The 113948-nt window shown below is 70.6% G+C and carries 103 protein-coding genes, 1 tRNA gene, 3 pseudogenes and 1 riboswitch (2 of these 108 only partly in view); of the genes and pseudogenes, 60 read left to right on the top strand and 47 right to left on the bottom strand.

Annotation, left to right across the window (positions count from 1 at the left end; all coding sequences use genetic code 11):
• Positions 1-570, bottom strand: the 5' portion of a protein-coding gene (locus ACH4RC_RS17200) for a precorrin-8X methylmutase (protein WP_398201125.1). Its footprint begins 72 nt before the window's first position; 570 of the gene's 642 nt are visible here — the first part of the coding sequence; it begins with the start codon at positions 568-570; its stop codon lies off the left edge, out of view.
• Complete coding sequence (locus ACH4RC_RS17195) at positions 563-1930, bottom strand: cobalamin biosynthesis protein CobG (RefSeq protein WP_398201123.1); 1368 nt, start codon at positions 1928-1930, stop codon at positions 563-565. Before ACH4RC_RS17195 ends, ACH4RC_RS17200 begins: the two co-directional genes overlap by 8 nt.
• A gap of 69 nt (positions 1931-1999) precedes the next feature.
• Positions 2000-2160, top strand: a riboswitch (cobalamin riboswitch).
• A 32-nt stretch (positions 2161-2192) separates the two neighbouring features.
• On the opposite strand from ACH4RC_RS17195, the gene cobN reads away from it, so the two are divergent.
• Positions 2193-5903 carry a cobaltochelatase subunit CobN gene (gene cobN / locus ACH4RC_RS17190; protein ID WP_398201120.1) on the top strand — a complete coding sequence of 1237 codons (3711 nt, stop codon included), beginning with the start codon at positions 2193-2195 and terminating at the stop codon, positions 5901-5903.
• Between the two features lie 83 nt (positions 5904-5986).
• Here cobN and ACH4RC_RS17185 read toward each other — a convergent pair whose 3' ends face one another.
• The 4 genes and pseudogenes from ACH4RC_RS17185 to ACH4RC_RS17170 all read right to left on the bottom strand — a co-directional run bounded on the left by ACH4RC_RS17185 (position 5987) and on the right by ACH4RC_RS17170 (position 11390).
• Positions 5987-8497: a polysaccharide lyase family 8 super-sandwich domain-containing protein gene (locus ACH4RC_RS17185; protein ID WP_398201591.1), complete on the bottom strand. Its 2511-nt coding sequence runs from the start codon at positions 8495-8497 to the stop codon at positions 5987-5989.
• A gap of 12 nt (positions 8498-8509) precedes the next feature.
• Positions 8510-9700 carry a right-handed parallel beta-helix repeat-containing protein gene (locus ACH4RC_RS17180; RefSeq protein ID WP_398201117.1) on the bottom strand — a complete coding sequence of 397 codons (1191 nt, stop codon included), beginning with the start codon at positions 9698-9700 and terminating at the stop codon, positions 8510-8512.
• 250 nt (positions 9701-9950) lie between these two features.
• A pseudogene (locus tag ACH4RC_RS17175) lies at positions 9951-10297 on the bottom strand (Uma2 family endonuclease); the annotation flags it as partial.
• A complete protein-coding gene (locus ACH4RC_RS17170; protein WP_398201115.1) occupies positions 10287-11390 on the bottom strand; it encodes a DUF1152 domain-containing protein in 1104 nt (367 codons plus the stop codon). The pseudogene ACH4RC_RS17175 and the gene ACH4RC_RS17170, both read right to left, overlap by 11 nt.
• A gap of 87 nt (positions 11391-11477) precedes the next feature.
• Between ACH4RC_RS17170 and ACH4RC_RS17165 the strand changes: the two genes are divergently transcribed.
• Both ACH4RC_RS17165 and ACH4RC_RS17160 read left to right on the top strand, forming a co-directional pair.
• On the top strand, positions 11478-12218 hold the full coding sequence (locus tag ACH4RC_RS17165; RefSeq protein ID WP_398201113.1) for a GntR family transcriptional regulator: 741 nt from the start codon (positions 11478-11480) through the stop codon (positions 12216-12218).
• Positions 12219-12442: 224 nt separating this feature from the next.
• Positions 12443-12904 carry an ATP-binding protein gene (locus ACH4RC_RS17160; RefSeq protein ID WP_398201110.1) on the top strand — a complete coding sequence of 154 codons (462 nt, stop codon included), beginning with the start codon at positions 12443-12445 and terminating at the stop codon, positions 12902-12904.
• Position 12905: 1 nt separating this feature from the next.
• Here the strand turns inward: ACH4RC_RS17160 and cutA are convergent, their stop codons facing one another.
• Positions 12906-13238, bottom strand: coding sequence for a divalent-cation tolerance protein CutA (gene cutA, locus ACH4RC_RS17155; protein WP_398201107.1), 333 nt, complete (start codon positions 13236-13238; stop codon positions 12906-12908).
• Between the two features lie 142 nt (positions 13239-13380).
• Here cutA and ACH4RC_RS17150 point away from each other — a divergent pair.
• Positions 13381-13795, top strand: a pseudogene (locus ACH4RC_RS17150) (DNA-binding protein).
• A gap of 487 nt (positions 13796-14282) precedes the next feature.
• A complete protein-coding gene (locus ACH4RC_RS17145; protein ID WP_398201104.1) occupies positions 14283-14597 on the top strand; it encodes a hypothetical protein in 315 nt (104 codons plus the stop codon).
• 77 nt (positions 14598-14674) lie between these two features.
• Here ACH4RC_RS17145 and ACH4RC_RS17140 read toward each other — a convergent pair.
• Positions 14675-15003: pseudogene (locus ACH4RC_RS17140) on the bottom strand (ATP-binding protein).
• A gap of 107 nt (positions 15004-15110) precedes the next feature.
• Positions 15111-15184, bottom strand: a tRNA-Gly gene (locus tag ACH4RC_RS17135).
• 537 nt (positions 15185-15721) lie between these two features.
• Between ACH4RC_RS17135 and dcd the strand changes: the two genes are divergently transcribed.
• Positions 15722-16297, top strand: coding sequence for a dCTP deaminase (dcd, locus tag ACH4RC_RS17130; RefSeq protein WP_324771265.1), 576 nt, complete (start codon positions 15722-15724; stop codon positions 16295-16297).
• Between the two features lie 11 nt (positions 16298-16308).
• A complete protein-coding gene (locus tag ACH4RC_RS17125) occupies positions 16309-16806 on the top strand; it encodes a phosphoribosyltransferase (RefSeq protein WP_398201101.1) in 498 nt (165 codons plus the stop codon).
• A 74-nt stretch (positions 16807-16880) separates the two neighbouring features.
• Here the strand turns inward: ACH4RC_RS17125 and ACH4RC_RS17120 are convergent, their stop codons facing one another.
• From ACH4RC_RS17120 to ACH4RC_RS17110, 3 genes are all read right to left on the bottom strand, one after another.
• The gene (locus tag ACH4RC_RS17120; protein WP_398201099.1) at positions 16881-17795 is read right to left on the bottom strand and encodes a Yip1 family protein; all 915 of its coding nucleotides are present in this window, start codon (positions 17793-17795) and stop codon (positions 16881-16883) included.
• 107 nt (positions 17796-17902) lie between these two features.
• Positions 17903-19360, bottom strand: coding sequence for an FG-GAP repeat protein (locus ACH4RC_RS17115; protein ID WP_398201097.1), 1458 nt, complete (start codon positions 19358-19360; stop codon positions 17903-17905).
• 217 nt (positions 19361-19577) lie between these two features.
• Positions 19578-21869, bottom strand: coding sequence for a (Fe-S)-binding protein (locus tag ACH4RC_RS17110; protein ID WP_398201094.1), 2292 nt, complete (start codon positions 21867-21869; stop codon positions 19578-19580).
• A gap of 326 nt (positions 21870-22195) precedes the next feature.
• On the opposite strand from ACH4RC_RS17110, the gene ACH4RC_RS17105 reads away from it, so the two are divergent.
• Complete coding sequence (locus ACH4RC_RS17105) at positions 22196-22642, top strand: hypothetical protein (protein ID WP_398201091.1); 447 nt, start codon at positions 22196-22198, stop codon at positions 22640-22642.
• Positions 22639-23658 carry a glycosyltransferase gene (locus ACH4RC_RS17100; protein WP_398201089.1) on the top strand — a complete coding sequence of 340 codons (1020 nt, stop codon included), beginning with the start codon at positions 22639-22641 and terminating at the stop codon, positions 23656-23658. The genes ACH4RC_RS17105 and ACH4RC_RS17100 overlap by 4 nt, the downstream gene beginning before the upstream one ends.
• On the opposite strand, the gene ACH4RC_RS17095 is transcribed toward ACH4RC_RS17100, so the two are convergent.
• The gene (locus tag ACH4RC_RS17095; protein ID WP_398201588.1) at positions 23636-24415 is read right to left on the bottom strand and encodes a glycosyltransferase family 2 protein; all 780 of its coding nucleotides are present in this window, start codon (positions 24413-24415) and stop codon (positions 23636-23638) included. The two genes, ACH4RC_RS17100 and ACH4RC_RS17095, sit on opposite strands and share 23 nt — an antisense overlap.
• Positions 24416-24641: 226 nt before the next feature.
• Between ACH4RC_RS17095 and dnaK the strand changes: the two genes are divergently transcribed.
• The 4 genes from dnaK to ACH4RC_RS17075 are packed head-to-tail and all read left to right on the top strand — an operon-like array spanning position 24642 to position 28896.
• A complete protein-coding gene (dnaK, locus tag ACH4RC_RS17090; RefSeq protein ID WP_398201086.1) occupies positions 24642-26498 on the top strand; it encodes a molecular chaperone DnaK in 1857 nt (618 codons plus the stop codon).
• Complete coding sequence (gene grpE, locus ACH4RC_RS17085) at positions 26498-27181, top strand: nucleotide exchange factor GrpE (protein ID WP_398201085.1); 684 nt, start codon at positions 26498-26500, stop codon at positions 27179-27181. Before dnaK ends, grpE begins: the two co-directional genes overlap by 1 nt.
• Before the next feature lie 60 nt (positions 27182-27241).
• Positions 27242-28438 carry a molecular chaperone DnaJ gene (dnaJ, locus tag ACH4RC_RS17080; RefSeq protein WP_398201083.1) on the top strand — a complete coding sequence of 399 codons (1197 nt, stop codon included), beginning with the start codon at positions 27242-27244 and terminating at the stop codon, positions 28436-28438.
• Positions 28439-28443: 5 nt separating this feature from the next.
• Complete coding sequence (locus tag ACH4RC_RS17075; RefSeq protein WP_398201081.1) at positions 28444-28896, top strand: heat shock protein transcriptional repressor HspR; 453 nt, start codon at positions 28444-28446, stop codon at positions 28894-28896.
• Between the two features lie 235 nt (positions 28897-29131).
• On the opposite strand, the gene ACH4RC_RS17070 is transcribed toward ACH4RC_RS17075, so the two are convergent.
• Positions 29132-30898, bottom strand: coding sequence for a DUF2207 domain-containing protein (locus tag ACH4RC_RS17070; RefSeq protein ID WP_398201078.1), 1767 nt, complete (start codon positions 30896-30898; stop codon positions 29132-29134).
• A gap of 90 nt (positions 30899-30988) precedes the next feature.
• On the opposite strand from ACH4RC_RS17070, the gene ACH4RC_RS17065 reads away from it, so the two are divergent.
• Positions 30989-31507 (top strand): GNAT family N-acetyltransferase, encoded by a 519-nt coding sequence (locus ACH4RC_RS17065; RefSeq protein ID WP_398201075.1) that lies wholly within the window; start codon positions 30989-30991, stop codon positions 31505-31507.
• Here ACH4RC_RS17065 and ACH4RC_RS17060 read toward each other — a convergent pair.
• Genes ACH4RC_RS17060 through ACH4RC_RS17050 form a run of 3 tightly spaced genes read right to left on the bottom strand, consistent with a single transcriptional unit; the run spans position 31488 to position 32724 of the window.
• Positions 31488-31682 carry a DUF397 domain-containing protein gene (locus tag ACH4RC_RS17060; protein ID WP_398201073.1) on the bottom strand — a complete coding sequence of 65 codons (195 nt, stop codon included), beginning with the start codon at positions 31680-31682 and terminating at the stop codon, positions 31488-31490. The genes ACH4RC_RS17065 and ACH4RC_RS17060 overlap by 20 nt on opposite strands.
• Complete coding sequence (locus tag ACH4RC_RS17055) at positions 31679-31879, bottom strand: DUF397 domain-containing protein (protein WP_398201070.1); 201 nt, start codon at positions 31877-31879, stop codon at positions 31679-31681. The genes ACH4RC_RS17060 and ACH4RC_RS17055 overlap by 4 nt, the downstream gene beginning before the upstream one ends.
• Positions 31876-32724, bottom strand: a complete 849-nt coding sequence (locus ACH4RC_RS17050; protein ID WP_398201069.1) for a helix-turn-helix domain-containing protein — start codon at positions 32722-32724, stop codon at positions 31876-31878. Before ACH4RC_RS17050 ends, ACH4RC_RS17055 begins: the two co-directional genes overlap by 4 nt.
• 144 nt (positions 32725-32868) lie before the next feature.
• Here ACH4RC_RS17050 and ACH4RC_RS17045 point away from each other — a divergent pair, with 144 nt between their 5' ends.
• The 5 genes from ACH4RC_RS17045 (at position 32869) to ACH4RC_RS17025 (ending at position 36993) form a co-directional block, all read left to right on the top strand.
• Complete coding sequence (locus ACH4RC_RS17045) at positions 32869-33411, top strand: ATP-binding protein (protein ID WP_398201066.1); 543 nt, start codon at positions 32869-32871, stop codon at positions 33409-33411.
• A gap of 149 nt (positions 33412-33560) precedes the next feature.
• The gene (locus tag ACH4RC_RS17040; RefSeq protein ID WP_398201065.1) at positions 33561-34391 is read left to right on the top strand and encodes a helix-turn-helix domain-containing protein; all 831 of its coding nucleotides are present in this window, start codon (positions 33561-33563) and stop codon (positions 34389-34391) included.
• A 96-nt stretch (positions 34392-34487) separates the two neighbouring features.
• Positions 34488-35126, top strand: a complete 639-nt coding sequence (locus tag ACH4RC_RS17035) for a Uma2 family endonuclease (protein WP_398201062.1) — start codon at positions 34488-34490, stop codon at positions 35124-35126.
• A 151-nt stretch (positions 35127-35277) separates the two neighbouring features.
• Positions 35278-35670 carry a nuclear transport factor 2 family protein gene (locus ACH4RC_RS17030; protein WP_398201060.1) on the top strand — a complete coding sequence of 131 codons (393 nt, stop codon included), beginning with the start codon at positions 35278-35280 and terminating at the stop codon, positions 35668-35670.
• A gap of 204 nt (positions 35671-35874) precedes the next feature.
• Positions 35875-36993 carry a sugar ABC transporter substrate-binding protein gene (locus ACH4RC_RS17025; RefSeq protein ID WP_398201058.1) on the top strand — a complete coding sequence of 373 codons (1119 nt, stop codon included), beginning with the start codon at positions 35875-35877 and terminating at the stop codon, positions 36991-36993.
• A 112-nt stretch (positions 36994-37105) separates the two neighbouring features.
• On the opposite strand, the gene ACH4RC_RS17020 is transcribed toward ACH4RC_RS17025, so the two are convergent.
• Entirely contained in the window at positions 37106-38122 is a 1017-nt protein-coding gene (locus tag ACH4RC_RS17020) for a LuxR C-terminal-related transcriptional regulator (RefSeq protein WP_398201055.1), read from the bottom strand.
• Entirely contained in the window at positions 38119-39096 is a 978-nt protein-coding gene (locus tag ACH4RC_RS17015) for a helix-turn-helix transcriptional regulator (protein WP_398201053.1), read from the bottom strand. Before ACH4RC_RS17015 ends, ACH4RC_RS17020 begins: the two co-directional genes overlap by 4 nt.
• Before the next feature lie 344 nt (positions 39097-39440).
• On the opposite strand from ACH4RC_RS17015, the gene ACH4RC_RS17010 reads away from it, so the two are divergent.
• A complete protein-coding gene (locus tag ACH4RC_RS17010) occupies positions 39441-39785 on the top strand; it encodes a hypothetical protein (RefSeq protein WP_398201050.1) in 345 nt (114 codons plus the stop codon).
• Positions 39786-39939: 154 nt separating this feature from the next.
• Here the strand turns inward: ACH4RC_RS17010 and ACH4RC_RS17005 are convergent, their stop codons facing one another.
• Positions 39940-40365, bottom strand: coding sequence for a pyridoxamine 5'-phosphate oxidase family protein (locus ACH4RC_RS17005; RefSeq protein WP_398201048.1), 426 nt, complete (start codon positions 40363-40365; stop codon positions 39940-39942).
• Between the two features lie 115 nt (positions 40366-40480).
• On the opposite strand from ACH4RC_RS17005, the gene clpB reads away from it, so the two are divergent.
• Positions 40481-43081, top strand: a complete 2601-nt coding sequence (clpB, locus tag ACH4RC_RS17000; RefSeq protein ID WP_398201585.1) for an ATP-dependent chaperone ClpB — start codon at positions 40481-40483, stop codon at positions 43079-43081.
• Between the two features lie 185 nt (positions 43082-43266).
• Positions 43267-43809 carry a YbjN domain-containing protein gene (locus tag ACH4RC_RS16995; RefSeq protein WP_398201046.1) on the top strand — a complete coding sequence of 181 codons (543 nt, stop codon included), beginning with the start codon at positions 43267-43269 and terminating at the stop codon, positions 43807-43809.
• 9 nt (positions 43810-43818) lie between these two features.
• On the opposite strand, the gene ACH4RC_RS16990 is transcribed toward ACH4RC_RS16995, so the two are convergent.
• Together ACH4RC_RS16990 and ACH4RC_RS16985 are read right to left on the bottom strand one after the other, a co-directional pair.
• On the bottom strand, positions 43819-45021 hold the full coding sequence (locus tag ACH4RC_RS16990) for a hypothetical protein (protein ID WP_398201044.1): 1203 nt from the start codon (positions 45019-45021) through the stop codon (positions 43819-43821).
• A 78-nt stretch (positions 45022-45099) separates the two neighbouring features.
• On the bottom strand, positions 45100-46284 hold the full coding sequence (locus ACH4RC_RS16985) for a pyridoxal phosphate-dependent aminotransferase (RefSeq protein ID WP_398201041.1): 1185 nt from the start codon (positions 46282-46284) through the stop codon (positions 45100-45102).
• Positions 46285-47095: 811 nt separating this feature from the next.
• Between ACH4RC_RS16985 and ACH4RC_RS16980 the strand changes: the two genes are divergently transcribed.
• The 10 genes from ACH4RC_RS16980 (at position 47096) to kynU (ending at position 56857) form a co-directional block, all read left to right on the top strand.
• Positions 47096-47617 (top strand): DUF2617 family protein, encoded by a 522-nt coding sequence (locus tag ACH4RC_RS16980; protein WP_398201038.1) that lies wholly within the window; start codon positions 47096-47098, stop codon positions 47615-47617.
• Between the two features lie 98 nt (positions 47618-47715).
• The gene (locus ACH4RC_RS16975) at positions 47716-49263 is read left to right on the top strand and encodes a polyamine aminopropyltransferase (RefSeq protein ID WP_398201037.1); all 1548 of its coding nucleotides are present in this window, start codon (positions 47716-47718) and stop codon (positions 49261-49263) included.
• A gap of 285 nt (positions 49264-49548) precedes the next feature.
• Complete coding sequence (locus ACH4RC_RS16970) at positions 49549-50367, top strand: SRPBCC family protein (RefSeq protein ID WP_398201034.1); 819 nt, start codon at positions 49549-49551, stop codon at positions 50365-50367.
• 11 nt (positions 50368-50378) lie between these two features.
• Positions 50379-51173, top strand: a complete 795-nt coding sequence (locus ACH4RC_RS16965; RefSeq protein ID WP_398201031.1) for an aldose 1-epimerase — start codon at positions 50379-50381, stop codon at positions 51171-51173.
• A gap of 10 nt (positions 51174-51183) precedes the next feature.
• The gene (pyrE, locus tag ACH4RC_RS16960) at positions 51184-51738 is read left to right on the top strand and encodes an orotate phosphoribosyltransferase (protein WP_398201029.1); all 555 of its coding nucleotides are present in this window, start codon (positions 51184-51186) and stop codon (positions 51736-51738) included.
• Positions 51739-51882: 144 nt separating this feature from the next.
• Entirely contained in the window at positions 51883-52914 is a 1032-nt protein-coding gene (gene fbaA, locus ACH4RC_RS16955) for a class II fructose-bisphosphate aldolase (protein ID WP_398201026.1), read from the top strand.
• A gap of 84 nt (positions 52915-52998) precedes the next feature.
• Positions 52999-54159 (top strand): MalY/PatB family protein, encoded by a 1161-nt coding sequence (locus tag ACH4RC_RS16950; RefSeq protein WP_398201023.1) that lies wholly within the window; start codon positions 52999-53001, stop codon positions 54157-54159.
• A 46-nt stretch (positions 54160-54205) separates the two neighbouring features.
• A complete protein-coding gene (locus tag ACH4RC_RS16945) occupies positions 54206-54619 on the top strand; it encodes a DUF3151 domain-containing protein (protein WP_398201021.1) in 414 nt (137 codons plus the stop codon).
• A 146-nt stretch (positions 54620-54765) separates the two neighbouring features.
• On the top strand, positions 54766-55644 hold the full coding sequence (locus tag ACH4RC_RS16940) for a tryptophan 2,3-dioxygenase family protein (RefSeq protein WP_398201018.1): 879 nt from the start codon (positions 54766-54768) through the stop codon (positions 55642-55644).
• Between the two features lie 22 nt (positions 55645-55666).
• Entirely contained in the window at positions 55667-56857 is a 1191-nt protein-coding gene (kynU, locus tag ACH4RC_RS16935) for a kynureninase (protein WP_398201015.1), read from the top strand.
• Here the strand turns inward: kynU and ACH4RC_RS16930 are convergent.
• Entirely contained in the window at positions 56854-57462 is a 609-nt protein-coding gene (locus ACH4RC_RS16930) for a TetR/AcrR family transcriptional regulator (RefSeq protein WP_398201012.1), read from the bottom strand. The genes kynU and ACH4RC_RS16930 overlap by 4 nt on opposite strands.
• Positions 57463-57605: 143 nt before the next feature.
• Here ACH4RC_RS16930 and ACH4RC_RS16925 point away from each other — a divergent pair, with 143 nt between their 5' ends.
• The 4 genes from ACH4RC_RS16925 (at position 57606) to ACH4RC_RS16910 (ending at position 61812) form a co-directional block, all read left to right on the top strand.
• The gene (locus ACH4RC_RS16925) at positions 57606-58481 is read left to right on the top strand and encodes an alpha/beta hydrolase (RefSeq protein WP_398201011.1); all 876 of its coding nucleotides are present in this window, start codon (positions 57606-57608) and stop codon (positions 58479-58481) included.
• Positions 58482-58563: 82 nt separating this feature from the next.
• Complete coding sequence (locus tag ACH4RC_RS16920; RefSeq protein ID WP_398201008.1) at positions 58564-59913, top strand: histidine kinase; 1350 nt, start codon at positions 58564-58566, stop codon at positions 59911-59913.
• Positions 59910-60575 (top strand): response regulator, encoded by a 666-nt coding sequence (locus ACH4RC_RS16915; RefSeq protein WP_398201005.1) that lies wholly within the window; start codon positions 59910-59912, stop codon positions 60573-60575. Before ACH4RC_RS16920 ends, ACH4RC_RS16915 begins: the two co-directional genes overlap by 4 nt.
• Before the next feature lie 19 nt (positions 60576-60594).
• Positions 60595-61812 carry a cytochrome P450 gene (locus tag ACH4RC_RS16910; protein WP_398201002.1) on the top strand — a complete coding sequence of 406 codons (1218 nt, stop codon included), beginning with the start codon at positions 60595-60597 and terminating at the stop codon, positions 61810-61812.
• Here the strand turns inward: ACH4RC_RS16910 and ACH4RC_RS16905 are convergent.
• Complete coding sequence (locus ACH4RC_RS16905) at positions 61778-62023, bottom strand: hypothetical protein (RefSeq protein ID WP_398201000.1); 246 nt, start codon at positions 62021-62023, stop codon at positions 61778-61780. The two genes, ACH4RC_RS16910 and ACH4RC_RS16905, sit on opposite strands and share 35 nt — an antisense overlap.
• A 129-nt stretch (positions 62024-62152) precedes the next feature.
• Between ACH4RC_RS16905 and ACH4RC_RS16900 the strand changes: the two genes are divergently transcribed.
• Together ACH4RC_RS16900 and ACH4RC_RS16895 are read left to right on the top strand one after the other, a co-directional pair.
• Positions 62153-62758, top strand: a complete 606-nt coding sequence (locus tag ACH4RC_RS16900; RefSeq protein ID WP_398200997.1) for a Uma2 family endonuclease — start codon at positions 62153-62155, stop codon at positions 62756-62758.
• A 160-nt stretch (positions 62759-62918) separates the two neighbouring features.
• Positions 62919-63347, top strand: a complete 429-nt coding sequence (locus ACH4RC_RS16895) for a MarR family winged helix-turn-helix transcriptional regulator (protein ID WP_398201582.1) — start codon at positions 62919-62921, stop codon at positions 63345-63347.
• Between the two features lie 22 nt (positions 63348-63369).
• Here the strand turns inward: ACH4RC_RS16895 and ACH4RC_RS16890 are convergent, their stop codons facing one another.
• Positions 63370-64224 (bottom strand): diacylglycerol kinase, encoded by an 855-nt coding sequence (locus tag ACH4RC_RS16890; RefSeq protein WP_398200995.1) that lies wholly within the window; start codon positions 64222-64224, stop codon positions 63370-63372.
• Between the two features lie 172 nt (positions 64225-64396).
• Here ACH4RC_RS16890 and ACH4RC_RS16885 point away from each other — a divergent pair, with 172 nt between their 5' ends.
• A complete protein-coding gene (locus ACH4RC_RS16885) occupies positions 64397-65680 on the top strand; it encodes an adenylosuccinate synthase (protein WP_398200993.1) in 1284 nt (427 codons plus the stop codon).
• Positions 65681-65749: 69 nt separating this feature from the next.
• On the opposite strand, the gene ACH4RC_RS16880 is transcribed toward ACH4RC_RS16885, so the two are convergent.
• On the bottom strand, positions 65750-67531 hold the full coding sequence (locus tag ACH4RC_RS16880) for a serine/threonine-protein kinase (protein ID WP_398200991.1): 1782 nt from the start codon (positions 67529-67531) through the stop codon (positions 65750-65752).
• A gap of 222 nt (positions 67532-67753) precedes the next feature.
• On the opposite strand from ACH4RC_RS16880, the gene ACH4RC_RS16875 reads away from it, so the two are divergent.
• Positions 67754-69130: an aspartate aminotransferase family protein gene (locus tag ACH4RC_RS16875; protein WP_398200988.1), complete on the top strand. Its 1377-nt coding sequence runs from the start codon at positions 67754-67756 to the stop codon at positions 69128-69130.
• A gap of 46 nt (positions 69131-69176) precedes the next feature.
• On the opposite strand, the gene ACH4RC_RS16870 is transcribed toward ACH4RC_RS16875, so the two are convergent.
• From ACH4RC_RS16870 to ACH4RC_RS16860, 3 genes are all read right to left on the bottom strand, one after another.
• Positions 69177-69827 carry a hypothetical protein gene (locus tag ACH4RC_RS16870; protein WP_398200986.1) on the bottom strand — a complete coding sequence of 217 codons (651 nt, stop codon included), beginning with the start codon at positions 69825-69827 and terminating at the stop codon, positions 69177-69179.
• A gap of 82 nt (positions 69828-69909) precedes the next feature.
• Entirely contained in the window at positions 69910-70593 is a 684-nt protein-coding gene (locus ACH4RC_RS16865; RefSeq protein ID WP_398200983.1) for a GntR family transcriptional regulator, read from the bottom strand.
• A 96-nt stretch (positions 70594-70689) separates the two neighbouring features.
• On the bottom strand, positions 70690-71424 hold the full coding sequence (locus ACH4RC_RS16860) for an SLATT domain-containing protein (protein WP_398200980.1): 735 nt from the start codon (positions 71422-71424) through the stop codon (positions 70690-70692).
• A gap of 257 nt (positions 71425-71681) precedes the next feature.
• Between ACH4RC_RS16860 and ACH4RC_RS16855 the strand changes: the two genes are divergently transcribed.
• The 7 genes from ACH4RC_RS16855 (at position 71682) to ACH4RC_RS16825 (ending at position 78202) form a co-directional block, all read left to right on the top strand.
• On the top strand, positions 71682-72032 hold the full coding sequence (locus tag ACH4RC_RS16855; RefSeq protein ID WP_398200977.1) for a YbaB/EbfC family nucleoid-associated protein: 351 nt from the start codon (positions 71682-71684) through the stop codon (positions 72030-72032).
• 66 nt (positions 72033-72098) lie between these two features.
• A complete protein-coding gene (recR, locus tag ACH4RC_RS16850; RefSeq protein ID WP_018529216.1) occupies positions 72099-72698 on the top strand; it encodes a recombination mediator RecR in 600 nt (199 codons plus the stop codon).
• Entirely contained in the window at positions 72691-73356 is a 666-nt protein-coding gene (locus tag ACH4RC_RS16845) for a DUF5063 domain-containing protein (RefSeq protein WP_398200974.1), read from the top strand. Before recR ends, ACH4RC_RS16845 begins: the two co-directional genes overlap by 8 nt.
• Positions 73357-73597: 241 nt before the next feature.
• Positions 73598-74884, top strand: a complete 1287-nt coding sequence (locus ACH4RC_RS16840; RefSeq protein ID WP_398200971.1) for an aspartate kinase — start codon at positions 73598-73600, stop codon at positions 74882-74884.
• Positions 74884-75957, top strand: a complete 1074-nt coding sequence (locus ACH4RC_RS16835; RefSeq protein ID WP_398200968.1) for an aspartate-semialdehyde dehydrogenase — start codon at positions 74884-74886, stop codon at positions 75955-75957. The genes ACH4RC_RS16840 and ACH4RC_RS16835 overlap by 1 nt, the downstream gene beginning before the upstream one ends.
• A gap of 374 nt (positions 75958-76331) precedes the next feature.
• Positions 76332-77021, top strand: coding sequence for a SigE family RNA polymerase sigma factor (locus ACH4RC_RS16830; protein ID WP_394432067.1), 690 nt, complete (start codon positions 76332-76334; stop codon positions 77019-77021).
• Entirely contained in the window at positions 77018-78202 is a 1185-nt protein-coding gene (locus tag ACH4RC_RS16825; protein ID WP_398200964.1) for a hypothetical protein, read from the top strand. The genes ACH4RC_RS16830 and ACH4RC_RS16825 overlap by 4 nt, the downstream gene beginning before the upstream one ends.
• A gap of 3 nt (positions 78203-78205) precedes the next feature.
• Here the strand turns inward: ACH4RC_RS16825 and ACH4RC_RS16820 are convergent, their stop codons facing one another.
• The 3 genes from ACH4RC_RS16820 to ACH4RC_RS16810 form a co-directional block, all read right to left on the bottom strand.
• Positions 78206-79012 (bottom strand): SURF1 family protein, encoded by an 807-nt coding sequence (locus ACH4RC_RS16820; protein ID WP_398200961.1) that lies wholly within the window; start codon positions 79010-79012, stop codon positions 78206-78208.
• Between the two features lie 58 nt (positions 79013-79070).
• A complete protein-coding gene (locus ACH4RC_RS16815) occupies positions 79071-80894 on the bottom strand; it encodes a prolyl oligopeptidase family serine peptidase (protein WP_398200960.1) in 1824 nt (607 codons plus the stop codon).
• A 267-nt stretch (positions 80895-81161) separates the two neighbouring features.
• The gene (locus tag ACH4RC_RS16810) at positions 81162-82556 is read right to left on the bottom strand and encodes a helix-turn-helix domain-containing protein (RefSeq protein WP_398200958.1); all 1395 of its coding nucleotides are present in this window, start codon (positions 82554-82556) and stop codon (positions 81162-81164) included.
• 158 nt (positions 82557-82714) lie between these two features.
• On the opposite strand from ACH4RC_RS16810, the gene ACH4RC_RS16805 reads away from it, so the two are divergent.
• Together ACH4RC_RS16805 and ACH4RC_RS16800 are read left to right on the top strand one after the other, a co-directional pair.
• Complete coding sequence (locus ACH4RC_RS16805) at positions 82715-82939, top strand: hypothetical protein (protein ID WP_398200955.1); 225 nt, start codon at positions 82715-82717, stop codon at positions 82937-82939.
• Between the two features lie 74 nt (positions 82940-83013).
• Complete coding sequence (locus ACH4RC_RS16800; RefSeq protein WP_398200952.1) at positions 83014-85116, top strand: MMPL family transporter; 2103 nt, start codon at positions 83014-83016, stop codon at positions 85114-85116.
• Positions 85117-85328: 212 nt separating this feature from the next.
• Here ACH4RC_RS16800 and ACH4RC_RS16795 read toward each other — a convergent pair whose 3' ends face one another.
• The 4 genes from ACH4RC_RS16795 to ACH4RC_RS16780 form a co-directional block, all read right to left on the bottom strand.
• A complete protein-coding gene (locus ACH4RC_RS16795) occupies positions 85329-86129 on the bottom strand; it encodes an SDR family oxidoreductase (protein ID WP_398200949.1) in 801 nt (266 codons plus the stop codon).
• Positions 86126-87805, bottom strand: a complete 1680-nt coding sequence (locus tag ACH4RC_RS16790; protein ID WP_398200947.1) for an FAD-binding dehydrogenase — start codon at positions 87803-87805, stop codon at positions 86126-86128. Before ACH4RC_RS16790 ends, ACH4RC_RS16795 begins: the two co-directional genes overlap by 4 nt.
• Entirely contained in the window at positions 87802-88413 is a 612-nt protein-coding gene (locus ACH4RC_RS16785; protein WP_398200944.1) for a TetR/AcrR family transcriptional regulator, read from the bottom strand. Before ACH4RC_RS16785 ends, ACH4RC_RS16790 begins: the two co-directional genes overlap by 4 nt.
• Before the next feature lie 90 nt (positions 88414-88503).
• On the bottom strand, positions 88504-89085 hold the full coding sequence (locus ACH4RC_RS16780; protein ID WP_398200942.1) for a TMEM165/GDT1 family protein: 582 nt from the start codon (positions 89083-89085) through the stop codon (positions 88504-88506).
• 679 nt (positions 89086-89764) lie between these two features.
• Here ACH4RC_RS16780 and ACH4RC_RS16775 point away from each other — a divergent pair.
• From ACH4RC_RS16775 to ACH4RC_RS16765, 3 genes are all read left to right on the top strand, one after another.
• Positions 89765-91819, top strand: coding sequence for a flotillin family protein (locus tag ACH4RC_RS16775; protein WP_398200939.1), 2055 nt, complete (start codon positions 89765-89767; stop codon positions 91817-91819).
• Between the two features lie 88 nt (positions 91820-91907).
• Positions 91908-96857 (top strand): DNA repair ATPase, encoded by a 4950-nt coding sequence (locus tag ACH4RC_RS16770; RefSeq protein WP_398200936.1) that lies wholly within the window; start codon positions 91908-91910, stop codon positions 96855-96857.
• 103 nt (positions 96858-96960) lie between these two features.
• Positions 96961-98025: a PucR family transcriptional regulator gene (locus ACH4RC_RS16765; RefSeq protein WP_398200933.1), complete on the top strand. Its 1065-nt coding sequence runs from the start codon at positions 96961-96963 to the stop codon at positions 98023-98025.
• A gap of 6 nt (positions 98026-98031) precedes the next feature.
• Here the strand turns inward: ACH4RC_RS16765 and ACH4RC_RS16760 are convergent, their stop codons facing one another.
• Positions 98032-98229 (bottom strand): hypothetical protein, encoded by a 198-nt coding sequence (locus tag ACH4RC_RS16760; RefSeq protein ID WP_398200930.1) that lies wholly within the window; start codon positions 98227-98229, stop codon positions 98032-98034.
• 89 nt (positions 98230-98318) lie between these two features.
• Positions 98319-99074 carry a GntR family transcriptional regulator gene (locus tag ACH4RC_RS16755; protein WP_398201579.1) on the bottom strand — a complete coding sequence of 252 codons (756 nt, stop codon included), beginning with the start codon at positions 99072-99074 and terminating at the stop codon, positions 98319-98321.
• A gap of 155 nt (positions 99075-99229) precedes the next feature.
• On the opposite strand from ACH4RC_RS16755, the gene ACH4RC_RS16750 reads away from it, so the two are divergent.
• Genes ACH4RC_RS16750 through ACH4RC_RS16735 form a run of 4 tightly spaced genes read left to right on the top strand, consistent with a single transcriptional unit; the run spans position 99230 to position 100662 of the window.
• Complete coding sequence (locus ACH4RC_RS16750) at positions 99230-99490, top strand: hypothetical protein (protein WP_398200927.1); 261 nt, start codon at positions 99230-99232, stop codon at positions 99488-99490.
• A 4-nt stretch (positions 99491-99494) separates the two neighbouring features.
• Entirely contained in the window at positions 99495-99755 is a 261-nt protein-coding gene (locus tag ACH4RC_RS16745; RefSeq protein ID WP_398200925.1) for a hypothetical protein, read from the top strand.
• The gene (locus ACH4RC_RS16740; RefSeq protein WP_398200922.1) at positions 99755-100405 is read left to right on the top strand and encodes an ATP-binding protein; all 651 of its coding nucleotides are present in this window, start codon (positions 99755-99757) and stop codon (positions 100403-100405) included. The genes ACH4RC_RS16745 and ACH4RC_RS16740 overlap by 1 nt, the downstream gene beginning before the upstream one ends.
• A gap of 59 nt (positions 100406-100464) precedes the next feature.
• Positions 100465-100662 (top strand): hypothetical protein, encoded by a 198-nt coding sequence (locus tag ACH4RC_RS16735; RefSeq protein WP_398200919.1) that lies wholly within the window; start codon positions 100465-100467, stop codon positions 100660-100662.
• A 335-nt stretch (positions 100663-100997) separates the two neighbouring features.
• Here ACH4RC_RS16735 and ACH4RC_RS16730 read toward each other — a convergent pair whose 3' ends face one another.
• Both ACH4RC_RS16730 and ACH4RC_RS16725 read right to left on the bottom strand, forming a co-directional pair.
• Positions 100998-105014 carry an AAA family ATPase gene (locus tag ACH4RC_RS16730; RefSeq protein WP_398200917.1) on the bottom strand — a complete coding sequence of 1339 codons (4017 nt, stop codon included), beginning with the start codon at positions 105012-105014 and terminating at the stop codon, positions 100998-101000.
• Positions 105015-105320: 306 nt separating this feature from the next.
• Positions 105321-105860: a hypothetical protein gene (locus ACH4RC_RS16725; RefSeq protein ID WP_398200916.1), complete on the bottom strand. Its 540-nt coding sequence runs from the start codon at positions 105858-105860 to the stop codon at positions 105321-105323.
• A 326-nt stretch (positions 105861-106186) separates the two neighbouring features.
• Between ACH4RC_RS16725 and ACH4RC_RS16720 the strand changes: the two genes are divergently transcribed.
• Positions 106187-107413, top strand: coding sequence for an amidohydrolase family protein (locus ACH4RC_RS16720; protein ID WP_398200913.1), 1227 nt, complete (start codon positions 106187-106189; stop codon positions 107411-107413).
• Positions 107414-107494: 81 nt separating this feature from the next.
• A complete protein-coding gene (locus ACH4RC_RS16715) occupies positions 107495-108415 on the top strand; it encodes an FkbM family methyltransferase (protein WP_398200911.1) in 921 nt (306 codons plus the stop codon).
• Between the two features lie 177 nt (positions 108416-108592).
• Here ACH4RC_RS16715 and ACH4RC_RS16710 read toward each other — a convergent pair whose 3' ends face one another.
• Positions 108593-109354 carry a glycosyltransferase family 2 protein gene (locus ACH4RC_RS16710; protein ID WP_398200909.1) on the bottom strand — a complete coding sequence of 254 codons (762 nt, stop codon included), beginning with the start codon at positions 109352-109354 and terminating at the stop codon, positions 108593-108595.
• 3 nt (positions 109355-109357) lie between these two features.
• On the bottom strand, positions 109358-109534 hold the full coding sequence (locus ACH4RC_RS16705; protein WP_398200907.1) for a hypothetical protein: 177 nt from the start codon (positions 109532-109534) through the stop codon (positions 109358-109360).
• A 167-nt stretch (positions 109535-109701) separates the two neighbouring features.
• On the opposite strand from ACH4RC_RS16705, the gene ACH4RC_RS16700 reads away from it, so the two are divergent.
• Positions 109702-110001 (top strand): PepSY domain-containing protein, encoded by a 300-nt coding sequence (locus ACH4RC_RS16700; RefSeq protein WP_398200905.1) that lies wholly within the window; start codon positions 109702-109704, stop codon positions 109999-110001.
• Positions 110002-110261: 260 nt separating this feature from the next.
• Here the strand turns inward: ACH4RC_RS16700 and ACH4RC_RS16695 are convergent, their stop codons facing one another.
• The 5 genes from ACH4RC_RS16695 to ACH4RC_RS16675 form a co-directional block, all read right to left on the bottom strand.
• Complete coding sequence (locus tag ACH4RC_RS16695; protein ID WP_398200904.1) at positions 110262-110708, bottom strand: PIN domain-containing protein; 447 nt, start codon at positions 110706-110708, stop codon at positions 110262-110264.
• The gene (locus tag ACH4RC_RS16690; RefSeq protein ID WP_206968351.1) at positions 110705-110950 is read right to left on the bottom strand and encodes a type II toxin-antitoxin system Phd/YefM family antitoxin; all 246 of its coding nucleotides are present in this window, start codon (positions 110948-110950) and stop codon (positions 110705-110707) included. The genes ACH4RC_RS16695 and ACH4RC_RS16690 overlap by 4 nt, the downstream gene beginning before the upstream one ends.
• A 452-nt stretch (positions 110951-111402) precedes the next feature.
• Positions 111403-111582 (bottom strand): hypothetical protein, encoded by a 180-nt coding sequence (locus ACH4RC_RS16685; RefSeq protein WP_398200903.1) that lies wholly within the window; start codon positions 111580-111582, stop codon positions 111403-111405.
• 353 nt (positions 111583-111935) lie between these two features.
• Positions 111936-112322, bottom strand: coding sequence for a type II toxin-antitoxin system PemK/MazF family toxin (locus ACH4RC_RS16680; RefSeq protein WP_398200900.1), 387 nt, complete (start codon positions 112320-112322; stop codon positions 111936-111938).
• Between the two features lie 7 nt (positions 112323-112329).
• The gene (locus tag ACH4RC_RS16675; protein ID WP_398201576.1) at positions 112330-112965 is read right to left on the bottom strand and encodes a type II toxin-antitoxin system antitoxin SocA domain-containing protein; all 636 of its coding nucleotides are present in this window, start codon (positions 112963-112965) and stop codon (positions 112330-112332) included.
• Positions 112966-113416: 451 nt separating this feature from the next.
• On the opposite strand from ACH4RC_RS16675, the gene ACH4RC_RS16670 reads away from it, so the two are divergent.
• Positions 113417-113948, top strand: the 5' portion of a protein-coding gene (locus ACH4RC_RS16670; protein ID WP_398200898.1) for a hypothetical protein. 89 nt of this gene lie beyond the right edge of the window; the window shows 532 of its 621 coding nt (coding positions 1-532); it begins with the start codon at positions 113417-113419; its stop codon lies off the right edge, out of view.

Genomic DNA, 113948 nt, shown 5'->3' with positions numbered 1-113948 from the left:
CCCGCGGACGATCAGGTAGTCGAGCCCGAGCTCGTTGGCGGCCAGCGCGTCCTTGGACTCCGCCGCGCCGACGAACCCGACGGGTATGCCGAGCACGGCCGCGGGCCTGGGCGCGCCCTTCCCGACCATCTCGAGGAGGTGGAAGAGGGCGGTCGGCGCGTTGCCGATCGCGACGACGGCGCCGTCGAGCCGGTCCCGCCACAGTTCGAGCGCGGCGGCGCTGCGGGTGGTCCCCAACTCGGCCGCGAGGTCCGGCACTCCGGGGTCGCCGAGGGTGCAGACCACATCGTTGTCGGCGGGCAGCCGCTTGCGGGTGACGCCGCTGGCGACCATCCGCGCGTCGCAGAGGATCGGCGCGCCCGCGCGCAGAGCGGCGCGCGCCTTCGTCACGACCCCGGCCGAGAAGCCGATGTCCTGTACGAGATCCACCTGACCGCAGGCGTGGATCATGCGGACCGCCGCCTGGGCGACGTCGGCGGGCAGCTCCGCGAGGCCGGCTGCCGCCTCGGTGCGGATGGTGGCGAAGGACTCGCGGTAGATCGCGGCGCCGTCCTTCTCGTAGTCATACACGGGGTTCGGCTCTTTCGGTCGTGAGGGTCGTGACGGTCGTGACGGCGTACGTTCCGTCCGGGCGGGCTACGACGTCCACGTACGGCCCGACGGGATGCCCGCATCTGCGTTCGCAGCCGGACCAGTAGGTGGGCAGGGTGGGGTGCGGGGTGCTGCTCGCGGCATCGGCCCGCACGTCGGTGTGGGACTTGGCGCAACCGGGCCGCCCAACGCATGCGCCCAGGCGGGACCAGGGTGAGTCGGGGTCTGCGATCAGCCCGGCGGGTGCGCTGCCGCGGGTGGCCCCGGGCACGACGATCCGCCGCCAGGGGGTCAACCGGATCTCCCTGGCGGGAAGTCCAGCGGCCAGGTCGACAAGCGCGCCCCATTGAGCACCGGTGATCGATCCGAACGGGGGGATACAAACAAGCCCCGCCGTCGTACCAGAGGCAGCGGGATCCGGGGCGGAACCCCTGAGCTTGCGCACCGCAGGGCCCGCCGACCCGATCACGGCTGCGGACGGTCCGTGAATTCCGGCCTCTCCGGCGATTGAGGAGCGGGGCCCGGGGTGGAGCCCCGTGGCGTTGGCGTCAGCACCGGTTGCGATCTCGTCGCCCCCCGCGCCCCCGGCGGAGGTGGCCTCGATGCCAGTTGCGGAAAGTCGCTCGGCGATGAGCGCGGACAACTCGGCGCCGGACGCGTCCAGTTCGGACACTCTCCACACCCGTCGGCCCGAGACGCCGCGCACGGCCTCGACAAAAACCTCCGCCGCGACAACCGCCCCCCGGGCCCCGTCCTCGTACCGCAGCAAGAACTCCGCCCCGCCGATCGCGAGCACCGCGGACCCGTCCGCCCGCCCGCGCAGCAGCACATCCGGCCGGAGCCCGGCCACATCCCCGCGACCGTCGTCGAGCCCGAAGAGAAACCTCCCGGACAGCGCGGGCGTCACGGAGCTGGCCAGCACCGCCGCGTCAAGCCCGGTCAGCCAACCCCGTACGTCCACGAACCCGAGCCCGTCCAGCCCGGACATGGGCGAAGCCACGACGTTCCGGACCCGCTCATGCGCGGCGGACGGCAACAGCCCGGCCGCGCCGAGCATCTCCGCCAGCTCCCCACCGCACCCGTCCCGCAGCCCGCGCAGCTGTACGTTGCCCCGCGACGTGAGGTGCAGCGCCCCGTCCCCGAGCCGCCCGGCCGCGTCGCCGAGGGCCCGCGCCTGAGCCACGTCGAGCACACCGCCCGGGACGCGGACCCGCGCCAGATACCCGTCGTCCGCGGCGTGCAGCCGCAGCGCACCGGGGCAGGCGTCACCGGGAAACGCCGCGGACGTTCCGGGCACACCGGACGCACCGGGACGGACGGGTATGGGGGAGGCGGGCATGCGTCGGAGCATACCCACCGCCCATGACGGGCTTCCCGTAGCTTCCCGTACCAGGTCACACCCTCGCCCCGTACGATGAACCGCGGCGGTCCCGTCCGGCCCGCCACCATCGCCAGCGACGGCGACAGGGGAGGAAGCCCGGTGGAATTCCGGCGCGGTCCCGCCACTGTGAGCCCTCTCGTACAAGAGAGGGTGAGCCAGGAACTCCCGCCGTCCAACGACCACCCGGGGCGCGGACACCCCGAGGAAGGCCCGACGACGCATGCCCCAGCAGCCCTCGCAGCTCCTGCTCCTGTCGACGTCCGACACCGATCTGCTCAGCGCCCGCGCGGCCAACGCCGCGCACGCCACCACCGCTGACGACGCGGTCACGTACCGCTTCGCGAACCCCTCCCGCCTCGACGTCGACACCGAACTCCCCGCGCTCCTCGACGGCGTCGCGCTCGTCGTCGTACGTCTCCTCGGCGGGGTCCGCGCCTGGCAGGACGGCATCGACCGGCTGACCGCGGCCGGGGTCCCGCTGGTGGTGCTGAGCGGCGAGCAGGCCCCGGACGCCCAGTTGATGGCGGCGTCGACCGTCCCGGTCGGCATCGCGGCGGAGGCCCACGCCTACCTGGCGCACGGCGGCCCGGCCAACCTCGCCCAGCTGGCGAACTTCCTCTCCGACACGGTCCTCCTGACGGGCCACGGCTTCGAGCCCCCGGCCCCGGCCCCCACATGGGGCCCGCTGGAGCGAAAGCAGTCGCCGTCGGACGGCCCGGCCATCGCGGTGCTCTACTACCGAGCCCACCACATGAGCGGCAACACCGCCTTCGTGCACGCCCTGTGCGACGAGATCGAGCGCGCCGGTGCCCGCCCCCTCCCCCTCTACGTCGCCTCTCTCCGCGCCCCCGAACCGGAGCTGATCGACGCCCTGCGCCCCGCCGACGCGATCGTCACGACGGTCCTCGCCGCCGGCGGTACCCGCCCCGCCGAGGCGAGCGCGGGCGGCGACGACGAGGCGTGGGACGCCGGCGCCCTCACCCACCTCGACGTCCCGATCCTCCAGGCCCTGTGCCTGACCTCCTCCCGCGCGGACTGGGAGCAGAACGACGAGGGCGTCTCCCCGCTCGACGCCGCCAGCCAGATCGCGGTGCCGGAGTTCGACGGCCGCCTGATCACCGTCCCGTTCTCCTTCAAGGAGATCGACGAGGACGGCCTCCCGGCGTACGTCGCCGACCCGGAGCGCGCGGCCCGCGTGGCCGGTATCGCCGTACGCCACGCACGGCTGCGGCACATCCCGGTGGGGGAGAAGAAACTGGCGCTGGTCCTCTCCGCGTACCCCACCAAGCACTCCCGCATCGGCAACGCGGTCGGCCTCGACACCCCCGCCTCCGCGATCGTCCTGCTCAAGCGCCTCATCGCCGAGGGCTACGACTTCGGCGACGCGGCCGACATCCCCGGTCTCGCCTCCGGCGACGGCGACGAACTGATCCGCGCGCTCATCGACGCGGGCGGCCACGACCAGGAGTGGCTGACCGAGGAGCAGCTCGCGCGCAACCCCGTCCGTATCCCGGCCGCCGACTACAAGCGCTGGTACGTGACGCTGCCGCAGGAGCTGCGCGAGAGCGTCGAGCGGCACTGGGGCCCGCCGCCCGGCGAGATGTTCCTCGACCGTTCCCGCAATCCGGAGGGCGACATCGTGCTCGCGGCCCTGCGCCGCGGCAACCTGCTCGTCCTCATCCAGCCGCCGCGCGGCTTCGGCGAGAACCCGATCGCGATCTACCACGACCCCGACCTGCCGCCCTCGCACCACTACTTGGCGGCCTACCGCTGGATCGCGGCTTCGTCCGCCGACGGCGGTTTCGGTGCGGACGCGATGATCCACCTCGGCAAGCACGGCAACCTGGAGTGGCTGCCCGGCAAGAACGCGGGCCTCTCCGCGGCCTGTGCCCCCGACGCGGCCCTCGGCGACCTCCCCCTGATCTACCCCTTCCTCGTCAACGACCCCGGCGAGGGCACCCAGGCCAAGCGCCGCGTCCACGCCACGCTCATCGACCACCTCGTGCCGCCGATGGCCCGCGCGGACAGCTACGGCGACATCGCCCGCCTGGAGCAGCTCCTCGACGAGCACGCCCAGATCGCGGCCATGGACCCGGCGAAGCTCCCGGCGATCCGCGCCCAGATCTGGACCCTCATCCAGGCCGCGAAGCTCGACCACGACCTGGGGGTCGAGGACCGTCCCGAGGACGAGGGCTTCGACGAGTTCATCATGCATCTCGACGGCTGGCTCTGTGAGATCAAGGACGTCCAGATCCGCGACGGCCTGCACGTCCTCGGCCAGGCCCCGGCCGGCCCCGACCGCGTCAACCTCGTCCTCGCCATCCTCCGCGCCCGCCAGATCTGGGGCGGCACGCAGGCCCTGCCGGGGTTGCGGGAGGCGCTGGGCCTGGACGAGTCGGCGGCGACCCGCACGGCGGCCGATGAGGCGGAGGAGACGGCCCGCGCACTGGTGGAGGCCATGGAGGCGGCGAACTGGGACCCGGCCCAGGTGAGTGCCTCCGTGGGCAGTCTGCCGCCTGGGGCGGCAGGGTGGGCAGGGCGGCAGACCCCGGGTACGGACGAGGCGGGCGCCCAGGACAGCCCCGTCCACCGGATCCTGACCTTCGCCGCCGAGGAAGTGGTCCCGCGCCTCAACGCGACCACAGCCGAACTGGACAACACGGCACGCGCCCTGGCAGGCCGCTTCGTCCCGGCGGGCCCGTCCGGCTCCCCGCTCCGCGGCCTCGTCAACGTCCTCCCGACCGGCCGCAACTTCTACTCCGTGGACCCGAAGGCGGTCCCCTCCCGCCTCGCGTGGGAGACGGGCCAGGCCCTGGCCGACTCCCTCATCGAGCGCTACCGCGCGGACAACGACAACGCGTACCCCACCTCCGTGGGCCTCTCCCTCTGGGGCACAAGTGCCATGCGCACAGCGGGCGACGACATCGCGGAGGCCCTCGCCCTCCTCGGTGTCCGCCCGGTCTGGGACGACGCCTCCCGCCGGGTGACGGGCCTCGAAGCCATCCCGTACGAGGAGCTGAACCGCCCCCGCATCGACGTCACCCTGCGCATCTCGGGCTTCTTCCGCGACGCGTTCCCGCACACCATCGGCCTGCTCGACGACGCGGTCCGCCTCGCCGCGTCCCTCGACGAACCGGCCGAGCACAACCACGTACGCGCCCACACCCAGGCCGACCTCGCCGAACACGGCGACGAGCGCCGCGCCACCACCCGCATCTTCGGCTCGCGCCCGGGCACGTACGGCGCGGGCATCCTCCAGCTGATCGACTCCAAGGACTGGCGCACGGACGCGGACCTCGCCGAGGTCTACACGGTCTGGGGCGGCTACGCGTACGGCCGCGGCCTCGACGGCAAGTCGGCCCGGGGCGAGATGGAGACGGCGTACAAGCGCATCGCGGTGGCGGCGAAGAACACCGACACCCGCGAGCACGACATCGCCGACTCGGACGACTACTTCCAGTACCACGGCGGCATGGTGGCGACGGTCCGCGCCCTGCGCGGCACGGCCCCCGAGGCGTACATCGGCGACTCGACCCGGCCGGAGACGGTCCGCACCCGCACCCTGGTCGAGGAGACGTCCCGCGTCTTCCGCGCCCGCGTCGTCAACCCCAAGTGGATCGAGGCGATGCGCCGCCACGGCTACAAGGGCGCCTTCGAACTCGCCGCGACGGTCGACTACCTCTTCGGCTACGACGCCACGACCGGCGTCATCGCCGACTGGATGTACGACAAGCTCACGGAGACGTACGTCCTCGACGAGACGAACCGCCAGTTCCTCTCCGAGGCCAACCCGTGGGCCCTGCACGGCATCGCCGAACGCCTCCTGGAGGCCGAGTCCCGAGGCATGTGGGAGAAGCCGGACCCGCGGGTCCTGGAGGCGCTGCGCCAGGTCTACCTGGAGACCGAGGGCGACCTGGAGTCGGACGAGTAGGGCGCGGCGCGCCAACGAGGAGGAGTGGCACGACGCGTCGGCCGTGCTGATGGCCGTCGAGGTCACGTGAGGCACGTTCCTGCCTATCGCAGCGTCGCCGTGAAGCTCCGCCCGTACGCGTGGCGCGTGGTCACGTCGAGGCGGGTGCCGCCCGGTACCCGGGTCACCCGGACCGCGTCGTCGCCGGAGACCTTCCGCAACGTCCGTCCGCGCAGCACCACCGTCACCGTGTCGCGAAGGGTCGTCGGGTCGCAGACGGCCACCCCGAGCTCCCCGTCCCGGCGGACCAGGACGGACGCCGGGCCCTCGACCGTGAGGCCCGCCGTGTGGTGCGTGCCCGGCGTGAAGGTGTTGGCGGCGGTCAGGCCGAGGCCACGGTGGTGTACGGCCTGGAGGCGGGGTGTGTTGGCGAGGACCTCGGCGCCGCGGTGCCGGCGGACCGCCGACTCGGACGCGTTCGGGAGCAGCGCACAGGCGAAAGCGGTGGGCCGCGCCCCCGCCGGCCCCTCGACCGTCAGCGAGAACACCTGCCGGGTGACGGCCGTGTCGGGGTTCGAGGACCGCACGAGGCGACGGCTGCGGGTCACCGTTTCCAGGCGGGCCTTCGGACGGGGTCCGCCGAGGAGCACGTATCCGACCGCCGTGCCCTGCGTGGCGTTCGCGTACCGCACCCAGCGTTCGCCCGCCGCGCCCGCCGCGCCCTCCGTGACGGACACCGCGTCGCCCGCCGCGGCGATCCGCGCGTCCAGCGTCGTCGTCACCGCCCGCCCCGCCCCCGGCGCGTCCCCGACCCCGGCGGCGAGCACCACGATCTCGTCGTCGAACAGGAACCACGACTTGGTCGCCCGCGCGCTCCGGTACACGACGAAGTCGTCCGGCAGGACCCCGGCCCGCTTGTCCCGCCAGGGCACGTCGTCGGAGAGCACCCACCCGACGGCCCCGTACGCGCCGAGCACGGCGCCGCCGGAGTGGTCCTGGGTGGCGGTCGGGAAGTAGACGTACGTGTTCTGCGACTCGCTGGAGGCGGTGAAGTTCAGCGGGTGGCCCGGGTTGTCGTAGAACAGCTTGCCGCCGTACGAGTCCGGGACGGAGCGCCGCTGTTCGACAGGCGCGGTGACACCCGCAAGGCCGTACGGCGACACGGCGGTGAAGTAGTCGACCCCGTACGCCTGCGTCTGGTCCTGCCCCGACAGATACAGGTAGTGCGCCCCGGCCCCCTGGAACCAGGGCAGCAGGTTCTCCCCGCTCATGTACTCGTACTTGCTGATCCGCCGCGAGCTGCGGGCCAGCGCGAACGCGTACCCCGGCCGCCGGTGCACGGTCCGCTCCATGGCGTTGAACGCGACCGAACGCGCGGGCGGGTTGAGATCGGCGGCCGGTACGGAGTCGTCGGCGAGCAGGTCGGCGTAGCGGACGATGCTGAGCGGCGAGACGAAGGAGGCCGGGTCGAGCGCGGCCCGCGAGGTGGCGCGCAGATGCTTCACGTACGAGCCGAGAGCGGCGGCGGTGTCCCCCGTGGCCAGCGACGCGAGATCGACGACGGCCTCGACGACGGTGGCGACATCGGCGTACCCGGTACCGGTCCGTGAGACGGCCCGCCCCTTCACCGCCTCCATCATCCAGCCCTCGAAGATGAGCGGCGCGAACCCGTCCCGCACCCACCCGGACACCGTCGGCACCAGCTCCGCGCCGTGCGCGAACCCGGTCCCGTCGAGCAGCTTCAGCGTCTGCACGACCCGGCTGAGCAGCGCCTTCCCGTACGACCCGGTGTAGGCGACGGAAGCATGCTGGATGAAGGACCCGTCGGCGTAGTACCCGTCGGTGACGCCGTGCCGGAGCGCGTACGGGTCGATGGTGGCGAAGACGGTGAGCTGGTCGGTGAGGGCTTTGCGTATCCGGCCCTCGTCGCCGACGAGGGCGCCCTGGAGGATGCGGTTGGTGGTGATGTCGGCGAGATTGGCGCCGGTGTGGAACCGCGAGTCGAGGTCGACGTCGCCGTCCTTGCCGTTGCGCAGATAGGCGTCCATGGAAGCGACGTAGGTGCGAACCAGCTCGTCGGGAGCGCGCTCGGCGAGCAGCACAAGCGTCTTGCTGATGTGCTGAGAGAGCCCGATCTCCCAGTGGAACCAGTTGCCGTAGTACCCCTTGTCCTGGTCACCGTAGAAGTGGGTGTGCACCCACTGGAGCCCGTCGAGCACACGTGTCTGCACACCGGCGTTCCCGTACAGGTCGGTCGGGAGGCCGGGGGTGCGGGTGGCGAGCGCGATCTCGTACAGCTTCTGGTAACTGCTGTTGAGATTGGCGTCGCTGGTGCCGAGCGGCAGGCCCCCGAACAGCTCACTGTCACCACCGGCGGCGTCCAGGGCCACGAGGTTCGCGCGGGCGGCCCGCTCGACGGCGGCGAGCTTGCCGCGCACCTCGGTACGGGAGTTGGAGCCGGCGTTCCCCGCGAACACCTCGACGGTGTTGGAGATCAGCCGCGCCACCCCGGCCTCGACCTCGGCGGCGCTCGCCGGGAGGCCGGGCACGGCGCCCAGCACCCCGGCGGCGCCGAGCGCGCTCAGACTCAGCAGACGCCTCCGACTGATCTCCACGGGATCCATGGACTACAGGGTGACCGTCTTCCCGCCCAGTGTCACGACCAGCTTGCCGTCCGAGGCGAAGGACCACTTGAGGGCGCCGCTGTAGGAGGAGCAGCGGGACCCGTTCGTCCCGGTCCAGAACTGGTTGGAGCTGTCGGCGCTGCCGACGGTCTTGTCATTGGACCCGTCGACGGAGAACCGGCAGGAGGTGTTGCTCTTGTAGACGGAGGTGCCCTTGTCGAACGAGAAGTTCCGCTCGGCGTTGTCGATGCTGAGGTTGTTGGAGATCGCCATGGACCCGGGGTTGGAGTTGTAGGTGAACCCGTGGTGCCCGTTGCCGAAGGCGATGGAGCGGCGCACGACGTGGTTGACGGCGATGTCGTCACCGCCGAGCTTGTACCCGTTACGGTCACCGTCCTCGTTCACGGTGCCGTCGGAGAGGGTCCCGTTGGTGTAGGCGAGGGAGTCCTCGATGGTGACGGGCCCGATGGCCCCGGTGTCGGTCTTCGTGTACAGGTCCCATCCGTCATCGATGTTGTTGTGCGAGACGGCGTACCGGAAGACGTTCCCGGTCCCGGTGGTCAGCTTGGCGGCGAACCCGTCGGCGTCCTCCCCGTCGGAGTCGGCGTTGTCGTGCGACTCGGCGCTCAGGACCAGGTTGTTGGCGGGCCAGGCGCTCTTGGGCGTGGTGGAGGCGATCCGGCCGAGCTGGAGCCCGGTGTCGCGGTTGTAGCGGGTGACGGTCCGCTCGATGACGTTGTTGCTGCCGCCGACGTAGATCCCGTTGTCCCCGGCGTGCTCGACGACGATGCCCTTGACGTGCCAGTACGAGGCGAAGAGCTGCAGCCCGCGGTTGGTCGTACTCTCGCTCTGCGCGCTGAAGTTGAGTACGGGCTTCTCGCTCTGGTAGGCGGTGAGCGTGGTCCGCGCGGAGGACGTCCCGTCGGCGGCGTCCGGCACGGTCACGGTCTGCCCGTACGCGTACGTCCCGCCGCGCAGGTAGATCGTCCCGCCCGCTGAGACCCGGCTGATGGCCGAGGCCAGCGTGGTCGGAGCGGCGAGCGTCCCGGCGGCGGAGTCCGTCCCGGAGGGCGCCACGTACACGGTGGCCTGCGCTTGGGCGGCGGCGTGGACCGTGCCTCCGACGGCGACGCCGCCGAGGGTTCCGGCCAGCAGCCCGAGAGAAGCGACGAGAGGTCGCACTGCGATGTCCATCGTTCGGTCTCCCTGTAAGTGGGGTGGGGAAGTTGGCCGGTTCGTGTGGCTGAACGGATGGTGGGGCTCCGGCACCATGAATCCGGCTTAGAAAGCGCTATCTGGCTGGACGGTAGGGCGATGCCATGAGCACGTCAAGGTTTATGTGGAAGTTCGTGGTGCATGTATGTGAACGCAGTGTTCGGCGCGAAGGCCACGAAGGAGAGGGAAAGTGGGGCACGATCTGCCCCCGCGACCAGTTCAGACCCGCCGGCGACACCACTTCGGCTACCAGGAGTATGTGTTCGGGCCGGGTGGGCGTGATGTCGAGCGTGTCCGCGCGGCAGACCACGGCGTCGGGGCGACGACTGGTGAGCGGGACGTCCTGCAGCCGTACATCGAAGTCCGTGTCGGCGTTCCAGCACCGGCCGCTGCGATGCCGAAGGCGTTCGCAAGGATGCGGGCCAGCCGGTTGTACCGCTTCGACGAGTCGGGACGTACGGCAACCATCCCGTCCACGACCTCGATGCCAGCGCACTGCTCCTCGGACCACGACACGTACTGCTCCACAGTGATCTGCTCGCGCATCCACCACGGGACTGCGACATCACCTCTCATGACAGCTCCCCGCCAGACGCCATAGAGGAGCGGTGTACTGCCCCGGACGGCTGCTGATGAGGAAGCGGCGCAAGTCCTGCCGCTGCGAGCCGCTGAGGTTCAGGACTTCGGTGAGACGCCTGAACGTGGTGTGAGTGATGCCGCGGCGCCGCGCTTCGCCCTCGAACCGGTCCAGCTGGGCCAGGACGACGCGAGGGTCCAGCTCGGCAGGCGGCTGCGCTTTGAGCCGCGAGGCCTTGTCCCGCTCGTAGTCGATCTCGGAGTATCCGCAGATGGCGCGGCTGTGCGCCTCGGCCTGCTCAAGGGTCGTGGTCGCCATGACGGCGCGGGCGAGCCGGTTGTGAGCGAGGGTCTGCTCCAGGTCGGCCGCGTGCACGGTCGGGGACGCGTCCGTGAGCTCGATCGGCAGACCGGCGTCCCGGACCTCGCAGACGCCACGGACTCCGAAGGCGGCCGCGGCGAGCATCCCGGTGGCCTCGGACGGGTGCCACCGCAGGACCGAGCTGACCGGCTCGACGTCCTCCGGCGTAAAGCTGTGCACCAAGCGTCCAAGGCGGCTCCGCACATCGCCAACGGGGAGCTCGCCATCCAGACCCGGCCCCGCGACCAGCAGACGCACGGGAGCATCCACCCGACAGCAGGCCGCAAGGGCCAAAGCATCGGCAAGCGGACTTCTGAGGGTTGGCTCGTCGCCGCGGGCCAGGATGTCGCCACCGACATCGAGCAGGTCCACGGACGAGGGGGACAAGTGGTGCACAATTTGCCCCAGTTGCCGCGCGATCCCCTCGACGCCGTGCCGGGGGTCGATCAGAGCGAACGAGTGCGGGAGTTCCGCCGCGAGCCGCGGAAGGGTGGACCCCACGGGCGAAATCGGTCGGGCACCCGACGGCACGAACCACACGGCCGGGGTACTCGGTTCGAGACCGAGAAAATCCTGAGGCCCCCTCGGACCAGCCACCGGGTCGACCAGCAGACGTTCCCACGCATACGTGAAGATCACCGCTGACTCAGCCTGCCCGTACAGAGCGGTATGCAACATCGCGGCGGCAACAGCGTCACCCCCGCCCCCGGCCGCGACGATCAAGCGCGTCATGCCGCTCACGGTACGCGGAACCCCGACAACCACTCGCCCTATAGTGGCAAAAGGCTCTAGCCACTCGGCGTGAGGAGGGCACAGCACATGCCTCAGATTGAGGAGACCCAGCCGAAGTACCTCCAGGTCGCGCATTACCTCCGCGACCAGATCCTGCGGGGAGACCTGCGTCCGGGGGACGAGGTTTCCTCGGAGCGACAGTTGGCCGCGGACTGGAAGATCTCCCGACCGACGGCGGCGCGGGCACTTGAGGCGCTGAGTCACCAGGGGCTGGTGGAGAAGCGGCAAGGGTCGGGCACGTACGTACGGAACCTGGAGATCAACCGCCGCGCACGGGAGTTGTACGGCCGTGCACGAAAGACCGGCAAGATCTACGCGCCCGGTGAGTACGCGGTCATCACGTCGGCCGGATGGATGGACGCACCGGACCACGTCGCCGACGCCCTCGGCCTGGTGAAGGACCGCCGAGCGGTGCAACGACGACGCATCACCCACAACCAGGACGGCCCCGTCGCACTGTCCACTTCGTGGTTCGCCCCGGCTGTCGGCCAACGGGCACCGAAACTGCTGGAACTGGACCGCATCCAGGAAGGCACCCTGCTGTACGTCGAGTCCGCGACAGGCCGGCAAGGCAGCTACGCCGAGGACCGCATGTGCGCCAGGCCGGCGACCGACGCCGAAGCCACCGACCTGCAACTGCGAGAAGGCGAGCCCGTGTTGGTACTGCAACACCTCGTGCTCGACATGGAGGACCGACCTCTGGAGTTCGCCGAGGCCACCTATCCGCCTCACCGGTGGGCCTTCGAGCAGGAATATCCACTCACCTGATGGGGTGAGTTGCGGCGATCCGCTTGCGCGACGAAAGTGGCTAACGCCACCATCCACAAAGTGGCTAAGGCCACCTGGTGGACATGTGCTGAACGCGAGTGCAGGACGCCACAAGGGCCCTACCCGGCGCCCAGATCGGACCGTCGAAGACGCCTCATATGCGGCACGCCGAGTCGGCACGTCCCGACCCGCGCGGCAGCGGCCACGGCAAGGAGTGAACGCGGATGGACAAGGTCCCTGACGGCTGTAGCGGCACCGTCCCCTCCTGGCTCGGAGTGATACTCCTCCAGCCGACCCCGGACTCCGTTCCTCGGGCTCGACGGTGGTTCCGAAGGTTCATCGCTCCCTACAATCCGGACGATCCGGCGTGCTTGCTGGACGACTGCGAGCTGCTGCTTTCAGAGCTGGTCACGAACGCGGTCCTTTACGGGCAGGCGCTTGAGCCTTGGCTGGTGCGAGTCGAGTGGTACAAGGTGCGGACCTCGCTGAGAGTCGACGTCCACAACGCGGGAGTCTCGGCAGACGTACGGGTGCGCCACGCCGAAGCCGATCAGGCCCACGGGCGCGGCCTGTTCCTGGTCGACTGCATCGCCGAGTCCTGGCACTCGGGACCGAGCCGCTTCGGCGGGACGGTGGTGTCCGCGGTGGTCGCTGACGTTTGGCCGGTGGGCGCCGTGGCGCCCTGAGTCAGGCCGGCTCCCCCTGTGTCTGCTCATCGACCCAAGCCGCGTAAGAGGGGGCCGCGTTCATGGTGCTGACGATGGCGCACGGCACGTCATACGGATGCTGCTCCTCCACCCGCCGCAGGATCTCGGGCACCCGCCCGGCACTGGTGTGCAGGGACACATGCGCCTCACGATCGTCATGAACTTCGCCCTCCCACCGGTAGACGGCCCGAATGGACTCGGTGATGTGCCCACAGGCACAGAGCCGGTCCCCGACCAACTGCCGGACGAAGCCGGCGAGCCACTCGGGGTCCGGCGCGGTGACGGTCACGGTGTGGATCTCGGTGCTGGTCATGGCGGACCTCTCCTTGGCGTCGAGAGAAGAAGCCCAGAGTAAGAGAGGGCGCCGGCCGCCATGGTCGAGCGCTCGCTCGGCTCGATCCGACTGGAGCGGAGCTCACCGCCCGCTATGCCGTTTCTACTGCCGTGACTGGTGTGTGACTGACGACGACGTTGACCGCGGTGCCCTGGTTCTGGATAGCGAGAGTCTGGCGAAGGCCGTACAGCGAGACCGCGAACTCCACGAGTGGCTGACGGCGGCTCGCGACGGGGACCTACCCGTGATCACCTCGGCGGCGGTACTGGTCGAGGTGTCCATCCGCAGATCAACGACGCAGCACAGCGCTGGACTCGTACCGCGTGAGTGTTGAGCCGGTGGCTCAGACCGTTGCGCAATCCGTATCTGCCTTACTGCGGGCGGCGAGGCTGCACGGCCACAAGCACGCCATCGACGCGATGCTGTGCGCGACCGTCCTGTAGCACCCCGGCCGGGTGGCGATCCTGACGTCGGACGTGAAGGACATCGCTCTTCTCACTGCCGACCCACCGCGCCTGAGCGCGGAGAAGGTCTAATCCGACGTACAGCGGTAGGCAGAGCACTTGCCTGCAGCAAGAAGGTCCGGATCGACGAGTTGGGCCTTCGCTACGCAATCTATGGAAGGGGGCAACGAGAATCGGACTCGCACTCTCAGCTTCGGAAGTTAAGGGAATTCTAGGGCTTGTTCTGGGCCTGACCTGCGATGGAGGGGCGCTCACTCCTGGTGGACGAAGGGTCGGTACCCCGGTGTTTCCCGAGGCTCCCCGCGCTATCTGGTACGTGTCTGGCACACGTCATTCGTCGTCGCATCTCTCCAGGACCAGGCCCACGGAGCCCGCTTCGAGTCCGTTGTGCTCCTCCAAGTGGAGATGAGCACCGTCCGGTGTGCCCTCCTCGGCCGATCGCGAACGAGGAGACGGGAACTGAGACGGTGACGACGACTGGCTTGGCATCCGTTGTAAGACGCTCGCGTTCGCGAGTGAGCTGGGTCACACTGGGTGTCGGGTTAAGCAAGGGGGGACCATGAGCGACTCGTACGTCAACGCGCCCATCCGAGCTCGCATGTACGCGAACATATGGCACAAGGTGATCTGGGTTGTCGTGGTTGTGTTATCGGCTGGCCTTTTGGCGCCGCCGTTGTTCTTCATAGCGGCCAAGAAGCGTGTCGTCAGCATGATCGTTCCGGCCGTCTATGCGGTGCTCATTTACGGCTCGGCCGTCCTGTCGTCAGTGTTCGGCAACCCCAAGAACTGGGTGGGGGGCGTCTTGGCCATCACGATGATCGTCGCCGCTGTGCACGCAGCCATCCTCGACACGGATTGGAAGCCAGGCCGGTAAGGGCCGTAGTGCTGGCTCCCTCGGTGTCGGTGAGGTCTTCGGTCCAGCACTCGCACCAGAAGCCGGGCCGTGGCCGGCTAGCGCGAGCGGGTCTCGGGGCGCAGGCCGACGAAGAGTTCCGCCATGACCGTGTGGCCTCGGTCGCTGTCGTGGATCAGGACCCGGTGCGCGGGGACGCTGACCATTCCCAGGCCCGGGCCGTGTTCCGCCTCCTGGTTCAGGTGCTCGACCTTGGGGGCCGATCCGGCGCCTCCGTCGTCCGTCACCGACAGCGCGACCATGTGCGGTGTCATCGCGACGGAGAGTGGAAGTTGCCGCCCGGGAGGCGACCGCTGGCCGTGTGCAGGATTGCGTTCGCGCTGCATGCTCGACCGCACCGTTCGGAAGGCTCGCCGGGCTGTGGCACGGAAGCCGGATGATCAAGCACTTGGCGCGGATGAGGCACGCGACGGGTGACCGGTGACGGACAGCAAAAAGGCCCCGGTCGATGACCTGGGCCTTCTACGAAAACTATGGAGCGGGTGACGAGAATCGAACTCGCACTCTCAGCTTGGGAAGCTGATGTTCTACCACTAAACTACACCCGCGCAGTACCCCCGCCGAAGCGGTGTCGTACTGGCGGTCACTCTACCTCATGCCGGGTCCCGGGCGCTTGTGCCTCGGGGCCCGGCTGCGTTGGGGCGTGTGGATGTGACTGCGGGTGAAGGGAGTTGAGGCGTACGGTGTGGGGACCGCGAGAGGGTTGCCCGAGGGCGGAGTGCCGCCTGGAATGCCGTCCCTTTCATCCCGTAACGTGGCGTTTGTCGTCGGCCAGGAAACTGGCCATATGGCTCGTGGGGAAGGGACTCCGGGACTTTGATGGACTCGATGGAGCGCACCGTCGTCCGTTGTGCCGAAGGGCACGTGTTCAGCACCGCTTCGTTCCCGATGCAGCAGGCGGACCGTCTCGGTCCCGGCCGGCTCATCCGGTGTCCGCGCTGTGCTCGACTGCGGAATGCCGTTCCCGTGGGACCCGGTAAGCGGTGATCAAGCGGTGATCAGGTAGCGGAAAGACCCAGCAAGGCGCAGAGCGCGCGGGCCGAGCCGATTGTGGCGGGCTCGCGCGCTCTGCGTATCCTCGCTACGTGCTTCTCTCAGACAAGGACATCCGCGCCGAGATCGACGCCGGGCGGGTCCGGATCGATCCCTACGACGAATCCATGGTGCAGCCGTCGAGCATCGACGTACGTCTCGACCGCTATTTCCGGGTGTTCGAGAACCACAAGTACCCGCACATCGACCCCAGCGTGGAGCAGGCCGACCTGACGCGGCTCGTGGAGCCCGAGGGCGACGAGCCGTTCATCCTGCACCCGGGCGAGTTCGTGCTCGCCTCGACGTACGAGGTCATCTCGCTTCCCGATGATCTCGCCTCGCGGCTCGAAGGCAAGAGCTCGCTCGGGCGGCTCGGGCTCGTGACGCACTCCACCGCCGGGTTCATCGACCCCGGGTTCAGCGGTCACGTCACCCTCGAGCTGTCGAACCTCGCGACCCTGCCCATCAAGCTGTGGCCCGGCATGAAGATCGGGCAGCTGTGCATGTTCCGGCTGTCCTCGCCCGCCGAGCACCCGTACGGCAGTGAGCGCTACGGGTCGCGCTACCAGGGGCAGCGCGGTCCCACCGCCTCCCGTTCCTTCCTCAATTTCCATCGGACCCAGGTGTGAGCAGCAGCGACATGAGTGACGTGCGCGAGAACCTTACTTACGAGACGTTCGGCGTCGCCGTGCGCGAACTCGCCCAGACCATCGCCGACGACGGCTACGAGCCCGACATCGTCCTGAGCATCGCGCGCGGCGGTGTCTTCGTCGCCGGCGGGCTCGCGTACGCGCTCGACTGCAAGAACATCCACCTGGTGAACGTGGAGTTCTACACCGGGGTGGGGACGACCCTCGAGATGCCCGTCATGCTCGCGCCCGTTCCCAACGCCATCGACTTCAGCGACAAGAAGGTGCTGATCACCGATGACGTCGCTGACACCGGGAAGACGCTGAAGCTCGTTCACGACTTCTGCCTCGACACCGTGGCCGAGGTCCGCTCCGCCGTCATCTATGAGAAGTCCCACTCGCTCGTGAAGTGCGAGTACGTGTGGAAGCGGACCGACGACTGGATCAACTTCCCGTGGAGTGTGCAGGAGCCCGTCGTGAAGCGGGCCGGGCAGGTCCTCGACGCCTGAGTGCCGGCTGGGCAACGAGAAAGAGGGGCCCTCAGGGCCCCTCTTTTGTTGTGCCCGTGTTGAGCCCCGCTCCCTCAGAACGTGCCCAGCTTGATGATCGACAGCAGCGCGATCAGCTGGATCGCCGACGCCGCCAGCGCCTTCGGCCACGGCAGGTCGTGCGACTTGGCGACCATGGTGGTGAGGAGCGCGCCCGCGCCGAGCCAGGTGACCCAGCCGAGGATCTGGACGAACGGCGCGTCGCCGCCGAGGAACATGGCGACGATCAGGCGCGGGGCGTCCGTGAGGGACGCGATGAGCATGGAGAGGCCGACGGTGGGCTGCCAGGCGCCGTCGCCGTTGAGCTGGCGGGCCAGGGTGTGGGTGACCACGCCGAGCACGAAGAAGCCGAGCGTGATCACGACGCCGGTGAACAGGACGTAGGGGATCGCCGAGCCGAGCGTGGCGTGGATCACGTCCTCGCGGGCGCCGTCGAAGCCGAACACCGCGAGCAGGCCGTAGAGGAAGGTGACGATGAGCGCCGGGACCCACATCGCGTAGTCGCGCATCTGGAGGTAGGTCGGCGCCGGGCGCAGGATCACGCCGCTGAGCAACTGCTTCCAGTGCAGGCGGGGACCGATCGGGCCGGGGGCCGCCGCGCCCGCCTGGTACGTGGCGCCCTGGGTGTAGGCGTCGTCGGCGTGCACCGAGAACGCCTGGGTGTGGCCCGGGTTGTTGGCCGCGTACGGGTCGTGGCCGCCGCCCTGCGGGTACTGGGGCGTGCCGGGGTCGCCGAAGTACTCCGGCTCACCGTGCCCGCGGCCCTGCCCGTGACCCTGGCCATGCCCTTGTACGTGGCCGTTGCCGGCCTGGGGCCATTGCTGCTGAGCCCCGTACTGGCCGCCGTACTGGCCGCCGTACTGACCTCCGTGCTGGCCCCCGCGATGCTGCGGGGGCCCCTGCGGCGCTTCGCGGTTGTCCCGGCCGCGTCCGTTCCTGAATCCAGCCACGGTTCGAACGTACCTGGTTTCCGCGGGCGGGATGCCGGGCCCGGCGCCCGGGCCCGGCATTGGGGCTGAGCTGTGACATCCCCTAAGGGGTCCCCGGGGCCCCGGCGTCAGTCGGCGAAGTTGACGCCGAACTGTGCGGAGCCGGTGGCGGAGATGCCGACCGTGGACGTGTAGATGCCCGCGGACGCGGACAGCGTGCCGTCCGCGTTCGAGTGCAGGGAGTAGACCGCGCCGTTGTACCCGTTCTCGCCGTTGGCGCCCACGACGACGTCGCCGCGGCCGTCGTCGTCGAGGTCGTCGATGTGGACGTCGGTGCCGAACTTGTCGTCCTTCTCGTTGGAGTTCGGCACGCCCGGGGTGCCCTGGCTGTAGAACCCGGCGCCCGCGCCCGTGATCCCGGAGCCGTCCTTGGCGCCGTACAGGACGACGATCGCCCCGGCGTTGCTGACGTCCGCGAGGTCCTCGCCGCGCGCGCCGACGACGAGGTCGAGGTGGCCGTCGCCGTCGATGTCGCCGAGGTCGAGCTCGCCGCCGAAGTCGTCGCCCTTCTCGCCGGCGCCGGGGACGCCCGCGGTGTCCTGGTCGATGGTCTGGATGCCGGAGAGGTCCGGGCCGTTCGCGGTGCCGTGGGCGATCAGGACGGCGCCGCCGAGTTGGCTGCGCGGGACGGTGCCGTTGTCCCACTCCAGGCCGAAGACGATGTCGCCCTTGCCGTCGCTGTCGACGTCGCCGACGTCGGTGATGATCCCGGCGGGCAGCTTCACGGCTCCGGTCGCCCTGACGCCGGACGCGGTGCCGGGCAGGTAGTAGTTGGCGTTGTTGGCGGCGGAGGTCTTCTCGTAGCCGTTGGTCAGGAGGTCGTCCTTGCCGTCGCCGTCGACGTCGCCGGAGTGCAGGTTGTTGAGGACGTTCTCGCCGCTCATCCCGGGGAAGCGCACGGTGTACGCGCCGCCCAGCGTGTTGGTGCGCGCGCCGCCCCGGACGATGTCCACGGTGGTCGAGTTGGGCGTGCCGACGGCCAGGTCGTCCTTGCCGTTGCCGTCGAAGTCGCCGGCCTCCAGCGCGTAGCCGAACCAGTCGTGGCTCGCGGGGCGCGGGTCGGAGACGGTGGTGCCGCTGGTCAGGCCCTGGGCGGAGCCCCACAGGATGGCCACGGTGCCGCTGTCGGGGTCTGCGGTGCCGTCCTCGCCGGGTGTGCCGACGGCCAGGTCGTCGAAGCCGTCGGCGTCGAAGTCGCCGTAGGCGGTGGCGAAGCCGAAGTTGTCCACGGCCTCGGCGCCGCCGGGGACGCCCGCGGTGTTCTGGCTGATGAGGGCGCGCTTTCCGCCCCCGTACAGGACGACGACCTGGCCGGCTCCGCCGCGGCCGTTCACGTAGGCGACCGGGGCCGAGACGGCGGTGTCGGCGAGGCCGTCCCCGTTGAAGTCCGCGTCGGACTCCGCGACGCCCGGCGTCGCCGCCGTGGCCGGTCCTGCCGTGGCGACGAACAGGCCGCCGGTGAGGGTGAGAGCCGCGGCCGTCGCCGTGAGGAGGCGGAGGGAGGCGGTACGTCTGGGGCGGTCCATGGTGTGGCTGGCTCCTGCGCTGTTGAGGGGATGCGTGGCGGGCATCCGGCGTCGGTGACGTGCCGTTCGGTGGGCGTTTGCCGGGGGTTGTCCCCAGGGTCGTCCACCGTCCGGCGCAGAGGAGACTCGTTGTGAGCTACAAGGGTTGTACGCGCGCATACAAGAAGGGCACCCCGTCGCCATGACGGGGTGCCCTTCAACTACTGAGCGGGGGCCGCTACTTCACCGGTTCCGGCTCCGGCGCGTCCTCGGTCTCCGTCTCGCCCGCCGGGGGCGGGTTGTCGGAGGGTGTCCTGACGGAGTCGAGCAGCAGCTGGGCCACGTCGACGACCTGGACGGACTCCTTCGCCTTGCCGTCGTTCTTCTTGCCGTTGACCGAGTCGGTCAGCATGACGAGGCAGAACGGGCAGGCCGTGGAGACGATGTCCGGGTTGAGCGAGAGGGCCTCGTCGACACGCTCGTTGTTGATGCGCTTGCCGATCCGCTCCTCCATCCACATCCGCGCGCCGCCCGCGCCACAGCAGAAGCCGCGCTCCTTGTGGCGGTGCATCTCCTCGTTGCGCAGACCGGGCACGTTGGCGATGATCTCGCGCGGCGGGGAGTAGATCTTGTTGTGGCGGCCCAGGTAGCACGGGTCGTGGTAGGTGATGATGCCCTCGACCGGGGTGACCGGGGTGAGCTTGCCCTCGTCCACCAGGTGCTGGAGCAGCTGCGTGTGGTGGATGACCTCGTAGTCGCCGCCGATCTGCGGGTACTCGTTGCCGATCGTGTTGAGGCAGTGCGGGCAGGTCGCGACGATCTTCTTCGCGGTCTTCGGCTTCTTCGACTCGGCGGTGACCTTGCCGTCGTCGTCGTACTCCTCGCCGAAGGCCATGTTCAGCGACATGACGTTCTCCTGGCCGAGCTGCTGGAAGAGCGGCTCGTTGCCGAGGCGGCGGGCGGAGTCACCGGTGCACTTCTCGTCGCCGCCCATGATCGCGAACTTCACGCCCGCGATGTTGAGCAGCTCGGCGAAGGCCTTCGTCGTCTTCTTGGCGCGGTCCTCGAGCGAACCCGCGCAGCCGACCCAGTACAGGTACTCGACCTCGGTGAGGTCCTCGATGTCCTTGCCGACGACCGGCACCTCGAAGTCGAGCTCCTTGAGCCACTCCAGGCGCTGCTTCTTGGCGAGGCCCCAGGGGTTGCCCTTCTTCTCCAGGTTCTTGAGCATCGTGCCCGCCTCGGACGGGAACGCGGACTCGATCATCACCTGGTAGCGGCGCATGTCGACGATGTGGTCGACGTGCTCGATGTCGACCGGGCACTGCTCGACGCAGGCGCCGCAGGTGGTGCAGGACCACAGGACGTCCGGGTCGATGACGCCGTTCTCCTCGAGGGTGCCGATCAGGGGGCGCTCGGCCTCCGCCAGGGCGGCCGCCGGGACGTCCTTGAGCTGCTCCTCGGTCGCCTTCTCCTCGCCCTCCATCGACTTGCCGCCACCCGCGAGCAGGTACGGCGCCTTGGCGTGCGCGTGGTCGCGCAGCGACATGATGAGGAGCTTGGGGGAGAGCGGCTTGCCGGTGTTCCAGGCGGGGCACTGCGACTGGCAGCGGCCGCACTCGGTGCAGGTGGAGAAGTCGAGCAGGCCCTTCCAGGAGAAGTGCTCGATCTGGGAGACGCCGTAGACGTCGTCCTCGCCCGGGTCCTCGAAGTCGATCGGCTCGCCCCGCGAGGTCATCGGCAGCAGCTCGCCGAGCGCCGTGTCACCGTCGGCCCTGCGCTTGAACCAGATGTTCGGGAAGGCCAGGAAGCGGTGCCAGGCGACGCCCATGTCGGTCTTCAGGGCGACCGTGATCATCCAGATGAACGAGGTCGCGATCTTCAGACCGGCGAAGAAGTAGGTGAGGTTCTGGAGCGTGGAGACGTCCATGCCCTCGAGCCAGTCGATCACCGGGTACGAGATGAAGAACGACGCTTCGTAGCTGTCCACGTGGTGCTGGGCGCCTTCGAGGGCGTGCAGCATGAAGATGCAGACGCCGACGATGAGGATGACGGCCTCGACGAAGTACGCCTGGCCGAAGTTGGAGCCGGCGAAGCGGGACTTGCGGCCCGCCTTGTTCGGCAGGCTCAGCTGGCGGATGACGATCAGGACCAGGATCCCGAGGACCGTCATCGTGCCGATGAACTCGACGAAGACGTTGTACGGCGCCCACTCGCCGATGACCGGAAGCAGCCAGTCGGCCTGGAAGAGCTGGCCGACGGCGTTGACGATCGTCAGCAGCAGCGAGAAGAAGCCCACCGCCACGAACCAGTGCGCGACACCGACGACGCCCCAGCGGTTCATCCGGGTGTGGCCGAGGAACTCCCGGGCCACGGTGACGGTGCGCCGGCCGGGCTCGTCGGTGCGGGTGCCCTTCGGCACGTTCTGGCCGAGCCGCATGAAGTTGTAGATCTGCAGGAGGGCGCGGGCGAACAGGGCCACGCCGACCACGATCAGAACCAGCGACACGATGATCGCGGCGAGTTGCATTTGGGGGCTCCTCGGGCCTGCGAGGTGGTCTCTTCTTGACGTACTCGAACGGTACTGGTGATTACTAAGCGGTAACTTATGCAGTCCGTCTGAGACTACCCACTTACGCGATCGCAATGTAGTCGGCCGGGTCGTGATCTGCGTCGCTGAGGGCACCCTCGCCACGGCCCGCGTCGGGCACCTCGCCACGCTTCCGCCGGTGGCGGATCGTGTTATTCGCTGCAAATGCGGACATAACGGATAGCTTGTGTGGGGCTTCACACGCCGCAAAGCAACGCCGCAACGCGACGCAAGGCCGCAACGCCGCACGCAAGGGAGCAGACGTCATGGCGCGCTTCAGCCGGATGCGAGAGCTGGTGCGGTACCTCGCCCACTGCGAGATCGACCTGGTGCTCGACGCGGGCGGGCAGGACGGGGCGTTCGGACGGGCGCTGCGGCGTCGCGGCTACCGGGGGCGGATCGTCTCCTTCGAACCGTTCGGCGGGGAGCGGGCCCCCGTACGCCGGGCCGCCGCCCGTGACCTGGACTGGCGCGTGCTGCCCTATGCCCTCGGACACCGCGACGGTACGTGGATGCGCCGGCTCGACGAGGTCTGGGAGGAGGTCGTGGCGCCGGGGGAACGGGTACTGCTCCAGGTCGAGGCGGGGCCCGAGCTCGGCCAGGTCCTGGAGGGGGCCGGAGAGTTCGGCGCGGACCTGTTGCTCGTCCGGACCGGGGGTGCGGCCGGGGGCGGGTCCGGGTTCACCGGCCGGCCACCGGCGGTGTTCGCGTGAAGATCGCGCTCGTCCACAACTTCGGCCACAACAACCTCGTCCAGAACTTCGGCCCCAGCTTCGGCGCGGCGACCGGCTCCGGCGGCGACGCGGACGAGGCCGTTCTCGGCCAGGCCCTCGCGCTCGGCGGCGCCGGGCACGAGGTGCGGCTCGTCGCCGCCGGGCTCGGCCGGGACCCTCTTTCCGTGCTGCGCGCGTTCGCGCCCGACGTGGTCCACGTCCATCAGCTGTCCCCCGGGTTCGGCCGCGCCCGGCTCCCCGAGTGGACCGGGCCGCTGGTGGCGACGCTGCCCGAGCCCGGACCGCCGCGCGCCCGCCGGCTGCCGTTCACCCGGGGCGGGCGGGGCGGCGCCCGGACGGACCCGCTGCTGCGCCGTGCCGACCGGGTGATTGTGCCGTCGGAGCTGGGCCGGGAGACGTACGAGCGGGCGGGGCTCCCCCCGGAGCGCATCACCGTGCTGCCGCACTGCGTCCCGGCGGCCGAGAGCTCCCCGGGCGGTGACGTCTGGGTCTGCGCCGGGCGGCTCGCCGCCGAGGAGAACGTCCTCGACCTGGTACGCCGCTGGCCCGCCGGCCGGCGCCTCGACGTGCTCGGCACGGGACCGCTGGAACAGGCGTGCCGGGCCGCCGCCCCCGCCTCCGTACGGTTCCTCGGCGAAGCCACCCGTCCGGTGCTGCGGCGCGCGCTGCCGGGCTACCGCGGCCTCGTCCTCCCTGGCCGGTGGCGTACGGGCACGGTCCCCCTCTTCTACCCGGAGGCGCTGGCGGCCGGGCTGCCCGTCCTCGCCTTCGAGGGGTCGGCGGCGCCCCGCGCAGTTCGCGCCGACGGCACCGGCACGGTGACCGGCTGGGACGCCCCGCTTCCCGCCGCGCTCGACGCCGCCGACCGGATCTTCCCGACCCTGCGCGAGCACTGCCGCGGCGTGCATGCGAAGAAATACGGGGAAGCGGCCTGGGCCGAACGGGTGGAACGGCTCTACGCGGGGCTGATCGCTACGGCGCCGCCCGCCCCGTAGCCAGCGAACGGGCCACCGTCACCACGTACGGCGACACCATGAGCACCGGCGCCCTGACGCCCGTATGGCGCCAGCAGTAGACCCACCACTGCCAGAGCGGGACGCCGGGCTCGCTGGAGCCGGGCGGAGCGGGCGGTGGCGGGCGGTCGCCGACGTGGCGCGGGGCGACGTAGGCAGGGATGCCGGCGCGGCGGGCGCGGAACCCGTGGTCGTAGTCGCCCATGCCGTGGCGGAAGACCTTGTCGATGTCGCCGACGCGCTCGCGCACGGCCCAGGGGAGCAGGACCACGTCACCGTCGTACGTGTCGCAGGGCTCGGGGCGGGCACCCGGTTCGACGAGGGTGAGGGCGCGGCCGTCGCGACGGCGGCCCGAGTGCGTGGTGGTGCCCTCCTGGCGGACCGCGCCCACGATCACCGCCTCCTCCTCGAACCCGCCCGACACGTCCAGCAGGTGGGCGAGGGCGTCCGGCGCGAGCCGTACGCCGGCGTCGAGCCAGAGCTGGTGCGTGGGCTCGCAGCTGCCCGCCGCGCGGCTGTTGCGGCTGGCCAGGCGCATGCCGTGGCCCCAGTAGACGTCGGGGTCGACGACGGTGACCTGGACGTCGGGGTGGGCGCGGCGCACGGCGCGGGCCGTCCCGTCCGTCGAGCCCGCGTCGACCAGATGGACGCGTACGCGCGTGCCGGGCGGCAGATCGCGCTGGGCGGCGAGGGCGTCGAGCGCGGCGAGGGTGTCGGCGCGGCGGTTGTGGGTGGTCATCAGGACGGCTACGACGGGCACCCGGGGCAGTTCCACGAGGTCTCCTTCGCAGAGGTCTCAGCGCCGGCGTCTTCGCGGAGGCGCTGGTCAGAGTGGGTGCGACGCAAGACTGCCGATAAGGGTGAGATAAAAGTTGAGTGGGCCCGGCTCATGTCTGTTGACGGGGAGGGGGGTGATGTTGCAGTCTTGAGTCAGTTCCACTCAAGTATCAGCTGGAGGAATCGAAATGGCACGTGCGGTCGGCATCGACCTGGGCACGACTAACTCCGTCGTCAGCGTTCTCGAAGGCGGCGAGCCCACCGTCATCACCAACGCCGAGGGCGCCAGGACCACGCCGTCCGTCGTCGCCTTCGCCAAGAACGGTGAGGTGCTCGTCGGCGAGGTCGCCAAGCGCCAGGCGGTCACGAACGTCGACAGGACGGTCCGTTCGGTCAAGCGCCACATGGGCACTGACTGGAAGATCAACCTGGACGGCAAGGACTTCAACCCGCAGCAGATGAGCGCCTTCATCCTGCAGAAGCTGAAGCGCGACGCGGAGTCCTACCTGGGCGAGAAGGTGACCGACGCGGTCATCACCGTCCCGGCGTACTTCAACGACTCGGAGCGCCAGGCCACGAAGGAGGCCGGCGAGATCGCGGGCCTGAACGTGCTGCGCATCGTCAACGAGCCGACGGCCGCCGCCCTCGCGTACGGCCTCGACAAGGACGACCAGACGATCCTCGTCTTCGACCTCGGTGGCGGCACGTTCGACGTGTCCCTCCTGGAGATCGGCGACGGCGTCGTCGAGGTGAAGGCCACCAACGGTGACAACCACCTCGGTGGTGACGACTGGGACCAGCGCGTCGTCGACTACCTGGTCAAGCAGTTCAACAACGGCCACGGCGTGGACCTCGCCAAGGACAAGATGGCGCTCCAGCGTCTGCGCGAGGCCGCCGAGAAGGCGAAGATCGAGCTCTCGTCCTCGACCGAGACCACGATCAACCTGCCCTACATCACGGCGTCCGCCGAGGGCCCGCTGCACCTGGACGAGAAGCTCACGCGCGCCCAGTTCCAGCAGCTCACGTCCGACCTCCTGGAGCGCTGCAAGACGCCGTTCCACAACGTCATCAAGGACGCGGGCATCCAGCTCTCCGAGATCGACCACGTCGTTCTCGTCGGTGGCTCGACCCGTATGCCCGCCGTCGCCGACCTCGTCAAGGAACTGACGGGCGGCAACGAGGCCAACAAGGGCGTGAACCCGGACGAGGTCGTCGCCATCGGCGCCGCCCTGCAGGCCGGTGTCCTCAAGGGCGAGGTCAAGGACGTCCTGCTCCTCGACGTCACCCCGCTGTCGCTCGGTATCGAGACCAAGGGAGGGATCATGACGAAGCTCATCGAGCGCAACACCACGATCCCGACCAAGCGCTCCGAGATCTTCACGACGGCCGAGGACAACCAGCCGTCGGTGCAGATCCAGGTCTACCAGGGCGAGCGCGAGATCGCGGCGTACAACAAGAAGCTCGGGATGTTCGAGCTGACCGGCCTGCCGCCGGCCCCGCGCGGTGTCCCGCAGATCGAGGTCGCCTTCGACATCGACGCCAACGGCATCATGCACGTCACGGCCAAGGACCTCGGCACGGGCAAGGAGCAGAAGATGACCGTCACCGGTGGCTCCTCGCTGCCGAAGGACGAGGTCAACCGGATGCGCGAAGAGGCCGAGAAGTACGCGGAGGAGGACCACGCCCGCCGCGAGGCCGCCGAGTCGCGCAACCAGGGCGAGCAGCTCGTCTACCAGACGGAGAAGTTCCTCGCGGACAACGCGGACAAGGTCCCCGGTGACGTGAAGACCGAGGTCGAGGAAGCCGTCACCGAGCTGAAGGAGAAGCTCAAGGGCGAGGACACGGCCGAGATCCGCACCGCCACGGAGAAGGTCGCCGCCGTCTCGCAGAAGCTCGGGCAGGCCATGTACGCGGACGCGCAGGCCGCCGGTGCCGAGGGCGCTGCCCCCGGCGGCGAGGCCGGTCCGAACATGTCCAAGGACGACGACGTCGTCGACGCCGAGATCGTCGACGACGAGAAGGACCAGAAGGGTGGCGCCGCCTGATGACGGAGGAGACCCCGGGCACCGGCGAGAACGCCGAGCAGCCTGACGTCCCCTCCGGCGCCACCGACGACGCCGCGCCGAAGTCCGCCGAGCCCTCCGCGCAGGAGGGCCCGGCGGCCCCGGCAGGGGACGCTAGCAAGGCATCCGCGCAGGATGCCGGTCTGACGGCCCAGCTGGACCAGGTCCGTTCCGCGCTCAGCGAGCGCACCGCGGACCTCCAGCGCCTGCAGGCCGAGTACCAGAACTACCGGCGTCGTGTGGAGCGGGACCGTGTCACGGTCAAGGAGATCGCCGTCGCGAACCTCCTGACCGAGCTGCTGCCCATCCTCGACGACGTGGGCCGCGCCCGTGAGCACGGCGAACTCGTGGGCGGCTTCAAGTCCGTCGCCGAGTCGCTCGAGACGGTCTCGGCCAAGCTGGGCCTCCAGCAGTTCGGCAAGGAGGGCGAGCCCTTCGACCCGACGATCCACGAGGCCCTGATGCACTCGTACGCGCCGGACGTCACCGAGACGACCTGTGTGGCGATCCTGCAGCCGGGCTACAAGATCGGTGACCGCACCATCCGCCCCGCGCGGGTGGCCGTCGCCGAACCGCAGCCGGGCGCCCAGTCCGGCGCGTCCGAGACGGCCGACGCGCCCGAGGCGGACGCCGAGAAGGAGAGCGGTGGCCCGGACGAGGGCTGACGTGATCTGCGGAGCAAGGGCAGTAAGTACTGACGTGCGTGAGGAGGGACGTCGAGGCCGATGAGTACCAAGGACTTCATCGAGAAGGACTACTACAAGGTCCTCGGCGTCCCCAAGGACGCCACCGACGCCGAGATCAAGAAGGCGTACCGCAAGCTCGCCCGGGAGAACCACCCCGACGCCAACAAGGGCAACGAGAAGGCGGAGGAGCGCTTCAAGGAGATCTCCGAGGCGAACGACGTCCTCGGGGACCCCAAGAAGCGCAAGGAGTACGACGAGGCGCGCACGCTGTTCGGCAACGGCGGGTTCCGTCCGGGGCCCGGCGCCGGCGGTGGCGGATCGTTCAACTTCGACCTGGGCGACCTCTTCGGAGGCGGCGCCCAGGGCCAGGGCCAGGGCGGCTCCGGCGGTTTCGGCGGCGGCATCGGCGACGTCTTCGGCGGCCTGTTCAACCGGGGCGGCGGCGGTGCGGGCACCCGTACCCAGCCGCGCCGGGGCCAGGACATCGAGTCCGAGGTGTCGCTGAGCTTCACCGAGGCGGTGGACGGCGCGACGGTCCCGCTGCGCATGTCCTCGCAGTCCCCCTGCAAGGCGTGTTCCGGCACCGGCGACAAGAACGGCACGCCGCGCGTGTGCCCGACCTGCGTCGGCACCGGGCAGGTCTCGCGGGGCGGCGGTGGCGGCTTCTCCCTCACCGACCCGTGCGTGGACTGCAAGGGCCGCGGCCTCATCGCCGAGACCCCCTGCGAGGTCTGCAAGGGCTCGGGCCGCGCCAAGTCCTCCCGCACGATGCAGGTGCGCATCCCTGCCGGTGTCTCCGACGGCCAGCGCATCCGCCTCCGCGGCAAGGGCGCCCCCGGTGAACGGGGCGGGCCCGCGGGCGACTTGTACGTAGTGGTCCACGTCGACACGCACCCCGTCTTCGGCCGCAAGGGCGACAACCTCACGGTGACCGTGCCCGTCACGTTCACCGAGGCGACGCTCGGCGGTGAGGTCAAGGTGCCGACCCTCGGCGGTCCCGCCGTCACCCTCAAGCTGCCCGCGGGCACGCCGAACGGGCGGACGATGCGGGCCCGCGGCAAGGGCGCCGTCCGCAAGGACGGCACGCGCGGAGACCTCCTGGTGACGGTCGAGGTGGCCGTCCCCCAGGAGCAGGACCTTTCCGACGAGGCCCGCTCGGCCCTCGAGTCGTACCGCAAGGCGACTGAGGACACCGATGTACGGGCAGAACTGTTCCAGGCCGCGAAGGGAGCTTGAGCGAGATGGACGGCCGGCGTCGCGCGAACCCGTACGAACTCACCGAAGAGACCCCGGTGTACGTCATTTCGGTGGCGGCCCAGCTTTCCGGCCTCCATCCGCAGACGCTGCGCCAGTACGACCGTCTCGGCCTGGTCTCCCCGGGCCGCACGGCCGGGCGCGGCCGCCGCTACTCGGCCCGCGACATCGAACTGCTGCGCACCGTCCAGCAGTTGTCGCAGGACGAGGGCATCAACCTCGCCGGCATCAAGCGCATCATCGAGCTGGAGAACCAGGTCGCCGCGCTCCAGTCCCGCGTGGCGGAACTCTCCGCCGCGGTGGACGGCGCCGCGGCCGCCATGCAGCAGCGCGAGGCGGCGGTCCACGCCTCGTACCGCCGCGACCTGGTCCCGTACCAGGAGGTCCAGCAGACGAGCGCGCTGGTGGTGTGGCGGCCGAAGCGCTCGCCTGAGCAGTAACTCTCCGCTGGGAACAGTGGAAAGGGGCCCGGAGTCGATGGACCGACTCCGGGCCCCTTTCGCATGCATCTCGTATGCGTCGCGGATTACGGGCATGGGGTGGCCCCGCCGGGGCACTCGGCGGTGGGAGAGCGAGGGGCGGCCCGGCGCGCGAGCGGTTTGCGCCGGGCCGCATCGCGTGGGCCGGGCGTCAGCCGGCCTTGAGCGGGGCAGGGCGATGGCCCCGCCCCGGACGTCACCAGGACCCGCCGCCGCCTCCGCCCGTGCCGCCGCCGACGCCGCCGCCGCTCGATCCGCCGCTCCCGCCCGACCCGCTGGAGGACGGTGCCGTCGCGGAGGCCGTCGTCGCGGCGACGAGGCTCACCGCGAGGGCCGGGCCGAGCCAGGACAGGGTGGCCGAGCGGGTGCCTCTGCCGGCGGCCGGGGCCGTCGTGGTGTCGGCGATGGAGCGTTCCCAGCGCTCGGCCACACCCAGCGCCACGGCCCACGCCGTGAGCTGCTCAAGCCGTTCGGCGTCCTCGGCGGCCCGCGGGGGCGCCTCGGCGAGCCAGTCCCGGAACGACTCCAGCTGGGCGCGCAGGGCCGCGCCCCTGCCGGTACGGGACTTCAGCTCCCACGCGAACAGGAACAGCGCCATGCCCACCCCCGCGAGCACCGCGCCCGTGGCCGCGACCGGGCGGCCCGCCGCGTTGACGAAACTGATGAGCCCGCTGCCGACGATGGCGGCGACGAGACCCGCCAGCGCCGCGAAGAACCCGTACCGCGCGGCGACGCGTTCGCGCCGTTCGGCGGCCGGGTCCCAGAGATCGCTGGTGCGCTGCCACTCGCTGAGCCGGGTGGCGAGCGAACGCCAGGCCGATTGGAAGAACGGGTCGTACACGCCCAGGACGAACTCCCTGCGACCGCCCGCGAACATGTCGTCGAGTACGGCCGCGGTGTCCTCGTCCGGCACCCCCGCGCGGCCCGGGGTGCGTTGCAGCGTGGGGTGCTGACCGCTGCCCGTCACCTTGATGTGCCTGCGGGCCGCCACGCCGAGCAGCCATGCGACCTGGATGTGCGGCTCGACGCGTTCGGTGAGGATCATGCCGCCCTGCTCCGGGGTCAGCCCGGCGGGTGGTGTTCCCTCGGCGGTCGGCCGCTTCAGGTCTGCGGGGCGGCGGTCGCGGCCGAGCAGACGCAGCGGGACGATGGTCAACAGGCCGCAGCCCAGCGCGATCGTGGCCACGGTCAGACCCGTCCGGAACGGGTCGGGCGCCGGTTCGGCGTCGGGCCGCGCGCTCGCGGGCGGGGTGGGCCGGACGGCCTTGACGACATCACTCACGGACCGTCCGTCGACGGCGCCGTACAGCGTGACCCCGTGCCCGGACCCGATCTCTCCGAAGCGGGCGACGAGATGGCCGGGGGTGGGCTGATCCACGTAGGACTGATCGGCCCGGCACCTCTGGGTCGACCCGGTCTTGCCCCGCACACACCGGGACCCGAACCAGCGGTTCGAGCTCGCGACATGGACCTCCACCTCGCGCAGGTCGACCTGCCAGCCCGTGCCGACCGCGTCCCAGGCGAGCTTGCCCTTCTTGACGACGTCCGGCAGCGGATACGTGATCCGGTAGCGGTGGAGCCCGTCGACCGTCCGGTCCGCGTCGCCGATCCGGATGCTCCGGTCCGACGTCTCGCCGTACGTCAGCTCGTACGGGACCTGGGCGCCGTCCATCGTGACGCTGACGTCCTCGTCCTCGACGTCGTAGGTCAGGCCCGGAATATCCCGGTAGATACCGTGCTTCCCCTCCAGCGGGTGCCCGAAGTCGTAGTCGATCACCTCGGTGATGCGGGCACTGCCGTCCTTGGCCACCTGCGCGCTCACCCACATCCTGGTGACCCGCTCGTTGTTGGCCATGGCCCCCGCCAGCCAGGTGACCGCGCCGAGCACCAGCACGCCGATCACCAGACAGACGAGATTGCGGACTCTTCGCCGCCGCGTGCCTGTCTTCTTCTTACCGCTCAAGTCGTCCCCCCCCGGGTCTCCTCGGTACGGGGACATGGCAGCACACTTCTGAGGAGGGTGAGAAGGGGCGGGTGATGCAGGATGGGCCCTATGACCGAGATCCGCACTCCCCGTCTCCTCCTGCGCCGCTGGTCCCCCGACGACGACCTCGCGCCCCTCGCCGACATCCAGGCCGACCCGGCCGTCATGCAGTACATCGGCGACGGCGCCCCGCGCTCACTCGACGAGACCGCCGAGGACATCGAGCGCTGGGAGGACGAATGGGACGACGAGGGCTTCGGCCTCTTCGCCGTCGAACTCCTCGGCTCCGGCGAGCTGGCCGGTGCGGTGGGTTTGTACGTTCCCGTCGCCCCGCCCCAGATCGCCGGCCACATCGGCGTCCAGTGGCGCCTGGCCCGCCAGTTCTGGGGCCAGGGTTACGCCTCCGAGGCGGCGCAGGCGTCCCTGGAGTTCGCCCTCCAGGACCGCGGCATCGACCGCGTGGTCGCGGCGGTGGGTGAGGGCGACACGTCCTCACCCAAGGTGCTGAGCAAACTGGGCCTGACCCGAACCGGCGACACGGATGGCTTCCGCCTGTACGCGATCGACCTCACGGAGTTCGAGAGCTGACCCCTCCGATGAACGAGGCCCAGGTGGAGCGGGCGACCCTGAGGCGAGGCCCCGGTGCGTTTTTGGAGTCGCGGATGTGTATGGCGCCGGGGGCGTGGGCGACCTCGACACAGTCGGGCTCGTTGCTGTTGCTGCTGTAGCTGCTCTTGCGCCATGCCAGTTCGGCCGCGCTCATAGCGCCTCCAGGAAGTGGACCCAGGCTGAGTCCCCTATGGCGAGCTGAGAGCCTTGGGCGTTTTTGGAGTCGCGGATGTGGGCGGTGTCCCGGGTGTGGGCGACCTCAACACAGTCGGGCTCGTCGCCGCCGCTGCTGTAGCTGCTCTTGAACCAGCTCAGTTCGGACGAGCCTCCGACAGTGGACTTGCGGTTCATAGTTCTCCCAGCACTTGCTCGATGAAGGTCAGCGATTCCCTTGGAGAGAGAGCCTGAGCCCGGATGGTGCCACACCGCAGTTCGATGTTGCGGAGTTGCTTCGGGTCGGACACCGGGCGTCCTGCGTACATGTCGTCACATCGCCCGATAGCGGTCCCGTCCCGAAACTTCAGCACTTCCATGTTGCCGCTCATTCCAGCGTGGTCCTCGCGGTCCGTTGGCATCACCTGAATCTCGACCGTACGCAACTGCCCCAGCTCTGCCAGGTGTTCGAGCTGGTGTCGCAACACCATCCTGCCTCCGATCGGTCGCCGCAGTGTCACCTCTTCCTGGATGAAGCTGAGTGCCGGCACTGGATCGCGGTCGAAGATCGACTTGCGGGCGGTGCGCGCGGCCATGGCCCGCTCGATCTGCTCGGAGGACAAGGCCGGGCGGCGCATGGAGAACAGAGCCTGTGCGTACTCGGGCGTCTGAAGCAGCCCGTGCAGCTTGTGGGTCCAGTAGGCCGTCAGCTCGACGGACCTCGCCTCGGTGTCGGCGATGTCCCGCACCTTCTTCGGATACCGCAGCTTGGCCGCGTCCCCTTGCATCCCCCTGATGTGACCGCCTGCCTGTAGGACGTCGTCCGCCTTGTCGAGGTACTCGGCCCGGGGAATCCGGGTCCCGGCCTCGACCTTGTAGACGATCCCCTCCCCGTAACCCATCGCCGCTCCGAGTTCTGACGCCTTGAGGTCGGCCGCCTCTCGCCAGGCCCGCAACTGCCGCCCGATCAGGGCCATGACGGCCGCCCCTTCCTCGTCACCCGGCTCGATCTCCCACCCGTCACCCTCCGTCGCCTCGCTCATCCGCGAACCTCCCGCCCGTCGTCAACGCCGACCCCGGTGACCGCCGCGTACACCATGTACAGCCCTGGACAAACGCTGGACAGTAGCTATACGTGACCGTCATGTCACAGGCGAGCGTACGGGCGCGCGGCCACGCTGAGTGACGTGAACCCAGAAATCACCGGACTTCCCCGCACCAGGCGCCACTTCCACATCCAGCTGTCCCCCACGCCCCGCGGAGCCCGCCTCGCACGCCTCCTCGCCGTGGAGGAACTCCGCACCTGGGCCCTCCCCCTGGACCTGGACACCACCGCACTGGTCATCGCGGAACTGGCCACGAACGCCGCCACCCACGGCCGACTCCCCGGCCGCGACTTCCGCCTCAGCGTCTACGTGGCTGAACGCACCCTGCGGATCGAAGTCGCCGACGCCCGCGGCGACCGAACCCCCGACCCGCAACACGCGCCCCCCGCTGCCGAATCCGGCCGGGGCCTGATGCTCGTAGCGGCGCTCGCCAACCGCTGGGGTGTCACCGGGACCCCCGCCGAAGCGCCCCGCAAAACCGTCTGGGCCGAGCTCGACCTCGTACGACCGGCGCCCGGAAACCCGTACGCCGGTGACATGGACGGCAACCCCAAAGGAACGACTGAGAGGGAAAGGAACCAGGCCAAGCCCCACCCCTCCTCCCGTCGCGACACGGACGAGTGAAGGTCGGCAACTCGGCTTGCGGGTGCGCCCTTTGCGCCCCCTACGCTCACGCAAAGCAACGCACAACAACCCAAGACATGTGACGGCCCCCGCCGGGACTGGCATCCCATTCGCGAGGGCCTCACCACACAGGAAGCTAGCCCTTCCCTATGGATACGCAGCAGACTAACGCGCGCTCGAACACCCCGGCCCGGACTTCACCCGAAGACCCCCGGCAGGGCTACGGCATCGTTCATGAGAACACCCGCCACCACGCCCGCTTCACGGTCGTCGGCAACCACCTCGCCCAGCACCGTGAACTCTCCGGCCTGGCGATCGGGCTCGCCGTCCACATTCAGTCCCTCCCGGCAGGGTCCCGCGCCGACGTCAGGTCGCTCGCCGCCCGCTTCCCGGAGGGCACGACGCGGATCGCTGCCGCGCTGCGTGAGCTGGAGAAACACGGCTACCTGCGGCGCGAGCGGCGCCGTACGGACGACGGCCGGGTCCGTACCCGCACGGTCTCCTGCAACCAGCCAGGACGCACGCCCGGTGCGGAGGGACCGCCACCCCGGCCGAGGCCGACCAAGCCCAAGCCCCTCGCCGTCCCCCACCCGGAGCTGGGCCCCCTACCCGGCATCGTCCAGGCCGCCACCGACCTCCTCGCCGGCCTGCACCGGGCCGACTCCCGCCTCACCCTCTCCACCCGCGACACGGACCGCCTCGCCCCCGGCGTCGTCGCCTGGCTGGAACGCGACCTGGCCCCCGCCGCCGTACGCCACGCCCTGACCAGAGACCTGCCTCAGGACCGCCCGATCCGCAGCCCCGCAGCGCTCCTGGCCCACCGCCTGACGGCACAACTCCCGCCCAGGCCACCGACGTACCAACGGGTCACGATCCCGCCGCCCGTCCGCCACCCCCTCCGCAACTGCGACACCTGCGACCACGCCTACCGCGGCCCGGACCTCCACCACTGCCCCGGCTGCCGCCGGACGCCACGCTGATCCCGATCACCTTGCTTGTGCCGTATGTACACCGAGCCCACACTGGAAAGGAGGTGCGCCACGATGACCGCGCTCGCTGCTGAGAGGCCCAGGACGATGCCAGACACCAGGACCGCCAGGACGGCCCGGACTCCGTCGCACGACGCCGGGCTGACCACCCTTGAGAAGGTGGTGTGGCAGGCATGGAAGGCCATGGAACTCCCTGAGGGCTACCACGCCGAGATCATCGAAGGAACCATTGAGGTGTCACCCACCGGGTGCTTTGCCCACGGCCAGATCATCAACCTGCTCCGTGACGAACTCGTCTTCTTCCTCAGGGAGACGGACTTCGTCGCGCGCAATGACATCAACGTGGTGCACGGGAGCAGCGCATGGGTCCCGGACCTGTTCGTCGTCCCCAGGGACGCCGATCGATACGTCACGGCCGACGGTCTCGGCATCACCGCCGCTGCTGTCCGGCTTATCGTCGAAGTCGTCTCTCCCGGTAAACGCAACCAGGACCGCGACCACGTGAAGAAGCGCCGCGAGTACGCCCGCGCCGGCATCCCCGTCTACGTGCTCATCGACGACCACGACGCCCCGGGCACGGTCACCGTCCTGACCGAGCCCCGCCCCGACAGGCAGGACTGGGCAGGCGTGCACCAGGTCCCGTACGGCACCGACGTCGTCATCCCGGAAGGCCCCGCCAAGGGCTTCACCATCGGCGAGTCCATCACCGGCCCCCGCCGCGCCTGAAGCCGTCCGCACCTCCCTTTCCTTACCTCCGACGTAATCGACCACGTCACCCCCGCCCGGCAGTCTGAAGTCACCGGAACCCGGGCGGCGCACTCCGTCCGGGCTCCGGGTCCACCCAACGAGTGACACGGACTTCAGGAGGCCGAACGCCATGAGCGCCAACGAGCAGAAGAACACCTACGAGACCGCCGTCGCCCGTTACTTCGAGGCCTGGAACGCCACGGACGCGGACGCGGTCCGCAAGGCTGTCGCCGCCGCCTGGAGCGAGGGCGGGACATACACCGACCCGCTGGCGGACGTCGCGGGGCACGAGGGGATCGCCGCCGTGATCGGGGCCGCGCACGAGCAGTTCCCGGGGTTCGTCTTCCGGCCGCTCGGGGCGGTCGACGGGCATCACGGGGTCGCCCGGTTCGGGTGGGAGCTGGTGTCGGAGGCGGACGGGTCGGCGCCCGTCGCCGGGTTCGACGTCGTCGAGATCGGGGACGACGGGCGGATCCGGGCCGTGCACGGGTTCCTCGACCGCGTACCCGCCGCCCAGGACTGATCGCGTACCGGCCGATATCTGACGGCAAGGGTGTTACCGCCGGGTACACATGTCCGGTATTCGATGTATCTGGCTTCATGTGGGGAAGTAACGGATGCGGTTTCGTTGCGGTGTTGCTTCACCTCTTGACGTGATGTGGGCGGCCGAGTTGGCTTCGAGCCACCTCGGCCGCAGCGGCGCGGCCACGTCAGGGAGGTATCCGTAATGAACACGCGTATGCGATGCGCCGGCCTCGCCGGTGTCGCATCCGTCCTAGTGGTCTCGCTCTCGGCCTGCGGTGGTGTGCTGCCCGGCGGGGACAGCGGCACCAGCGAACCCGTACGCAAGGGCAACGATGTCAAGATCGGCCTGCTCCTTCCGGAGAAGGAGACCGCACGCTACGAGAAGTTCGACTACCCGAACATCAAGCGTCAGATCGCGAAGCTGACCGACGGCGAGGGTGAACTGGTCTACGCCAATGCAGGGCAGGACGCCGACCTGCAGAACCGCCAGGTGGACGAGATGATCGCCAAGGAGGTGGACACCCTCATCGTCGACGCCGTCGACGCGAAGACGATCACCGCCGCGGTGCAGCGGGCCAAGGACGCGGGGATCCACGTCATCGCCTACGACCGTCTCGCGCAGGGCCCGGTCGACGCCTACGTCGGCTTCGACAACGGGCTCGTCGGCCAGACCCAGGGCAAGGAACTCATCCAGGCGCTCGGCTCGAAGGCGACCAAGAACAGCAAGATCGTCATGATCAACGGTTCGCCGACCGACCCGAACGCCCTCGACTTCAAGACAGCCGCGCGCGCGGAGCTGACGGCCGTGACCATAGCCAAGTCGTACGACACGGTCGCCTGGAAGCCGCAGAACGCCAAGGCCAACATGGAGCAGGCCATCGCCTCCATCGGCGCCGCCAACATCGCCGGGGTCTACTCGGCCAACGACGGCATGGCGGGCGGCATCGTCGCCGCGCTCAAGGACGCCGGTCTCACCAAGATGCCGCCGATCACCGGCCAGGACGCGGAACTCGCGGCCGTGCAGCGCATTCTGACGGGCGATCAGTACATGAGCGTCTACAAGCCGTACCCGGAGGAGGCGGCGACCGCCGCCGAGATGGCCGTACGGGTCGCTCAGGGCCGCACCATCGAGTTCGAGGCCCTCGCGATGGACCGGACGGACAGCCCTACGACGAAGCAGATCCGTACGGCGAGTGTGAGTGTCGTCGCGCTGAAGCGGGACAACATCAAGGAGACCGTCGTGAAGGACGGCATCCTCAAGATCAAGGACATCTGCACGGCGCAGTACGCGGCTGCGTGCGCGGAGGCGGGGCTGAAGTAAGCCCCCCAGCTCAGTAACCAGTTCCAGTAGCCAGCTCAGTAACCAGGTGACCGGTCCCCCACCCGGTCCCCTTCCCCAGCGATCACCGCTCCCGCGATCACCGCTCCCGCGTTCACCGCTCCTGCGTCAGGATGCCCGACTCGCCGATCAGGTAGCCGAGCTGGGCCCGGCTCTCGCTCCCCAGCGTCGCCGCGAGCTTCGCGATGTGCAGCCGTACCGTGCGGATGTTCACGCCCAGGCGCTCCGCGATCACCGCGTCCGTGTGCCCCTCCACGAGCAGGCCGGCGATGGTCCGCTGCCGACTGGGCACGCCGCCCGACGAGGTGACGGTCTGCGGCGCGTTCGGGTACAGGGGGGTCGCGAGCCGCCAGAGCCGCTCGAACGTCGTGCCGAGGTACGTGATGAGTGCCGGATGGCGGATCTCCAGAGCCACCGTGCGGTCGGGGTTGGCGGGGATGAAGGCCACGGTGCGGTCCAGCAGGATGAGGCGCTCGGTCACCTCGTCGAGTGTGCGGACCTCGACATCGCCTTCCAGGCGTTCGAAATGCGCCGCCACGGCGGGATCGTGGCGCGCCGTGTGCTGGTAGAGCGTACGCATCCGGCCACCGCGCCCGAGCAGCTCCTGCTCCCGCGTGAGCACGCCGTCGAGCACGTCCGGGGAGCGGAAACCGCCCGGCTGGACCGTGAGCAGTTCGTGCGAGGAGGCGTCGGTCGCCCGCGCGATCGCCTCGTTGATCCGGGTGAGGCTCAGCAGGACGGTGATCATGGGGCTCTCGGGGACCGACGCGCGCTGTGCTTCCAGGGCGATGAGTGGCTGGAAGGCGTCCGCCAGCTTCACCTCGCGTTCGCGCTGGTGGGCGATCTCCGCCTCGATGCCGCGCAGCAGGCCCGGAAGCGCGACGGAGGGCGAGACGGGTCTGAACCACTGCGCGTTCGCCCGGTCGGGGCGCACGAGCCGGAATTCGAGCAGGCAGGGCACGCGCTCGGCCTGTTCCTTGGAGATGCGTCCCTCGCGCAGGGCGAGGGCGTAGAGCGTCGAGCCGTCCGGGCACAGTTCCTCGGGGCCGTGGCCGTGGCCATGGCTGTGCCCGTGCCCGTGGCCGGGATCCCGGCCGTGAGGCTCTCTCACGAGTCCTGCTCCAGCATCCCGGACTGCGCGATGAGATAGCCGAGCTGAGCCCTGCTGCCGCTGCCGAGCGCCGCCGCGATCTTCGCGATGTGGGCCCGGCAGGTGCGTACGTTCATCCCCAGACGGCGCGCTATCGCCTCGTCCACGTGGCCCTCGACGAGCAGCTTGGCGATCGAGCGCTGCACGCCGGTGATCCCTTCGAGGGTGGCCTCGTACTGGATCTCCTCCTCCAGCGGGGTGCCTTGGCGCCACAGATGCTCGAAGACGTTGATCAGGTACTGGACCAGGCCGGGGTGGCGCAGCTCCAGGGCCATGCTGTTGCCGGCCTGCGCGGGAATGAACGCCACGTCGTGATCGACGATGATGAGCCTTTCGACGAGCTCCTCCAAGGTCCGGATCTCGACCCTGGCCCCTGCCATCTTGTCCATGTACGCGAACGTGTTCTGGCTGTACCGGACGGTGTGCTGGTAGAGGGTACGCATGGAGATGCCGCGCTCTATCAGCGGCTTGCTGCGCTCCAGCGCTTCGCTGAGAAGGTGCTCCGAACGCCCGCCACCGGGCTGCACCGTGAGGACTTCGCGCCGGCTCTCGGCGATCCCCTTGTCGAGCGCCGCGTTGATGCGGCTCACTCCTTCGAGGACGGTGATCGCGTGAGTGATGGGCGGCATCTGGGCACTGATGCTCATGAACGGCTGAAACGCCGCCGTGAGTTCGGTCGACAGCGAGCGCTTCTCCTGGATCTCCCGCTCGATCGGCTGCAGCCGCTCGGAGAGCACCACCGAGGGGGGAACCGGCCGTAGCCAGTTCGCGTCGTCGGGATCCGGATGCAGGAGCGCGAATTCCAGCAGGCAGGGTGCGGCGTCGGCGTCGCTCCGAGCGACGCGGCCCGCGCCGAGCGCGCTGGCGTAAAGACGTTCCCCTTCGGCGCACAACTCAGTGACTGGGTGAGGATGTGTCGGTTTTGTGTGCTTCATGGGTAAATCTCCACCCCCCAGGGTCCTGAACGTGCAGGAACATGATGCATCGCTTCTGTGGTTTCCATGTGCCTGAATGAGTCATCGTCTTGTGGTGCGGGGGAGAAGAAGCCATCAGGTAAGGACGAAGCCGACATGAGTAAGAGAATGCTTCGCTCAGTGCTTGGCGCGGCGGTCGTCGCTGTTGCGCTCGGCACTGCGAGCACCGTCAGCACTGCCAGCACTGCTGCTGTGCCCGGGGACGTCGCCTGGGGCTCTGCTCAGTTCGGGACCCACAGTCAGGCGACGGTCAACGGTGACGTGGCCTGGGGCCTCGTCGCAGACCCGGCGGCGGACGTGACCAAATGATCACCCCGCCCGACGACAGATCCCTCCGCCGCGAGATGGCGATCGCGTACCGCTCCGGCTGGCACACGATCGACCTCGTGACGGCGATCCCGAACCCGGGTGACTCGCTCATGGTCACCCTGTTCGGGGAGCCGATCATCGTGGTGCGGGACGACGACGACGATCTCCGGGCCTACCGGTGTCTGCGTCGTCCGCGCGGCGCCCCACAGCCGGTGCGGACGGTCGTCCGGTACGGAATGATCTTCGTCAACCTCGATCAGCGCGATCACGAGCTGGTCGGGGACGCGGGGTCCGAGACCCCGCACACCAGCACTACCTCTGCCACCCCCCGCAGTGCCTGACGCGATTCCCCCGTCGCAGTAGATCGCGCAGGTGCTTCCCCCCGCAGCGGCGTCACCGTGGACCTGAACACGGTGGCGCCGCTGCAGTTTTGTGTACGGGGCCGTGTACGGGCGCCGTAACGGGCTACTCGTGACCCGGGCTGCTCGTAACGGGCTACTCGCCGAAGACCGCGTTGCCCGTGCCCCGGTCCACCGCGATCTCGATGACCACCCGCGTCGGGTTGGGGCGCGGCGGGTGGTTGTACCGCTCGGCGTAGCGGCGTTCGGCGTCCGCGACCGAGGCCGGGTCCGTGCGGACGGTCGCCGCGCCCTCCAGCGTGGCCCAGCGCCGGCCGTCGACCTGGCAGACCGCGACGCGCGCCCGAGCCGAGAGGGGTGCCGACAGGATGTGCGCGACCTTCCAGCTGCCCTTGTCCGTGATGACCCGCGCCACCCGCTCCTCGGCGTCGTACGTCACGCCCACCGGGACGACGTGCGGCGTGCCGTCCGCGCGCAGGGTCGTCAGCGTGCAGAGGTGCCTCTCCCGCCAGAAGTCGAGGAAGGCGGGGTCGGGTGCGTCCAGGTCGATCTGCTTGGCCATGGTCCGGAATCTATCCTCCCCGGCGGACGCACGACTTGAGCGGAATAGACTCAACTTTGTGTACGCTGAATAGGTCAGAGTTGCCCGTGACGTGGAGGAGAAGGAGAACAGTTACGTGGACGCCGAGCTGACGAACCGGAGCCGCGACGCGATCAACGCGGCCACGAGCCGGGCCGTGTCCGGGGGGCACCCGGATCTGACCCCGGCGCATCTGCTGCTGGCCCTGCTCGAAGGGCAGGACAACGAGAACATCACCGACCTTCTGGCCGCTGTCGACGCCGATCAGGCGCAGGTGCGGGCGGGCGCCGAGCGCGTCGTCGGCTCGCTGCCGAGCGTCACCGGGTCCACGGTCGCGCCGCCGCAGCCCAACCGCGACCTGCTCGCCGTCGTCGCCGACGCCGCGGAGCGGGCCAAGGAGCTGGGCGACGAGTTCCTCTCCACCGAGCACCTGCTCGTCGGCATCGCCGCGAAGGGCGGCGCCGCGGGCGAGGTACTGGCGGAGAATGGGGCCAGTGCGAAGAAGCTGGCCGAGGCATTCACGAAGAGCAGGGGAGGGCGCCGGGTGACCACACCCGACCCCGAGGGCTCGTACAAGGCCCTGGAGAAGTTCGGTACCGATTTCACCGCCGCCGCGCGCGAGGGACGGCTCGACCCCGTCATCGGGCGCGACCAGGAGATCCGCCGCGTCGTGCAGGTGCTGTCACGGCGCACGAAGAACAACCCCGTGCTCATCGGTGAGCCCGGCGTCGGCAAGACCGCCGTCGTCGAGGGGCTCGCCCAGCGCATCGTCAAGGGCGACGTGCCCGAGTCGCTCAAGGACAAGCGGCTCGTCTCGCTCGACCTCGGTGCCATGGTGGCGGGCGCGAAGTACCGCGGTGAGTTCGAGGAGCGCCTGAAGACCGTCCTCTCCGAGATCAAGGAGAGCGACGGGCAGATCATCACGTTCATCGACGAACTGCACACCGTCGTCGGCGCGGGCGCGGGCGGCGACTCCGCCATGGACGCGGGCAACATGCTGAAGCCCATGCTGGCCCGCGGTGAGCTGCGCATGGTCGGCGCCACGACCCTCGACGAGTACCGCGAGCGCATCGAGAAGGACCCGGCCCTGGAGCGCCGCTTCCAGCAGGTCCTGGTCGCCGAGCCGAGCGTCGAGGACTCCATCGCGATCCTGCGCGGCCTCAAGGGGCGCTACGAGGCGCACCACAAGGTGCAGATCGCCGACAGCGCGCTCGTCGCCGCGGCCACCCTCTCCGACCGCTACATCACCTCCCGCTTCCTCCCGGACAAGGCCATCGACCTCGTCGACGAGTCCGCGTCCAGGCTCCGTATGGAGATCGACTCCTCTCCGGTCGAGATCGACGAGCTCCAGCGCGCCGTCGACCGGCTGAAGATGGAGGAGCTGGCCATCGGCAAGGAGACCGACCCGGCCAGCAGGCAGCGCCTGGAGAAGCTGCGGCGCGACCTCGCCGACAAGGAGGAGGAGCTGCGCGGCCTCACCGCCCGCTGGGAGAAGGAGAAGCAGTCCCTCAACCGCGTCGGTGAGCTGAAGGAGAAGCTCGACGAGCTGCGCGGCCAGGCCGAGCGGGCCCAGCGCGACGGCGACTTCGACACGGCGAGCAAGCTTCTGTACGGCGAGATCCCGTCCCTGGAACGCGACCTGGAGGCCGCCTCCGAGGCGGAGGAAGAGGTCGCCAAGGACACGATGGTCAAGGAGGAGGTCGGCCCGGACGACATCGCGGACGTGGTCGCCTCCTGGACGGGCATCCCGGCAGGCCGCCTCCTGGAGGGCGAGACCCAGAAGCTGCTCCGCATGGAGGAGGAGCTGGGCAAGCGCCTCATCGGCCAGACCGAAGCGGTGCAGGCCGTGTCGGACGCCGTCCGCCGCACCCGGGCCGGAATCGCCGACCCGGACCGCCCGACCGGCTCGTTCCTCTTCCTCGGCCCGACCGGTGTCGGCAAGACCGAGCTGGCGAAGGCCCTCGCCGACTTCCTCTTCGACGACGAGCGGGCCATGATCCGCATCGACATGAGCGAGTACGGCGAGAAGCACAGCGTCGCCCGTCTCGTCGGCGCGCCCCCCGGCTACGTCGGCTACGAGGAGGGCGGCCAGCTCACGGAGGCGGTACGCCGGCGCCCGTACTCGGTGGTCCTCCTCGACGAGGTCGAGAAGGCGCACCCCGAGGTCTTCGACATCCTGCTCCAGGTGCTCGACGACGGCCGCCTCACCGACGGCCAGGGCCGAACGGTCGACTTCCGCAACACGATCCTGGTCCTGACGTCGAACCTGGGCAGCCAGTACCTGGTGGACCCGCTGACGTCGGCCGAGGAGAAGCAGCAGCAGGTCCTGGAGGTGGTCCGGTCCTCCTTCAAGCCGGAGTTCCTCAACCGTCTGGACGACCTGGTCGTCTTCTCCGCCCTCGACAAGGACGAACTGCGCCGCATCGCGCGCCTGCAACTCGACCGCCTGGCCAAGCGCCTCGCCGACCGCCGCCTCACCCTCGACGTCAGCGACGCCGCCCTCACCTGGCTCGCCGACGAGGGCAACGACCCGGCCTACGGCGCGCGTCCGCTCCGCCGCCTGGTCCAGTCCGCGATCGGCGACCGCCTGGCGAAGGAGATCCTCTCGGGCGAGGTCAAGGACGGCGACACGATCCGGGTGGACACGTTCGGCGAGGGCCTGATCGTCGGCCCGGCGACACCGGAGAAGTCGCTGTAGGTCTCAGACGCCCCTGGGGCTGCGGCGAAGCCGCATGCCTCAGGGGCGCGGGGGAACGGCGCGGGCGACCGCGACGCGTCCGCACTCGGCGAACAACAGAAACCCGGCAGACGCCCATCCGGGCTTGCCCCCCAGGGGCCCCGATGGGAGAGGATGGGCCTCAGCCATACGAAGGGACCAAGCGCGTGAGCATCGACCCGTCCTCGATTCCCAATTTCGGGGGACAGCCCGAACCGCAGCAGGGAGCGGGACCGGCAGGCCCCGTCATCCCCGACCAGGATCTGGTGAAGCAGCTCCTGGAGCAGATGGAGCTCAAGTACGTCCTGGACGACGAGGGTGACCTCGCCGCGCCGTGGGAGGAGTTCCGTACGTACTTCATGTTCCGCGGCGAGGGCGACCAGCAGGTCTTCTCGGTGCGGACGTTCTACGACCGCCCGCACGGCATCGAGGTGAAGCCGCAGCTCCTGGAGTCCATCGACGACTGGAACCGCCGCACCCTGTGGCCCAAGGTCTACAGCCACACCCACGACGACGGCACGGTCCGCCTCATCGGCGAGGCCCAGATGCTGATCGGTACCGGTGTCTCCCTGGAGCACTTCGTGTCGTCGACCGTCAGCTGGGTGCGCGCCGCGATCGAGTTCGACCGCTGGCTCGTGGAGCAGCTCGGCCTCGAGGCCGAGGTCGACTCGGCGGAGAAGCCGGAGAAGCCCGAGGACGACGGGGAGTAATCCCGCCCCTCACAGCGGTTTGTGGACGTAGACCAGCAGGTACGTCCCGTACGCCATCGAGAGCCCGGCCAGCCACCCCACCGTCAGGAGGGCGTGCGCGGGCCGGGCTCTCGCCGTGCGGGCCAGCGCGCACGCGAGCGGCAGCAGCAGCGGGAACGCGGGCAGCAGGAAGCGCGGCTTGGAGGCGAAGAAGCCGGAGCCGCCGAGGGTGACGAGGAGCAGGACGCCGCTGTACACGGCGAGCGGCAGCGGCGGCCGGTCCAGGAGCAGCAGCCCGTACAGGAGCAGCGCCACCACGACGATCACCAGCGACATGCCGAAGACGAAGCGGTGCCCGTGCTGGAGCACCCGCCAGGCCATCTGCACCGATCCGGCCCCGAAGTCGAACGTGGAGCCCCAGCCGCGTTGCACCGCGAAGTACCCGCCGAGCGGATCGCCTTTCCTGAGCCCGACCCACAGCACGTACGAGAGCCAGCCGGCCGGCGCGAGCAGCGCGCCCGTCCACAGCCTGTGGGGAACGCGGCCGCGCCGCCGGACCAGCTCGCAGGCGGCGGTGGACAGGACGGCGGCGGCGACCGCGGCCCCGTTCGGGCGGGCGAGTCCGGCGAGCGCGGCCAACGACCCCGCCCACAGCCAGCGGCCCGTCAGGACCGCGTAGAGCGACCAGGCGCCCAGCGCCGTGAGCACCGGCTCCGTGTACGCCAGGGACAGCACCACCGAGTGCGGCAGCAGGCCCCAGACCACGACGAGGAGCGTCGCCACCAGGCGGCCGTGGAGCAGTTCGCCGACCCGGTAGACGCCGAGGGCGGCGGCGAGCGCCGCGCTCCACGCGATCAGCAGCGCGCAGAGCGGGGCGCCGACGACGGGCAGGACCATGTGCAGGGCCCTGACCAGCGCCGGGTAGAGGGGGAAGAAGGCCAGGTCGCTGTAGACCTGGCCGGTCCCGAACGGCACGGTGCGGCCGTAGCCGTGCTCGGCGATGTGCAGGTACCAGAACGAGTCCCAGGACCGCCCGAGGAGCGTGAGCGGCTGCTTGCCGGTCGCCCACCCGGCACCGGCCGCAACGAGGGCCCCGGTGAGCCGGGCGGCGGCGAAGAGCCCGAGGGCGCGGGCGGCCCCGGCCGCGAGCGGACGCGGCAGCGCCCGGGGTCCGGGGGCGGGGGTGGTGGTGGCTGAGGGGCCGTCCAGGACGGCGGCGGAAGGCTCGGTCACAACCGAACTTTGCGACGCACCTGTCGGGCCCGCGAGCGGGGAGCCGCCAGACGGGCGGCCCCCATCGGGCCGGACGGGTCAGAGCTGCTTGAGACGCGCCACCGCGTCCGTGAGCACCTCGTCCCGCTTGCAGAACGCGAACCGTACGAACGGGGCGCCGGCCGCGCGGTCGTCGTAGAACACGGCGTTCGGGACGGCGACGACGCCGCAGCGCTCGGGCAGCGCCCGGCAGAACGCGAAGCCGTCGTCGAAGCCGAGCGGGCGGATGTCGGTGGTCACGAAGTACGTGCCCTGCGGGCGGAAGACCGCGAACCCGGCGTCCGCGAGCCCGGCGGCGAGCAGGTCGCGCTTGGCCGTCATGGCGGCCCGGTAGTCGCTGAAGTAGGAGCCGGGGAGTGCGAGGGCCTCGGCGACCGCGTACTGGAAGGGCCCGGCGGAGACATAGGTCAGGAACTGCTTCGCCGAGCGGACCGCCGTGGTCAGCTCGGGCGCCGCCGTCACCCAGCCGACCTTCCAGCCGGTGAAGGAGAACGTCTTGCCCGCCGAGCCGATCGTCACCGTCCGCTCGCGCATCCCGGGCAGGGTCGCGAGCGGCACGTGCTCGGCGTCGTCGAAGGTCAGGTGTTCGTAGACCTCGTCGGTGACGACGAGGAGGTCGCGCTCGACGGCCAGCTCGGCGATCGCCGTCAGCTCGGCGCGGGTGAGCACGGTGCCGGTCGGGTTGTGCGGGGTGTTGATGAGCAGGAGGCGGGTGCGCGGGGTGATCGCGGCGCGCAGCTCGTCGAGGTCGAGGCGGAAGCTGCCCTCGTGCGGGCGCAGCGTCACCGGGACGCGCGTGCCGCCCGCCATGGCGATGCAGGCCGCGTACGAGTCGTAGTACGGCTCGAGCGCGACGACCTCGTCCCCGGGCTCGACCAGCGCGAGCAGCGAGGCGGCGATGGCCTCGGTCGCGCCCGCCGTGACCAGGATCTCGCGGTCGGGGTCGAGCGCGATGCCGTACCGGCGCTCCTGGTGCGCGGCGATCGCGGTCCGCAGCTCGGGGACGCCGGGGCCCGGCGGGTACTGGTTGCCGCGCCCGTCGCGCAGCGCCCGGACCGCCGCCTCGCGGACCTGCTCGGGGCCGTCGGTGTCGGGGAAGCCCTGGCCGAGATTGATGGCGCCGGTCCGCACCGCGAGCGCGGACATCTCGGCGAAGATGGTGGTGCCGAACTCGGCGAGCCGGCGATTGAGCAGGGGGCGCGCGCTGGAGGTCATGGCGGCCATCCTGCGCCGAACCTCTGGAGTTCCTCAACTCTGCTTTGGCCCGCGGCGCGTTCGGGCATCCCCCTGTCACGCCCGCTCGGGGCGCCCCTCGGGGCCTCGGAACGCACGGGGTACAGGGGGGACGGGGGACGAGAGAGGAGGGCCGGTGATGGAAGCAGTCGTCATCGTGGTCTTCATGGCCCTGGTCGTGGCCATCATCGTGGGAACGGCCAAAGCGGGCGGGCGTGGTGGCCCGCTCACGTCTCTTCAGAAGGGTTCGCGTCGTTCTTCACGGCGGCGCGGCAACCGCGGCAGCTGGTGGGCCGGCGGGGGTGGCGGCGGTGTCGTCGGCGGTGGCGGCGCGTCGTGTTCCTCCGGTTCGTCCGGTCACCACTCGTCGTGCGGTGGCGGTGACAGCTCCTCGTGCGGCGGGGGCAGCTCCTGCGGGGGCGGTTCGTCGTGCGGTGGCGGGGGCGGGTGCGGCGGCGGCAGCTGACGCCGGGCCCGGGGCTGCGGCCCGCGCGGAGGCGACTGACACGGGGCAGTCGGTCCGCGCGGGCCGCAGGCACGTGTGTTCCCCTTGACACCCGGCAGAGGGGTGTGGGGCGGGGAAGTCCGCTAGGGCAGTTGAACAGTTGAACTGGGGAGCCCTCGGGGGGATGGAAACCCTCCGAAGTTGGGTAAAAACGCGGTGAGGGCGACGACGCCCATGATTCCCTTTAACCGTCAACTCAACGCCCTCGCAGCACGTCTCAACGCGTTCGCGTGGGCACGAGCCGGTCCCATCGACACAGCCGGCCCCACCTCCTTTGCGCGCTAGCGGAGCCGACCCATGCTCACGACCCTGAACACCGCGTACACCGACACGAATGCGGCCGATCTGGCCTGGGCCCTGGGCCGGGAGCCGCTCCCCGCGCTCGCCACCCTCGACCTCGAACTCAGCGGCGCCAGACTGGAGTTGCGGCTCCTCGGCGCCTCCCACCAAGTCCTGCTCGACGAGGAGCACGGCAGCTGCTCGGAGACCGTCGCCTGCATCCCCGGCAGCAGCACCCCGCTCCCGCTCGGCGTCGCCAAGCGCGTCGGCGACTGGGAGTACGAGTTCGCCGCGCACGTCGAGCACCTCACCGAGGGGCAGTTCGCGGGGCGCGCACAGGAGCTGCTCGCTCTCGTCGCCGACCATCCGAACGGGCTCGCGGGCGTCTTCCCCGGCTCCCCGCACGCCTTCACGGCGATGCTCGCCCAGTACCACGAGGGCCAGGTGCAATGGCGCACCTGGCACGCCTATCCGCAGGACGGCCAACTCGTCGCCACCCGCAGCCGGGTGGGCGTACGGATGCCGGTCGCCGCGCTGTAGAGCGCCATGCCGAAGTTGGCGGGAGTATGCGTGTGCTGCGCCTGTTCCACACGTGTGGGTGACGAGGAGCGCTCGGACGGTGACGTAGCGTTCCAGTCGTGATCGAACCGCACGTGTCCGCGCCGCCCGCGAGGCGCGGAGTGACGACCCGGCCGGCGGGCGGGCGCGGCCGGGCCCCGCTCCCGGTGAAACCGGGCACCGGCCGGTTCCTCGTACTCGTCTGCGTCTTCGTCTGCGCGGCCTGCGGACTCGTCTACGAGCTCGAACTGGTGGCTCTGGCCTCTTACTTGATGGGTGACTCGGTCACCCAGGCCTCCGTCGTGCTGTCCTTCATGGTTTTCGCCATGGGGCTCGGCTCGCTCGCCGCCAAACGGCTGCGGCCGCGCGCCGCCGCCGGGTTCGGGCTCGTCGAGGCGGCGCTCGCGCTCGTCGGCGGGTTCAGCGCGATGGCGTTGTACGCGGTGTTCGCCTGGACGGACGGAGGGGCCGGAGCGTTCGGTGACAGTCCGCGGTGGCTGCTCGTGGGGTTCTCCCTCGCGATCGGCGTCCTCATCGGCGCCGAGGTGCCGCTGCTCATGGTCCTCATCCAGCGGATCCGGCGGCAGGACGCGGGCGGCGCGGTCGCCGACCTGTTCGCGGCGGACTACGTGGGCGCGCTCGTCGGCGGCCTCGCCTTCCCCTTCCTGCTCCTGCCGATGTTCGGGCAGCTCACCGGCGCGCTCCTGACCGGCGCGGTCAACGCGGTGGCCGGGGGCGCGCTCGTGCTCGGGCTGCTGCGGCGGGATCTCAGTGTGCGGGGGCGGCGGGTGCTGCTCGCGGTGAACCTGCTGGTCCTCGGCCTGCTCGCCGCCGCGTTCGTCCGCGTCGACGACTTCGAGCGGGCCGCGCGGCAGGCCATCTACGGGGCGGACGTCCGGGTCGCCGTACGGACCGCCGTGCAGGAGGTCGTCCTCACCGGGGGCGAGCGCGGCCGGCCCCTCGACCTCTACCTCGACGGGCAGTTGCGCGTCAGCGGGCGGGACGAGGCGCGCCGGCATGCCGCGCTGGTCGGGCCCGTGATGCGGGGTGGGGCGCATGCGCGGGTCCTCGTCCTCGGCGGGGGTGACGGGCTCGCCGTCCGCGAAGTGCTGCGCCGCCCCGGGGTGCGTCATGTCGACGTCCTCGACACCGATGCCGGGGTGGTCCGGCTCGCCCGTACGGATCCGGGGCTTCGGTCGCTCAATCGCGGGGCGCTGTCCGATCCCCGGGTGGAGGTGCGGACCGGGGACGTGTTCTCGCTGTTGCGGGGCGGGGGTGCGCGGGGCGGGCGGTACGACGTCGTGATCTGCGATCTGCCTGATCCGGGGCGCACCGACAGTACGAAGCTGTACTCGCAGGAGTTCTACGGGCTGGTGTCGCGTGTGCTGAGCGCTCCGCGGGGGCGGGTGGTGGTGGCCGGCGGGGCCGTTTCCGGGCGGTTCTGGACCGTTGTGTCGTCCGTTCGGGCGGCGGGTCTCCGGGTGGTGGCGTACCAGCACGGGCCCGGCCCCGCGGCCTTCGTAGCGGCCGGCCGCACCGCCCCCCGCCTCCCCTCCGTCCGGCCCCTCCAGGCCCCGGCCCACCCGCGTCCCCCGTCGACGTTGGTGCACCCGCGCTACAGCGACTGACGGCGCGCCTCCCGCCGTGGCCGCTCGCGCGGTTCCCCGCGCCCCTGGGACGCGCACTTCGTGCGGCAGCCGCCCGCACGTGGGGGACGGGGCTGCGGCGGAGCCGCATGCTCCAGGGGCGCGGGGAACCGCGCGAGCGACCACGACGAAGCCCGCGCGCGGAAGCCGTGCGAAGGGGGCACACGCCCGAAGGGCGCGCCCCGGCCGCCCGCAGGGAGCACGAATCCGCGATCGCCCCGCCGAACAAGACGCCCGCCACCGACGGAGTCGCTACGCTCGGGTGGCATGGAGCATGAGGTGTTCGTTCCGGTTCCCGCCGAGTCCCTTCGGGCGGTGCTCTGCGACCCGTCCCGCGTGGAGAGGGCCCTGCCGGGCTTCCAGCGCGACACGTCCGGCGAGGGGGGCCGCCTCAAGGTACGTATCGACGGGCACACCATCACGTACCGCGGAGCGGTCCGCGTCGTCGAGGCGCCCGACGGCTCGTACGCGGTGACCGGTGAGGGGGCGGAGGCGCGCGGCACGGGCCGTGTCGAGTTCGCGTTGACCGCTCGCGTCGTCGCCGCCGACGGCGGGTCTCTGCTCACGTTCGCCGGTACCGCGTCCGGCGACGGGCGGGTGGCCGAGTTCTCGGACGAGGCGGTCACCTCGGCGGCGCACCGGCTGCTGAACCGTTTCGCTGGGAACCTCGGGGCGGCAGGCCAGGAGCCAGGCTCGGACGACGAGGTGGACGACGAGACGGACGACGGCCCGGAAAGCGGCATGGCCGAGGACGAGGACGGGGGTGGCGGCGATGCGTCCGAGCGCCTCTCCCTCTACGGCACCGACGTCCCCCCGTCCAGCCTCGAACCCGCCCCGGACGAGGAGACCGGTGACCTCCCGGCGGAGCCGGCCGCCGCGCACGCCCGTCGCACGATGATCGGGCGCAGCGCCGAGGAGGTCGACCACGCGCCGCCGCGCGGCCGGTACGCGCCCGTGCCCGCGCCCGAGGGCGTCACGGCGAGCGCCACGCTGCGCTGGGCCGCGCCCGCCGCCGCGCTCGCGCTGGCGTCCGCGATCGTCGTCGGCCGGGCCCTGCGCAGGCGGCACTGGCCACCCGCCGCATAGGCTCGGTCGTCGTGACGACTCAGGAGACGACGCTGACCGCGGGCGACGCGGAAGTGACCGTGGCGCCGGGCAACGGCTGCCGCATCAGCAGCTTGAAGATCGCCGGTACCGAGCTGCTGCGCCAGGGCGAGCGCTACGGGTGCTTCCCGATGGTGCCCTGGTGCGGGCGGATCAGGGACGGGCGGTTCCGTGACGGCGGGCAGGTCCACCAGATGCCGCTGAACTCGCCGCCGCACGCCATCCACGGCTTCGGCCGCGACGCCGAATGGACGACCGCCCGGGTGACCGGCTCGGAGGCCGTGTTCACGTACGACCTCACCGACCCGTGGCCCTACCCGGGGCGCGTCACGCAGATCGTCGCGCTCACCGGGGACTCGCTGACGCTGACGCTCGGCATCGAGACGTACGGCGACTCGTTCCCGGCGCAGGCCGGCTGGCATCCGTGGTTCAACCGGACGCTCTCCGACGACGGCAACCACGTACGGATCGAGTTCGAGCCCGCCTGGCAGGAGGAGCGCGGCGACGACCACCTGCCCACCGGGCGCCGCGTGGACGTCAAGCCGGGCCCCTGGGACGACTGCTTCGGCATGCCCGACGGGGTCGATGTGACGCTGACCTGGCCGGGTGCGTTGGAGGTCGGCGTCAAGAGCCGGGAGCAGTGGGTCGTCGTCTACGACGAGCAGGACGCCGCCGTGTGCGTCGAACCGCAGACGGGGCCGCCCAACGGGCTCAACACCGAGCCGCGGCTCGTGACCCCCGTCGAGCCCCTGGAGGCCAGCACCACCTGGACCTGGCGGCGCCTTTAAGCTCGTAGCCATGACGACGAACGACGTGCGCGCGGCGCTGCTCCAGCAGATCAAGGACAAGGCCGTGGTGCACGGCAAGGTGACGCTCTCCTCCGGGCTCGAGGCCGACTACTACATCGACCTGCGCCGCGTCACCCTCGACGGCGAGGCCGCCCCGCTGGTCGGGCAGGTGCTGCTCGATCTGACCAAGGACCTGGAGTTCGACGCGGTGGGCGGGCTGACCATGGGGGCCGACCCCGTCGCCGGTGCCATGCTGCACGCCTCCGCCGCCCGCGGGCAGCGGCTCGACGCGTTCGTCGTCCGCAAGGCCGCCAAGGCGCACGGCATGCAGCGCCAGGTGGAGGGTCCGGACATCAAGGGCCGCCGCGTGCTCGTCGTCGAGGACACCTCCACCACCGGCGGCTCGCCGCTGACCGCCGTCGAGGCCGTCCGGGCGGCGGGCGCCGAGGTCGTCGCCGTCGCGACGATCGTGGACCGCGCGACCGGCGCCGCCGAGAAGATCACCGAGGGCGCCGGGGTCCCGTACCTGTACGCGTTCGGCAAGGACGAACTGGGCCTGGACTAGGCCCGCGGCCCGGCTCTCGCACAAGTCTGGAAGGATGGGGGCGACGATGATGTCACCCCATGGTGCTTGGTGAGGGTCGGACCACCGGTCGGGACACCTGAACTACCCAAACCCGCAATCGCGCGCTTCACGAGGAGTCGGCAGATGGCCATCGCAACCCCGGATCAGTACAACGAGATGCTCGACCGGGCCAAGGCGGGCAAGTTCGCCTACCCGGCCATCAACGTCTCGTCGACGCAGACCCTCAACGCGGCTCTCCAGGGCTTCGCCGAGGCCGAGAGCGACGGCATCATCCAGATCTCGACCGGTGGCGCCGAGTACCTCTCGGGCCAGGGCGTGAAGGACATGGTCGTCGGCGCCGAGGCGCTTGCGGAGTTCGCGCACGTCGCCGCCGCGCGCTACTCGAACAAGATCGCGCTGCACACCGACCACTGCCCCAAGGGCAAGCTGGACGGTTACGTGCGCCCGCTGCTCGACATCTCCGCCGAGCGCGTCAAGAACGGCGGCCTGCCGCTGTTCCAGTCGCACATGTGGGACGGCTCGGCCGAGACCCTCGCCGACAACCTCACCATCGCCGAGGAGCTGCTCGCCAAGGCCAAGGCCGCGAACATCATCCTCGAGATCGAGATCACCCCGACGGGTGGTGAGGAGGACGGCGTCTCGCACGAGATCAACGACAACCTCTACACCACGGTCGACGACGCGGTCCGCACCGTCGAGGCGCTCGGCCTGGGCGAGAAGGGCCGCTACCTGCTCGCCGCCTCGTTCGGCAACGTGCACGGCGTGTACAAGCCGGGCAACGTCGTGCTCCGCCCCGACCTGCTCGCCGAGCTGAACTCCGGCATCGCCGAGAAGTACGGCAAGCCGGCCGGCTCCAAGCCGTTCGACTTCGTCTTCCACGGCGGCTCGGGCTCCACCCTGGAGGAGATCCGCACCGCGCTCGAGAACGGCGTCGTGAAGATGAACCTCGACACCGACACCCAGTACGCCTTCACCCGGCCCATCGCCGGTCACATGTTCGAGAACTACGACGGCGTCCTGAAGGTCGACGGCGAGGTCGGCAACAAGAAGACGTACGACCCGCGCGTGTGGGGCAAGAAGGCCGAGGCGAGCATGACCGCCCGCATCGTCGAGGCCTGCGAGAGCCTGCGTTCGACGGGCACCCGCATCAAGTAACACCTGTTCCAGCCCGTGCACGGGCCCGGCGCTCCCGCTTCTCCCGGGGTGCCGGGCCCGTGCCATGCCCGGAGGTGCCTTTCAGTGACGTACGACTTCGACACACCCGTCGACCGGCACGGCACCTGGTGCGTGCAGTGGGACGGCATCACGGACCGCTTCCCGGTCCCCGACCTGCTGCCGTTCACCATCTCCGACATGGACTTCGCGTGCGCCCCCGAGGTGCTCGCCGCCCTGAACGCCCGCCTCGCGCACGGCGTCCTCGGCTACACCGACTGGCGGCACGAGGACTTCCGTGGGGCGATCCGCGACTGGTTCCGCACCCGGTACGCCACCGAGGTCGACACCGACCGGCTGGTGTACGGGCCGTCCGTCCTCAACCAGATATCGCAGCTGCTGAGGATGTGGACCGGGCCGGGGGACGGCGTCGTCCTGCACGGGCCGACCTACGACGGGTTCCGCAAGGCCATCACCGGGCTCGGCCGCGACATGCGCACCGTCGGCGTCGACGACTGGATCGGCCTCGAACGCGAACTGGCACGGCCCGACAGCCGTGTTCTCCTGCTCTGCTCGCCGCACAACCCGACCGGGCACGTGTGGACCGACGCCGAGCTGCGCAGCCTCGCCGACCTGGCGGGCACCCACGACGTCGCGGTGATCAGCGACGAGATCCACGCCGACCTCACCCACGACGGGTACACGCACCTGCCGTGGACCCGGTACGCCGACGGGCTGCGCTGGGCGCTCGTCACCTCGGCCACCAAGTCCTTCAACTTCCCCGCGCTGAGCGGCAGTTACGGGTTCATCGACGACCCGGACGACCATGCCGAGTTCGTGCGCCGTATGAACACCGGTGAGGGCCTCGCCTCCCCGGCCGTGCTCTCGCTCACCGCCCACATCGCCGCGTACCGCGAGGGCGGCGCGTGGCTGGACGCCCTGCGCGCGTACACGTACGGCAGTCTGCGGCTCCTGGAGGAGCGACTCGACGCCGCCTTCCCGCAGCTCAAGTGGCGTACTCCGCAAGCCGGTTACCTGGCGTGGATCGACCTGCGTCCGCTCGGCGTCACCGCCGACGACGAACTGCAGCGCGTCCTCGTCGAGCAGGAGAAGGTCGCCGTCATGCCGGGCGGGACGTACGGGGCGCCCGGCTTCGTCCGGCTCAACCTCGGCTGTCCGCGGAGCAAGGCGGAGGCCGGCATCGAAGCGCTCGTGCGGGCCCTGCGCACCGTCACGGGGCGTGACTGATCACCGGCGTGGAGGACAGCCGCCCGGATGGCGCAGACTGGAAACCATGAGCCTTCACGAGAACCTCCTCGGGGGACCGCCCCCGACCCACCTGCCCGACGACCCGGAGCCGCGCGAGCTGCTCGCCGGCGGCACTCCCCCGGCCGACGTCGCCGCGAAGTACCCGACCTCCTCGCTGGCCTGGGCGCAGCTCGCCGACGCCGCGTACGAGCGGGGCAGCGTCGTCGAGTCGTACGCGTACGCCCGTACCGGCTACCACCGCGGGCTCGACGCGCTGCGGCGCAGCGGCTGGAAGGGTCACGGGCCCGTGCCGTGGGAGCACGAGCCGAACCGCGGCTTCCTGCGCGCCCTGCACGCCCTGGCGCGGGCGGCCGGTTCCATCGGCGAGCAGGAGGAGTACGAGCGCTGCTCGACGTTCCTGAAGGACTCGTCCCCGGCGGCGGCGCAGACCCTCGGCTAGCCGTCACCGTAGGTGAGGCCCGCCTGTGGCCAGGCGGGCCTTGCCGTTCCGGGGGACGATTGTGAAGGATGCGAGGCGGGGACCGGGGCCCCGTGCCGGTAACGGCAGGGCGGACCGCTACCCGGAGTACACATCAGGAGACAGTGATGTCCCACGACGCGGATCACGGAGAGCACACCTCCACGGCGACGGGCACCTCCACAGCGGCGGACACCCCCGACGCACCGCATCTCGACTTCGCGGGCACCACGCCCTACGAGGACTACGTCCAGGCCGATGTCCTCACCCACCTGCAGCACCTGCGCTCGGACGACCCCGGCGAGATGGTGTTCCTCGTGACGACCCAGGTCATGGAGTTGTGGTTCACCGTCATCGTGCACGAGTGGGAGACCGCCGCCCGCGCGCTCACCCAGGACGACGTGCCGACCGCCGTCGCCGCGCTCAAGCGCTCGCGCCGCGAACTGGAGGCGCTGAACGCCTCGTGGCGGCCGCTCGCCGGGCTCACCCCGGCCCAGTTCAACTCCTACCGGTCCTCCCTCGGTGAGGGCTCCGGATTCCAGTCGGCGATGTACCGGCGCATGGAGTTCCTGCTCGGCGACAAGTCCGCGTCGATGCTGGTGCCGCACCGCGGCGCGCCCCGCGTCCACGACGAGCTGGAGAAGGCGCTGCACGAGCCCAGCCTCTACGACGAGGTGCTGCGCCTCCTCGACCGCCGCGGCCACCGCGTCCCGCGCTCCGTCCTCAACCGGGACGTGTCGCAGCGCTATGAGCCGTCGCCCGAGGTGGAGGCCGTCTGGACGGCGCTGTACGCGGGCGACGAGAGCTCCGAACTCGCGCGGCTCGGCGAGGCGTTGACCGACGTCGCCGAGCTGGTGTGGCGCTGGCGCAACGACCATCTGGTGGCCACGCGCCGCGCCATGGGCGCCAAGACCGGCACCGGCGGCTCCGCCGGAGTGGCGTGGCTGGAGAAGCGCGCGCAGAAGAACGTGTTCCCCGAGCTGTGGACGGCGAGGTCCCATGTCTGATCTGCGAGTGCCTGATCTGCGAGTGTCTGATCTGCGAGAGCGGGCGCGGGCGCTGGACGCGGCCGACCGACTGGCCGCTGTCCGCGACGGCTTCGTGCTCGACGACGTCGTCTACCTCGACGGGAACTCGCTCGGCGCGCTGCCCGTCAACGTCCCCGGCCGACTCGACGACGTCGTGCGCCGCGAGTGGGGTCAGCTGCGCATCCGGTCCTGGACCGAGTCCGGCTGGTGGACCGCGCCCGAACGGATCGGTGACCTGATCGCCCCGCTGGTGGGCGCCGCTCCCGGCCGGGTCGTGGTCGGCGACTCCACGAGCGTGAACGTGTTCAAGGCGCTGGTGGGCGCGGTGCGCCTCGCCGGTGAGGGGCGCGACGAGATACTCGTCGACGCCGCCACCTTCCCGACGGACGGCTACATCGCGGCGTCGGCGGCCCGGATGACCGGGTGCACGGTGCGGGCGGTGGCCGCCGGTGAGGTGCCGGACGCGCTCGGCGCCCGTACCGCCGCCGTGCTGCTGAACCATGTCGACTACCGCACGGGCCGCCTGCACGACCTGCCCGGCCTCACGGCGGCTGTCCGCGCCGCCGGGGCCGTCAGCGTCTGGGACCTGTGCCACAGCGCGGGCGCGCTGCCGGTCGGGCTCGACGAGCACGGGGTCGACCTGGCCGTCGGCTGCACGTACAAGTTCCTCAACGGCGGGCCGGGCGCGCCCGCGTACCTGTATGTGCGCGGCGAGCACCAGGCCGCCTTCGACTCGCCGCTGCCGGGCTGGAACTCGCACGCCGAGCCGTTCGGGATGCGGCCGGAGTACGAGGCCGCCGAGGGCGCGGTGCGCGGACGGGTCGGGACGCCGGACATCCTGTCCATGCTGGCTCTGGAGGCGGCTCTCGAGGTCTGGTCGCGGCCGGAGGTGTCCGTCGGCGCCGTGCGCGCCAAGTCACTCGCCCTGACGGATTTCTTCCTGGAGTGCGTCGAGGCGTACGTGCCCGCGGGGCGCGTGGAGCCGGTGACCCCGGCCGCGCACGCCGAGCGGGGCAGCCAGGTGGCGCTCAGGTGCGCGGACGCGGGCGCCGTCATGGAGAAGCTCATCGCGGCGGGTGTCGTCGGTGACTTCCGGGCGCCGGACGTGCTGCGGTTCGGGTTCACGCCGCTGTACCTGGGGTTCGCGGAGGTGGAGCGGGCGGCGAAGGTGCTGGCGGAGACGCTCGGCTAGACGGCGTACACGCCCGCCTCGGCCGCCGCCACCGCGGCGGCCACCGCACGGGCCGCGTCCGCCTCGGTGGGCGCGGTCCCGGTCGTGAGGAGGCGGTAGTAGAGCGGCGCGGACACGGCCCGGACGACCTCCGCCGCGTCCGTCCCGGCGGGCAGCTCACCGCGCTCCACCGCCTCTTCGACGGACGGCGCCCACTCGGCGACCCGGACCTCGTAGAACTGGCGCAGCGCGTCGGCGGTCCGCTCGTCGCAGGTGGCGGCGGCGATCACCGCGCGGAACAGTGGGCCCTGGCGCGGGTCGGCCAGGGTGCGCCGCACGAGTTTTGCGTTGGCGGTGAGGTCGCCGCGGAGGGTGCCGGTCGCCGTGCGGGGCAGCGACTCCTGCGCCATCTGCGCGAGCAGGTCGGCGACCAGGCCGGTGGGGGAGGACCAGCGCCGGTAGACCGTGGTCTTGCCGACGTCGGCGCGGCGCGCGATGTCGGCGAGGTCGAGCCGGTCGAAGCCCTCCTCGGCGAGGACGTCGCCGGCGGCGTCGAGCACCGCCGCGCGGACACGGGCGGTGCGGCCGCCGGGACGGAGCGTGCCGGGTTCGGGGTCGCTGCTCATGACAGGCAGGGTAACGGCACAGCAGGACCGTTTATTCGGTCACTGTACGTGTCGGCGCACGTCATCGGCCTGGTAGCGTCCGCTTACTTCCTGGGTCACCAGGTTTTCACGCACTCACGTCGCGACGTCGAGAGGTTGGGAGCATGCCGGACGAAGCCGCCGCGCACGACGAGGCGGAGGAGGCGTCGGCCTTCTCGCACCCCGCGGTCCCGCCGGACGTCACCGCCGCGTACGGCGACCACCCGGACCAGGTCGTCGACCTCTACGCGCCCCGCGACGGCGCGACCGGGGCCCCGCTCGTCGTAGTGCTGCACGGCGGCGCGTGGCGGGCCTCGTTCGACCGGGCGCACCTGAGTCCGTTCGCCGGCTTCCTGGCCCGGCGCGGGTTCGCCGTCGCGAGCGTGGAGTACCGGCGCGGCCGGCCGCTCCCGCGACAGGGTGCGAAGAGTCCGGTGGCCGGGCGCTGGCCCGAGACCTTCGACGACGTGGCCGCCGCGCTCGACGCGCTGCCCGCGCTAGTCGCCGAGCACCTGCCCTCGGCGGACGCGCGGCGCACCGTGGTCACCGGGCACTCGGCGGGCGGCCACCTCGCGCTGTGGGCCGCCGCCCGGCACGTCCTGCCCGCGGACTCGCCGTGGCGCACTCCGGCGGCGCCCGCCCTGCGCGGTGTCGTGGCGCTCGCCCCGGTCGCCGACCTCGGGCTCGCGCAGAAGCTCGGCCTGTGCGGGGGAGCCGCCTCGGAACTGCTGGGCGGCGAGGGCGAGTTGTCAGAGGCGCGGCTTCCGTACGCCGATCCGGCGCGGCTGCTGCCCACCGGCATCGCGACCACCCTCGTCCAGGGCCGTACGGACACGACCGTGCCGTTCGCCGTCGCCGAGGCGTACGCGGACGCGGCGGCCAGGGCGGGCGAGGTCGTCGGCGTCACGTTCCTGGAGGGGGTCGGGCACTTCCCGCTGATCGACCCGGCGGCGGACGCGTGCGCGGTGGTCGCGGAGGAGATCGCGCAGCTCGCCTGGTGACCCGGGTAGTACTCAGGGCGGACGGCCGGGACCCGTCTCGCTGGGGACGACCCGGCCCCGCGGCGGCCCGTACCGTCGGGGTATGACCGAGACGACCACCACCTCAGGGGCGCCCAGGGACCGCAGCCCCGAGTTCAGCCTCGCGCAGTCGGCGCTGCGGGGGCTGCGCGAGGACCTGTTCCGCGACGTGCGCGCGTACCGCCCGCTGTCCGAGGCGGCCACGGACGGGCCGTGGGCCCGGCTGTTCCCGCGCCGTGCGCGCAAGCGCCTGGGTCACTTCCCGCACGCCGTGGTGCTGGCCCTGGCCCTGATCACGTTCTTCGTGGGCCTGGCGAGCGGCAGCCTCTACGGCGAGGCGTCCGTCGCCGTCCTGACGGGGCTCGTCGCGGCGGTGCCGGTGGCGCTCACCCTGCTGCGGCCGGTCCTCGCCTTCTGGGTCTCCCTCGCGGCGGCCCCCGTCCTCACCATGGTGACCAGCGGCAACCTCTATCCGTGGGCGGCCGGCAGCATCGCGGGGCACACGGCCGTGATGGTGGTGGTCGCGGCGCGCACCCGGCCCCGTACGGCGGCCTGGATGTGGGCGCTCAGCGCGGTGTACTCGGCGTTCGCGGGGGAGCTGATGGGCGGCCTGGACTCCGGTGACTCGGTCCCGGTGCTGGTGTTCGCCGGAGTCGCGGTCGCGATCGTCACCCTGGTCCAGGCCAACCGCACGACGCGGCGCCAGGTTGTCCAGGAGCGCACGGTCACCGCCGTCGAGCGCGACCGGCGCACGCTGCTGGAGGAGCGCACCAACATCGCCCGCGAACTGCACGACGTGGTCGCCCACCACATGTCGGTCGTCGCGATCCAGGCGGAGGCGGCGCCCTACCGGGTCGAGAACCCGCCGCCCGAGCTCGAGCAGGCTTTCGTCACGATCCGGGAGAACGCGGTGGCGGCGCTGACCGAACTGCGCCGCGTCCTCGGCGTCGTACGGGCGGAGGACTACGAGGCGCCGGACGCCCCGCAGCCCACGCTCGCCGACCTCGACAAGCTCCTGGAGAACGTGCGGGAGGCCGGTCTGACCGTCACCAAGGCCGTGACCGGCGCCGTCCGCGAGCTGCCGCAGGGCGTCGAGCTGTCGGCGTACCGGATCGTGCAGGAGGCGCTCAGCAACACCCTGCGCCACGCGCCCGGCGCGCAGGCGGCGGTCGAGGTGTCGTACGTGCTCGGCGGCATCGGCCTGCGCGTCGTCAACGGCGCACCGAACGCCCTCGCCAAGCCCTCGCCCGGCGCCGGGCACGGCATCACCGGCATGCGCGAGCGCGTCTCGATGCTCAGCGGCGAGATGACGGCGGGGCCGACGGCGGACGGCGGCTACGAGGTCCTGGTCTTCGTGCCGGTCGCGGTCCGGCTCCCCGAGAAGGCCGACGACATCACCGGGGCGGACGCATGATCAGGGTTCTCATCGCCGACGACCAGATGATGGTGCGCGAGGGCTTCTCGGTCCTGCTCGGCGCGATGCCGGACATCGAGGTCGTCGGCGAGGCGGTCAACGGGATCGAGGCGGTGGCCAAGGTCCGCGAGCTCCGCCCCGACGTGGTCCTCATGGACATCCGCATGCCGGAGCTGAACGGCATCGAGGCGACCCGTGAGATCGTCGCCGCCGACGAGGGCGCGAAGGTCCTCGTCCTGACCACGTTCGACCTCGACGAGTACGTGTACCAGGCGCTGCGCGCGGGCGCGTCCGGCTTCCTGCTGAAGGACGCGTCGGCGCGTCAACTCGCCGACGGGGTACGGGTGGTGGCGAGCGGCGAGGCGCTCCTCGCCCCCTCCGTGACCCGCCGTCTGATCACCGAGTTCTCGAGACTCGCGAAGACGCCGAAGCTGCCCGCCGTGCAGAACCCCCAGGCGTACGGGGAGCTGACCGACCGCGAGACGGAGGTCCTGGTCCTCATCGCGCAGGGCCTGTCGAACGCGGAGATCGCCGAGCGGCTCGTCGTCGCCGAGTCGACGATCAAGACGCATGTGAGCAGGGTCCTGGTGAAGCTGGGCCTGCGCGACCGCACGCAGGCGGCCGTATTCGCCTACGAGGCACGTCTGGTCACGCCGGGCTGAGCGGGGCTAGCGTCCCGCCATGGATGCTGCCACCGCCTTCGACCCGTGGTCCCCGGCCTTCGTCGCCGACCCGTACCCCGCGTACGCGGCGCTGCGCGAGGCCGGCCGGGTCCACTGGTTCGAGCCCACGCGCCAGTACCTGATCCCGCGCCACGCGGACGTGTCGACGCTGCTGAGGGACCGGAGGCTCGGCCGGACCTACCGACACCGTTTCGCGCACGAGGACTTCGGCCGCACCCCGCCGCCGGTGGAACACGAGCCGTTCCACACCCTCAACGACCACGGCATGCTCGACCTCGAACCCCCGGACCACACGCGCATCCGCCGCCTCGTCTCCAAGGCGTTCACCCCGCGTACGGTCGAACAGCTGCGGCCCTACGTGGAGAAGCTGGCCGGAGAACTGGTCGCGGGCCTCGTCGCGGACGGCGGCGGCGACCTCCTCACCGCGGTCGCCGAACCCCTCCCGGTCGCGGTCATCGCGGAGATGCTCGGCATCCCGGAGGCGGACCGCCCGCTCCTGCGCCCCTGGTCGGCGGCGATCTGCGGCATGTACGAGCTGAATCCGCCGCAGGAGACGGCGCGGGCGGCGGTGCGGGCGTCGGTCGAGTTCACGGAGTACCTGCGGGCCCTGATCGCGTCCCGCCGCAGCGCCCCCACCGACACGGACCTGGTCTCCGCGCTGATCGCCGCCCACGACGAGGACGACGACCGCCTCACCGAACAGGAGTTGATCTCGACCTGCGTCCTGCTCCTGAACGCGGGCCACGAGGCCACCGTCAACTCGACGGTGAACGGCTGGTGGGCCCTGTTCCGCCACCCCGGCCAACTGGCGGCGCTCCGCGCGGACCACGCCCTGGTCCCGCGCGCCGTGGAGGAGCTGATGCGCTACGACACCCCGCTCCAGCTGTTCGAGCGCTGGGTGCTCGACGACATCGAGTTCGCGGGCGTCACCCTCCCCCGCGGCTCCGAGGTCGCCCTCCTCTTCGGCTCGGCCAACCACGATCTGGCGGTCTTCACGGACCCGGCCCGCCTCGACCTGACCCGCGCCGACAACCCCCACATCTCCTTCAGCGCGGGCATCCACTACTGCATCGGCGCGCCCCTGGCCCGGATGGAACTGGCGGCCTCGCTGCGCGCCCTGCTCAGCCAGGCCCCGGCGCTGCGCCTCGCGGCGGAGCCGTCCCGTAAGCCGAACTTCGTGATCAGGGGGCTTGAGGGTCTGCCCGTCGCGCTCTGAGCAGCCGGTGCAGCAGGACACCGCCGAGGGCTCCGGCGAGGGCTCCGCCGCCGAAACAGACCGGCAGATCGACGACGAACACCCGCCAGTCGGGGCCCTGCTCGAACCGGTTGACCCGCCCCTGCGCCCGCGCCCACCACACCCCGAGCCCGCCCCCGGTCCCGGCGAGGACGGTGAGGCAGCCGAGGGCGGCTTCCGTGCGTTGTCCCATGTCTGGACGGACGCGTGATCCACGTCAGTGGTTTCCGGGCGGCCACTCATACGGATGATCGTCGGGTGAACGGATGTGCCCGCGTGTCCGCTTCGACGACGCTGGTGCACGCCTGGAAAGGAGGGCACCATGACGGTTATGGCCGAGCGCACGACGTCCGAGACATCCCCGATGTCCGTGGATGAATTCGAGAAGATCGCCGCGGTCTCCGCCAAGGAGACCGAGGCCGTCAGGCTGGAGTTCATCAACGGACGAATCGGGATCAAGGGCGTGACGGACGGAAATCACAGCGAACTCATCATGTGGCTGGTCCGGCAGTGCATGCAGGCACGTCCGGACCTCAACCTGCTCCCCACCCTGGGGCTCAAGGTCGAGGCGTACCGCAAGGGCAGGGCGGAGCCCGACGGCGTGCTGGCTCCCGTGGACCATTTCGTCGGGCAGGGGAACTGGGCCGACGCCGAAGGCGTCCTCATGACCGTCGAGATCACGTCCTACGACTCCGACACGCACGCCCGCGACCGGGTGGAGAAGCCCGCCGCCTACGCCGAGGCGGACATCCCGGTGTACCTGCTGGTGGACCGGGACGCCGGCACCGTCGTCGTGCACAGCGGCCCGGACCCGGAGCACTCCCGCTACCGCGACACCCACACCGCGCTCTTCGGTGAGCGCGTCACGCTGCCCGACCCGGTCGGCATCGAGCTGGACACCGAGCAGCTGAAGCGGTACGTACGCTGACCGGGGCCCCGCCGATGGCCGTCCGAGCGCGCTGTCGGCCGGTGCCGCCCGCTTGATATACCTGCTGAGCAGGCATATCGGAGAGAGGCGGACAGCCGGAGTGGGTGACGTGGACGGCGCGGCCGAGGGCGGGACCGCGTGGCGGGTCGAGTTCGAGACCATGCTGCTCAGCCGGCACGGCTACCTCTTCGGCTCCCGCGCCAGATCCGACCGCTGGCGCCTGGACCGCAGCGCGTACATCCTGCTCAGCCGGATCCAGCTGGACGGCCCCATGTCGATCGGCCGGCTCACCGAGGCGTTCGGCCTGGACGCCTCGACGCTGAACCGGCAGACGGCCGCGATGCTCCGCGCCGGGCTCGTCGAGCGCATCCCGGACCCGGACGGCGGCATCGCCCGCAAGTTCCGGGTCACGGAGGAGGGCGCCAAATGCCTCGACGAGGACCGCCGCCTGAACGTCGAGGTGATCGGCGGCCTCATGGCCGACTGGACCGAGGGCGAGGTCGCCGGTTTCGCGGCGAGCCTCCAGCGCCTGAACCGGGCGATCGAGGACCTGGAGGGCCGCCCGTGGCCCCGGCCCGACGGTTCCTGAACCCGCACCGCGCCTGCGCGCCTCAGGGCAGCGCCAGCCTCCAGGCCCCTTCCCGCACCGTCCACATCCGCCGCCGGACCGGCCCCGCGATGGCGACCGTGTCCGTGCGGTAGCGGAAGTCGGGGCCGGTCACCGTGATCGTGCGGGCCGAAGCGCGCAGCGGAGGCGCGTCCGGGGTCCGGTGGATCTCGACGCGGGCGAGGCCCGTGCCGGTCGCGGGGCCCACCGAGACGTGCCGCACCGGCTGGTCGAGGTCGAGGAGGGTCGCGCCGTCCGCCTCGATCCGCAGCCGGGCCGGCGGGCCGGGGGCCTGCCCCGTGGGACGGGCGGGGCGCGGCGCGAGCGTGCGGACCAGGGAGCGGCAGGTGCGCAGCCACGGCCGCGCGGCGCCGTCCGCGGCTTCCGCGTCGGTGGGCGGCTGGGTGAGCGGCGGGATGCGCAGCTCACCGAGGACCACGCCGTCGCTGTCGTCGACCAGGAGATCGAGCCGGCGCTCCGCCCCGTCGAGCGCGGCGCGCGCCGCCGCGACCGCCCCGGACGGAATCCCGAGGGAGCGCGCGAGCGCCACCGCGCCCCCGACCGGGATCATCGAGAGCACCGCTCCGGACAGCTCCCGCTCCCGGTGCAGGAGCGAGACCGCGCGCAGCAGCGCCCGGTCGTCACCGATCACCACGGGGCGCCGTGCACCCCGCCTGGCCAGCGCTTTCGCAAACTCCTCCGGTCCCTCGGGCAGGCACACGCGGGCCGCCGCGCCCGCGCACAGCACATCCTTGGCGATCCGCACGGACTCCCCGTCCGCGCGCCGGGCGAGGGGGTCCACGAGCACCAGAACCTGCCGCGACAGCCCCTCGTCCGTCCGGTCAGCCGGTCGTTCCAAAGCCGCCACCTCGGCCTTGCCTCGCTTCCTCGGGTAGCATCTTGGTGCAAGAGCCCCTTGCGCTATTGCGCCAGGGGCTTGGTCTATTCCGGGGCACCCCAAGGCTTACGCATTCATCAGTGGCTGCGGCCCCTGACCTTGGACATGCCCCGACCGGAAGGGGTGTACGCCTGTGCCCGCACTTGTGCTGCTCGGTGCTCAGTGGGGTGACGAAGGCAAGGGAAAGGCCACCGACCTGCTCGGTGGCTCCGTGGACTATGTAGTGCGCTATCAGGGCGGCAACAACGCCGGCCACACGGTTGTCGTAGGCGACCAGAAGTACGCGCTGCATCTCCTCCCTTCCGGAATCCTCTCGCCGGAGTGCACGCCGGTCATCGGAAACGGTGTCGTCGTCGACCCGTCGGTCCTGCTCTCCGAGCTGAGCGGTCTGAACGAGCGCGGCGTCGACACGTCCAAGCTCCTGCTCAGCGGTAACGCGCACATCATCACGCCGTACAACGTGACCGTCGACAAGGTGACGGAACGGTTCCTCGGCAAGCGCAAGATCGGCACCACCGGGCGCGGCATCGGCCCGACCTACGCCGACAAGATCAACCGCGTGGGCATCCGCGTCCAGGACCTCTACGACGAGTCGATCCTGACCCAGAAGGTCGAGGCGGCGCTGGAAGGCAAGAACCAGCTCCTCACCAAGGTCTTCAACCGCCGCGCCATCGAGGTCCAGCAGGTCGTCGAGGAGCTGCTCGGCTACGCGGACCAGATCAAGGGCTACGTCGCCGACACCACCCTGATCCTCAACAAGGCGCTCGACGACGACAAGGTCGTGCTCTTCGAGGGCGGCCAGGGCACGCTCCTGGACATCGACCACGGCACGTACCCCTTCGTCACGTCGTCCAACCCGACCGCGGGCGGCGCCTGCACGGGCGCCGGCGTCGGCCCGACGAAGATCAGCCGCGTCATCGGCATCCTCAAGGCGTACACGACGCGCGTCGGCGCCGGTCCGTTCCCGACCGAGCTGTTCGACGACGACGGCGAGGCGCTGCGCCGCATCGGCGGCGAGCGCGGTGTCACCACGGGCCGTGACCGCCGCTGCGGCTGGTTCGACGCGGTCATCGCCCGCTACGCGACCCGTGTGAACGGCCTGACCGACTTCTTCCTCACCAAGCTCGACGTCCTCACCGGCTGGGAGCAGATCCCGGTCTGTGTCGCGTACGAGATCGACGGCAAGCGCGTCGAGGAGCTCCCGTACTCGCAGACCGACTTCCACCACGCGAAGCCGGTCTACGAGATGCTGCCGGGCTGGTCCGAGGACATCACCAAGGCCAAGACCTTCGCCGACCTGCCGAAGAACGCGCAGGCGTACGTGAAGGCCCTGGAGGAGATGTCGGGCGCCCCGATCTCGGCCATCGGCGTCGGCCCCGGCCGCGACGAGACGATCGAGATCAACTCCTTCCTGTAGAAGGCGCTTCTCCGTACGCCCCGGTCCGCATCGCGCGGGCCGGGGCGTACGCGTCAGACGGCCGTCGCGTCATCCCGCCCTGTCGTACGTCGATTCCTTGCCGGTGGCCATGACGCGGCTCAGTTGCCCCGAGGGGAGCACGGTGAGCGTGCTCGCCGCTCCGGGGGTGCAGGTGGGCGCGCCGGGTCCGGACACCACGCCGGTCCTACCGATGTTCAGGGAATCGCCGTCGGCCGACACCAGGCTGCCCTCGAACAGGCAGCGGTAGGTGGTGCCCGACCCCAGCGAACCGTCCGCCGTCATGGACAGGACGGTGTCGCCGGTACCGCCCTGCTGGATGGTCAGGCGGTACGCGACGCCGTTGTCCGTTCTGTCCCAGCTGCCGAGGAACTTCGTCGCTATCGCGCCCGAGGTGGCCTGCGGGGACTGCCCCTGCTCGCCGGAGGTCGGCGGGGCGGACGACGCCGAGTCGGGGCCCGGCTGGGCCGAGGCCGTCACCGTCGGCGACTCCGTGCCGCCCCCCGCGCGCGAGCGCGGGGGGCCGTCGTCCTTCATCAGGGCGAAGACCGAGCCGCCCGCGCCGAGGGCCACTATCAGGGCGACCGCGATCAGCGCCGCCGTGGAACGGCCCCGGCGCGGCGGCTCCTGCTGCGGCGCGACGAGCGGGGCAGGACCGTAGGGCGGGGTCTGGCCCCAGTTCCCCTGCGGATAGCCGTACGCGGACGGCTGCGGCTGCGGCTGGTACGGCGACGGGTAGCCGTAGGCGGGCGCGGCCGGGGCGGGCGGCGGCGCTTCCTGGCCGACGACCATCGTGGGCAGGTGGTTGAGCTGGGCACCGCCCGGCTGTCCCGGCGGCGGCGGCACGAGGCCCGGCGTGTGGGGAGCGGGAGCCTCGGGGGCGGCGGTCCGCGTCCCCTGGTCCGGGTCCTCCGAGTCGAGCAACTGCACGGCGTGACGGCCGAGTTGTGCCACGAGCGCGCCGGGCAGCCACGGGTCGCGGGTGCGGCCGCCGTCGCCCAGGGTGTCCTCGGCGCCGGTGCGCTCCAGGATCTCCCGCAGCGAGGGGCGCGCGGTGGGCTGCTTGCGCAGGCAGTCCCGTACGAGATCCTGCAAGCCCTCCGGGACCCGGTCCAGATCGGGCTCCTCCTGGGCGATGCGGAACATCATCGCGTGCACACCGCTGGTGGACGTGCCGAACGGCAGCGCGCCCGTCGCCGCGTACGCCAGGACCGAGCCCAGGCAGAACACGTCGCACGCCGGGGTGATCCGGTCGCCGCGCACCTGCTCGGGCGCCATGAAACCCGGTGATCCGACCAGCGCGCCCGTCCGTGTGAGACCGCCGTCGGTGACGGTCTCCAGGGCGCGGGCTATGCCGAAGTCGATGACGCGCGGCCCGTCGATCGTCACAAGGACGTTCGACGGCTTCAGGTCGCGATGGATCAGACCCGCCTCGTGGATGTCCTTGAGCGCGTGCGCGAGACCGGCCCCGAGAATCCTCACGGAACGCTCCGGCAGCGCCCCGTAGTCGTGCGAGACGACCTGCTGGAGCGCGGGCCCCGCCACATATCCCGTCGCCACCCACGGGATCTCCGCGTCCGTGTCCGCGTCGAGCACCGGCGCCGTCCACGCGCCGCCGACCTGCCGCGCGGCCCGCACCTCCTGCCGGAAGCGCGTCCTGAACTCCTCCTGCTCCGCCAGCTCCTGGCGGACCAGCTTCACCGCGACGGTACGGCCGCGCTCGGAGCGCGCCAGGTACACCTGCCCCATACCGCCCGCGCCCAGCCGGCCGAGCAGCCGGTACGCCCCGATGCGCTGCGGATCTCCCGCCCCCAACGGTTCGAGTCTCTCCATGTCGCGCCACCCTCCCCCGTACGTGACCAACCCTCTGAGAATAGTGCGGACATACGACAGAGAGGGCCGGAGCGGCTCACACGGTTCCGTAACGGACGCGGAGAGTGATATGCGCGCGGAAGTGACATGCGCGCGGAGCACGACAGGGTGTCGCGTCCGGCGCTGTCCCGCAGACAGGACGCCGATGGTGCGGCGGCGGCCCCCGCATCTACCCTCGGGCCCATGACCCCTCAGCCGAATCCCCAGGTCGGCGCCGCCGTCAAGGCCGCGGACCGTGCGCACGTGTTCCACTCCTGGTCCGCACAGGAGCTCATCGATCCGCTCGCCGTCGCCGGTGCCGAAGGCTCGTACTTCTGGGACTACGACGGCAACCGCTACCTCGACTTCGCCTCCGGGCTCGTCTTCACCAACATCGGCTACCAGCACCCGAAGGTCGTCGCGGCGATCCAGGAGCAGGCCGCGAAGATGACGACGTTCGCGCCCGCCTTCGCCGTCGAGGCGCGCTCCGAGGCCGCACGCCTCATCGCCGAGCGCACCCCCGGCGACCTCGACAAGATCTTCTTCACCAACGGCGGCGCCGACGCCGTCGAGCACGCCCTGCGGATGGCCCGCCTGCACACGGGCCGCCCGAAGGTGCTCTCCGCCTACCGCTCGTACCACGGCGGCACCCAGCAGGCCGTGAACGTCACCGGTGACCCGCGCCGCTGGGCCAGCGACACCGGGACGGCGGGCGTCGTCCGGTTCTGGGCGCCGTTCCTGTACCGCTCCCGGTTCTACGCGGAGACGGAGGCGCAGGAGTGCGAGCGTGCCCTGGAGCACCTGGAGTCGACGATCCGGTTCGAGGGCCCGTCGACGATCGCCGCGATCATCCTGGAGACCGTCCCCGGCACGGCGGGCATCATGCTGCCGCCCGAGGGCTACCTCGCGGGCGTCCGCGCGCTGTGCGACAGGTACGGCATCGTCTTCGTCCTCGACGAGGTCATGGCGGGCTTCGGCCGCACGGGTACGTGGTTCGCGGCCGACCTGTACGGGGTCACGCCGGACCTCATGACCTTCGCCAAGGGCGTGAACTCCGGGTACGTGCCGCTCGGCGGCGTCGCGATCTCCGGCGCCGTCGCGGAGACCTTCGCGAAGCGGCCCTACCCCGGCGGGCTCACCTACTCGGGGCACCCGCTGGCCTGCGCCGCCGCCGTCGCCACCCTCGGCGTCATGGCGGAGGAGGGCATCGTCGAGCACGCCGCGAAGCTCGGCGCGGACGTCATCGGACCCGGCCTCCGCGAGCTGGCCGAGCGGCACCCCTCGGTGGGCGAGGTGCGCGGCACGGGCATGTTCTGGGCCCTCGACCTCGTACGGGACCGGGCGACGCGGGAGCCCCTCGTGCCGTACAACGCGACCGGCGAGGCCAACGCGCCGATGGCCGCCTTCGCCGCCGCCGCGAAGAAGCAGGGCCTGTGGCCCTTCGTGAACATGAACCGGACGCATGTGGTGCCGCCGCTGAACATCAGCGAGGCGGAGGCCAAGGAGGGGCTCGTGGCGCTCGACGCGGCGCTCGGCGTGGCGGACGAGCACGTGGTGCAGGGGTCCGGGCGCGGGGCGTAAGGGTGTGGGCGTAGGGGCCGGTGACCCCTACGCCCGGTCCGCCGCCTCAGCTGAAGATGATCATCGATCCCTGGGCCAGGCTGCGCGTCGCGGCCTGGTGCAGGCCCAGCCACACATGGCGCTCCCGGGCGAACGGGCCCTCGCCGGGGGCGACCGGCGCCGCCGGTTCCTCCAGCTCGGTGGGGGCCGCGGGCGGGGCCGGCGGGCGCGGCGGGTTCGCCGGGTCGATGCCGATCGACGGGGCTACGTACTCCAGTTCGCGCAGCAAGGCGTGCGAAGAGCCCAGCGGGCCGCCGCCTTCGAGGAGTTCGTCGCTGGACAGCGGCGCAGGGAAGTCCACGGGGACGTACGCGCCCGCGTGGTCGTAGTGCCACACCAGATGCGACGCCTGCGCCGTCGACTCGAACATCTCCAGCAACTGCTCGTAGTCGCCGCCCAGTTCGTCCACCGGCTCCACCGCGAGACCGCACATCTGCAGCAGGTACGCGCGGCGCAGGAAGTGCAGCGCGTCGTAGTCGAACCCCGCCACCGGGGCCACGTCGCCGGAGAGGCCCGGCATGTACGCGTAGACCGGGACCGGGGGCAGGCCCGCTTCGTGCAGGACCTTGTCGTAGAGGGCGAGTTCTTCCGCGAACGGGTTGTCGGGGCTGTGGCACAGCACGTCGACGAGCGGGACGAGCCACAGGTCACAGGCCAAGGGGGCTCCTTAAGGCTCCGGTTGTCAGGCAGTCAGGGTAGTGCGAGGCGGCCCGGCACCGCCCTGTCTTGCGGGTACCCGCTCAGGAGCTTTCAGCGGCCCGTTCGCCCGCGAGGCGTTCGAGGAGGTGGAGCGAGTCCCGGTTGTACCCCGTGATGATCGCCTGCGCGGCCACGGCGTCCTGGCGGGCCAGCGCGTCCACGAGCGAGCAGTGGCCGGACCACAGGGCGCCCCGCAGGTCGTCCGCGCGGCGCAGGAGCGGGACCGCGCACATCCAGGACTGGACGCGCAGACGGTGGAAGAAGTCCGACAGGTACGGGTTGCCGAACAGGGCGGCCAGCTCGCGCCAGAACCTCAGGTCGTAGCCGATCAGTACGTTCAGGTCGCCGGCGCCCGCCGCCCGGGCCGCCTCCTCGCCGCGGCGGCGCACCCCCGTGAGGGCGCCCTCGGGGATCTCCGGCAGCGCGCGGAAGATGCCGTCGGCGACCAGGCTGCGGGCCTCGACGATCGCGCGGTAGTCGGTCAGGGAGTACTCGTGCACGCGGAAGCCGCGGTGCTGGGCGGAGTCGAGCAGGCCCTTCGCGGCCAGGTCGACCAGGGCCTCGCGGACCGGGGTCGCCGAGACGCCGTACCCCTCGGCGATCTCTTTGACCGTGAACTCCTGCCCGGGGCACAGGCGCCCCGCCAGGATCTCGTCGCGCAGGGCGTCCGCGATCTGCTGGCGCAGGGTGCTGCGGGTGACGGCGGGGCCGTCGAAAGCGGGCAAGGCGGGTCCCCCGGTCTACCAGGCCGTCAACGTTCCCCGAACTTTATGCCCCGCCGGAACCCCGCGTTCCCTCGGCTCCGCCGAACCTCCGGCCCCCTACCTCGGCTCCGGCGGGCGCTGCCTCGGCATGTTCGGTCGGGTCCCCGGGGGCAGCGGGAAGCGGGCCGCAGGGGGGTCCTGGGGCCGGGGCGGCGTCGGGATCAAGGGGTGGAGGGAGAGCGGGAGGGGGCCCGTGCGGAATTCGAGCATCCAGTCCGTCGTCTCCGTCCGGACCAGCTCCGTCACGTCCTCCGAGAACCGGCGCAGAACGGCAAGACACCGCTCCGCCGCCTCGCCCGCCGTGCCCTCCGTCGGGCCGAGCACCTCGCGGACGCACTCCGACGCCCAGTCGAACTGGAGCACCTGGAGGCGGCGCTGCACGGCCTGCGCCGTCGCCATGTCCCGGATCCAGCCGGATGTCAGGCCGAACCAGCGGTCGCAGCCCACACAGGCGACCGTGACCAGGAGGCCCAGGTAGCCCCAGATCGCGGCGCCGGTCACCGCGCCCGCCAGATCGAGCAGCGGCAGCGCCCCCGCCGCCACCGCCCCGAGCACCGCCCCGCCGCGCAGCACCCGCGCCGTCCGCCGCTTCCACGTCCGCTCGGCGAGGTACCACGCGGCCGTCCGCAGGGCCCCGCGCTCCACCCACCGGTACAGCTCGTCGAGGCGTTCGGCGGGTTCGCCCCAGTCGCCGAGCGGGAACTCCCGGCCCGTGAGGTCGTCCGAGGTGCTGCGGCCCTCGCCCGGCCCCTTCTGGGGCGGTCCTTCGGGCTGCATGTCCGGCTGACTCACCCGGCACTCCTCGGTCGGTCACGGTTGGTACGGCATCTTCCTACCGCTCAATGGGTGGCCGACGCCCCGGTTCCGCGGCTTTTCCGCTCAGACGTGGGCTCTCATCAGGTAGAGAAAAGCGGCGCATCTCACTCGAAAGAGTGTGGTGCGAGGTGCCGGGGCGGGCACTCCCCGGACCACGTACGCTCGTTTCAGGGGCGCGCCCGCGCCCCCAGGACGACGATGACGACGATGTTGACGCGGAACAGGAGCTGATCGTGATCCCCGGTGGTGGCCAGCCCAACATGCAGCAGCTGCTCCAGCAGGCCCAGAAGATGCAGCAGGACCTCGCGGCGGCCCAGGAGGAGCTGGCGCGGACCGAGGTCGACGGTCAGGCGGGCGGTGGTCTCGTCAAGGCCACGGTGACCGGCTCCGGCGAGCTGCGCGGCCTGGTCATCGACCCGAAGGCGGTCGACCCGGAGGACACCGAGACCCTGGCCGACCTGGTCGTCGCCGCGGTCCAGGCGGCGAACGAGAACGCCCAGACGCTCCAGCAGCAGAAGCTCGGCCCGCTGGCCCAGGGCCTCGGCGGGGGCGGCGCCGGCGGCATCCCGGGCCTCCCCTTCTAGCCCCGGCGCCGACTACCGTACGAGCCAGAAGCAGACGAGCAGCACCTACCGGAAGGCATCCGACCCGTGTACGAAGGCGTGGTCCAGGACCTCATCGACGAACTGGGCAGACTGCCCGGCGTCGGTCCCAAGAGCGCGCAGCGGATCGCCTTCCACATCCTGCAGGCCGAGCCGACGGACGTCCGCCGGCTCGCGCAGGCGCTGATGGAGGTCAAGGCGAAGGTCCGCTTCTGCGCGACGTGCGGGAACGTCGCGCAGGAGGAGCTGTGCAACATCTGCCGCGACCCGCGCCGCGACCTCTCCGTCATCTGCGTGGTCGAGGAGCCCAAGGACGTCGTGGCGATCGAGCGCACGCGTGAGTTCCGCGGCAAGTACCACGTCCTCGGCGGCGCCATCAGCCCGATCGAGGGCGTGGGCCCGGACGACCTGCGGATAAGGGAGCTGCTCGCCCGCCTCGCCGACGGCACGGTCACCGAGCTGATCCTCGCGACCGACCCGAACCTGGAGGGCGAGGCGACAGCGACGTACCTCGCCCGGATGATCAAACCCATGGGCCTGAAGGTCACCCGCCTGGCCAGCGGCCTCCCCGTCGGGGGCGACCTGGAGTACGCGGACGAGGTCACTCTCGGCCGGGCCTTCGAGGGGAGACGACTCCTAGATGTCTGACGCCACGCTGCACGCCACCGCTCCGGATCCGGACAGCTTCGCCGTCCAGATCTCCGACCAGATCGAGTCCTTCATCGTCGCGGTCACGGAGATCGCCAAGGGCGACGAGCCGGACTCCGCCATCCCGTTCCTGCTGCTCGAGGTCTCCCAGCTGATGCTCGCGGGCGGGCGGCTCGGCGCGCACGAGGACATCGTCCCGGACGAGCGCTACGAGCCCGATCTCGGCCCGGAGCAGGACGTGGACGAGATGCGGGAGCGGCTCGCCGCGATGCTCGAACCCGTCGACGTGTACTCCGAGGTCTTCGACCCGTACGAGCCCCGCAAGGCGCGGGTCGCGGCCCGGATCTCCGACGACCTGACCGACGTCGTCGCCGATCTGCGCCACGGCATGGCGCACTACCGCGCGGGCCGGGTCACCGAGGCGCTGTGGTGGTGGCAGTTCTCGTACTTCTCGAACTGGGGCTCCACCGCGTCGGCGACGCTGCGCGCGCTGCAGTCCCTGGTCGCGCACGTCCGGCTCAACCAGCCGCTCGACGACCTGGACGGCCTCGACACGGACGAGGACCTGTCGGCCACCGAGGACGCGCTGGCCGAGGAGGCCGGGCAGGTCATGGCCGAGGAGATCGCCGGTCCGCTGGGTCTGCGCCCCGTCAAGTAGGCGCCGCGGCGCATCGGCGCCGCGCGTGACCTGGCCCACTTTCCGCTTGCCCCGGGCCCCGTTGGGCATGTGCTTGATCGGGCGGCCGGGCCCCGACCAGAGAGTCCCCGGTGATCACGTCGTGAGCGGGACATCTCACGATGCGGTATCACTGGGGCGGATTTCGGCCGCTCGTTAAACTGAGCCGACCGCAGTACGCATACGTACATGTGGTGACAGACGGACTGAGCGAGGAGCGCACGTGGGCCTTGTCGTGCAGAAGTACGGAGGCTCCTCCGTAGCCGATGCCGAGGGCATCAAGCGGGTCGCCAAGCGCGTGGTGGACGCCAAGAAGAACGGCAACCAGGTGGTTGTCGTGGTGTCCGCGATGGGTGACACGACGGATGAGTTGATCGATCTCGCCGAGCAGGTTTCCCCGATCCCTGCCGGGCGTGAATTCGACATGCTGCTGACCGCCGGGGAGCGGATCTCCATGGCGCTGCTTGCCATGGCGATCAAAAACCTGGGCCACGAGGCCCAGTCGTTCACGGGCAGCCAGGCCGGAGTCATCACCGACTCGGTCCACAACAAGGCGCGGATCATCGACGTCACGCCGGGCCGTATCCGGACCTCCATCGAAGAGGGCAACATCGCCATCGTCGCGGGGTTCCAGGGCGTCAGCCAGGAGGGGAAGAACATCACGACCCTCGGGCGTGGTGGGTCGGACACGACCGCTGTCGCGCTCGCCGCGGCGCTCGACGCCGAGGTCTGTGAGATCTACACCGACGTCGACGGCGTCTTCACCGCCGACCCGCGCGTGGTGAAGAAGGCGCGGAAGATCGACTGGATCTCCTTCGAGGACATGCTGGAGCTGGCCAGCTCCGGGTCGAAGGTGCTGCTCCACCGCTGTGTGGAGTACGCCCGCCGCTACAACATCCCGATCCATGTGCGGTCCAGCTTCAGCGGACTGAAGGGCACCTGGGTCAGCAACGAGCCGATCGAGAAGAAGCAGCAAGGGGACAGGGCCGTGGAGCAGGCGATCATCTCCGGTGTCGCGCACGACACCTCCGAGGCCAAGATCACCGTGGTCGGTGTGCCGGACAAGCCGGGCGAGGCCGCGAAGATCTTCCGCGCCGTCGCGGACGCCGCGATCAACCTCGACATGATCGTGCAGAACGTGTCGGCGGCGTCGACCGGTCTGACCGACATCTCCTTCACGCTGCCCAAGACCGAGGGCCGCAAGGCCATCGACGCCCTGGAGAAGCAGCGCGCCGACATCGGCTTCGACTCGCTGCGCTACGACGACCAGATCGCCAAGATCTCCCTGGTCGGCGCCGGTATGAAGACGAACCCGGGCGTCACCGCCGGGTTCTTCGAGGCGCTCACCGACGCGGGCGTCAACATCGAGCTGATCTCCACCTCCGAGATCCGCATCTCCGTCGTCACCCGCGCCGACGACGTGAACGAGGCCGTGCGCGCCGTGCACTCCGCCTTCGGGCTCGACTCGGACTCCGACGAGGCCGTGGTCTACGGGGGCACCGGCCGCTGATGGCCGCAGCCGATCCCGCAGGGCGTCCGACGCTCGCGGTCGTGGGAGCGACCGGGAGCGTCGGCGCCGTGCTGTTGCAGATCCTGTCGCAGCACGCGGACATCTGGGGCGAGATCCGGCTCGTCGCCTCGGCGCGCTCGGCGGGGCGCAAGCTCACCGTGCGCGGCGCCCAGGTCGAGGTGGTGGCCCTGGAGGAGTCCGTCTTCGACGGGGTCGACGTCGCCATGTTCGACGTGCCCGACGAGGTCGCCGCCGAGTGGGCGCCGGTCGCCGCGGCCAAGGGCGTCGTGGTCGTCGACAACTCGGCCGCGTTCCGGATGGACCCGGACGTGCCGCTCGTCGTCCCCGAGATCAATCCGCACGCCGCGCGCGTGCGCCCGCGCGGGATCATCTCCAGCGCCAACTGCACGACCCTCTCGATGATCGTGGCGGTCGGCGCGCTGCACGCCGAGTTCGGCCTGGACGAGCTGGTCGTCTCCAGCTACCAGGCGGTCAGCGGCGCGGGCCGGGCCGGCGTCGAGACGCTGCGCGCCCAGCTCTCCCTCGTCGCCGGTACGGAGCTGGGGACGAGCCCGGGCGATGTGCGCCGGGCCGTCGGCGACCGGACCGGGCCGTTCCCCGAGCCGGTCGCGCTCAACGTCGTACCGTGGGCCGGATCGCCGCGCGAGGACGGCTGGTCGTCGGAGGAGATGAAGGTGCGGGACGAGACCCGCAAGATCCTCGGGCTGCCCGGTCTCAAGGTCGCCGTGACGTGCGTACGGGTGCCGGTCGTCACGACGCACTCCGCCACCGTCCACGCCCGCTTCCAGAGCGAGGTCACCGTCGACAAGGCGCGCGAGATCCTCGCGACCGCCCCCGGCGTCGTCCTGTTCGACAACCCGGCCGCCGGTGAGTTCCCCACCCCCGCCGACGCGGTCGGCACCGATCCGACCTGGGTGGGCCGGGTGCGGCGCTCGCTCGACGACCCGAACGGGCTCGAACTCTTCGTGTGCGGGGACAATTTGCGCAAAGGCGCCGCTCTCAACACCGCGCAGCTCGCCGAGCTGGTGGCCGCGGAGTTCACCAGGGCCTGAGCGGCGGGCGCATATGCCATCCGACTGTCGATCTCCCTCTTCACATACGCGGATTGCCTCGTAGGATCTGTGAGAGTTCTGTGGAAGGAAGTGGTTCACACCACTTGACGGCACCTTCTGGACCGAACCCCCGATCGTTCGAAGAAATCCTCCCCGCCCCGCAACCGCAAGCGGGGCGGGGAGCGTCTCTGCGAGCACTTCCGGGGCGGCGGCCTTCAGCCGGGGTCGGGCACAGAGGGCAATCGGGGCGTAGGGGAAGAGCAGGTACGCATGTCGGCATTTGACGGGGCGTCATCGGTGGGGATGACGAGATCTGTCGTAAATGAGGCGCCACACGCGTACAACCCTGACGGGGGGCAGCGTGTCCAACAGGCGTGGCAGAGGTACTCGACTTCACAGCGGTACAGGCGAGAGGCACGGCTTTGCGGCCCTCCCTCCCGACCCTCGCGCCCCTGGGGACCAGGCGTCCCCGCGGCGGCGCGGCCGGCGGCATGCCGGTGATCGCCCCCATGCCCGCGGCGCGGCCGGCGCAGCTCCCGGCACAACAAGGCGTTGACGACGTGACGGCGGCGGGCACCACAGTCGACCACCTCACCGAGACGTACCGCGCCCACTACCGGTCCCTCCTGGGGCTCGCGGCGCTGCTCCTCGACGACACGGCCTCCTGCGAGGACGTCGTCCAGGAGGCGTTCATCCGGGTCCACTCCGCGCGCAAACGCGTCCGTGACCCCGAGAAGACCCTCGCCTACCTGCGCCAGACCGTCGTCAACCTCTCGCGCTCCACGCTGCGCCGCCGCATCCTCGGGCTGAAGCTGCTCACGAAGCCGATGCCCGACATGGCCAGCGCGGAGGAGGGCGCCTACGACCTCCTCGAGCGCGACGCGCTGAAGGCGGCGCTGCGCGGGCTCCAGCGGCGCCAGCGCGAGGTCCTCGTCATGCGGTACTTCGCGGACATGACCGAGGCGCAGGTCGCCGACGCGCTCGGGATATCCCTGGGGTCCGTGAAGGCGTACGGTTCCCGTGGCATCGCCGCACTGCGCGTCGCCATGGAGGCGCCGGCATGAGCCCCGCCCCCCGTGACCCCGACGAACGGCCCGCGGACGCGGACCGCCCCACGCACCATGAGCAGCACTTCGCGCAGGACATCGAGCACCACGCGCAGGACGAGCACGCAGGGAACGCAACTGTGAACGACGCACCCCGTCGTCCGGCCGATGCGGAGGCCGACGACGAGCTGGAACTGCGGCGGATGATGCGGCACGCCGTCGCCGACATCACCCCCACGGACGAGGCCCTGGAGCGGCTGCGCCGCGCGGTGCCCGCCCGCCGGGCCCGCAAGCGGCAGGCCCTGGTCGGCGCGGTCGCCGCCGGGGTGTTCGTCGCCATGGCGGTGCCCGCCGTGCTGCACGTGACGAAGGAGACCTCCTCCGACCACCCTTCCATCGCCGGCCACAGTGAGGCCTCGCAGGGCGGCACCGGCGCCGGCAGGTCGGAGGGCGGCGGCGGCAAGGACACCGGCGGCACGCCCTCCCACACGAAGGAGCGCGAGAAGGCCGACAAGAAGGAGAAGGACAAGGGCGGCAAGGAGAAGTCCGGCGGCGCTAGCGACGGGGCGAGCGGCGGCCCGGGCCCCGCCTCCACGGCCGCGGCGAACTCACCGGTCTGCAACGCGAACGACCTGGCCGACGCGGTCGCCAGCGTCGGCCAGCCCCAGGCCGACGGTACGGTCTACGGCTCGTTCCGGGTGTCGAACGGTTCGGCCGGCAACTGCACCGTCGACAGCCCCGGCGCCGTCGTCACCCTCGCCGAGGGCGCCGCCGACCCCACCAGGGTCAGCGTCGTCGACCACACGGCGGGCGACCGCGCGACCGGCCTGCCCGACCCGTCGACCGAGCCGAGCCAGCTGATCCTCGAACCGGGGATGGCGTACGAGGTGCGGTTCGCCTGGGTGCCGTCGGCGACCTGCCCTTCGGCGGGCGGCTCGACCGGAGGCAGCACCGCGCCCAGCAACGGCGGCGGTGAGCCGACGCCCACGCCGACGCCCTCAAGCGGCAGCACGGGCAACACGTCCTCCGAGTCGGCGACCTCCGACTCCGGCCTGTCGGCGCAGCTCGGCAGCGAGGACGAGCCGGGCAGCGTGGTCGTGTCGCACACGGCGGAGCCCGGCGCGCCGAGCGCGGCGGCGACGATCCCGGACGCGTGCGCGGGCACGGTGTACCGGACGGGCGTGCTCCCGGCGTCGTAGCCGTCAGACCGTCTTCACAGGGGTCTCCGTGGCCGCTTCCTCGGCGGCTTCCTCGGTCAGGCCCAGCTCCGCGTCGCGCAGGGCCTCCGCCTCGCGGCGCACCAGGCGGAACCACATGAAGAGCACGAAGCCCGCGAAGACGAACCACTCGCCGGTGTAGCCGAGGTTCTGGAACGCCTTCAGATCAAGGCCGCTGCCCTGGGACATGTCGGCCGGGACGGGCTCCATCTTCCCGTCGGCCGTGTCGAGCGTGACCCAGGCGTCGTACACGTCGTACGGGACCAGGTTGACCAGGGACGCCGCGCTGATCATGCCGACCTGTCCCGAGGGCAGGCCGCCGGCGGTGGTCACGCCGTTCGATCCGGCGGACTCGGAGGCCTGGAGCGCTCCGACCACGGTGACGTCGCCCTTCGGCGGGGCGGGCGCCTTCGCCGCGGACGCCGTGCCGGGCAGCCAGCCGCGGACCACGGGGAGCGCCTTGCCGGCGCCGTCGACCTTGAGGAGCGTCACGACGTAGAAACCGGTGCGCTCGTCGAGGTCGCGGTCGGGTACCAGGAGCTGCTTGTCGTAGTGGCCGGTGGCCGTGGCACGCCTGCCGGACGTCTTCTGGTCGACGGGCAGCAGCGAGGCGAGCGGCTCGGCGTCCGCCTTCCTGTTGGCGTCGCTCTGCTCGGACGCGGACCGGTGGTCCTGCACCCGGTCCTCGAAGCGGCTGAGCTGCCAGGAGCCCATGAAGACGCAGAAGGGGATCGCGAGCAGGACGAAGATGTTGATCCCCCACCAGCGGGGAGTCAGCAGGAACCGGTACACACCTACACGGTACGGGTCCGATGTAAAGACCGGTCCTGCGACCCCCGCGAGGCGGCGCCTACGGCCTCGGCGGCAAGTGTCGGCTCGCGAAGTCCAGTTCGAGGCGGAGCTGCTTGATGCGTTCCTCGACGACGAGCGAGCCGTGTCCCGCGTCGTACCGGTACACCTCGTGGACCGCGTCGCGGGCGGCGAGCCGGTCCACGTAGTTGTCGATCTGGCGGATGGGGCAGCGCGGGTCGTTGACGCCCGCCGAGATGTAGACCGGGGCCCGCACGTCGTCCACGTACGTCAGCGGCGAGGAGACCGTGAAGCGGTCCGGGACCTCCTCGGGGGAGCCGCCGAGGAGCGTGCGGTCCATCGCCTTGAGGGCCTCCATCTCGTCCTCGTACGCCGCCACGTAGTCGGCGACCGGCACCGCCGCGAGGCCGAGCGCCCACGCGCCGGGCTGGGTGCCGAGGCCGAGGAGGGTCAGGTAGCCGCCCCAGGAGCCGCCGGCCAGGATCAGGCGGCCGGGGTCGGCGAGGCCGGAGTCGACGGCCCAGGCGCGGACCGCCGCGATGTCCTCCAGCTCGATCAGGCCGACCCGGTGCTTGAGGGCGTCGGTCCACTCGCGGCCGTAACCGGTCGAGCCCCGGTAGTTGACGCGGACCACCGCGTACCCGTGGTCGACCCAGGCCGCCGGGCCCGCCGCGAAGGCGTCCGAATCGTGCCAGGTGGGGCCGCCGTGGATCTCGAAGACGGTGGGGAGCGGGCCGGTGGCGCCGGCTGGCTTCTGCACGAGGGCGTGGATCCGGTTGCCGGGCCCGTCCACCCACGCGTCCTCCACGGGCACGGAGGCCGGGGCCTTCATGCCGGGCGGGTCGAGGACGACGCGGCCCGTGGTGGAGCGCACGGCCGGGGGCCGCTCGGCCGACGACCACAGGAACTCGACGCTGCCGTCGGGCCGTGCGGTGGCGCCCGAGACCGATCCCGCCGGGGTCTCCACGCGGCTGAGCGCGCCGGAGGCGACGTCGTACCGCCACAGCTCGGAGCGGGCCTCGAACTCGTGGACGACGAGGAGGGCCGAGCCGTCCGGGTACCACTCGGCGGACACGTCGCCCGGCAGGTCGATGGCCAGGTCGGTCTGGTCGCCGGAGACGACGTCCCAGATCATCGGCTCCCAGCGGCCGCGCCGCTGGTGCCCGACGAGGAGCCGGGTGTCGCCCTGGACGGGCGCGAAGCCGAGCACTTCGAGCCCCAGCTCCTTCTCCCCGCCCTCCGTGTCGTCCAGCTCGGCGACGGTCGAACCGTCGAGCCGGACGACGCGCAGCGCCGAGTGCATGGCGTCGCCGTGCTCGGTGTGCTCGATGGCGATCAGTCGCCCGTCGTGGCTGAGGTCACCGACCCCGGCGGACTCGCGGTGGCGGTAGATCTCGGCGGGGCGGCCGTCGCCGTCCGGCGCTACGACGTGGATCGTCGTGCCGTCCTCGTCCGTGGACCGGCCGATCACGGCGGTCCGCCCGTCCCGGCCGAGCGCGAGCCCGGCGGGGTAGGAGGGGGCGAGCCCCGGCACCGCCTCGGTGTCGGGGCCGCCGGTGAACGGCTGTCGCAGCCAGACCCCGAACTCGTCGCCGTCGGTGTCGCTGAACCACCAGATCCACGCGCCGTCGGGGGAGAGGACGCCGTCGGTCGTCCCGTTGGCCCGGTCCGTCGCCTGACGCTGCTCACCGGTGGCACGGTCCCACGCGTACAGCTCGTAGGTCCCCGTCGCGTTCGACACGAACAGGGAGCGGTCGGGGGCGTCCTCCGCCCAGTCGGGCAGCGACACCCGCGGCGCGCGGAACCGCTTCTCCCAGTCCGGCATGGACGGGCGGGACGGTGTGGACGGCGTGCTCTCAGTCATGGCCCCATAGTGCCCGTCCGGGAAGAGACGGCGTGACCCGGCCGGGGTGGTGCCACCGAGGGGAGTGGCCGGGTCCGCCTCGCAGGTGCTCCCGCTGAGCTGTGCCTGCCGTCCGTCGGCGGGCCGGGACGGGGAGGGGGAGTGGATGAGCTGCGCCGACGCGGCTCATCCGGCGCCCCGGATCGGCGACGGTGAGAGGAATGTACGCCCGGAGGCGACGCCTCGGAATACCCCGCGCATTTATCTACGTATTTCAGCGTGGACGGGTCACAAGGGTGGCCGCGCCGGGGCCGGTCCGAGCGTCGTCGTGCCGGGCGCCGCGCGGTGGCCGAGCCCCGTGCGGTAGGTGTCCAGGGCCGCTTCGATCCGGCCCGTGCGCCGGTACAGGTCGCCGAGCAGGCGGCACAGGTCGGCGAGGTCGCCCGCCGCGCCCGCGCGCTCCAGGAGGCTGAGGGCGTTGACGTAGTGCTCCTCGGCCTCCTCCACGGCGTCCGACTCCTGCGCGATGAGCCCGAGCAGCCGGTGCGCGCCCGCCGCGTGCACGGCCCCGCGCTCCGGGTTCAGCTCCCCGAGCAGGGACCGCAGCAGCTGCGCGGCCTCCTGCGGGCGGCCGAGCATGCGCAGCACGTCGGCGAGTTCGACCTCGACCTGCTGGGTGTAGAGGGCGGCGCGCTTGGCGGAGAGCATGTCGCGTGCCGTCCGCAGCTCGGCCTCGGCGTCGTGCAGACGGCCTGCCTGCGCGTGGACGTAGCCGCGCATCCAGTGGCAGTGCGCCAGCTCCGTACGGATCTGGAGCTGCTGGTAGAGCTCGGCGGCTTTGGCGAGGGAGGCGTCGGCCTCGGCCACCTTGCCCTCGGCGAGCAGCGTGCGGGCCACCGAGCGGTGCATCTGGGCGATGAGCGCGGGGTCGCCGACCTGCGGCGCGAGCGCGAGCGCCAGCTCGGCGGCCTGCGCGGCGCGCGCGTGCGCCCCCATGTCCATGTACGGGGCGATGGACGCGGTGTAGAGCAGGACGAGCGCGTCCGGGTCGTGCAGCCCGCCGGTGTTGAGGCCGTCGAGGGCGGTCTCCAGGAGGTAGCAGGCGTAGCGCAGGGAGCCGGAGAGGTAGTGGGCGACGGCGCGGGCCCGGATGACGGGGGCGCGCTGCGGGAGCGGGGCGCCCGCCTCGGTGAGCAGGGCGTCGGCGACATCGAAGTGGGTGCGGGCGAGCGCGAGTTCGCCGGTCTCCAGGGCGCATTCGCCGAGCCCGAGCTCGGCGGCGGCGTGCTCCGCGCCGAGCCCGTGGCGGGACGCCTCCGCGCTCAACTCCCGGTACAGCTCGGCCGCTTCGCTCGCCGCGCCGGTCGCGAGCGCGCGCTGCGCCTCGGTCAGGCGCAGGCGCAGGCCCGTCGCCAGCTGCGCGGAGCGCCCGGTGGCGAGCTCCTCGTACGTGACGCCGAGGCGCTCGGCGATGTGGCGCAGCGCCGCCTCGGAGGGGCGGACGCGGCCCGCTTCGAGGGTGGAGACGTAGGCGGGCGTGTAGGCCGGTTCGGCCACCTGGCGCTGGGTGAGGCCGCGTTCGGTGCGCAGCCGCAGGACGCGGCGGCCGACGGATTCCGGTTCCGTCGCGGGTTCCGGTTGCGGCACGGGTTCCGGCGAGGGGTGCGGCGGTTGTTCTGGCATGGCGCGGGGCGGCCGCCTTTCGCGTGAGCTCCCTGGAGATCTCCCGGGTCCTTGAAGTTTCGCCTCTTGCCCGCCGTCTCGCCAACCCCCTATGTTGAGCGCTCAGTTAAGGCGAGTTAAGTCCGCTTAATCTTCAACTTACTCACTGCGAGGTACCCGTGCGTGTCCGCACCCCCCTGGTCGCCGCGATCGCGGCGGGCTGCCTCGCCACCGCCGCGCTCGGCGCCGCCGGTACGACGGCCCACGCGGACCCCGCCCAGGACGGCAGGACCGTCGAGCACGTCCCCGACGCGCACGGCGCGGGCCGCCACGCCGAGGTCCCGGCCACCGCCCCGGCGCCGAGGGCGGCCACGAACAGCGTCACCTCGAAGGCCGTGCGGTAGGGCCCCGAGTGGCGACCGGCCCGGGCCCGGGTGAGGCTGGCGGGGTGAGCCGGGGGCTACGGGAGGCGTGAGGCATGTTCGCAGCGCTGGGTCGGTCCGTCGTGCGCAGGCCCTGGTGGGTGATCGTCGCCTGGGTCATCGTGGCGGCGGCCGTGATCTCCTTCGCCCCGAAACTCACCTCCAGCAGCGACGAGGCAGGCTTCCTCCCGGACGGCTACGAGTCGATCAAAGCCTCCGACATCCAGGAGACGCGGTTCCCGAAACAGCAGAACGTCGGCGCGGTCATCGTCTTCCAGCGCTCCGACGGGAAGAAGCTGACGGTCGCCGACTCCGCCGAGGTCGTCCGCGTGGCGAAGGACCTCGCGGCGAAGGACATCGACAAGGTCGACGCCGTCGTCCCCGGCAAGCCGTCGCCGAACAACCTGGTGCAGACGGCGACCGTGGCGATGCCGAAGCTGACGGACCCGTCGGACACGTCGGAGCAGGACGCGGTGAAAAAGCTCCGTACCGACCTCCAGCGGGAGATCAGGGCTACGGATCTGAAGGCGGGGGTCACCGGCTCCGCCGCGACCGCGCTCGACGAGTCCGAGGCGTCCGAACGGGCCGGGATGCTCGTCGGCGTCGGCACGATCGTCATCATCATCGTGCTGCTCCTGATCATCTTCCGCAGCCCGATCATCGCGCTGCTCCCGGTCGTCCTGATCGGCCTGATCTCACCGCTGGCCACCGGCCTGATCGCGTCCGCCAACAAGGCGTTCGACATGAAGGCGGACTCCTCGATCCAGCAACTCCTCACGGTCGTCCTGTTCGGCGTGGGAACGGACTACATCCTGTTCCTGCTGTTCAGGTACCGGGAGGCGCTACGGGCCGGGGAGGACTCCAAGGGCGCGGTCGTGCACGCCGTGGAACGGGTCGGCGAGGCCATCACCTCGGCGGCGGGCGCGGTCATCGTGGCCTTCGCCGCGCTCGCCCTGTCCACGCTCGGCATGCTCAAGTCGATGGGCCCCGCGCTCGCCATCGCCGTGTTCGTGACGCTCTGCGCGGGCCTCACCCTGGTCCCGGCCGTCGTCTCGCTGCTCGGCACCAAGGTCTTCTGGCCGTCGAAGTCCTGGCAGCACGAACCGCGCGGCGCGGGCTTCGCCCGACTGGGCACGTCGATCGGGCGCCGCCCGGCGGTCTGGGCCGTCGTCTCGGCGCTCGTCATGGCCGTCCTGGCGCTCGGCGCGCTCGGCTACCGCGCCAACTTCGACCTCTCCTCCTCCTCGCTGCCCGAGACGAAGGAGTCCATGGTCGCGCTGTCGGACCTGGAGAAAGGGTTCCCGGCGGGCACGACGGACCCGACGAGCGTGTACCTGACGTCGACGGGCCCGGACGACCCTCTGACGGCGTCGCGGGCGGCGGCGTTCCGCCGGTCCCTCTCCCGGGCCGACGGCGTCGGCACGGTCACCCCGGCCACGCTCAGCAAGGACCGCACGGCGGCGGCGTACAGCGTCGTCCTCGACGACCCGCCCGCGTCGAAGGAGGCGATGGCCACCGTCAAGGACGACCTGCGCCCGGCCGCCCGCGCCCACGCTCCCGACGGTACGACGGCCGCGGTCGGCGGCGTCACGGCGGTCTACGTCGACATCAACAAGGCCGTCGACCGCGACTACTCCGTGGTCTTCCCGGTCGCCGCGCTCTGCATCATGGTCATCCTGGGCCTGCTGCTGCGCAGCCTCGTCGCGCCCTGGTACCTGATGGTGTCGGTCGCGCTCGGCTTCGGCGCCACGCTGGGCGCCACGAGCTTCCTCTTCACCCGGATCGGCGACCAGCCCGGCCTGATGTTCATGCTCCCCGTGATCATGTACTTGTTCGTCGTCGCACTCGGCACGGACTACAACATCCTCATGGTGTCCCGGCTCCGGGAGGAGGCCCGCGAGGGGCGTGACCCGCACGCCGCGGCGGGGACGGCGGTCCGCCACTCGGGTCCTGCGATCGCGTCGGCGGGGGTGATTCTGGCGGGTACGTTCGCCACTTTGATGCTGGCCGGGAACTCGACGCTGTCCCAGATGGGGTTCGCGCTGTCGTTCGGGATCGTGATCGCGGCGTTCGTGATGGCCCTGGTGTTCACGCCGGCGCTCACGGCGCTGATCGGCCACGCGGCGTGGTGGCCCGGACATGAGGACCGGCGGGGCTGAGGTCGTGCGGCCCCGGCCGCGGGCCGGCGGGGCTGGTCGCACGGCCGCATCCCCGCGCCCCCGCAGGGATGCGGCCGCGCCGCACCTTCGGGGGCGTCCGGGAATGCCGCACGCACTGCGCGTTCCAGGGGCGCGGGGAACCGCGCGACGAGCCACGACGCACCGGGCGGCCGACCCTCAACGCTCAACCGCCCAACCCCACGGCGGGCCGCTCACCTCAGCCCATGCCGCCGCGCCACCATCGTCTCGCTGACCCCTCGCGGCAACACCCTGCGCAACGCGAACGCCACCGGCGCATTGCTCCCCACCGCGTAGAACGACCGGACCCGCCGCGCCTCGACGACAGCCACGATCTTCGCCGCCACCTTCTCGGCAGAGATCCCGGACGCCTCATTCCGGTTCAAGGCGGTGAGCATCGTGTCGTAGGCCCCCCGGAACGGCGACCCGTCCCGCACATACTGCGTACGCCGCTCACTGATCCCGGTGGCGATGGACCCGGGCTCGACGGTCGTGATGCCGACCCCGTACGCCGCGTACTCCCGCCGAGCCGCGTTCGCGAACCCCTTGATCGCGGCCTTGGAGGCGACGTACGACGACCGGTAGGCGAGCGGAAAGCTGGCCAGCATGGACCCGACCATGACGACCCGCCCCCGCCCGCGCTCCCGCATCCCGGGAAGAAGGAGCTGGCTGAGGCGGACGGCCCCGAAGACGTTGAGCTGGAACAGCCGCCGGACCGCGTCCATGGGCAGCTCCTCGAAGGGCCCGCTCTGCGATTCACCAGCGTTGTTGACCAGCACATCGACAGCGCCCGCCGCAGCGGCACACGCCTCGACGCTGCTCTCGTCGGCAAGGTCGAGCGCGAGGTAGGTCACGCCCGCCACCGGCGACGCGACCTTCTCCGGATCGCGGCTGGTCCCGAACACCCGGTACCCCCGCCGCACCAGCGCGGCAGCGACCGCCGCCCCGATCCCGGACGACGCCCCGGTCACCAGGGCCGTACCGCGCGCGCTCACGCCAGGCTCCCGGCGAGCGCCCGCCCGGCCGCCCGCCCGGAGAAGATGCAGCCCCCGAGGAAGGTGCCTTCGAGCGCGTTGTAGCCGTGCACGCCGCCGCCGCCGAACCCGGCCACCTCGCCGGCCGCGTACAGCCCGTCGAAGACGGACCCGTCGGGCCGGACGACCTGGGAGTCGAGCGTGGTCTCCAGGCCGCCGAGCGTCTTGCGGGTGAGCACGTGCAGACGTACGGCGATGAGCGGACCCTGCGCCGGGTCGAGGAGGCGGTGCGGCCTGGCGACGCGGGTGATGCGGTCGGGCAGGTAGGCGCGGGCGTTGCGCACGGCCATGAGCTGGAGGTCCTTGCCGTACCCGTGCTCGGCCTCCCGGTCGCGGGCGGCGATCTCCCGCGCGACCTGCTCGTACTCGACGGGCGTCTCGGGCGTGAGCGCGTTCATCCCGGAGACGAGATCCTTCAGGTTCCGCCGGACGACGAAGTCCTCGCCCCGGTCCAGGAACGCCTGCACCGGACCCGGTGCGCCCTTCTTCACCCGTTGCAGCACCAGCTTCAGGTCCTTGCCGGTGATGTCGGGGTTCTGCTCGGACCCGGAGAGCGCGAACTCCTTCTCCACGATGGCCCGGGTCAGCACGAACCACGTGTGGTCGTACCCGGTGGCGGTGATGTGCTTGAGCGTGGCGAGCGTGTCGTGCCCGGGGAAGAGCGGCGCGGGCAGCCGCTTGCCGGTGGCGTCCAGCCACAGCGACGACGGGCCCGGGATGATCCGGATGCCGTGACCGGGCCAGATCGGGTCCCAGTTCTTCAGGCCCTCCGTGTAGTGCCACATGCGGTCGCGGTTGACGATCGACGCGCCCGCGCCCTCGCTGATCTCCAGCATCCGCCCGTCGACGTACGCGGGCACGCCCGTGACCATCGACTCGGGCGGCTGCCCCATCCGCTCGACGGGCCAGTTCTTGCGGACCAGTTCGTGGTTGCCGCCGATACCGCCCGAGGTGACGACGACGGCCTGCGCGCGCAGTTCGAAGTCGCCGACGGTCTCGCGGGAGGAGGCGACGCCGCGCCCCGCGTCGGACGGTGCGAGGAGCGCCCCGCGCACCCCGACGGCGGCCCCGTCCTCCACGATCAGCTCATCCACCCGGTGCCGGTGCTTGAAGGTGACGAGCCCGCGCGCGGCCGCTTCGAGCACCGGCTCCCGGAAGACGCGGACGACCTCCGGACCCGTACCCCACGTGATGTGGAAGCGGGGCACCGAGTTGCCGTGTCCGGTGGCGGTGCCGGAGCCGCGCTCGGCCCAGCCGACGTTCGGGGTGACCTTGAGCCCGAGCCCGTGGAGGTAGTCGCGCTTCTCGCCGGCCGCGAAGCCGACGTACGCCTCGGCCCACTTCCGCGGCCACCGGTCCTCGTGCTCACGGTCGAACCCGGCGGAGCCCATCCAGTCGGCGAGCGCCAGCTCGTAGCTGTCCTTGATGCCCATGCGGCGCTGCTCGGGGCTGTCGACGAGGAAGAGGCCGCCGAGCGACCAGAACGCCTGGCCGCCGAGGTTGGCCGCGTTCTCCTGGTCGACGAGCACGACGCGCTTGCCCGCGCGCGTCAGCTCGTAGGTGGCGACGAGCCCGGCGAGCCCGGCCCCCACGACGATGACATCCGCACTGGCTCCGGTGCCCTTGGTCTCGCTCATGCGCTCTCCATGGGTGTGCTGTAGGCGTCGAGTACGTTCATGAAAAGGGCCTCGCGACGGGCGCGTACGGCCGCGTCGTCCGGCTGGAGCAGAACTTGCATCGCGGTCCCGTCGTGCACGGCGACCAGCGCGTCCCCGAGGGCCCGCTCGTCGCCGACCCGCCGTCCGAGGCGGCGCAGCGCGCTCACGCACACGGGAAGGATCGCGTCGCGGATCGCCTGCTCGCGGGCGGCCGTCACCCGGCGCAGACCCGGGTTGCGCAGCGCGTGCACGGTGAACTCTGCGGTGATCCGGTACCAGGCGTCGTCCACCGGGGCCGCGGCGATCGCGGCCCGCACGGCGGTCTCGGGGTCGGCCGGGTCGATGCCGGCCAGCGCGCGGCGCACATCGCCGAGCATCCGCGCGGAGCGCTCCTCCCACAAGGCGAGAAACAGCTCGTCGAGGGAGGAGAAGTTGGAGTAGAAGGCGCCGCGGCTGAATCCGGCCCGGTCACAGACCTGCTCGACGGTGGAGCGGCCGAACCCCGTCTCGGCGAACACGTCCAGCGCGGCGTCGAGCAGCCGCTGCCGCGTGCGGGCGCGGCGCCTGGTCACGGTGCCCGGCATCATCGCCTCCTGCGTCGGCCGCGTCGATACAGGAACGTATTCGATACGTTCCTGTATCGACAAGGGCCTCGTCGCGGCCGCCCGCCCCCGACGTCAGACGAAGATCTCGACGACCGTCCACACGGCGAGCAGCAGCATGCACGCGCCACCGATCCGCTGCACGGTCTTCAGCGGCACCCGCTTGGCGATGAACCGCCCCGCGATCAGCGCGAGCGCGGAGACGGACATCAGGGCGGCGGCGGAGCCGATCGCGGTGGACCAGGTGCCGTTGGTGGCGGCGAGGTTGGCGGTGGTGATCTGCGTCAGATCGCCCCACTCGCTGATGAAGACGGCCGTGAACGCGGTGCCGAAGACGGGCCAGAAGCCGGTCACCGTCTTGGCGCCCGCCTCGTCGTCGTCATCGTCGTCGCCCCCGCGCAGCAGCATGAACGCGCCGAACGCGAAGAGGAGCGCCGAGACGACCTTCACGATCCAGTCCGGCAGGAGCCCGAGCAGCGAACCGGCGCCCACCGCGATGGCCACGTGCACGATGAACGCGGCGGACGTGCCGAACCACACGTACAGCGGCTTCATCCGGGTGCCCATCGCCAGTGAGGCGAACATGGTCTTGTCCGGCAGCTCGGCGAGGAAGATCAGCCCGAAGGCGGTGACGATCGCCAGGGGGTCGAGATGCATGAGCGGGTGCTTTCTGTGCGGGCCGGGTCGGTGCGACCCACCCGCCGCGCGGAGAGGACCACTCGACCCGGCGGCGGGACACGTATGCCTTACGTGTCGTCGAGACACGTATGTCCTACGCGTCCGTCGTCCTGCCTGGTCGAAGGTCTCGCCCACCCGAACCGCCACACGGTCCGAGCCCGGCCACCGGGAACCCGGGGGTTCCAGTGTGTCGACGACCGGTTCGCGGGGCTACTCCCCTTCGCTTGCGTGTCCAGGATACCCCGCCGCCCGAGCCTCCTGCCGTCACAGTCCGGCATCAAGGCCACGTAAAGATTGCCGGAGTCCGGCAATGCGCAGGGTGGCGACCGTGCGCCAGGATGGCCGCGGCAGAAACGGGGGCCAAGCCCCGGTGCCGGGACCCGGAAACGGGTGCGGGCGCCGGGGTGGAGCCGAGCCGGCGGCACGGTGAAGGGGGCGGGGACATGGGGAAGCACCTCGCCGAGCCCGCCGGAGCCCCGTACGCGGCCGTGTGCCCCCAGGGCCGGCCGGCCCCTGACGAACGTTAGGCCCGTGCGGCAGCAGTCCGGCAGTGGGACCGCGGGCAGTCGGGCTCGCCCTCCGGTCTCTCTTCGGCCCCTCCCTTTCTTCCTTCATTGGCTCGGGGTTGCAATCACCCCTGGAACCAGAGGACTTCACCATGGATGCCACCACTGTGGGCATCGGCGTGTCCGTCGCCGTTGTCCTGCTCGTCGTCGTAGCGCTGCTGCTGATCTTCACGCGATTGTTCCGCAAGGTGGAGCAGGGCAAGGCGCTCATCGTCTCCAAGATGCGCAAGGTGGACGTCACCTTCACCGGGCAGGTCGTCCTGCCGGTCCTGCACAAGGCCGAGGTGATGGACATCTCGGTGAAGGCCATCGAGATCACGCGGGCCGGCAAGGACGGCCTGATCTGCAAGGACAACATCCGGGCCGACATCCGAATCTCGTTCTTCGTGAAGGTCAACAAGACCCCCGAGGACGTCATCAAGGTCGCCCAGGCGGTCGGCACGGCGCGGGCCAGCGACAAGACGACGCTCCAGGAGCTGTTCCACGCGAAGTTCTCCGAGGCGCTGAAGACCGTCGGCAAGCAGATGGACTTCACCGACCTCTACACCAAGCGCGAGGAGCTGCGGTACCGGATCATCGAGGTCATCGGTGTCGACCTGAGCGGCTACCACCTCGAGGACGCGGCGATCGACTACCTGGAGCAGACGCCGCTGAACCAGCTCGACCCGCACAACGTCCTCGACGCCCAGGGCATCCGCAAGATCACCGAGCTGACCAGCATCGAGCACGTGCGCACCAACGAGTTCCAGCGCACGGAGGAGAAGGAGATCACCCGGCAGAACGTCGACGCCCGCGAGACCATCCTCGAACTGGAGCGGCGCCAGGCCGACGCCGAGATCAAGCAGAAGCGGGAGATCGACACCGTGCGGGCCCGCGAGGAGGCCGAGACGGCGCGGGTCGTCGAGGAGGAGCGGCTGCGTTCGCAGGGCGCCTTCCTCGTCACCGAGGAGAAGCTCGGGGTGCAGCGCGAGAACCAGGCCCGCGAGGTCGCCGTCGCCCAGAAGAACCGTGAGCGCGTCATCGCGGTCGAGAACGAGCGCATCGAGAAGGACCGCCTCCTGGAGGTCATCGCGCGGGAGCGGGAGACCCAGCTGACGAAGATCGCAGCCGAGAAGGAGGTCGAGGCGGAGCGGCGGGACATCGCCGAGGTCATCCGTGAGCGCGTCGCCGTGGACCGTACGGTCGCCGAGCAGGAGGAGTCGATCAAGAGGCTCCGGGCGGTCGAGGAGGCCGAGCGGGGGCGGCAGGCCGTCATCATCGCGGCGGAGGCCGAGGCGCAGGAGAAGCTCGTCAAGGACATCAAGGCCGCCGAGGCGGCCGAGCAGGCCGCGACGCACCGCGCCGCCGAGCAACTGACGCTCGCCGACGCCCGGTTGAAGGCCGCCGACCTGGAGGCCAAGGCCAAGCTGCGGCTCGCCGAAGGCATCCAGGCCGAGACCGCGGCACCCGGTCTCGCCGAGGTGCAGGTGCGCGACAAGGAGGCCGAGGTCATCGAGAAGGCGGGCCGTGCCGAGGCCGAGGCCACCGAGGCCCGCATGCGCGCCGAGGCGCTCGGCGCCCGCGAGCAGGCCCTCGCCGAGGCCACCGCGATCGAGGCGAAGCTCAAGGCGGAGGCCGAGGGCATCACGCGGAAGGCCACCGCGATGGCCGCGCTCGACGAGGCGTCCCGCGGGCACGAGGAGTACCGGCTGCGCCTCCAGGCGGAGAAGGAGATCCGGCTCGCCGGTCTCGACACGCAGCGCCGGGTCGCCGAGGCGCAGGCCACGGTCATCGCGACCGGCCTGGAGAGCGCCGACATCAACATCGTGGGCGGCGAGTCCGTCTTCTTCGACCGGATCGTCTCCTCGATCGCGCTCGGCAAGGGCGTCGACTCCTTCGTCCAGCACTCCGGCACCGCGCAGGCCCTCGCCAAGCCGTGGCTCGACGGTTCGGCGGACTTCACCGAGGACCTGACCACGATCCTCGGCTCGTTCTCCACGGGCGACGTCCAGAACCTCACCGTCTCCGCGCTGCTGATGAAGCTGATGAAGGGCGGGGGCAGCGAGCAGGCGGATCAGCTCAAGGAGCTGCTGGACAAGGCCGGCCAGTTGGGCGTGGCCGACCTGCCGCTCGACCAGCTGAAGCTGAACGGTTCCGCGCGGGTCTGACCGCACGGCACCGCACGGACCGGCCGGGGACGCCGTACGGGGGTCGGCGACCCCGGCCACCACATGACAGGAGAAGACGTTGGGGGACATGGAGACCGGTACCGAGACCGGCACCGAGACCGGCACCGGCACCGAGACCGGCATCGGCACCGAGACCGGCACCGGGACCGGCACCAGCACCGGCACCAGTACGGGGACCGGCCTGGACGCGGGAACGTACGACGTACTGCGTGCCCGCCTCACCGCACAGGCCCGCCACCTGGCGACGCACGCCGCCGAGCTCAACGAACGCCGCACCGCCGCCTTCGGCTCCGTCGGCCTGACCCTCACCGGCACGAGCAGGCTGCGCACCGACGAGCCGCGCCTGGCCCGCGACGTCGTGGCCGTCGGCGGCGCCCTGCTGCTCGGCCTGCGCGACGTCCTCGCCACCGGCACCCCGGCGGTCGGCGACATCTTCACCCTGCACACCCCGGACCAGGCCCTGGACCGGCTGGCCGACAGCGCGGTGCCGGGCCTGCTCGACGACCCGGCGTTCGTCGCCGAGTTCACCGCGCTCTTCCGCTACTACCGGCAGAGCCGCCTGCTGCAGCTCCGGGTCCTGGACGGCAAGCTCCTGGCCGTCTTCCAGACCGGCGACCGCGCCACGGACCTCCGCGTCCTGCGCTGGGAGCTGTCCCCGGACGGCAGCGGCGCCCGCTTCCTCGACGCGCGCGGCGACCGCGACGACGTGACCCCGCCCGCGCACGACCTGACCTGGCGGGAGGCGAGCCGCGAGGACCACGTCCTGGGCCGCCACCCGCACGTCGCCGTCGGCGCAGAGCAGGACGGCTCGCCCATCTACGTGTCGACGGTCGGCGGATCCCTGACGGTCAAGGTGGAGAACGACACCGAGACCGCCGACGGCATCCACGCGGAACCCGTCGACGAGCCGCTGCAGGCCCTCGCCGACGCCGACATCGCCCACGCGCGCGTGGGCGCGCTCCTCATCGTCCGGGTCCGCCCGTACAAGGAGGACACCTGGCGCCACCTCGTCTTCAACACCCTCACCCGCACCGTGGTCCGTCTCGACGGCATCGGCCAGGCGTGCCGGACCCTCCCCGACGAGCAGGGCGTCGTCTTCGCCGGCGGATACTGCCTGGTCACCGGCGCCCACAAGACCTTCGACGGCTTGGACACCACGCACCTCGCGTACGAGCGCACCGTACGGTCGCCGAACGGCGAGGACGTGCTCCACGTCTTCCGCGCGCGCGTGGAGGGCCGCACGGTCCTGCTGCCGTACAACCTGATCCGTAAGGAGATCACCGCTCCGCTCACCGGCCGCGGGCACGCCCTCTTCGACGACGGCACGCTCGTCCTGCTGCGCGACGAGCCGACCGGTGAGGCAGGCGAACCGGCCCGCGTCCACCCGGCGCAGATCTGGTCGACCCCGTTCACGGCGGACACGTACGTGCTCGACGCGGGCGTCTCCGACGCGGGCGTCGCCGATCCGGAGCTGACGCGCATCGGCAACGCCGACCTCGTCCGCGGCATCTCCGACTGCCTGGCCCTGACCCGTACGGCCGAGGAGGCGGCGGCGACGCCGACCGCGGCGGCGTACGAGGCGCTCGCGTCCGCGTGCGAGCGCGCCGGTGACTCGTACCCCTGGCTGAGCGAGAGCGTGGGCGCCGGCCTGCGCCACGAGATCGGCGAACTCCGGGCGACGGCCGAGCAGATCCTCGCCGAGTACGAGACCGTCCGCACCCTCACCCGCCGGGCCGCCGACGCGCTCGCGGAGGCGGAGGCGCGCGCCACCACCCTGGTCCGCCGCATCCGCGGGGAAGCGCCCCGCACCGCGACCGAGTGGGTGGAGCGCCTGACCGAGCTGCACCGCGCGCAGGGCCACCTGCTCACCCTCAAGGACCTGCGCTACGCCGACACCGAGCGCGTCGACGCCCTCGCCGACGGCCTCGCCGCGGACATCACCGCGGCGGGCCGCCGGGCCGTGACCTTCCTCGCCCGCCCCGACTCGTTCGCCGCCCACCACGCCGACCTCGCACGCGTCGAGGCGGAGGCGGGAGAGATCGGGACGGCCGCGGAGGCCGCCCCGCTCACCACCCGCGTCACCGAACTCGCCGACCGGCTCGGCGCGGTCACGGACGTCCTCGGCGGCCTGGACATCGGCGACGCGACCGTCCGTACGAACGTCCTGGAGCGCATCGCGGAAGTCGTCGCGGGCGTCAACCGGGCCCGCGCCACCCTCGACGCCCGCCGCCGCGAACTCTCCGCGCGCGAGGGCCGCGCCGAGTTCGCGGCCCGGTTCTCCCTGCTCGGCCAGGCCGTGACGGGCGCCCTCGCGGTGGCCACGACCCCGGGCGCCTGCGACGACCAACTGGCCCGCCTGCTCCTCCAGGTGGAGAACCTGGAAGGCCGGTTCGCCGAGTCGGACGAGTTCCTCGCCGACCTCGACACCAAGCGCATCGCGATCCACGAGGCGTTCGCCGCCCGCAAGCAGACCCTCGCCGACGCCCGCGCGCGCCACGCCGAACGCCTCGCCACCTCCGCCGACCGCATCCTCGACTCCGTGGCCCGCCGCCTGTCCGCGCTCGGCAGCCTCGACGCCATCAGTACGTACCTGGCGTCGGACCCGATGGTGGCGAAGGCCCGCCGCACCGTGGCCGGCCTGCGCGAACTCGACGACCAAGTCCGCGCCGAGGAGTTGGAGAACCGCCTCGACACCGTCCGCCAGGACGCCCTGCGTGCGCTGCGCGACCGCACCGACCTCTACACCGACGGCGGCACCACGATCCGCCTGGGCCGCCACACGTTCCCGGTCGACAGCCGGCCGCACGAGCTGACCCTGGTCCCGTACGGCGCGGACGGGATGGCGTTCGCGCTGACGGGAACGGACTACCGGGCGCCGGTGACCGACCCGGGCTTCGCCGCGTACGCGCCCTACTGGGGCCAGACCCTCCCCTCCGAGAACACGGACGTCTACCGCGCCGAACACCTGGCCGCCCGCCTCCTGGCGGACCACGGCCCGGACCACCTGTCGGCGGCCGAGGACCTGTCCGCCCTGGTGCGGTCGGCAGCGGAGGAGTCCTACGACGAGGGCTACGAACGCGGCGTCCACGACCACGACGCGCACCTCGTCCTCACGGCCCTGCTGCGCCTGCACTCCGGTGCCGGGGTGCTCCGCCACACGCCGGAGGCGCGCGCCGCGGCCCAGCTCTTCTGGGCGCACGAGGCGACGCAGGAGGAGCGCGAGCAGTGGACGAGGCGGGCGCGGTCCCTCGCCCGCGCCCGGGACACGTTCGGCCTGGCACCGGCGATCGACGACTGGTGCGGGGAGGTGGCGGAGCGGACGGGGGCCCCCGCCGCGGCCTACCTCTTCGAGGAGCTGACGACGGCGCCGGAGGGGTTCGCGGTGTCGGCCGCGGTACGGACGTTCCTGGACAAGTTCCGCCGTGCGACCGGCAGTTCAACGGCGTACGAAGAGGACGTGGCCGCCGTGACGGAGCTGTCGGCGCGCAAGTCCCTCGTAGCGGCGTGGCTGTCCGCGTACGCCACGACGGCTGCCGAGGCGGTGGACCTCGCGGAGGCGGTGGCGGTGGAGCTCTGCCCGGACGTGACGCACTACGACTGCGAGGCCGGGCTCACGGCGACGGTGGACGGCTTGCTGGGCACGCACCCCCGCCTGGACGGCCGGCGCCTGCCGCTCCGCCTGGACGAGTTCCTCGACCGCACCACCCGCTTCCGTACGGAGGTGATGCCGGGCTTCCGCGCCTACCAGCGCCTGCGCACCGGCCTGGCGAGCGCCGAACGCACCCGCCTGCGCGTGGACGACCACCGCCCGCACGTCCTGCCGTCGTTCGTGCGCAGCCGCCTGATCGACGAGGTCTACCTCCCGTTGATCGGCGACAGCCTCCACAAGCAGCTGGGCACGGCGGGCGGCCTGCTGATGCTGACGTCGCCGCCGGGCTACGGCAAGACGACGCTGATCGAGTACGTGGCGGACAAGCTCGGCATGCTGTTGGTGAAGATCAACGGCCCGGCGCTCGGCCACACGGTCACGTCCCTGGACCCGGCGGAGGCCCCGAACGCGACGGCGCGCAGGGAGGTCGAAAAGATCAACTTCGCCCTGGAAGCGGGCAACAACGTCCTCCTCCACCTGGACGACATCCAGCACACGTCACCGGAGCTGCTGCAACAGTTCATCTCGCTCTGCGACGCGCAACGCCGCATGACCGGCGTGTGGAACGGCGAGCCCCGCACGTACGACCTGCGCGGCAAGCGCTTCGCCGTCTGCATGGCGGGCAACCCGTACACGGAGTCGGGCGCGCGTTTCCACATCCCCGACATGCTCGCGAACCGGGCCGACGTCTGGAACCTGGGCTCGGTCCTGACCGGCAAGGAGGACGCGTTCGCGCTCAGCTTCGTGGAGAACGCCCTGACGGCGAACGAGCACCTGGCGCCGCTGGCGGGCCGCGACAGGGAGGACGTGGACACGTTCGTACGCCTGGCCTCGGGCGACCCCACGGCCCGCGTGGACCAGCTGAGGCACCCGTACGCGGCGATGGAGGCCGAGCGGATCACCGTGGTGCTGCGCCACCTCCTTCGGGCCCGGGAAACGGTGCTGTCCGTGAACGCCGCGTACATCGCGTCGGCGGCGCAGAGCGGCGACGCGCGCACGGAGCCGCCGTTCCAGCTCCAGGGCTCGTACCGCAACATGAACAAGATCGCGGCGCGGATAGATCCGGCGATGAACGAGGCGGAGCTCGCCGCGGTCCTGGACGACCACTACAAGGGCGAGGCCCAGACCCTGGCGACGGGCGCGGAGTCGAACCTGCTGAAACTGGCGGAGCTGCGGGGCACGCTGTCGTCTGCCCAAGCGACGCGCTGGGCGGAGCTGAAGCGCGCGTACGTCCGCGCCCGCACGCTGGGCGGGGCGGACACGGACCCGGCGGTGCGGGCGGTGGCGGCGCTCGGCCTCCTCGCGGACCGGATGGCGGCGATCGAGACGACGCTGAGGCGAGCGGTGCCCGCCGGGGAATCCGGCTAGGCGGCGACTGGACGTGGCGGTGTCCCCCCACACCGACCCCCTCTCGGTCCGTGCGCTAGAAATGCTCAAGCGGCGGCGATATCGGAGACCGGGGGCGACGACCATGACGGACGAGACCACGGCCGTCGACACCTATCTGTCCGGTTTCGCGAGTCTGGTGGCGGACGCGTCGTCGACGGGCCGCCGCCTGACCCGCGACGAACTGGACTCCCGCCGCACGCTGGGCAAGCGCGCGGCGGAACGGGGCGTGCGCCTAAGGGCGCTGATGACGGCGCACCTGGCGGAGGCCCGCACGAACTGGCCGACGGCGGCGGGGGTGGACGCCGTGGACGTCATGTCGGCGGTGGAGCAGGCGCTGGACGCGTTCGTGGAAGGCTACGAGCGGGCCCAGCGCCAGGCGATGCGCCAGGAGGTCACGGCCCGCCGCGAGTTCATCGACGACCTCCTCTACGGCCGCAGCGACCTGGGCCAGCTCGCCCAGCGCGCCGAACGCTTCGGCCTGCGCCTGTCCCACGCGCACGCGGTGGCGGTGGCCCAGGGAGACGCGGCGTACGACGAGGGCGACGAGGTCCCGAGGGCGGTCGAGAGCGCGATGATCTCCCGCTTCGGCGACCGAGAGGTCCTGCTCACCACAAAGGACGGCCGCCTGGTCTGCATCGCCCCGGGAGACCAGCCCGACATCCTCCCCTTCTTCGCCAAACACGCCCACGTCTCGACAGACGGCGGCCAGGTGGCGATAGGCCGCTCCCAGCCGGGCCCGAACGGCGTGGTCCAGTCCTACGAGGAGGCCCTGAGCACCCTGGAACTGGCCGACCGCCTGAACCTGACCGACCCGGTCCTGCGAGCGGCGGACCTCCTGGTCTTCCCGGTCCTGAACCGCGACCGCCAGGCGCTGATCGACCTGGTGGTGCACGTACTGGGCCCCCTGCGAGGCGCCCGGGGCGGCGCGGGCCCCTTGCTGTCGACCCTCTCGGCGTACTTCGACGCGGGGTGCGTGGCGGCGGAGGCGGCACGCCGCCTGTCCCTGAGCGTCCGCGCTCTCACCTACCGCCTGGAACGCATCCACACCCTGACCGGCGTGGACCCGTCGGACCCGGCGGACAGGTACACGCTGCAGACGGCGGTGATCGGGGCGAGGCTGCTGGGCTGGCCGGATCAGCCGCACTAGATCGACTCAGAGCCCTCGGAGCGCCTGATACAGATTGTCGTAGGCGCCCCAGCAGTCGACACTTCCGTCGTCGTACAGGCTGCCCATGTACCAGTCGTCGTCGTCCACGGGTTTCACGATGCACAGCCCGTGAAACCCGAGAACGATCTCAGGCCGTACCACCTCGGGCTCGTCCCCGTCGGCGACAGCGACCCATCGCACCACTCGATCAGTATGGAGGGCGACGGCTTGCTGATCCCCGGACACGTCACGAATGCCCTGAAGGGCCCAGCCGGGCGGCAACCGCGAACTTGTCATCCGTCGACACCGAACTCGTAGGCCACTTCCCAACGGGCGTCGGGCACGACGACGTCGGCGGTCTCGACGGCCCGCCCTTCCGCGTCGTAATAAGTGCGCTCAACGGTGAGCAGCAGGTCACCCAGACTGATCCCCAGAAGGTTCGCCTGCTCCTGCGTGGCGCGGCCGGGCCGAGGCACCTCGACGACACGCACGACGTCGACCCCGATCGACCGCATCCGCGCGACGACCCCGGCCCCGGCGAGCGGCCCCATCTCGGGCAGCACGACGGGAGTCCCGTCGGTCACGGCCATGGGCTCCCAGGACTCGGAGAGCTGAACGGGCTGCCCATCGGCGAGAAACTCGTAACGCGTGAAGACACACGGCTGACCAGGCTCAATTCCGAGTCGCTCGGCGATGGCGGGTGGCGCCGGCTGCCGAGCCTGACTGTGGGACTCCCACCCTCCGGTGACACCACGTTCGCGCATATCGGCCCGGAACGGCGACCCACCTCGGTTTTCCTGGCGCCGCGTCCGCACCATGCGCATACGCTCACGCGGCCGCCGTACATACGTCCCCGACCCGGCGCGCCCTTCCAACAGCCCCTCGGTGATGAGCCGGTCCATGGCGCGCTGCGTGACGTTGCGCCCGACCCCGTACTCCTCGGCGAGCCGCGCTCGTGACGGCAGCCGCGCACCGACCTCCCACTCACCCGCATGGATGCGAGCGCGCAGCGACTCGGCGACTTCGAGGTAGGGCGCCTCACGGGGCATGGGCGGCTCTCCGGGGTTCTCGACGGCGTCCAACTGCTCGCTGTCTCAGCGATATTGACAAGCTACTGCATCAGGTAGAAGCTACTGGAGTAGAAACACTCTCCGCGTTTAATTGACTACGGAGCACGCCTGTGTGCCTGACGAGATCGAGAGCGGTGTCGCTGGCCGCACGGCTCACGGCGCTGACGGGGAACGAGGCGCGTTCCAAAGAGGCGGCCGATCGGATCCGCATCACCTGCGCACTGCCCCCACGCCTCACAGAACAAAGCCGCCGACTTCTGATGCTCGCTTTGGCCGAGGCGGACCGCTATGGCCACGACGTGACGGCGCGGGGAGCGCACATCTGGGCCGAGATCGCTGCTGTAAGCGAGCGCGAAAGGTCCACATCCATGAAGACGAAGACGAAGGGAAGTTGAACCGATGGGCGTTCGACTACGGCTGCTGCTGCAGTGGCCGAGAAGCTTCCTGCACCCGACGGGCCGGCACCGGTTGCGTACCGACCCACCGTCGACGCCCTACGAACCCCCACCGCTGACACCGCGCCTGGCCGCGACGGTCCGCGCTTGGTACACCCTCATCGACGGAACAAGCACGCGCCTCGTACGCCCGTACCTCGTAGCTCACGAACTCCTCTCCGACACCACGCACGGCGACGTGCACGACGCGGCACGGGCGGCCTGATGGACTACAACCTCCTGCCGCTGTTCCGGCACGCCGACGCGATGGACGAGGTGCAACTCGCGCTGGCAAGTGGCCTCTTGGCCCGTGCAGGCGGATCACACGCCATGCGACCAGCGACAGGCACGCACCTGACGCCATCGACAACGGACTTGGTGAACGCACTGAGGGACGTCCTACGCATCGCGAGATCACGCGACATGGAACCACTCCGCCTGGCAGGGAATGTCCGGTCCTGCACGATGATCCGCACCCCCGGCGACGACTATTCAGCCGCACGAAGCGCCCGCCACCACGTACGGAACACAGCGCGAGCATGGCAACTGAGCCCCGCTACCACCGACGACCTGGTGACGGTGACTGGAGAACTGGTGGCGAACGCACTCGAGCACGGCGGGGGCGGCACGATCACACTGTCCTGCGCCCTGACCGCAGACACCGTCACCCTCACAGTGACCAACGAGGCCGAGCCCGGTACCCAGAGACCCCTGCCATCCGCAATGCCGCGCCTCCCCTCCCCGGACGCGGAGCATGGCCGCGGCCTGCTGATCGTGGAGGCTCTGGCAACGCGCTGGGGAAGCAGCAAAACAGCGCAGGGTCTGAGGGTGTGGGCAGAGATTGCAACAGATTGCGAGGAACCCGTTACTGAATGAGGCGGGGCACCGAGTCCTACGGTGCTCGAGCAGTCGTCACGGACGGGCGCGGCTCAACCGTGACGGTGCCTCTGTTCAACAATCGCAATCTGTCCTACTGGGTCGCCATCGCCCTGATCGACTTCACTGTTCCGGGCGGTGCCGAGATCCGGCACGTGGAGAAGTACAGCGGAAACCACGTTGAGGCCCGCCCCACGCTGTACTCGAGTGGAAACTTCCGAATGAGCACCGGGAAGGTCGAGTTCAAGACGAGGTAGGTCAGACTCAGGCTGAATGACTGGGGAGGCGAGCGCGCGCCCCTTCCGCTGGAGCCCAACGAATGCGGAGACGTGTAACCGGGTACGGCGGCCTCGCCCCGACTTCTGAAGCACGTTCCGCGGGGACCAGCTCGGCTGTGAGTAACACGATGACGGAACCCTCAGCGTGCGCGCGCACGAAAAACCCGACCGCTGACGACGGGGGATGCGTCAGCGGTCGGGCTGTGGTCAACGGTACAAGCGCATCCGGGCGTTGCGGCAGGGATGACCAGCCAGAACGGCTCGATGTGACCGGTATCACCCGCCCTGAGGGGCGAGACGGACGGTGCCGTCCGTCAGTCGTCGCAGGGCGGGTCGAACGAGAGGCGCGGCAAGAACTCGTCCCACTTCTCCCGTGTCAGAACGCCCCGCGTCGTCGTGCAGATGTGGTGGATCGCGGCCTCGGTGTCCAGGTTCCAGAGCCGGACGGTGTCCGTGCCGCTCGACACTCCGAGGACGTTGCTGCGGGGGCGGAACGACAGGAAGCTGCCTGTCTTGGCGTTCGGGCTCATCGACTGGCCGATGGGGGACGCTTCGGAGGGGCGTGTGACGTCCCAGAGCCGGACGGAGTTGTCGTTGCCGCCACTTGCCAGGCTGCGGCCGTCCGGGCTGAAGGTCAGGGAGACGATCGCGTCGGTGTGGCCGGTCAAGGGGGGCCCCAGGAGGGTGGCCTTCCGCGGCCTCGTCACCTCCCAGAGGCGGACCGTACCGTCGTCGCCACCGCTGGCCAGCGTGTTTCCGTCCGGGCTGTACGCGATGGTGTTGATGGCCCCCAGGTGCCCTCTGAGCGGTGCGCCGAGCCGGGTGACGCGGGCCGGGTCCGACACGTTCCAGAGCCGGACGGTGCCGTCCGCGCTGCCGCTGGCCAGGGTGCGTCCGTCGGTGCCGAAGGCGAGGGCGTTGACGTAGCCCTTGTGCCCGGTCAGCGCGTGGCCGAGGGGCCGCGGGCGGGAAGGGTCGCTCACGTTCCAGAGCTGGACCGTGCGGTCGGTCCTGGCCGTGGCCAGGGTTCGTCCGTCCGGGCTGAATGCGAGCGCCCGGGGCCCGGCGAACCGCGTTCGCAGTGCCATCGGTGGTCCGTAGGGGGCCGGACGAGCCGGGTCCGTGACGTTCCACAGTTGCACCGCGTGCGTCCCCGTCAGCACCGCGAGCGTGCGGCCGTCGGGAGAGAAGACGAGCGAGCGCGGGTCGCCCTCACCGGGGTTGAACGGCCTGCCCGTCGCTACGGGACCGTCGGGGTGCTCCACGTTCCAGAGCCGGACCTTGTTGTCGGCGGCCGCCGTGGCGAGCAGCTTCGCGTCGGGGCGGAAGGCCCCGATACGGCCGATCACGTCCGAGGTCGGCACCGACCACAGGCGGACCTTGTTGTCGCCGTTGCCCGTGGCGAGGGTCTTCCCGTCCGGACTGAAACCGAGCGCGTACATCTCGCCGCTGCCGCCCGCGAGGGGCTCGCCCACCTGCGAGGGGCGGGACGGATCGCTGACGTTCCACAGACTGGCCTTGCTGTCCGCGCTGCCGGCCGCGAGCATCGTCCCGGCCGGGTTGAAGGCGACGGACCATATGGGGCCGGTGTGTCCGGTGATGGGCGCGCCGAGCGACTTCGCGTGGTCCGGGTCGACGACGCTCCAGAGGCGGACGGTGCGGTCCGTGCCGCCGCTGGCGAGGGTGCGGCCGTTGGGGGAGAAGGCCACCGAGTGCACCGTGTCGGTGTGGCCGGTCAGCACCAAGGCAAGCGGTCGCGCGTGGCCGGGATCGTCCGTGTTCCAGAGCCTGATCGTCCCGTCGTCGCCTCCCGCCGCGAGCGTGCGTCCGTCAGGGCTGAAGGCCACGGAGCGTACGGCCGCGGTGTGGCCGGTCAGCGTGGCGAGCGGCTGGGGCCTGCGCGGGTCGTCGACGTTCCACAGACGTACGGCGTGGTCTTCGTTGGCGGAGGCGAGGGTGTGGCCGTCGGGGCTGAAGGCGAGGAGGTAGACGGCGCCGCCGTCGCCGGTCACGGGGGTGCCCGACGGCCGGGGGTGAGCGGGGTCCCGTACGTCCCACAGGCGGATCGTGCCGTCCTCCGAAGCGCTGGCCAGGGTGGTGCCGTCCGGGCTGAAGACCGCGGTGCTCACCCAGCTCGTGTGACCGGTCAGAGGCTCACCCACCGGCTTGGGCCGCGTCGGGTCCGAGACGTCCCAGAGGCGGACCGTCCGGTCGTAGCTGGCGGTGGCCAGGAGCCGGCCGTCCGGGCTGAACGAGGTGAGGTAGACGGCGCCGGTGTGACCGAGCAGCGGTGAGGCCAGCGGCGCGTTCACGATGGAGAGCAGCCGGTTCCTCGTGTCCTCGTCGTCCGGCCGCAGTCGGTGGGCCACCAGGTCGAGCTGGGCGGACAGGGACGGATCGGAGTCCTGAGCCCGGTCGGCCTCCGCGATCACCTGCTGGAACACGGCATCGTTGCGCTGCTCCCAGGCGACCACTGCCGCGGTGACGGCCAGCAGCGCCAGGACGACCAGCGCCGAGACCGCACCACGTCTGAGGAGGACCGTGCGCTTGCGCAGTGCGGCCGAAGCCCTCAGGAAGTCGGTCGCGACCCGGGTGAGGTAGGTGTCGCCGGCGGACTGCGCCCAGCCCCGGGCATGGTCGAGGCGGGACCCCCGGTACAGGAGCGCGGAGTCGCGTTCGGACTCTTCCCAGGCCCGGCCGTCTTCCTCCAGCCGCTGACGCAGCAGGTGATCGCTCTTGCCCTCGTCGATCCAGCCGCGCAGTCGCGGCCAGGCGTGGAGAAGCGCCTCGTGCGTGATCTCGACGGTCTCGGCGTCGAGGGTGACCAACCGGGCCCGCACCAGGGATTCGAGGGACTCCTCCGTCTTCGCGGGGTCCGTCGACTCCTCCGCCAGCCGGCGCCGACTGCCCCGCCTCCTCGTGGCCTGCGTGTCCTCGCCCAGCTTCACCAGCCTGAGGAGGAGCAGCCTCGCGGCGGTGCGTGCCGCCGGGTCGAGTTCGGACCAGGCACGCTCGGCCGTCGCCGCCACAGCGCCTTGGATTCCGCCCGCCGCGCGGTAACCGGCCAGGGTCAGCTTCCCCGACCTACGCCGTTGCCAGGTGGCGAGCATGGCGTGGGAGAGGAGCGGCAGTACACCGGCGTCGTGTGCTCCGCGCGGCTTGTCGGCGCTCACTTCCCGGACGATCAGCTCCGCGAGCCCTGGTTCGAGCTCCAGTCCCACGGCCTTGGCCGGGCCTGCCACGGCCCGGCGCAGGTCCCCCGTCGTCAGGGGCCCGAGCACCATGTGCTGGTGTTGCAGCGCATGGGCCAGTTCGGGGTGGTCGAGGCATTGCTCGTAGAAATCGGCGCGTATGCCGAGGACCACGAGTGCGGGAGCGCGCTCACCGTTGCGACCGGGGGAGCAGGCGGCGTGGAGCAACCGGACGAAACCGCGCCTGATGCCGTCATCGGGGCAGAGGGCGAATATCTCCTCGAACTGGTCCACGATGATGACCGGCTGGGCCGACGGGGCTGCCGTACTCCGCGCCCATGCGGAAACGGCCTCGCGCACCGTGTCCGCGAACTGGGCCATGTCGTCCGGGGGAGAGGATGCGCCGGCTGCGGCTGCGGTGGCGTGCGGCGCAAGCTCGGGGATCCGGTCGGCAAGCTCCGCGAGAGGGTCGGCCCCCGGTACGAGCTGAAGCACGTGGCGGCCGCAGGTGTCTTTCCCGCCCGGGTCGCCGCTCTGCAACACGGGCGCCAGGCCGGCGTTCAGGAGCGAGGACTTACCCGCGCCCGACGCGCCTACGAGCATGACCAGGCCACCGCCCGAGGTCTCCGCCGCCCGGAGCAGGGCGATGAGGCGCTCAGTGCTCCGTTCCCGGCCGAAGAACCACTGGGCGTCCTGCCGGCGATACGACGCGAGCCCCCGGTACGGGCACACGTTCGGGGTGGTCGACGCCCCGGCCTGGGGGTCATGGTCGTCCTCGGCCGACGTCGCGTCGCGGCGGTCGTCGTTGACCGGATTGGCCACCGCGCCTTCCCACAGGCGCTGCCAGTGGCCCAGGTCGTACAAGCCGGCGGAGACCGGTACCGGCCGTTCGCGCCGCGCCTCGGGGATCAGCACCTGCAGCACCGCCGCCAGGGCGGTGAACTGGGCGGGGACGTTCTTGGCGCGTCGCCAGTCGCTGATCCGCTGGGCGGACACCCGCACGGGACGCCCGCGTTCGTCGACCCGCTGAAGCCGCACCACGGCTTCGGAGACGCGCTTGAGCGGCGGGTTGCCGGCTTCTCCGTACAGGAGGGCGAGATGCTCCGCGAAGGCCGTACGGGTCTCCGACTCGGAACTCACGGCCTTCACCTCTGATCCCTGCCGCACCTGTGTATCCGGACCGGAAAACTCACCTTATCGCCCTGACCAGCGGTTATGTAGTCCGGACGAGGAGCGCCCTCCTCACGCGGGCAACGCGGATGGCAGGATCACAAAGCAGTAGCGAACCCAACACGCTGCGTCCGAACAGATCACCTTCCCAGTGTTCGGAGAGGCCATACATGGCACCCCGCGTCGCTACACCGACAGATCGCGGGCAGCGCAGTCCGCGTCGTTCGGTTCCGGTCCGCACGTGGGGAGGGACCGGCACCGATACGACGCAGCCGTTCACAGGTGCAGCATGGACATCATCTCTGGGCTTCGTACGCCGGTCGCCATGCCAGGAACCTTCTCGCCGGGGATGATCCATCCCGCGTTCTCGGCTGCTGTGACGGCAGCCCTTTCCGCTTCGTCGGCTGCGGCGTTCAGTGTTGCGTCGGCGCCCAGGCGTTCGGCTCCGGCCGCTGCCGCGGCGGCCTGCGAGGCCTTGAGAGCGACTTGTGCGGCCTGAGCGGAAGCTTCGGCGCCTGCATCGACGCTCCGCCCCATCAGTGCAGCCTGTGCGGCTGCCGCTGCCGCGTTCCGGGCGCAACGTGCGTTCGCGGCCGGGTCGGGACCGCTCTCCGCGAGTACGGCCAGGGCCTGGGCCGCGACACGGCCGGCGTGAGCGGCCTTCCAGACGGCGTTCGCGTCATCGGCGCCGTGCTTCTCGACGTAGTGGCTGAGGGCTGCCGCCCGTGCGGCGGCGCTCTCGGCGCGAGCGGCGTGGATCCTTCTGAGAGTCGCTTCTGCCTTCGGTGCCTCGTCCTCGTGGCTGTCGTCGTTCACCGGCATCTCCTTGTCCGCCCGGGTGACAGAGTGCGGGTAGGCCGTCTCCCGTCCCCGCGCGGGTGTCCGCGCGTGAGCGGGGGCGGCAGGCATGCCGGGCAGGGTGACACGTCGCTCGGCAACAGGCCATAGGCACACTCGAAGCTCACCGGAAGATCGCCGCCTGCTCCGGCGTGAGCGGGGACCAGCGGCGCTGAGACGGCGGTCGGTCTCGCAAGGGGTGCGGCGGTAACGAGCCCTTGTCGTCGATGATGCCGAGTCCTACGCTCCATCTGATGGGCCGTCAGATAGGAGCCGGGAAACTGGCAGGCAGCAGGGGGTAAGGCGTGACGAGCAGTGAAAGCGGCACCAAGGATCTACCCCGGGTCATCAGCGTGGACGACCACGTGATCGAGCCCGCGCACCTCTTCGAGACGTGGCTCCCGGGCAAGTACCGCGACCGAGGACCGAAGCCTTTCACTGCGGGCATCGGCGACCTGGCCTACGTCGGTGGGAAGTACAAGTTCACCACCGACCCCGAGGGGCAGATGACGGACTGGTGGGAGTACGAGGGCGAGATCTTCCCCTACAAGCGCATCATCGCGGCCGTCGGGTTCTCGCGGGACGAGATGACGCTGGACGGCATCACACGCGAGCAGATGCGGCGCGGCTGCTGGGACCCCAAGGCCCGCCTGGAGGACATGGACCTCAACCATGTCGAGGCGTCCCTCTGCTTCCCCACCTTCCCGCGTTTCTGCGGCCAGACCTTCGCCGAGGCCAAGGACAAGGACGTCGGGCTCGCCTGCGTGCGGGCGTACAACGACTGGATGGTCGAGGAGTGGTGCGGCGACAGCGGCAGCCGGCTGATCCCGCTCTGCCTGATCCCCCTGTGGGACATCGACCTGGCCGTGGCGGAGATCCGTCGCAATGCCGCCCGCGGTGTACGGGCGGTCACGTTCTCGGAGATCCCGACGTACCTCGGGCTCCCGTCGATCCACTCGGGCTACTGGGACCCGTTCTTCGCGGTCTGCCAGGAGACGGGAACCGTCGTGAACATGCACATCGGCTCGTCGTCGCAGATGCCGGCCGCGTCCCCGGACGCGCCGCCCGCGGTCCAGGCCTCGCTGAGCTTCAACAACGCGATGGCCTCGATGATGGACTTCCTGTTCAGCGGCGTACTGGTGAAGTTCCCACGGTTGAAACTCGCGTACAGCGAGGGGCAGATGGGCTGGATCCCGTACGCGCTCGAACGCGCCGACGACGTGTGGGAGGAGCACCGCGCCTGGGGCGGGGTGAAGGATCTGATCCCCGAGCCGCCGTCGACGTACTACTACCGGCAGATCTTCTGCTGCTTCTTCCGCGACAAGCACGGTGTCGCGGCCATCGAGACCGTCGGTGTGGACAACGCGACCTTCGAGACCGACTATCCGCACGTCGACTCGACCTGGCCGCACACGAAACAGGTGGCGGCCGACCACGTCGGCCACCTCCCCGAGGACGTGGCGTACAAGCTCCTCCGGGGCAATGCCATTCGCATGCTGGACCTGCCGTTCGACCGGGCGCCGAAGCCCTGAGGGGGGAGGAGCAGCACCGAGGGAATGCCTGGGGGCACGGGCGGAAGCTACCGTGGCCAGGGCCCCGTGGAAGGCGAGTGCATGACGATCACCGTGTCCGACATCGTGACCACCCTCGGCCGGCGCTACGTCCGCTACGCGCCGGGCAGCGTGGGCAAGAGCCGGCTCTCCGCCCAGTACCTCAATCCGCGGCTGCGCGACATACCGAGGCAACGGGTGGCCGAGTCACTCCATGGCGACCGTTTCGCCCTGGACACGCGGGACTTGATCCAGCGCTACCTCTACCTCTTCGGCGCCTGGGAACCGCACATGACCCGGTGGCTGGAGACCCGCCTGCGCCCCGGTGACGTGTTCGTGGACGTCGGCGCCAACATCGGGGTCTTCTCCGTGCTCGGCTCCCGCCTCGTCGGCAGCACCGGCCGCGTCGTCTCCGTCGAAGCGTCGCCCACCTTCCATCGCCGGCTCCTGCGGCACGCCGGGTTGAATCACTGCGACAACATCCGCCCCGTCAATACGGCGGTCTCCGACGAGCGCAAGACGCTGACGTTCATCCTCGCCAGCTCACAGAACATGGGCGCCAACTCGATCGTCCCGTACGACGGGCCGGCCGAGTCCACGTTCGAGATCGAGGCGGTACCGCTGACGGAGGTGCTGGAGCCGGACGAGGTGACCCGTGCCCGGGTCATCAAGATCGATGTGGAGGGCGCCGAGGGAAGTGTCGTCCGCGGGCTGGCACCGCTGCTGGGCGAGCTGCGCCGGGATGTGGAGATCGCTGTGGAGATCACCCCGGACCGCATGGAGCAGCTCGGCGATTCCGCCGAGGAGCTCCTGGAGACGATGCGCAAGCACGACTTCCACGTGTACCGGCTGCCCACCGACTACTCGGCGGCCGGCTACCCGCGCGCGATCCGGTGCCCCGTAGCTCCCCGTCGTTGGCGGGGGCCGATCACCGGTGAGACGGAGCTGATCTTCTCGCGCATCGATGCCGGGGAACTCGTCTGATGAGGCGCGGTGCGGCTGCCTGGGGTCTGGGGGTCTGGGGGGCCGGGGGACCGGGGATCCGGGGGTCCGGGGGACCGGGCCGCTTTGCGTCTGGCCAGATCGCGTACGAGGCCCCGGTGAGCTCTGAAGATCACCTCTGACGATCAGCTCTGACTGTTCGGGTAGCGCCACTGATGATCAGCTCTGACTGTTCGGGTAGCGCCACTCGAAGTGGTTCAGCGCACGTGCCCTGGCCTCCACCACGGCCATCCGCGCATCCCGCTCGGCAGCGTCCACATGCGCCGCCTGCCCGGTCACCTGCCCCTCCCACTTGCGGTAGAGAAGTCCGACCTCGGACGAGAACCAGCCGCGTGCAACGGAGTTGAGGGCCAGGAGAAGCCCCGTGTCCTCCGACGCCGGCAGAGCCATCCAGCCGCCGAGCGCGAGGAGAAGGTCCCGGCGGACGAAGAGGGTCGCGGGGTGGACCTGGGCGCGGTAGTCGTGCGACGCCCAGTACTCGACGACCTCCTGGCGCTCGATCGGCCCGGCCCCGGGGTCTCCGGGGAAGCCCACCGTCGACCCGTCCGGCAGGAAGTCGAGAACGCGCGACGTAGTCCAGCCGATGCTCGGATCGGCCTCGAGCACCGCCAGGTCACGGGCGAGGGCGCCCGGAGCGAGCTGGTCATCGGCGTCCAGGATCTTGACGTACTCGCCGTCCGCGTGCGCGAGTGCGATGGTGCGCGCGACGCCGGGGCCGCCGGGGCGGCCCTGACGGAAGGAGACCCGTTCGTCGTCGGGTACGTGCGGCGCGACCTGGTCGGTCTTGCCGTCCTCCTGGATCAGCCAGTGCCACTCCCACCCCTCCGGCAACTCCTGGTCGAGAAGCGACTTGTAGGCGTCGGCCAGGAAGTGCGCCGACGGGGCGTGGACGGCCGTGACGATGATGATGCGCCGGCTCACGGCTCACCACCTTTCCAAGCGAGTCGTGAACAGCATGTCCGTACGGCCCCCGGCGAGCGTGACCAGGGACATCTCGACGGCGCGGCCCTCCGCGTCGTACTGCGTGCCTGGCGGCAGGCGGGGGTGCGTGGTCTGCGCCGGGCCCGTATCGCCCCGAGCGGATCCGTTCACGTAGGCCATCGGCGATCTTCTCGTACGCCTTCGCCATCGGTGCTCACCGTTCCGTCCGCTCTGCGCGCCCAGCTTACGACGACTCCTGAAGAGGACGTGATGAGCGGAGAACAGTCTTCGTGGCAACGACAGCCCGGGGCGGAAGGCCGCCCCTCGGTCCGTCGTAGCGTGGAGGCATGAACGGCATGCGTCAGATCGAGAGCGACGAGGCTTCCAGGGTCGTGGAGTCCGGCAGCGTCCGTCCGCCCGGAGAGCTCCTGAGAGCCGCTGAAGCCCGTCACGCCGGCGGCAGGGGAGGCCTGGGACTCGAATACGGCCGCGACGAGGACGACTCCGCCCGGTATCTCTTCTCGACGGAGGTCGAGGACGGGGACGGCGCCGTGTGGTCCATGATCCTGGACGCACGCACCGGGGATGTCCTCAAGGATGAGCGAATCCCTGTGGATGACGAGGGCGCACCCGAAGAATCGGCATAGCGGAAACTGGGCCTGTCCCGCTGTTTCAGCTGTCGGGGTGGCGGAATTCGAACCCACGACCTCTTCGTCCCGAATGAGGTTCGGGTGCTGGCCTTGCCTGCACGGATGGCGTTTCCCCTGGTCCGGGGTGTGGTCTCGATTGGTCTCGCGTGGTGTGGAAGGGACTGCGGGAGCAAGTCGGCTCCCAAGTGGCTCCCGACCTGCTGGTAGCCGGCCTCGCCGTGGGCGTGATCCCTCTACGGAAGCGTCCGATTGGTGGTCTACAAGTCATCGGGCAGCAGCCGGAATGCTCCGTGTCCCGTCAGCGGCCGAACCATGCGGAAGTGCCGGTCCGAGGTGAACATGACCTCGGTTCGGTAGGCGGCGGCCAGAGCGACGTTCATGGCATCCGTCATGCCGATGCCCTTCCCTCCGTCTGCGTCCCGGTAGCCCTCGAGCACTGTCATCGCCGTGCGCACATGGGGGGTGATGTCGGGGATGGAGAACTTCCGCCTCTCAGTGCCCTTGGCGACGAAGTCGAGCGCGTTGTACGCGGCCTGCGCACTGATCTTCGTGGTCACCAAGTAGTCGAGTTCAGCCAGGACCATGGGTGAGATCACCATATGTCCAATGGTGGAGAAGGCTTTGCGGTGGATGGCGCTGCCGTCCGTCAAGGAGACGAGAAGCCGATAGAGGGCATTGGTGTCAGCGATGACGACAGCGCTCAAGAGCCCATCCCCTTCAGGGCTTCTTCGATGTCCTCATTGGTGAGATCGGGCCCTGTCCCGATGTCCGGAATCTCCATATCCCCCATGGGCTCAGTCGAGTAGGGCGGAACCTCGTCGGCGTCGATCGGCACGACACGGGCGACGGGACGGCCGTTCTTGGTCACCGTGATGGTCTCGCCTCGCTCAGCGGCGGCGAGTATCTGCGAGGACCTCTGGTTGAAATCACGAGCAGTGGTTTCCATGTACTACATGTTACTACCGCGTGGCGGCGTTCATCCGTTGCTGGCGCAGAGGGTGCCAGCGCCTCTGCATCTCCTTCTGCGGTCACCATGGCGGCGATCTCGCGCGGTGAGAGTGGTGTGCGGCTGTGGCGCATGACGGCATCCGCAAGCTGGTCTCGTGAGGGCTGGGGAGCGAGTTGGCTCCCAAAACGGCCCCTCAACGCACATCAGGGTCGGTACTGATTTCTCAGTACCGACCCTGACCTGCTGTTTTGGCTGTCGGGGTGGCGGGATTTGAACCCACGACCTCTTCGTCCCGAAGCAACTTGGGACGCTCGCTGTCCTTGGGCTGCTGTGCCTGTCACCTGGGTTGATGGTCCGCTGACGTCCACGGTTGTTCGTGGCTGTGCGTCGCGGTTGTCACGCAGTTAGACACTCAGTGCGCCTTGCGTGCGTGGCCGTGACGCAACCGCTTAGAGGCCGCGTAGCGCCTCGTACAGATCGTCGTAGGCGGTCCAACAGTCGATGCTGCCGTCGTCGTACAGACTGCCCATGTACCAGTCGTCGTCATGGACGGGCTTCACGAGGCACAGGCCGTGGAACCCGAGAACGATCTCTGGGTGCAGGATCTCGTGGTCTCCAGGGCCGGCCACCCATTGCACCGCTCGATTGGTATCCAGGGCGACAGCCCCTTGATCCCCGGAGACGTCGCGGATCCGCTGAAGGGTCCACCGTGGGGGCAGTTGGGCGTCTGTCACTCCCAGATGGTCTCACCAACCATCGTGCACCACCGCTTTAGGAGTGAGGTTGGATAACCTGGCTGCTGATCTGCGGAAAGGCGCCTGGGTGGACAGGGGGGTTCGTGCTCTCCCAGTGTCTGCTGTTACCCGTGGCTCCCCGCTCGTCTGGCACGGTTGTGGCACGGAGAGATCTGATTTGCGGCCTTCGCGGATGAAGCAGTAGACGCTCAGCCTTCGAGTACGTCGACTGGTCCATTGCTCAGTGCTCAGCAAGTGTTGTCCTCGATCATGCCGAGATACTGAGCAAGGCGGGCCTGTACCTGGGAGAGCACACGTTCCTCCAGGGTTCCGAGGCGGTCGCCGAGCATGTCCTTCATAAGCGGTTGAACTGCCGGTATGCGAACCCAGCACTTCTTAGTGACGCCACCTTGCCCGGCTGCGAGCTGAACGTCATATCTCGTTTTGCGACCAGTCGATCCAGATATCGGACAAACGAGCGCAAATGGCCATTTTGTATCGACGTTCGCGGTTGGTCCGGTGACTATTAGGACTGGTCGACGAGTGTCGTGTAGCTGACGTTGCTCGTCTGGAATGAGCCGCAACTTATCGTCCACAACGTAGTAGACGCCGCCGGCGTAGACAGGGACGCTCATCCGACTTTCAGTCACCATCCAGCATTCTGGCAGTCGTTTCTCTGCGCAGTTCCGACAGTTCGCCGATCTCTGCAGCTAGGTCTTCGACGGCCCCTGCCTCATCCTCCAGGGGTGGCAAGGCCGAGGCGATACTGCGAAGCCTCTGAAGGCCAGGCTCAAGGTCGGGAATCGGTGCACCGCCAGCTAGGTCCAGGCGCACCTCCCTCCGGCCCTGCTTCTGGGCGATCACCATCGGGGGCGTCTGGTAGGTGAGGTCTTTAAGCTGCGTAGCCGAGAGGTTGCCCTTCTCGGAAACGATCCGTTCGACGATTTCGGCGAATTTTGCGTCGATCTCCACCTGGGGCGTCTCCCCGGCGAGGGCGAGGCGCACTTCCTTTGTGCCGTAGTAGTTGGTGGTCTCGACCTTTTTTACGACGCCGGCTCGCTCAAGATCGGCTTCGATGTCGCGCAGTGAATCGCTGTAGGGGCCGTAGTGACGCCATCGCCATTCAACGCCACTGCCCGGGGCGCACCCGCGATCTACGGCTTCAAAGTCTGCTAGGAAGAGGAGCTTGGCCAGCTTCGTCCGGTTGACGGTGACGCCACTGGCGCGCGCAACGCTAAGCAGCTGAACCACTGCCGCTGATGTCCCACGCATCGTCATTGCCACACCCCCAGGCGTACCACTGTAGGGGACTAGACGCGCGCTCGCCTCACCCGATGTGACACGCACACACAAAACGTAGTAGGTGGACAACTCAGGGTAATCGCCTTTGTGGTCCATCTTGCACCCCCATCACTCAGTGTATCCGAATGCTTGTTCGCCTGCTAGGGGTTGGCTGCTCTGACTTGCGAGACGCCTCCCCCTCTGGCGTATGACGCACGTTCCGACTGGCGCAGCGTGACAGGTGCCACTGACAGTGGCGTGGGCTGCCGTCTGGGCTGCGGATGGTTGTCGTATCGGCTACCGCTGAACGGCCTCCTGTGGCCCCGAGGTGACACAGTCATGTTGATCCGTCCCCGCAGGGTTGCCAGTGGGAGTGCTTGCTGGCGTCTGCCGTTTGTATCGGCTCGGGTGGCGGTTTCGAGAGCGAGCAGCCGGCCATGATGGGGTTATGGATCAGGGGTGGGCGGCCGTTGTGGCGGCGGTTTTCGGCCTAGTGGGCACGGTGGTCGGTGGACTAGCTGCCATCTGGGGGGCCAAGGTCGGAGCGGAACGGGCTGCTCAGGCCGCCAGGCAACAGGCGGTTGATCAGGCGGAGTTTGAGCGGTCTCATTGGCTCCGTCAACAAAGGCTTGAGTTATTTGCTGAGTTCCTTGCGCGTTCCCGAGAATGGCAAAAGATAGCACTTGCTTCGGAGAAAGCTTTCGAATCTCCCGAGTCTCGTGAAAATTACAGGGAGGAAATGGCTGGAATATCGGATCTATTTTCCCGATTAATTCTCATTACCGACCAGGTGGACGTTGTTTGCCCGGGTATGACGACAATCCATATTGCATATGCGAGACTGCATGACGCGGCCACGAAGTACGATTCCTGGTTGGATGAATTGCCTGATTTGCAGGATGCGCCGGACGATCCTGATGCTCTGGCCAGGGAAGATGAAGACTATCAGGAGGCTGGCAGATTGCAGGAAAAGGCTGACG

Source organism: Streptomyces sp. NPDC016845, from assembly GCF_044332585.1.
Classification (GTDB): domain Bacteria; phylum Actinomycetota; class Actinomycetes; order Streptomycetales; family Streptomycetaceae; genus Streptomyces.
This window is presented reverse-complemented; position numbering and strand designations above follow the sequence as displayed.

Bases quoted from the DNA above. Each gene is read 5' to 3' on its own strand.
- ACH4RC_RS17195 (WP_398201123.1), bottom strand. From the start codon at position 1,930: ATGCCCGCCTCCCCCATACCCGTCCGTCCCGGTGCGTCCGGTGTGCCC.
- cobN (WP_398201120.1), top strand. From the start codon at position 2,193: ATGCCCCAGCAGCCCTCGCAGCTCCTGCTCCTGTCGACGTCCGACACC.
- ACH4RC_RS17180 (WP_398201117.1), bottom strand. From the start codon at position 9,700: ATGGACATCGCAGTGCGACCTCTCGTCGCTTCTCTCGGGCTGCTGGCC.
- ACH4RC_RS17170 (WP_398201115.1), bottom strand. From the start codon at position 11,390: ATGACGCGCTTGATCGTCGCGGCCGGGGGCGGGGGTGACGCTGTTGCC.
- ACH4RC_RS17165 (WP_398201113.1), top strand. From the start codon at position 11,478: ATGCCTCAGATTGAGGAGACCCAGCCGAAGTACCTCCAGGTCGCGCAT.
- ACH4RC_RS17160 (WP_398201110.1), top strand. From the start codon at position 12,443: ATGGACAAGGTCCCTGACGGCTGTAGCGGCACCGTCCCCTCCTGGCTC.
- cutA (WP_398201107.1), bottom strand. From the start codon at position 13,238: ATGACCAGCACCGAGATCCACACCGTGACCGTCACCGCGCCGGACCCC.
- ACH4RC_RS17145 (WP_398201104.1), top strand. From the start codon at position 14,283: ATGAGCGACTCGTACGTCAACGCGCCCATCCGAGCTCGCATGTACGCG.
- ACH4RC_RS17125 (WP_398201101.1), top strand. From the start codon at position 16,309: ATGAGTGACGTGCGCGAGAACCTTACTTACGAGACGTTCGGCGTCGCC.
- ACH4RC_RS17115 (WP_398201097.1), bottom strand. From the start codon at position 19,360: ATGGACCGCCCCAGACGTACCGCCTCCCTCCGCCTCCTCACGGCGACG.
- ACH4RC_RS17110 (WP_398201094.1), bottom strand. From the start codon at position 21,869: ATGCAACTCGCCGCGATCATCGTGTCGCTGGTTCTGATCGTGGTCGGC.
- ACH4RC_RS17105 (WP_398201091.1), top strand. From the start codon at position 22,196: ATGGCGCGCTTCAGCCGGATGCGAGAGCTGGTGCGGTACCTCGCCCAC.
- ACH4RC_RS17095 (WP_398201588.1), bottom strand. From the start codon at position 24,415: ATGACCACCCACAACCGCCGCGCCGACACCCTCGCCGCGCTCGACGCC.
- dnaK (WP_398201086.1), top strand. From the start codon at position 24,642: ATGGCACGTGCGGTCGGCATCGACCTGGGCACGACTAACTCCGTCGTC.
- grpE (WP_398201085.1), top strand. From the start codon at position 26,498: ATGACGGAGGAGACCCCGGGCACCGGCGAGAACGCCGAGCAGCCTGAC.
- dnaJ (WP_398201083.1), top strand. From the start codon at position 27,242: ATGAGTACCAAGGACTTCATCGAGAAGGACTACTACAAGGTCCTCGGC.
- ACH4RC_RS17075 (WP_398201081.1), top strand. From the start codon at position 28,444: ATGGACGGCCGGCGTCGCGCGAACCCGTACGAACTCACCGAAGAGACC.
- ACH4RC_RS17065 (WP_398201075.1), top strand. From the start codon at position 30,989: ATGACCGAGATCCGCACTCCCCGTCTCCTCCTGCGCCGCTGGTCCCCC.
- ACH4RC_RS17060 (WP_398201073.1), bottom strand. From the start codon at position 31,682: ATGAGCGCGGCCGAACTGGCATGGCGCAAGAGCAGCTACAGCAGCAAC.
- ACH4RC_RS17055 (WP_398201070.1), bottom strand. From the start codon at position 31,879: ATGAACCGCAAGTCCACTGTCGGAGGCTCGTCCGAACTGAGCTGGTTC.
- ACH4RC_RS17050 (WP_398201069.1), bottom strand. From the start codon at position 32,724: ATGAGCGAGGCGACGGAGGGTGACGGGTGGGAGATCGAGCCGGGTGAC.
- ACH4RC_RS17040 (WP_398201065.1), top strand. From the start codon at position 33,561: ATGGATACGCAGCAGACTAACGCGCGCTCGAACACCCCGGCCCGGACT.
- ACH4RC_RS17035 (WP_398201062.1), top strand. From the start codon at position 34,488: ATGCCAGACACCAGGACCGCCAGGACGGCCCGGACTCCGTCGCACGAC.
- ACH4RC_RS17030 (WP_398201060.1), top strand. From the start codon at position 35,278: ATGAGCGCCAACGAGCAGAAGAACACCTACGAGACCGCCGTCGCCCGT.
- ACH4RC_RS17025 (WP_398201058.1), top strand. From the start codon at position 35,875: ATGAACACGCGTATGCGATGCGCCGGCCTCGCCGGTGTCGCATCCGTC.
- ACH4RC_RS17015 (WP_398201053.1), bottom strand. From the start codon at position 39,096: ATGAAGCACACAAAACCGACACATCCTCACCCAGTCACTGAGTTGTGC.
- ACH4RC_RS17010 (WP_398201050.1), top strand. From the start codon at position 39,441: ATGATCACCCCGCCCGACGACAGATCCCTCCGCCGCGAGATGGCGATC.
- ACH4RC_RS17005 (WP_398201048.1), bottom strand. From the start codon at position 40,365: ATGGCCAAGCAGATCGACCTGGACGCACCCGACCCCGCCTTCCTCGAC.
- ACH4RC_RS16985 (WP_398201041.1), bottom strand. From the start codon at position 46,284: ATGGCCGCCATGACCTCCAGCGCGCGCCCCCTGCTCAATCGCCGGCTC.
- ACH4RC_RS16980 (WP_398201038.1), top strand. From the start codon at position 47,096: ATGCTCACGACCCTGAACACCGCGTACACCGACACGAATGCGGCCGAT.
- ACH4RC_RS16970 (WP_398201034.1), top strand. From the start codon at position 49,549: ATGGAGCATGAGGTGTTCGTTCCGGTTCCCGCCGAGTCCCTTCGGGCG.
- pyrE (WP_398201029.1), top strand. From the start codon at position 51,184: ATGACGACGAACGACGTGCGCGCGGCGCTGCTCCAGCAGATCAAGGAC.
- fbaA (WP_398201026.1), top strand. From the start codon at position 51,883: ATGGCCATCGCAACCCCGGATCAGTACAACGAGATGCTCGACCGGGCC.
- ACH4RC_RS16945 (WP_398201021.1), top strand. From the start codon at position 54,206: ATGAGCCTTCACGAGAACCTCCTCGGGGGACCGCCCCCGACCCACCTG.
- ACH4RC_RS16940 (WP_398201018.1), top strand. From the start codon at position 54,766: ATGTCCCACGACGCGGATCACGGAGAGCACACCTCCACGGCGACGGGC.
- ACH4RC_RS16930 (WP_398201012.1), bottom strand. From the start codon at position 57,462: ATGAGCAGCGACCCCGAACCCGGCACGCTCCGTCCCGGCGGCCGCACC.
- ACH4RC_RS16925 (WP_398201011.1), top strand. From the start codon at position 57,606: ATGCCGGACGAAGCCGCCGCGCACGACGAGGCGGAGGAGGCGTCGGCC.
- ACH4RC_RS16920 (WP_398201008.1), top strand. From the start codon at position 58,564: ATGACCGAGACGACCACCACCTCAGGGGCGCCCAGGGACCGCAGCCCC.
- ACH4RC_RS16915 (WP_398201005.1), top strand. From the start codon at position 59,910: ATGATCAGGGTTCTCATCGCCGACGACCAGATGATGGTGCGCGAGGGC.
- ACH4RC_RS16910 (WP_398201002.1), top strand. From the start codon at position 60,595: ATGGATGCTGCCACCGCCTTCGACCCGTGGTCCCCGGCCTTCGTCGCC.
- ACH4RC_RS16905 (WP_398201000.1), bottom strand. From the start codon at position 62,023: ATGGGACAACGCACGGAAGCCGCCCTCGGCTGCCTCACCGTCCTCGCC.
- ACH4RC_RS16900 (WP_398200997.1), top strand. From the start codon at position 62,153: ATGACGGTTATGGCCGAGCGCACGACGTCCGAGACATCCCCGATGTCC.
- ACH4RC_RS16895 (WP_398201582.1), top strand. From the start codon at position 62,919: ATGCTGCTCAGCCGGCACGGCTACCTCTTCGGCTCCCGCGCCAGATCC.
- ACH4RC_RS16880 (WP_398200991.1), bottom strand. From the start codon at position 67,531: ATGGAGAGACTCGAACCGTTGGGGGCGGGAGATCCGCAGCGCATCGGG.
- ACH4RC_RS16875 (WP_398200988.1), top strand. From the start codon at position 67,754: ATGACCCCTCAGCCGAATCCCCAGGTCGGCGCCGCCGTCAAGGCCGCG.
- ACH4RC_RS16845 (WP_398200974.1), top strand. From the start codon at position 72,691: ATGTCTGACGCCACGCTGCACGCCACCGCTCCGGATCCGGACAGCTTC.
- ACH4RC_RS16835 (WP_398200968.1), top strand. From the start codon at position 74,884: ATGGCCGCAGCCGATCCCGCAGGGCGTCCGACGCTCGCGGTCGTGGGA.
- ACH4RC_RS16825 (WP_398200964.1), top strand. From the start codon at position 77,018: ATGAGCCCCGCCCCCCGTGACCCCGACGAACGGCCCGCGGACGCGGAC.
- ACH4RC_RS16815 (WP_398200960.1), bottom strand. From the start codon at position 80,894: ATGACTGAGAGCACGCCGTCCACACCGTCCCGCCCGTCCATGCCGGAC.
- ACH4RC_RS16810 (WP_398200958.1), bottom strand. From the start codon at position 82,556: ATGCCAGAACAACCGCCGCACCCCTCGCCGGAACCCGTGCCGCAACCG.
- ACH4RC_RS16800 (WP_398200952.1), top strand. From the start codon at position 83,014: ATGTTCGCAGCGCTGGGTCGGTCCGTCGTGCGCAGGCCCTGGTGGGTG.
- ACH4RC_RS16790 (WP_398200947.1), bottom strand. From the start codon at position 87,805: ATGAGCGAGACCAAGGGCACCGGAGCCAGTGCGGATGTCATCGTCGTG.
- ACH4RC_RS16785 (WP_398200944.1), bottom strand. From the start codon at position 88,413: ATGATGCCGGGCACCGTGACCAGGCGCCGCGCCCGCACGCGGCAGCGG.
- ACH4RC_RS16780 (WP_398200942.1), bottom strand. From the start codon at position 89,085: ATGCATCTCGACCCCCTGGCGATCGTCACCGCCTTCGGGCTGATCTTC.
- ACH4RC_RS16775 (WP_398200939.1), top strand. From the start codon at position 89,765: ATGGATGCCACCACTGTGGGCATCGGCGTGTCCGTCGCCGTTGTCCTG.
- ACH4RC_RS16770 (WP_398200936.1), top strand. From the start codon at position 91,908: ATGGAGACCGGTACCGAGACCGGCACCGAGACCGGCACCGGCACCGAG.
- ACH4RC_RS16765 (WP_398200933.1), top strand. From the start codon at position 96,961: ATGACGGACGAGACCACGGCCGTCGACACCTATCTGTCCGGTTTCGCG.
- ACH4RC_RS16755 (WP_398201579.1), bottom strand. From the start codon at position 99,074: ATGCCCCGTGAGGCGCCCTACCTCGAAGTCGCCGAGTCGCTGCGCGCT.
- ACH4RC_RS16745 (WP_398200925.1), top strand. From the start codon at position 99,495: ATGGGCGTTCGACTACGGCTGCTGCTGCAGTGGCCGAGAAGCTTCCTG.
- ACH4RC_RS16740 (WP_398200922.1), top strand. From the start codon at position 99,755: ATGGACTACAACCTCCTGCCGCTGTTCCGGCACGCCGACGCGATGGAC.
- ACH4RC_RS16715 (WP_398200911.1), top strand. From the start codon at position 107,495: ATGACGATCACCGTGTCCGACATCGTGACCACCCTCGGCCGGCGCTAC.
- ACH4RC_RS16705 (WP_398200907.1), bottom strand. From the start codon at position 109,534: ATGGCCTACGTGAACGGATCCGCTCGGGGCGATACGGGCCCGGCGCAG.
- ACH4RC_RS16700 (WP_398200905.1), top strand. From the start codon at position 109,702: ATGAACGGCATGCGTCAGATCGAGAGCGACGAGGCTTCCAGGGTCGTG.
- ACH4RC_RS16690 (WP_206968351.1), bottom strand. From the start codon at position 110,950: ATGGAAACCACTGCTCGTGATTTCAACCAGAGGTCCTCGCAGATACTC.
- ACH4RC_RS16680 (WP_398200900.1), bottom strand. From the start codon at position 112,322: ATGAGCGTCCCTGTCTACGCCGGCGGCGTCTACTACGTTGTGGACGAT.
- ACH4RC_RS16675 (WP_398201576.1), bottom strand. From the start codon at position 112,965: ATGACGATGCGTGGGACATCAGCGGCAGTGGTTCAGCTGCTTAGCGTT.